Annotated in this window: 91 protein-coding genes and 1 pseudogene (1 of these 92 running past the window's edge); 52 read left to right on the top strand and 40 right to left on the bottom strand. The window is 65.3% G+C overall.

Features of this window, described 5'->3' with window-relative positions; all coding sequences use genetic code 11:
- Nucleotides 1–15: 15 nt before the first annotated feature.
- Genes murQ through HKW67_RS10175 form a run of 3 tightly spaced genes read left to right on the top strand, consistent with a single transcriptional unit; the run spans nt 16 to nt 3,605 of the window.
- Nucleotides 16–939 (top strand): N-acetylmuramic acid 6-phosphate etherase, encoded by a 924-nt coding sequence (gene murQ / locus HKW67_RS10185; protein WP_171225282.1) that lies wholly within the window; start codon nt 16–18, stop codon nt 937–939.
- Nucleotides 940–941: 2 nt separating this feature from the next.
- A complete protein-coding gene (locus tag HKW67_RS10180) occupies nt 942–2,117 on the top strand; it encodes an anhydro-N-acetylmuramic acid kinase (protein WP_171225281.1) in 1,176 nt (391 codons plus the stop codon).
- Between the two features lie 6 nt (nt 2,118–2,123).
- On the top strand, nt 2,124–3,605 hold the full coding sequence (locus HKW67_RS10175; RefSeq protein WP_171225280.1) for a glycoside hydrolase family 3 protein: 1,482 nt from the start codon (nt 2,124–2,126) through the stop codon (nt 3,603–3,605).
- An 8-nt stretch (nt 3,606–3,613) separates the two neighbouring features.
- Here the strand turns inward: HKW67_RS10175 and HKW67_RS10170 are convergent, their stop codons facing one another.
- Nucleotides 3,614–4,750: a PP2C family protein-serine/threonine phosphatase gene (locus HKW67_RS10170; protein ID WP_171225279.1), complete on the bottom strand. Its 1,137-nt coding sequence runs from the start codon at nt 4,748–4,750 to the stop codon at nt 3,614–3,616.
- A 377-nt stretch (nt 4,751–5,127) separates the two neighbouring features.
- Here HKW67_RS10170 and HKW67_RS10165 point away from each other — a divergent pair, with 377 nt between their 5' ends.
- From HKW67_RS10165 to HKW67_RS10150, 5 genes are all read left to right on the top strand, one after another.
- Complete coding sequence (locus tag HKW67_RS10165; protein WP_171225278.1) at nt 5,128–7,041, top strand: N-acetylmuramoyl-L-alanine amidase; 1,914 nt, start codon at nt 5,128–5,130, stop codon at nt 7,039–7,041.
- Nucleotides 7,042–7,046: 5 nt separating this feature from the next.
- A complete protein-coding gene (locus HKW67_RS10160; RefSeq protein ID WP_171225277.1) occupies nt 7,047–10,067 on the top strand; it encodes a PD40 domain-containing protein in 3,021 nt (1,006 codons plus the stop codon).
- A 185-nt stretch (nt 10,068–10,252) separates the two neighbouring features.
- Nucleotides 10,253–10,579: a gamma carbonic anhydrase family protein gene (locus tag HKW67_RS10155; RefSeq protein WP_206044679.1), complete on the top strand. Its 327-nt coding sequence runs from the start codon at nt 10,253–10,255 to the stop codon at nt 10,577–10,579.
- Nucleotides 10,576–10,746 carry an LbetaH domain-containing protein gene (locus HKW67_RS22300; RefSeq protein WP_206044678.1) on the top strand — a complete coding sequence of 57 codons (171 nt, stop codon included), beginning with the start codon at nt 10,576–10,578 and terminating at the stop codon, nt 10,744–10,746. Before HKW67_RS10155 ends, HKW67_RS22300 begins: the two co-directional genes overlap by 4 nt.
- Before the next feature lie 471 nt (nt 10,747–11,217).
- On the top strand, nt 11,218–13,809 hold the full coding sequence (locus HKW67_RS10150; RefSeq protein ID WP_171225276.1) for a vitamin B12-dependent ribonucleotide reductase: 2,592 nt from the start codon (nt 11,218–11,220) through the stop codon (nt 13,807–13,809).
- Between the two features lie 99 nt (nt 13,810–13,908).
- On the opposite strand, the gene HKW67_RS10145 is transcribed toward HKW67_RS10150, so the two are convergent.
- Nucleotides 13,909–14,937 carry a P-II family nitrogen regulator gene (locus tag HKW67_RS10145; protein ID WP_171225275.1) on the bottom strand — a complete coding sequence of 343 codons (1,029 nt, stop codon included), beginning with the start codon at nt 14,935–14,937 and terminating at the stop codon, nt 13,909–13,911.
- A 155-nt stretch (nt 14,938–15,092) separates the two neighbouring features.
- Here HKW67_RS10145 and HKW67_RS10140 point away from each other — a divergent pair, with 155 nt between their 5' ends.
- From HKW67_RS10140 to HKW67_RS22295, 4 genes are all read left to right on the top strand, one after another.
- On the top strand, nt 15,093–16,598 hold the full coding sequence (locus HKW67_RS10140; protein WP_171225274.1) for a sensor histidine kinase: 1,506 nt from the start codon (nt 15,093–15,095) through the stop codon (nt 16,596–16,598).
- 66 nt (nt 16,599–16,664) lie between these two features.
- Nucleotides 16,665–17,297, top strand: coding sequence for a hypothetical protein (locus HKW67_RS10135; RefSeq protein ID WP_171225273.1), 633 nt, complete (start codon nt 16,665–16,667; stop codon nt 17,295–17,297).
- Between the two features lie 16 nt (nt 17,298–17,313).
- Entirely contained in the window at nt 17,314–17,871 is a 558-nt protein-coding gene (locus HKW67_RS10130; RefSeq protein WP_171225272.1) for an NADPH-dependent FMN reductase, read from the top strand.
- A complete protein-coding gene (locus HKW67_RS22295; RefSeq protein WP_206044677.1) occupies nt 17,868–18,050 on the top strand; it encodes a DinB family protein in 183 nt (60 codons plus the stop codon). The genes HKW67_RS10130 and HKW67_RS22295 overlap by 4 nt, the downstream gene beginning before the upstream one ends.
- A 110-nt stretch (nt 18,051–18,160) precedes the next feature.
- Here the strand turns inward: HKW67_RS22295 and HKW67_RS10120 are convergent, their stop codons facing one another.
- Both HKW67_RS10120 and HKW67_RS10115 read right to left on the bottom strand, forming a co-directional pair.
- Nucleotides 18,161–18,712, bottom strand: coding sequence for a DUF1415 domain-containing protein (locus HKW67_RS10120; RefSeq protein ID WP_269141382.1), 552 nt, complete (start codon nt 18,710–18,712; stop codon nt 18,161–18,163).
- Nucleotides 18,713–18,745: 33 nt separating this feature from the next.
- Entirely contained in the window at nt 18,746–19,342 is a 597-nt protein-coding gene (locus tag HKW67_RS10115; RefSeq protein ID WP_171225270.1) for a DUF4142 domain-containing protein, read from the bottom strand.
- A gap of 269 nt (nt 19,343–19,611) precedes the next feature.
- Between HKW67_RS10115 and HKW67_RS10110 the strand changes: the two genes are divergently transcribed.
- Nucleotides 19,612–20,088, top strand: a complete 477-nt coding sequence (locus tag HKW67_RS10110; protein ID WP_171225269.1) for a DUF6265 family protein — start codon at nt 19,612–19,614, stop codon at nt 20,086–20,088.
- Nucleotides 20,089–20,094: 6 nt separating this feature from the next.
- Here HKW67_RS10110 and HKW67_RS10105 read toward each other — a convergent pair whose 3' ends face one another.
- The 3 genes from HKW67_RS10105 to HKW67_RS10095 form a co-directional block, all read right to left on the bottom strand.
- Entirely contained in the window at nt 20,095–20,367 is a 273-nt protein-coding gene (locus tag HKW67_RS10105; RefSeq protein ID WP_171225268.1) for a VF530 family protein, read from the bottom strand.
- Nucleotides 20,368–20,461: 94 nt separating this feature from the next.
- Nucleotides 20,462–20,758, bottom strand: coding sequence for a TraR/DksA family transcriptional regulator (locus HKW67_RS10100; RefSeq protein ID WP_171225267.1), 297 nt, complete (start codon nt 20,756–20,758; stop codon nt 20,462–20,464).
- Nucleotides 20,759–21,054: 296 nt separating this feature from the next.
- Nucleotides 21,055–22,287 (bottom strand): MBL fold metallo-hydrolase, encoded by a 1,233-nt coding sequence (locus HKW67_RS10095; RefSeq protein ID WP_171225266.1) that lies wholly within the window; start codon nt 22,285–22,287, stop codon nt 21,055–21,057.
- Between HKW67_RS10095 and HKW67_RS10090 the strand changes: the two genes are divergently transcribed.
- From HKW67_RS10090 to HKW67_RS10070, 5 genes are all read left to right on the top strand, one after another.
- The gene (locus HKW67_RS10090; RefSeq protein ID WP_171225265.1) at nt 22,278–23,552 is read left to right on the top strand and encodes a hypothetical protein; all 1,275 of its coding nucleotides are present in this window, start codon (nt 22,278–22,280) and stop codon (nt 23,550–23,552) included. The genes HKW67_RS10095 and HKW67_RS10090 overlap by 10 nt on opposite strands.
- 86 nt (nt 23,553–23,638) lie before the next feature.
- Complete coding sequence (locus tag HKW67_RS10085) at nt 23,639–24,187, top strand: VOC family protein (protein ID WP_171225264.1); 549 nt, start codon at nt 23,639–23,641, stop codon at nt 24,185–24,187.
- Between the two features lie 140 nt (nt 24,188–24,327).
- Nucleotides 24,328–24,588: a hypothetical protein gene (locus HKW67_RS10080; protein WP_171225263.1), complete on the top strand. Its 261-nt coding sequence runs from the start codon at nt 24,328–24,330 to the stop codon at nt 24,586–24,588.
- Nucleotides 24,589–24,722: 134 nt separating this feature from the next.
- Nucleotides 24,723–26,681 carry an LVIVD repeat-containing protein gene (locus HKW67_RS10075; protein ID WP_171225262.1) on the top strand — a complete coding sequence of 653 codons (1,959 nt, stop codon included), beginning with the start codon at nt 24,723–24,725 and terminating at the stop codon, nt 26,679–26,681.
- Between the two features lie 72 nt (nt 26,682–26,753).
- The gene (locus HKW67_RS10070; RefSeq protein WP_171225261.1) at nt 26,754–27,764 is read left to right on the top strand and encodes a proline iminopeptidase-family hydrolase; all 1,011 of its coding nucleotides are present in this window, start codon (nt 26,754–26,756) and stop codon (nt 27,762–27,764) included.
- 10 nt (nt 27,765–27,774) lie between these two features.
- On the opposite strand, the gene HKW67_RS10065 is transcribed toward HKW67_RS10070, so the two are convergent.
- The gene (locus HKW67_RS10065) at nt 27,775–28,860 is read right to left on the bottom strand and encodes a hypothetical protein (RefSeq protein WP_171225260.1); all 1,086 of its coding nucleotides are present in this window, start codon (nt 28,858–28,860) and stop codon (nt 27,775–27,777) included.
- Between the two features lie 201 nt (nt 28,861–29,061).
- Between HKW67_RS10065 and HKW67_RS10060 the strand changes: the two genes are divergently transcribed.
- Together HKW67_RS10060 and HKW67_RS10055 are read left to right on the top strand one after the other, a co-directional pair.
- Nucleotides 29,062–30,003, top strand: coding sequence for a dienelactone hydrolase family protein (locus HKW67_RS10060; RefSeq protein ID WP_171225259.1), 942 nt, complete (start codon nt 29,062–29,064; stop codon nt 30,001–30,003).
- 10 nt (nt 30,004–30,013) lie between these two features.
- A complete protein-coding gene (locus tag HKW67_RS10055; RefSeq protein ID WP_171225258.1) occupies nt 30,014–30,571 on the top strand; it encodes an HD domain-containing protein in 558 nt (185 codons plus the stop codon).
- Here HKW67_RS10055 and HKW67_RS10050 read toward each other — a convergent pair.
- Both HKW67_RS10050 and HKW67_RS10045 read right to left on the bottom strand, forming a co-directional pair.
- A complete protein-coding gene (locus HKW67_RS10050) occupies nt 30,568–31,011 on the bottom strand; it encodes a hypothetical protein (RefSeq protein ID WP_171225257.1) in 444 nt (147 codons plus the stop codon). The genes HKW67_RS10055 and HKW67_RS10050 overlap by 4 nt on opposite strands.
- Before the next feature lie 177 nt (nt 31,012–31,188).
- A complete protein-coding gene (locus HKW67_RS10045) occupies nt 31,189–32,697 on the bottom strand; it encodes an alpha/beta fold hydrolase (RefSeq protein WP_171225256.1) in 1,509 nt (502 codons plus the stop codon).
- 88 nt (nt 32,698–32,785) lie between these two features.
- On the opposite strand from HKW67_RS10045, the gene HKW67_RS10040 reads away from it, so the two are divergent.
- Both HKW67_RS10040 and HKW67_RS10035 read left to right on the top strand, forming a co-directional pair.
- Nucleotides 32,786–33,727, top strand: a complete 942-nt coding sequence (locus tag HKW67_RS10040) for an alpha/beta fold hydrolase (protein WP_171225255.1) — start codon at nt 32,786–32,788, stop codon at nt 33,725–33,727.
- 92 nt (nt 33,728–33,819) lie between these two features.
- Nucleotides 33,820–36,810, top strand: a complete 2,991-nt coding sequence (locus HKW67_RS10035) for a WD40/YVTN/BNR-like repeat-containing protein (protein ID WP_206044674.1) — start codon at nt 33,820–33,822, stop codon at nt 36,808–36,810.
- Here HKW67_RS10035 and HKW67_RS10030 read toward each other — a convergent pair.
- Together HKW67_RS10030 and HKW67_RS10025 are read right to left on the bottom strand one after the other, a co-directional pair.
- Nucleotides 36,785–38,413 carry an amidase gene (locus tag HKW67_RS10030; protein WP_171225254.1) on the bottom strand — a complete coding sequence of 543 codons (1,629 nt, stop codon included), beginning with the start codon at nt 38,411–38,413 and terminating at the stop codon, nt 36,785–36,787. The two genes, HKW67_RS10035 and HKW67_RS10030, sit on opposite strands and share 26 nt — an antisense overlap.
- Before the next feature lie 13 nt (nt 38,414–38,426).
- Nucleotides 38,427–38,816 (bottom strand): YccF domain-containing protein, encoded by a 390-nt coding sequence (locus HKW67_RS10025; protein ID WP_171225253.1) that lies wholly within the window; start codon nt 38,814–38,816, stop codon nt 38,427–38,429.
- A 146-nt stretch (nt 38,817–38,962) separates the two neighbouring features.
- On the opposite strand from HKW67_RS10025, the gene HKW67_RS10020 reads away from it, so the two are divergent.
- Nucleotides 38,963–39,862, top strand: coding sequence for a phosphatase PAP2 family protein (locus HKW67_RS10020; RefSeq protein ID WP_171225252.1), 900 nt, complete (start codon nt 38,963–38,965; stop codon nt 39,860–39,862).
- 40 nt (nt 39,863–39,902) lie between these two features.
- Here the strand turns inward: HKW67_RS10020 and HKW67_RS10015 are convergent, their stop codons facing one another.
- Both HKW67_RS10015 and HKW67_RS10010 read right to left on the bottom strand, forming a co-directional pair.
- Entirely contained in the window at nt 39,903–41,990 is a 2,088-nt protein-coding gene (locus tag HKW67_RS10015) for an ATP-binding protein (protein WP_171225251.1), read from the bottom strand.
- Nucleotides 41,991–42,034: 44 nt separating this feature from the next.
- On the bottom strand, nt 42,035–43,033 hold the full coding sequence (locus tag HKW67_RS10010; RefSeq protein ID WP_171225250.1) for an NAD(P)H-binding protein: 999 nt from the start codon (nt 43,031–43,033) through the stop codon (nt 42,035–42,037).
- Between the two features lie 52 nt (nt 43,034–43,085).
- On the opposite strand from HKW67_RS10010, the gene HKW67_RS10005 reads away from it, so the two are divergent.
- Both HKW67_RS10005 and HKW67_RS10000 read left to right on the top strand, forming a co-directional pair.
- The gene (locus tag HKW67_RS10005; protein ID WP_171225249.1) at nt 43,086–43,625 is read left to right on the top strand and encodes a DUF2911 domain-containing protein; all 540 of its coding nucleotides are present in this window, start codon (nt 43,086–43,088) and stop codon (nt 43,623–43,625) included.
- Nucleotides 43,626–43,673: 48 nt separating this feature from the next.
- The gene (locus HKW67_RS10000) at nt 43,674–45,605 is read left to right on the top strand and encodes a multicopper oxidase domain-containing protein (RefSeq protein ID WP_171225248.1); all 1,932 of its coding nucleotides are present in this window, start codon (nt 43,674–43,676) and stop codon (nt 45,603–45,605) included.
- Between the two features lie 8 nt (nt 45,606–45,613).
- Here the strand turns inward: HKW67_RS10000 and HKW67_RS09995 are convergent, their stop codons facing one another.
- Genes HKW67_RS09995 through HKW67_RS09980 form a run of 4 tightly spaced genes read right to left on the bottom strand, consistent with a single transcriptional unit; the run spans nt 45,614 to nt 50,271 of the window.
- A complete protein-coding gene (locus tag HKW67_RS09995) occupies nt 45,614–46,087 on the bottom strand; it encodes a c-type cytochrome (protein WP_171225247.1) in 474 nt (157 codons plus the stop codon).
- On the bottom strand, nt 46,084–48,078 hold the full coding sequence (locus HKW67_RS09990; protein WP_171225246.1) for an outer membrane protein assembly factor BamB family protein: 1,995 nt from the start codon (nt 48,076–48,078) through the stop codon (nt 46,084–46,086). The genes HKW67_RS09995 and HKW67_RS09990 overlap by 4 nt, the downstream gene beginning before the upstream one ends.
- A 4-nt stretch (nt 48,079–48,082) precedes the next feature.
- Complete coding sequence (locus HKW67_RS09985; RefSeq protein WP_171225245.1) at nt 48,083–49,477, bottom strand: cytochrome c; 1,395 nt, start codon at nt 49,475–49,477, stop codon at nt 48,083–48,085.
- Nucleotides 49,474–50,271, bottom strand: a complete 798-nt coding sequence (locus tag HKW67_RS09980) for a hypothetical protein (protein WP_171225244.1) — start codon at nt 50,269–50,271, stop codon at nt 49,474–49,476. The genes HKW67_RS09985 and HKW67_RS09980 overlap by 4 nt, the downstream gene beginning before the upstream one ends.
- A 187-nt stretch (nt 50,272–50,458) precedes the next feature.
- Here HKW67_RS09980 and HKW67_RS09975 point away from each other — a divergent pair, with 187 nt between their 5' ends.
- Together HKW67_RS09975 and HKW67_RS09970 are read left to right on the top strand one after the other, a co-directional pair.
- Complete coding sequence (locus HKW67_RS09975) at nt 50,459–51,700, top strand: M20 family metallopeptidase (protein WP_171225243.1); 1,242 nt, start codon at nt 50,459–50,461, stop codon at nt 51,698–51,700.
- A gap of 116 nt (nt 51,701–51,816) precedes the next feature.
- Entirely contained in the window at nt 51,817–52,428 is a 612-nt protein-coding gene (locus tag HKW67_RS09970; RefSeq protein WP_171225242.1) for a PH domain-containing protein, read from the top strand.
- 2 nt (nt 52,429–52,430) lie between these two features.
- On the opposite strand, the gene HKW67_RS09965 is transcribed toward HKW67_RS09970, so the two are convergent.
- Genes HKW67_RS09965 through HKW67_RS09955 form a run of 3 tightly spaced genes read right to left on the bottom strand, consistent with a single transcriptional unit; the run spans nt 52,431 to nt 55,542 of the window.
- Entirely contained in the window at nt 52,431–54,032 is a 1,602-nt protein-coding gene (locus HKW67_RS09965; RefSeq protein WP_206044673.1) for an amidase family protein, read from the bottom strand.
- A gap of 10 nt (nt 54,033–54,042) precedes the next feature.
- The gene (locus HKW67_RS09960; protein WP_171225241.1) at nt 54,043–54,471 is read right to left on the bottom strand and encodes a CBS domain-containing protein; all 429 of its coding nucleotides are present in this window, start codon (nt 54,469–54,471) and stop codon (nt 54,043–54,045) included.
- 33 nt (nt 54,472–54,504) lie between these two features.
- Complete coding sequence (locus HKW67_RS09955; RefSeq protein ID WP_171225240.1) at nt 54,505–55,542, bottom strand: MBL fold metallo-hydrolase; 1,038 nt, start codon at nt 55,540–55,542, stop codon at nt 54,505–54,507.
- 142 nt (nt 55,543–55,684) lie between these two features.
- Between HKW67_RS09955 and HKW67_RS09950 the strand changes: the two genes are divergently transcribed.
- Genes HKW67_RS09950 through HKW67_RS09940 form a run of 3 tightly spaced genes read left to right on the top strand, consistent with a single transcriptional unit; the run spans nt 55,685 to nt 59,567 of the window.
- Complete coding sequence (locus HKW67_RS09950; protein ID WP_171225239.1) at nt 55,685–56,116, top strand: NIPSNAP family protein; 432 nt, start codon at nt 55,685–55,687, stop codon at nt 56,114–56,116.
- The gene (locus HKW67_RS09945; protein ID WP_171225238.1) at nt 56,113–58,230 is read left to right on the top strand and encodes an FG-GAP-like repeat-containing protein; all 2,118 of its coding nucleotides are present in this window, start codon (nt 56,113–56,115) and stop codon (nt 58,228–58,230) included. The genes HKW67_RS09950 and HKW67_RS09945 overlap by 4 nt, the downstream gene beginning before the upstream one ends.
- Nucleotides 58,227–59,567 carry a R2-like ligand-binding oxidase gene (locus HKW67_RS09940; protein WP_171225237.1) on the top strand — a complete coding sequence of 447 codons (1,341 nt, stop codon included), beginning with the start codon at nt 58,227–58,229 and terminating at the stop codon, nt 59,565–59,567. Before HKW67_RS09945 ends, HKW67_RS09940 begins: the two co-directional genes overlap by 4 nt.
- A gap of 9 nt (nt 59,568–59,576) precedes the next feature.
- Here the strand turns inward: HKW67_RS09940 and HKW67_RS09935 are convergent, their stop codons facing one another.
- Nucleotides 59,577–60,005, bottom strand: coding sequence for a hypothetical protein (locus tag HKW67_RS09935; protein ID WP_171225236.1), 429 nt, complete (start codon nt 60,003–60,005; stop codon nt 59,577–59,579).
- Between the two features lie 130 nt (nt 60,006–60,135).
- Between HKW67_RS09935 and HKW67_RS09930 the strand changes: the two genes are divergently transcribed.
- The 5 genes from HKW67_RS09930 (at nt 60,136) to HKW67_RS09910 (ending at nt 66,257) form a co-directional block, all read left to right on the top strand.
- Nucleotides 60,136–60,597 carry a (2Fe-2S)-binding protein gene (locus tag HKW67_RS09930; RefSeq protein ID WP_171227619.1) on the top strand — a complete coding sequence of 154 codons (462 nt, stop codon included), beginning with the start codon at nt 60,136–60,138 and terminating at the stop codon, nt 60,595–60,597.
- A complete protein-coding gene (locus tag HKW67_RS09925) occupies nt 60,594–62,966 on the top strand; it encodes a xanthine dehydrogenase family protein molybdopterin-binding subunit (protein ID WP_171225235.1) in 2,373 nt (790 codons plus the stop codon). The genes HKW67_RS09930 and HKW67_RS09925 overlap by 4 nt, the downstream gene beginning before the upstream one ends.
- A 111-nt stretch (nt 62,967–63,077) precedes the next feature.
- Nucleotides 63,078–63,506 (top strand): hypothetical protein, encoded by a 429-nt coding sequence (locus tag HKW67_RS09920; protein WP_206044672.1) that lies wholly within the window; start codon nt 63,078–63,080, stop codon nt 63,504–63,506.
- A 146-nt stretch (nt 63,507–63,652) separates the two neighbouring features.
- Nucleotides 63,653–63,994: a hypothetical protein gene (locus tag HKW67_RS09915; RefSeq protein ID WP_171225233.1), complete on the top strand. Its 342-nt coding sequence runs from the start codon at nt 63,653–63,655 to the stop codon at nt 63,992–63,994.
- Between the two features lie 16 nt (nt 63,995–64,010).
- A complete protein-coding gene (locus HKW67_RS09910) occupies nt 64,011–66,257 on the top strand; it encodes a serine/threonine-protein kinase (protein WP_171225232.1) in 2,247 nt (748 codons plus the stop codon).
- Nucleotides 66,258–66,284: 27 nt separating this feature from the next.
- Here the strand turns inward: HKW67_RS09910 and HKW67_RS09905 are convergent, their stop codons facing one another.
- Nucleotides 66,285–67,895, bottom strand: a complete 1,611-nt coding sequence (locus HKW67_RS09905; protein ID WP_171225231.1) for an ABC-F family ATP-binding cassette domain-containing protein — start codon at nt 67,893–67,895, stop codon at nt 66,285–66,287.
- Nucleotides 67,896–68,005: 110 nt separating this feature from the next.
- Here HKW67_RS09905 and HKW67_RS09900 point away from each other — a divergent pair, with 110 nt between their 5' ends.
- The 3 genes from HKW67_RS09900 (at nt 68,006) to HKW67_RS09890 (ending at nt 71,584) form a co-directional block, all read left to right on the top strand.
- Nucleotides 68,006–68,905, top strand: a complete 900-nt coding sequence (locus HKW67_RS09900) for a hypothetical protein (RefSeq protein ID WP_206044671.1) — start codon at nt 68,006–68,008, stop codon at nt 68,903–68,905.
- Nucleotides 68,906–69,045: 140 nt separating this feature from the next.
- Nucleotides 69,046–69,669 (top strand): DUF305 domain-containing protein, encoded by a 624-nt coding sequence (locus HKW67_RS09895; protein ID WP_171225230.1) that lies wholly within the window; start codon nt 69,046–69,048, stop codon nt 69,667–69,669.
- 64 nt (nt 69,670–69,733) lie between these two features.
- Nucleotides 69,734–71,584: an LVIVD repeat-containing protein gene (locus HKW67_RS09890; RefSeq protein ID WP_171225229.1), complete on the top strand. Its 1,851-nt coding sequence runs from the start codon at nt 69,734–69,736 to the stop codon at nt 71,582–71,584.
- A gap of 14 nt (nt 71,585–71,598) precedes the next feature.
- Here HKW67_RS09890 and HKW67_RS09885 read toward each other — a convergent pair whose 3' ends face one another.
- Nucleotides 71,599–72,315, bottom strand: coding sequence for a hypothetical protein (locus tag HKW67_RS09885; protein ID WP_171225228.1), 717 nt, complete (start codon nt 72,313–72,315; stop codon nt 71,599–71,601).
- 57 nt (nt 72,316–72,372) lie between these two features.
- On the opposite strand from HKW67_RS09885, the gene HKW67_RS09880 reads away from it, so the two are divergent.
- The 4 genes and pseudogenes from HKW67_RS09880 to HKW67_RS22425 all read left to right on the top strand — a co-directional run bounded on the left by HKW67_RS09880 (nt 72,373) and on the right by HKW67_RS22425 (nt 77,811).
- Entirely contained in the window at nt 72,373–72,948 is a 576-nt protein-coding gene (locus tag HKW67_RS09880) for a hypothetical protein (protein ID WP_171225227.1), read from the top strand.
- The gene (locus HKW67_RS09875) at nt 72,949–74,694 is read left to right on the top strand and encodes a flotillin family protein (RefSeq protein ID WP_206044670.1); all 1,746 of its coding nucleotides are present in this window, start codon (nt 72,949–72,951) and stop codon (nt 74,692–74,694) included. It abuts the gene before it with no gap.
- Between the two features lie 32 nt (nt 74,695–74,726).
- On the top strand, nt 74,727–76,157 hold the full coding sequence (locus HKW67_RS09870) for an aminopeptidase P N-terminal domain-containing protein (RefSeq protein WP_171225226.1): 1,431 nt from the start codon (nt 74,727–74,729) through the stop codon (nt 76,155–76,157).
- A 1-nt stretch (nt 76,158) separates the two neighbouring features.
- Nucleotides 76,159–77,811, top strand: a pseudogene (locus HKW67_RS22425) (M1 family metallopeptidase).
- A gap of 29 nt (nt 77,812–77,840) precedes the next feature.
- Here HKW67_RS22425 and HKW67_RS09855 read toward each other — a convergent pair.
- Nucleotides 77,841–78,659 carry a trypsin-like serine protease gene (locus HKW67_RS09855; RefSeq protein WP_206044669.1) on the bottom strand — a complete coding sequence of 273 codons (819 nt, stop codon included), beginning with the start codon at nt 78,657–78,659 and terminating at the stop codon, nt 77,841–77,843.
- Between the two features lie 180 nt (nt 78,660–78,839).
- Here HKW67_RS09855 and HKW67_RS09850 point away from each other — a divergent pair, with 180 nt between their 5' ends.
- The 4 genes from HKW67_RS09850 (at nt 78,840) to HKW67_RS09835 (ending at nt 81,838) form a co-directional block, all read left to right on the top strand.
- Nucleotides 78,840–79,832: a S41 family peptidase gene (locus HKW67_RS09850; protein WP_171225224.1), complete on the top strand. Its 993-nt coding sequence runs from the start codon at nt 78,840–78,842 to the stop codon at nt 79,830–79,832.
- Nucleotides 79,833–79,922: 90 nt separating this feature from the next.
- Nucleotides 79,923–80,846: a creatininase family protein gene (locus tag HKW67_RS09845; RefSeq protein ID WP_171225223.1), complete on the top strand. Its 924-nt coding sequence runs from the start codon at nt 79,923–79,925 to the stop codon at nt 80,844–80,846.
- A 153-nt stretch (nt 80,847–80,999) separates the two neighbouring features.
- Nucleotides 81,000–81,353, top strand: a complete 354-nt coding sequence (locus HKW67_RS09840) for an ArsR/SmtB family transcription factor (protein WP_230981161.1) — start codon at nt 81,000–81,002, stop codon at nt 81,351–81,353.
- The gene (locus tag HKW67_RS09835) at nt 81,350–81,838 is read left to right on the top strand and encodes an SRPBCC domain-containing protein (RefSeq protein WP_171225222.1); all 489 of its coding nucleotides are present in this window, start codon (nt 81,350–81,352) and stop codon (nt 81,836–81,838) included. The genes HKW67_RS09840 and HKW67_RS09835 overlap by 4 nt, the downstream gene beginning before the upstream one ends.
- Here the strand turns inward: HKW67_RS09835 and HKW67_RS09830 are convergent.
- From HKW67_RS09830 to HKW67_RS09815, 4 genes are all read right to left on the bottom strand, one after another.
- Nucleotides 81,830–82,804: an alkaline phosphatase family protein gene (locus HKW67_RS09830; protein ID WP_171225221.1), complete on the bottom strand. Its 975-nt coding sequence runs from the start codon at nt 82,802–82,804 to the stop codon at nt 81,830–81,832. The two genes, HKW67_RS09835 and HKW67_RS09830, sit on opposite strands and share 9 nt — an antisense overlap.
- Before the next feature lie 68 nt (nt 82,805–82,872).
- Complete coding sequence (locus HKW67_RS09825; RefSeq protein ID WP_171225220.1) at nt 82,873–84,522, bottom strand: serine/threonine-protein kinase; 1,650 nt, start codon at nt 84,520–84,522, stop codon at nt 82,873–82,875.
- A gap of 54 nt (nt 84,523–84,576) precedes the next feature.
- Nucleotides 84,577–85,341, bottom strand: coding sequence for a VOC family protein (locus HKW67_RS09820; protein WP_171225219.1), 765 nt, complete (start codon nt 85,339–85,341; stop codon nt 84,577–84,579).
- 27 nt (nt 85,342–85,368) lie between these two features.
- Nucleotides 85,369–85,734 (bottom strand): nuclear transport factor 2 family protein, encoded by a 366-nt coding sequence (locus HKW67_RS09815; RefSeq protein WP_171225218.1) that lies wholly within the window; start codon nt 85,732–85,734, stop codon nt 85,369–85,371.
- 239 nt (nt 85,735–85,973) lie between these two features.
- Here HKW67_RS09815 and HKW67_RS09810 point away from each other — a divergent pair, with 239 nt between their 5' ends.
- The gene (locus tag HKW67_RS09810) at nt 85,974–89,168 is read left to right on the top strand and encodes a serine/threonine-protein kinase (protein WP_171225217.1); all 3,195 of its coding nucleotides are present in this window, start codon (nt 85,974–85,976) and stop codon (nt 89,166–89,168) included.
- Between the two features lie 55 nt (nt 89,169–89,223).
- On the opposite strand, the gene HKW67_RS09805 is transcribed toward HKW67_RS09810, so the two are convergent.
- Nucleotides 89,224–90,597 carry an NAD(P)-binding protein gene (locus HKW67_RS09805; RefSeq protein WP_171225216.1) on the bottom strand — a complete coding sequence of 458 codons (1,374 nt, stop codon included), beginning with the start codon at nt 90,595–90,597 and terminating at the stop codon, nt 89,224–89,226.
- Between the two features lie 132 nt (nt 90,598–90,729).
- Complete coding sequence (locus HKW67_RS09800) at nt 90,730–92,790, bottom strand: Ig-like domain-containing protein (RefSeq protein ID WP_171225215.1); 2,061 nt, start codon at nt 92,788–92,790, stop codon at nt 90,730–90,732.
- A 171-nt stretch (nt 92,791–92,961) separates the two neighbouring features.
- Between HKW67_RS09800 and HKW67_RS09795 the strand changes: the two genes are divergently transcribed.
- Nucleotides 92,962–96,009, top strand: coding sequence for a BTAD domain-containing putative transcriptional regulator (locus HKW67_RS09795; RefSeq protein ID WP_171225214.1), 3,048 nt, complete (start codon nt 92,962–92,964; stop codon nt 96,007–96,009).
- Between the two features lie 165 nt (nt 96,010–96,174).
- Here HKW67_RS09795 and HKW67_RS09790 read toward each other — a convergent pair whose 3' ends face one another.
- From HKW67_RS09790 to HKW67_RS09775, 4 genes are all read right to left on the bottom strand, one after another.
- Entirely contained in the window at nt 96,175–98,370 is a 2,196-nt protein-coding gene (locus HKW67_RS09790) for a serine/threonine-protein kinase (protein WP_171225213.1), read from the bottom strand.
- A 51-nt stretch (nt 98,371–98,421) separates the two neighbouring features.
- Complete coding sequence (locus HKW67_RS09785) at nt 98,422–98,676, bottom strand: hypothetical protein (protein WP_171225212.1); 255 nt, start codon at nt 98,674–98,676, stop codon at nt 98,422–98,424.
- 238 nt (nt 98,677–98,914) lie between these two features.
- Nucleotides 98,915–99,457, bottom strand: coding sequence for a hypothetical protein (locus HKW67_RS09780; RefSeq protein ID WP_171225211.1), 543 nt, complete (start codon nt 99,455–99,457; stop codon nt 98,915–98,917).
- A 1,044-nt stretch (nt 99,458–100,501) separates the two neighbouring features.
- A complete protein-coding gene (locus tag HKW67_RS09775; protein ID WP_171225210.1) occupies nt 100,502–102,226 on the bottom strand; it encodes an FAD-dependent oxidoreductase in 1,725 nt (574 codons plus the stop codon).
- A 29-nt stretch (nt 102,227–102,255) separates the two neighbouring features.
- Between HKW67_RS09775 and HKW67_RS09770 the strand changes: the two genes are divergently transcribed.
- The 4 genes from HKW67_RS09770 to HKW67_RS09755 all read left to right on the top strand — a co-directional run bounded on the left by HKW67_RS09770 (nt 102,256) and on the right by HKW67_RS09755 (nt 107,214).
- A complete protein-coding gene (locus HKW67_RS09770) occupies nt 102,256–103,203 on the top strand; it encodes a Rossmann-fold NAD(P)-binding domain-containing protein (protein ID WP_171225209.1) in 948 nt (315 codons plus the stop codon).
- Between the two features lie 33 nt (nt 103,204–103,236).
- Nucleotides 103,237–104,826 carry a M28 family peptidase gene (locus HKW67_RS09765; RefSeq protein WP_171225208.1) on the top strand — a complete coding sequence of 530 codons (1,590 nt, stop codon included), beginning with the start codon at nt 103,237–103,239 and terminating at the stop codon, nt 104,824–104,826.
- Nucleotides 104,827–104,905: 79 nt separating this feature from the next.
- Nucleotides 104,906–106,237 carry an amidohydrolase gene (locus HKW67_RS09760; RefSeq protein ID WP_171225207.1) on the top strand — a complete coding sequence of 444 codons (1,332 nt, stop codon included), beginning with the start codon at nt 104,906–104,908 and terminating at the stop codon, nt 106,235–106,237.
- Nucleotides 106,234–107,214, top strand: coding sequence for a cytochrome P450 (locus HKW67_RS09755; RefSeq protein WP_171225206.1), 981 nt, complete (start codon nt 106,234–106,236; stop codon nt 107,212–107,214). Before HKW67_RS09760 ends, HKW67_RS09755 begins: the two co-directional genes overlap by 4 nt.
- Here the strand turns inward: HKW67_RS09755 and HKW67_RS09750 are convergent.
- The 5 genes from HKW67_RS09750 to HKW67_RS09730 all read right to left on the bottom strand — a co-directional run.
- Entirely contained in the window at nt 107,201–108,559 is a 1,359-nt protein-coding gene (locus HKW67_RS09750) for a hypothetical protein (RefSeq protein WP_171225205.1), read from the bottom strand. The genes HKW67_RS09755 and HKW67_RS09750 overlap by 14 nt on opposite strands.
- A gap of 5 nt (nt 108,560–108,564) precedes the next feature.
- Nucleotides 108,565–110,463 (bottom strand): serine/threonine-protein kinase, encoded by a 1,899-nt coding sequence (locus tag HKW67_RS09745; protein ID WP_171225204.1) that lies wholly within the window; start codon nt 110,461–110,463, stop codon nt 108,565–108,567.
- A 146-nt stretch (nt 110,464–110,609) separates the two neighbouring features.
- A complete protein-coding gene (locus HKW67_RS09740; protein WP_171225203.1) occupies nt 110,610–111,380 on the bottom strand; it encodes a DUF4397 domain-containing protein in 771 nt (256 codons plus the stop codon).
- Nucleotides 111,381–111,386: 6 nt separating this feature from the next.
- On the bottom strand, nt 111,387–112,958 hold the full coding sequence (locus HKW67_RS09735; protein ID WP_171225202.1) for a RagB/SusD family nutrient uptake outer membrane protein: 1,572 nt from the start codon (nt 112,956–112,958) through the stop codon (nt 111,387–111,389).
- A gap of 3 nt (nt 112,959–112,961) precedes the next feature.
- Nucleotides 112,962–115,343, bottom strand: partial view of a SusC/RagA family TonB-linked outer membrane protein gene (locus HKW67_RS09730; RefSeq protein WP_206044668.1) — the 3' portion only. 708 nt of this gene lie beyond the right edge of the window; 2,382 of the gene's 3,090 nt are visible here — the last part of the coding sequence; its start codon lies off the right edge, out of view; the stop codon is at nt 112,962–112,964.

Genomic DNA, 115,343 nt, shown 5'->3' with positions numbered 1-115,343 from the left:
CCTGAACCCGCTCCCGTGCCCGCACCGACACACGATTCACGTGTCACGGAACGTCGCAATCCGCGTACCGTCGACATCGACCTCGCGTCGCCCCTCGCGATCGTGGATCTCATCAACGCGGAAGATCAGGGAGTGGCCGCCGCGGTCGCGTCGCAGCGCGAGCCGATTGCTGAGTCGATCGCATTGATCGAAGCCGCGTTTCGGAGCGGCCGCCGCCTGCTGTATGTGGGCGCCGGTACCTCAGGACGGCTCGGCGTTCTTGATGCCAGCGAATGTCCCCCGACGTTCGGCACCGACCCGGCCATGGTCGTCGGTATCATCGCCGGTGGTGACCGTGCGCTGCGCAATCCCATCGAAGGCGCGGAGGACGATCCCGAGGCGGGTGCGGCCGTCATGGACGCGCACGCCGTGCGGGCCGGTGATGTGGTGTGTGGCATCGCGGCTTCGGGGACGACGCCATTCGTGCGTGGCGCACTCACGCGCGCCCGCGAGCTCGGAGCCCGTACACTGCTCATCGCGTGCACGGAACCGCCGGCATCGATGCGTGCGGTGGCGGACATCTGCATGCTGCCGGTCGTCGGGCCTGAAGCGCTCACCGGCTCGACCAGACTCAAGGCGGGCACCGCCACCAAGCTCGTGTGCAACATGCTGACCACCGGTGCGATGGTGCGCATTGGCAAGAGCTACGGCAACCTGATGGTGGATCTGCGCGCCACCAACGTGAAGCTGCAGGACCGCGCCGAGCGCATCGTCATGGAAGTCACCGAACTGCCGCGTGAGGCGGCGCGTACGTTGCTTGCGCGCGCCGATGGCCGCGTGAAACTGGCGTTGGTGATGCATGCGCTGCACATCGATGCGGAAAGCGCACGGCGCCGTCTCGAAGAAGGGCAAGGCGTGGTGCGACGTGTCGTGCCGAACGCACCGCCGCCGGTCGTTTGACGATGCCTGACATCATGGGCGATCAGGGACGCATTTTCGTCGGGCTGATGTCGGGCACGTCGCTCGACGGTATCAGCGCGGCCGTGGCACGCTTTCGCGACCTGCCGAACGGTCGCGTGCACAGTGACCTGCTGGGGTTTACGCATCGTGCGTATCGCCCTGAGGAACGCGCACGGCTCGAGCAGGCGATGCAGCAGGGAAGCGCGCGCGAGTACTGTCGCGTGCACGCCGACGTCGGCGACTGGATGGCCGAGGCGGCGCTCGCCGCGATGGCCGACGCCGGCGTGACGGCGCACGATGTCGCGGCGGTGGCATCGCACGGACAGACCTTGTGGCACGAGCCGGGTCATAGCACGTGGCAAGTGGGTGATGGGGCGCGCATCGCCGAGCGCACCGGCTGTGATGTCGTGTCGGACTTTCGTTCGCGAGACGTGGCCGCCGGCGGACAGGGAGCGCCGCTGGTCACGATGGCCGACTGCATGTTGTTCGCGCATGACACGCAGTGGCGCGCGCTGCAGAACATCGGCGGTATCGGCAACGTGACCGTGGTGCCGCCGGCGAACACGCACGAGCGCGGCGGCATGCAGTCGGTTCGCGCGTTCGATACCGGCCCCGGTGTCGTCATCATCGATGCGGTAGTGCGGGCATTGTATGACGGCCAGCCGTATGACCGCGATGGTCTCATCGCGGCCGGCGGCCAGGTGCTCGAGTCCGTCGTGTCGACGGCGATGCGGCATCCGTACTTCAGCGACGCGCCGCCGAAGAGCACCGGGCGCGAACTCTTTTCGCGGGCCTACGTCGGGCAGTTCATCGACGAGTGCCGGGCGGCGGGAGCGGCACCTGCCGACATCGTAGCGACCGCGACCGCGCTGACGGCGCGTTCGTTGGCCGACCAGTATCGCCGCTTCATCCCTGAGCCCGTTCAGGATGTGGTGCTTTCCGGCGGCGGTGCCCACAATCCGACGCTCGTCCGTATGATCGAAAGCGCCGTGGCGCAGGAAAACGGGCCTCAGGTGTGTATCTTTGACGGATTGTATTTCGATGGAGAAGCGAAGGAGGCGGTGGCGTTTGCACTGCTGGGCTATCTCCACCTTTCGGGCCGCGCCGGCAATGTGCCCAGCGCAACGGGAGCGCGAGGTCCGCGTCCCCTCGGTTCGCTCACTCCAGCCGTCCGTTAGTCGCTCATGAGCGAACAGTCCCGTCGTGAAGTTGCGCAGTTGCTCATCCCCGTGCTCCGTTGGTCGCCGTCGGGCGGCTTTGCCGATACGCGTCCGCTCATCGAGCAGTCGCTCGCCCTCGGCGTCGGCGGTTTTCAGCTCGTGGGCGGTGAGCAGGATGGCGTGCGGGCGCTCGCCAAGGAGCTGCAGCTCAAGTCGCGTCATCCGCTGTTGATCGCGGCCGATCTGGAACGGGGCGCCGGACAGCAGTTCGCCGGCGCCACCGGCTTGCCGCCGCTCGCGGCCATCACGTCGCTCGACGATATCGAAGCGCTGCGTCGCGCCGCGCGGCTCACGGCCCGTGAAGCGCGGACGATGGGCGTGAACTGGAATCTCGCGCCGGTGAGTGATCTCGATCTGCTGCTCGAGAACCCGATCATCGGCACGCGCGCGATGGGCACCGATGCGCGGAAGGTCGCGCAACTCGTGACCGCGTGGATCGAAGCCTGTCAGGCGGAAGGCGTGCTCGCCTGCGCGAAGCACTTCCCCGGTATGGGACGCGTCACGCGCGATCCGAATCTCGAGCTGCCGGTGGTCGAGACGCCGGCGGATCAGCTCAAGGAGCAGGATCTCCAGCCGTTCCGGGCGGCTATCACTGGCGGTGTGGCCAGCGTGATGACGTCGCATGTGCTGTATCCCGCGCTCGACTCGAGTCGCGTACCGGCCACACTGTCGCGCGAGATCCTGCAGTGGTTGCTCCGGCAGCAGCTCAAGTTCGACAATCTCATCGTCGCCGACACGATGACGATGGTCGCGGCTCGCGAGGGACGCACCGCTGCGGAGACTGCCGTCCTCGCGGTGCGCGGCGGCTGCGATGTGCTGCTTGCTCCCGGTGATCTCGAGGACGCGCTCAACGCACTCGAGCGCGCATACGACGATGGCACGCTCGAACCGGAACGTGTGAAGCATTCGGTCCGTCGCCGACTCAAGTGGGCGCAGTGGGCGTCACCACCGAACGATTGGCGTCGGCCGAGTGGAGCCGACACGGCGTGGGGCGCGTTGCTCGCCGACAAGGTGATTCGGGTTGATCATGGTCCGCTGCCGCCGGTCGGGACCATAACGGAAATGGCGATCGTCGACGACGATCACCAGGCCGATGGTCCGTCGGTGGAGCGAACGGGAATCGCTGAGGCGATGCGACTTGGTGGCAACGACGCGCGACTGGTCGATGCACCGACGCCCGCGAGCGGTGGCCCGTTCGTGATCGCGTTGTTCGCCGATTACGTGGCGGGGAAGGGGCGGACCACGCTGCTACCGGAAACGGTGGCGCAGGTGCATGCGCTGGTGGCGCAGGCCGAAGCGCTGCAGCGCTCGGTGATTCTCATCGGTCTCGGCGATCCGCGTTGGGTCGCGCAGCTCGGCATGACACACCCCACCGTACTGGCGTGGGGTGGAGATCGCGTGATGCAGCAGGCGGCGGGACGCGGACTGCTGCGCAACAAGAAGTAGCGCGCCGCTTATCCGAAGAGTTCGAACAGGAACCAGATGACGGCGATGAGCGCGATGAGGCCGAGCACCATGAACACCGGCTGCACCGCTCGTCGTCGTTCTTCGACCACAGGCTCCGGCGCACCAAGCAGCGCCTGATCTTCGGACGGCCGCCCGCGCTCCAACTCTTCTTCGAGGATTGCGCGCGACGGTACCGGCGTCCCGAACTTCGGGGTGGGGTCACTCTTCAGCGTGGCTCTCGCCTCGCGCGACGCCGGCGCTGGCTCGCGCGTGTCATCGTTGAGCGTGCCGGCGAGCGGAAACGTATTGTAGCCGAACGAGTCTCCATTGCTGGAGACGCGTAGCGCATCACCGTCGAATCGTGCGGCGACGACCGTAATGTTGTCCGGCCCACCCAGCTGATTCGCACGGTCGATCAGCCGTTTACAGATCGATCGTACATCCTGCTCCTCGTTCGACGTGCGCGCGATCTCGGCGGCGCGTACCAGACCCGACAGTCCGTCACTGCAGAGAATCAGCGTGTCGCCGCGTCGGACCTGCTGATGCGTCAGGTCGATCGTCACGTGCGCTTCGGGGCCAAGCGCCTGCAAGATGATGTTACGGCGCTCGCTGACCTCGGCTTCCTCGGCGGTGAGCTCGCCCGCTTCGACCAATCGCTGCATGAGCGACTGGTCCTTGGTGAGCTGCTGGACGTCGCCGTCGCGCACCATGTAGGCGCGGCTGTCGCCGACCTGTACCAGAAAGAGCTGATCGCCCAGCAAGCCGGCAATCGTTGCCGTGGTGCCCATACCGCGATGCTCGGGATTTTCCCGGGCGTGCTGGTGGATGCGCGCGTTCGCCAGCACGGTGGCATCGCGGAGCGCTTCGGCAAACGCCGACGGCGACGGGTCCGCTGCCTTCCACGTCTGCTTCAGCGCCTCGAGCACCAAGGTACCGGCCATGCTGCTGGCGAGCTCGCCTGACGCAGCGCCCCCCATGCCGTCGGCCACGAGAAACAGCAGCCCGTGGGGATCGGCGGTGATTTCGTGGTAGCCGTACGTGAAATCGAGCGGTGTCCCTGTTTCGAGGTCCGCGACGAGGAACGTGTCCTCGTTGTGCTCCCGAGTACGTCCCACGTCGGTAAGCGCGAAGACACGAGTGACCACGCGGTGGTCACTCGGCAATCGTTCAGTATGTGAGGCGGGAACGGTCACAGCATCATGGAGCAGGCCGGTGCGCACAGGGGACAGATGTCCGTACGGACGGGAACGCCGGGAGTTACAGCCCGGTATTCCCTGCCAGTATTCCAGGGTCAGGGTCGGCATCGACCCTATTTCCGGAGGCTGAACCGTAGACGGTTATAAAATGGGGTTCGTTTCACCGATGGGTCAAATCGTTCGATGAAATGTGCCCGACTCGCCCCTTGTTTGGTGCGTTCGGGCCCAGATTACTCCAAGACGCTCACTGCCGACGGCGGTTTGACGGCTGGACGCCTGTCGCTACGTCCGTCAGCTTCGACTGGATGATGAACTATCCCGGACCGATGCAAAAGCCCAGCTCGCTCGTACTGCTCGGCGCCGTGCTCGTGGTGAGCGCCTGCGCTCGTCCGACCACCGTCGTGACGCCGCCCACGCCCATGGTGGCGCCGCCCGCGATCGTGGCCGGGCTGCCCGCCGTGCCCGCCGTGCGCGGTGCGCCGATCGACGTACGCGTGCGCTATCCGGCCGAGAACCAGCTCCTGACCAGCCGGGACTCCAATTTTGTGCTAGGTAGCATCGGGACCGGCGACGTGTCGCTCACGATTAACGGACAGGCGGTTCCCGTGGCGCCGAACGGGGCCTTCTTGGCGTGGCTGCCCAATCCGCCGGCCGGCGCGCTGCGCTACGACGTGGTGGTGGCGCGCACGGCCGACACGGTGCGACGCACGGTGAAAGTGCGTCTGCCGGTGCGCACGACCTTGCCCGGTTCGGGCAAGCTGCGCGTGGACAGCGGCTCGGTGTTGCCGGTGCGTGGAATGTGGGCGAAGCGTGACGACTACGTGCGGGTCAGCCTGCGCGCGCCGGCGAACGCGATCGTGATGGTGCAGGGCAGCGACAGCGTACTGCGGCCGCTGGTGCGCGGCACCGGGCTGACGGCGGCACCGACTGTCCCCGCGGGCGATGGCAATGGGGATGCGAATCGCGACGACATGTCTTCGGTGTTTTCCACCGACCTCGCCGCGCGATTACTGGCCGACAGCGCCCGTGCTCCGCGGCTGGTCGCGATTCGCGGCGCCGACACGGTGCGCTTGGCGGTGCCGATTATACGCGCGCTTCCGGCGGACACGCGCGTGCTGGCCATGCTACGCAGTACCTCGACGATCGGGAGTGACACCGACCGCGTGGTGAACGCGCGGACGATCGTGGACGGCACCTACAAGTGGATGTTGTTGAACGGTACGATCGTGGAAGTGACCGGGCGAGCCCAAGGCTACACGCGCATCCGCCTCGATGGCACGCTCGATGTGTGGGTGGACAACAACGACCTCGTCCTGCTCCCCGAAGGCGCCGCGATGCCACGACGGGTGACGGGCGGGTTTCGCGTGACACCGAGTGCCGAGTGGGTCGATGTTGCCATCTCCACGGGTGATCGCCCGGCGCATCTCGTGGAGCCGGATGGACGCACGCTGGTGCTCACGCTGTACGGCGTGCAGGCCAATCCGGAAATCTCCCCGATCTTCGGCAACGACACGCTCGTGCGCCGCATCAGCTGGGATCAGGTCACGAGTGATCGCGTGCGCATCACGTTGACGCTCTCGCAACCGGTGTTTGGCTGGCAGTCGATCTGGGACGACAGTCGTCGGCAGTTCGTGTTGCGCGTGCGCCGCCCACCGCTGATCGATGCGGCGAATCCGCTCCGCGGCCTCACGATCGCGGTCGACCCTGGTCATCCCCCCGCTGGTGCGACCGGCCCGACCGGTCTCTACGAAGGCGACGCCGTATTTCCGGTGGGTGAGCAGGTCGCGGCCTTGCTGCGCGCGCGCGGCGCGAACGTCGTGATGACGCGCACCTCGCTGGCACCGGTGGGTCTCACCGAGCGCGGCGTCACGGCCCGCCGCGCCAATGCGCATGCCTTCATCTCCATTCATCTGAACGCGCTGCCCGACGGAGTGAATCCGTTTACGGCCAACGGGACGAGTACGCTCTTCTATCATCAAAACAGCGAGCCGCTCGCCCGTCCCGTGCAGGACGAGCTCATGAAGCGATTCGGCCTGCGCGACCTTGGCGTGCACTACCAGAACCTCGCCGTCGCGCGACCCACGTGGTATCCGTCGGCGCTGGCCGAAGGATTGTTTCTCATGTTGCCCGAGCAGGAAGCCGCGATGCGCGATGCCGGCTTTCAGCGGAAGTATGCCGAGGGATTGGTGGTAGGGCTCGAGCGGTACTTCAGGATCTTCGCGCCCGTGCTACAGCCGTGATGCGCATGATCTCCCGGCTGGCACTACGCACGGCGATGCTGTTGGGCATGCTCCTGGGCATGCTCCTGGCTAGCGCGCCCGTCGTGAACGCACAGGTCGATCCGCGTGGTGCGATGCGTACCATCGCGATGCCGCATTTTCGCGTGCACTTCCGTCCCGACCAGGAGGCATTGGCGCGACGGGCCGCATTCTTGGCCGAGTCGGCCTACGCGCAGCTGTCGCGCGAGTTGGCACCGCCGTCGGGCCCGGTGGATCTGCTCATCGCCGACAACGTGGACGCCAGTAACGGGTACGCGCAGGTGTTCCCGACCAATCGCGTCGTGATCTACGCGGTGCCGCCGATCGCGTTACGGGAGTTGCGCTTCCACGACGAATGGCTGCGCATGGTGATCACGCACGAGATGGCGCATATCTTCCAGATCGATCGCGCGCGCGGGGCGTGGGCCTTGGGACGCGCGGTGTTCGGACGGAATCCGTTGTTCTTTCCCAATGCATTCTTGCCGAGCTGGGTAAAGGAAGGCTTGGCGGTGCACTACGAATCGAAGCTCACCGGCAGCGGACGCAGCGTGAGCACCGACTTTCCGATGATTGCGCGGTCAGCCGTGCGCGATGCCTTTGTGCCGGGGCCACAGCGATGGAGCTTGTCTACGTCGCAGTTCCCCGGAGGACAGACGGCGTATGCGTGGGGCTCGCTGATGATGCACGATGCGGCGATGCAGCGCGATGGCAGTATGCGGCGATTCGTTGATGTCACCGCAGCAAACGTGGTGCCATTTCTGCTCAGCAGGAACAGCCGCGCCGCATTCGGCGTCACGTTCGACAGTCTGTTCGTGCGCATGACCGATTCGCTGCGACGCGTAACCGCTGCGCTCCCGGGCGACCGTGCGTGGCACACCGTCAGTGCGAACGGTTGGTACGCGGCCGCCCCACGATGGATCGGGAACGACACGCTGGCGTGGAGCGCGAGCAATGGCCGCGAGGTGTCGGGAGTGTACGTCGCTTCGGTTGGCGTGAACAGCGGAGCGCCGCCACTCAGACTCGCGTGGCGCAACACGCTTGATGTGAACTCGCCGATCCCCGGTGACGACAACGGGGCGATGGTGTTCGCGCAGTCGGAGCGAATGGATCCGTATGTCGTGCGCTCCGATCTGTATCGTTCACGCGGTGCCGATCGCGGCGGTGAAACGCGGTTGACGAAAGGTGCGCGACTGGCGCAGCCCGATGTGCGCGCCGACGGCAGTATCGTGGCCGTACAGCTCGGCGCCGATCGCACGCGGCTGGTGCGGGTGAGTGCCACGGGTGAGAGCATCGTGCCGATCACGCCCGACGTTGCCTCGGAGCGATGGGCCGAACCGCGGTGGTCACCCGATGGGCAGCGCATCGCCGCGGTACAGCTGCTCCCCACCGGCGAGCAGCGCATCGTGGTGATGGATGTGAGCGGCGATCTCCAGCTCGCGGTGGCCGGGGCCCGCGGGGTGTTCGCGAGTCCGAGCTTCACACCCGATGGCAAACGCCTCGTATGGGTGAGTGATCGCAGCGGACGCTCACAGCTCGAGACCGCACCGATCGCCGCGCCAGGTGCGCCGGTCGACACGATGCGCTGGCGCGAGGAGCGAGACGACGTGCGGGTCGTGTCGTCGGTGAGCAGCGGTCTGTTCGATCCCTCGGTGTCTCCCGATGGCAAACGTGTGTCGGCGTTGTTCTATCGCGCCGACGGTTATCACGTCTCCTGGGCGCCGCTCGACACGGTCGGCGTGATGGCTCGCTCCACGTGGTATCCCGCGAAGAACACGACCGATCTCTCGGTGCCCAACGTGGCCGTGCTGGGTGGTCGTGCGGAATCGGCCGTGGCTACGGGGTACGCCCCGCTGCGTCAGTTGGTGCCGCGGTACTGGATGCCGTTGGTCGGTGAAGGGCGCAACGGCGGCGCGACGTACGGTGCGTCCACCAGTGGCGTCGACATTCTCGGACGGCATGCGTGGACGGCCAGCGCGCTGATTCAGCCGCAGTTGCGCGAGACGGATGCGTTCGCATCGTATCGGTACGCCGGTCTCGGTATTCAGCTCTTGGATGTGTCGGCGCAACAGGAGTGGGATGGCACCTTTCGCGCGGTCAGCGACTCGGGGGCCACGTTGGGGTTCATAGCGCGTCGGCGTCGATTCATTACCGGCTCGAGCACGTGGCGCGTGCCGCGTGTACGCCGCTCGGTCAATGCCACGCTCGGTGCACAGTATGAGTTGCGTGATTTCACGAGCGATGTGGATTCGGCACTCGGGGCGCCGAACTCGTTGCTGCGCACCGGCACGCGCTATGGCTCGTTCTTCGCCAGCAGCAGTGTGAGCACGGCGCGACTGGGCGCGCGTGGTATCTCGGTCGAGGAAGGGTTCACGCTGAGCGGCAGCACGGCCTATCGCTGGCGCGAAGACGACGCGCTTGGCTCGGGAGCCTGGCGTTCGATCGTTGGGGCGCGACACTACCTGCCGCTCAACCTCCCAGGCTTCTCGCGCCATGTGATCGCCACTCGCGCGACGATTGGTGTGGCGCAGGAGTCGTCGACGACCGAGTTCAGTGTGGGTGGCACGAGCGGCCAGTCGGCCGAGCTGTTGCCCGGTGTCGTCGTGGGCGATCCGTCACGCACCTTCTCGCTGCGCGGTGTCGCACCGGGCACGCAGCGTGGCATTCGGGCGCTGGCGGGCGGCGTGGAGTATCGCGCGCCGCTCGTGTTGTTCCGCCGGTTGCCGAGTCCATTCACGCTGTTCGTGGATCGCATGTCGGTCACGCTGTTCAGCGATGCGGCGCGGGCGTGGTGTCCGGGTTCGTTGGCGCGTGCTGAAAACGTGGTGTGCGAACGACCGGGTGAGCGCGACGGGTGGCTCGCGTCGGCGGGTGCGGAGTTGGTGGTGGATCTGGCGGTGCAGTACGACACGCCGTATCGCCTGCGCATCGGCGCGGCGGCCCCCTATGTAGCGCCGCGCGATGTGTCACGCGGTGGCGCGTTCTACGTGACGTTGGGCGGGTACTTTTGAGTTTTGAGTTTTGAGTTTTGAGTTTTGGGTTGTGCGTTGTTGGTGTGCTGGCGGATCGTGGGATGCTGGCGGACGGCTCTGTGGTTCACGCGAAGGGCGCGGAGGGCCGCGAAGGAACGCGAAGCACAGCACACGGCCCGCTGTTGGTACTCCATACACCGTACTCCCTACCCCATACTGTTTTTATGTCAGGCTTCTGGATTCATGAGTCGGCTGTCGTGATCGGTGATGTGTCGCTCGCTGATGACGTGAGTGTGTGGCCGACCGCCGTGATTCGCGGCGATGTGGAGCGCATCGTGATCGGGGCACGCAGCAACGTGCAGGATGGCGCGGTGATTCATGCCGATCCAGGGAAGCCGACGATCGTGGGAGAGGACTGCGTGATCGGGCACCGGGCGGTGGTGCATGGCACCATCCTCGAAGACGGCGTGCTCGTGGGCATGGGGGCGATCCTGCTGAACAACGTGCGGGTGGGGGCGGGGAAGCATCATCGCGGCCAGGCGCGGTGGTGACGGAGGGCACGCAGGTGCCGCCGGGGTCGCTGGTGGTGGGCGTGCCGGGGAAGGTGGTGCGGCAGTTGAGCGCCGAGCAGCAGGCGGGGACGCTGGCCAATGCGGCGCGGTATGTCGCGCTCAAGGAAGTGCACCGGAATGGGTCACTGGAACGGCGCACATCGTGATAGCGGGCAATTGCCTGCTTCCGGTGTGACTGCAAGCAAGCGCGCTCTGGCGAGCGGTGTACGAATGTGATTCCAGCGCGGGCGGACATGTCGGCGTGCTGTGTTGATGCTGCCGTTGCCGATCTGAACAGGAGACCTGTAAACGCTTCCGATTCAATGGCTTGCGCGATGCTGTCGGCACTGTCGAGACAGCTGGGACGACACGTAACGGTTGTGTCCGCTCTGCCGTGACAGCGTCGGTGCTCACAAAAGCTGGCCTCGGTGGAGAACTTTCGGCGCGTCGCACATCCGTGATGTGACTTGTACAACGCGTTCACGGGGAACGACTTACACCACTACTTGTGCGGCCTCACGAACGGAGGCACCATACCCGCCCACTCGGCCCCCCGCCAGGTTCTCGAGGACGCACTTGAGAACGTCGAGTTTCGGTCATTTTGCACCGCCCCACGCCAACTGTTAGGAGTCTCACGAATGCCCTTCTCCGCCACGCCACCGGAAGGACTGGTAACGCTGTCCGCGAACGCTCGGACCGTGCTCGACAAGCGATACCTGGTCAAGGACAAGTCCGGAAAGTCGGTGGAGAAGCCGGAGGACATGTTCTGGCGTGTGGCCACGGTGGTGGCCGAGGCCGACCGCCGATACGGCGCGAGCGACGGGGCTGTGCAGGCGGTGGCCGAGGAGTTCTACTTCTTGATGACGCAGCGTCGGTTCGAGCCGAACTCGCCGACGCTCATGAACGCCGGCCGTCCGTTGGGTCAGCTCTCCGCCTGCTTCGTGCTGCCGGTGGATGACGCGCTCAGCAACGGCCAGAGCGGCATCTATGACACTCTGCGCAGCATGGCGCTCATTCATCAGTCGGGCGGCGGCACGGGCTTCTCCTTCTCGCGGTTGCGCAGCAAGGGCGCCATGGTGCGGAGCACGACCGGCGTGGCGTCGGGGCCGATTTCGTTCATGGAGCTGTACGACGCGAGCACGGACGCGGTGAAGCAGGGCGGCACCCGTCGCGGCGCGAACATGGGCATTTTGCGGGTCGATCATCCCGACGTGCTCGATTTCATCGCGAGCAAGGAAGACCTGACCAAGATCACGAACTTCAACATCTCGGTGGGCATCACCACCAAGTTCATGGATGCGGTGAAGGTCGACGGCAGCTACGACCTGCTCGATCCGAGTACCGGCCAGGTTACGGGTCAGGCCCGCGCGCGCGACGTGTGGGACAAGATGATCCTCGGCGCGTGGCGCACGGGTGAGCCGGGCGTGTTCTTCATCGACGAAGCGAACCGCTACAACCCGGTGCCGCATCTCGGTGCGTACGAAGCCACGAACCCGTGCGGCGAGCAGCCGCTGCTGGCCTACGACGTGTGCAACCTGGGCTCGGTGAACGTCGGCTACTACGTGAACAACGGCGAAGTCGATTGGGAAGCGATGCGTCGCGATATCGCGCTCAGCACGCACTTCCTCGACAACATCATCGACGTCAACAAGTACCCGCTGCCGGAAATTGATTCGCTCTCGAAACGCATTCGTCGTATCGGCTTGGGCGTGATGGGCTTTGCCGACATGCTCGTGCGCCTGGGCATTCCGTACGACAGTGCGGAAGGCGTGGAGATGGGCCGCAAGGTCATGGAGTTCCTGGATGTCGAGGGCAAGAAGGAGAGCGAGCGTCTGGCCAAGGAACGTGGCGCATTCCCCGAGTGGGCGCGTTCCATCTGGGGCCCCGACGAAACGTGCGCGCGCGACGAGAACGGCGAGCGCATTCGCCCCATGCAGCTGCTGCGCAATTGCAACGTGACCACGGTAGCGCCGACGGGCACCATCTCCATCATCGCCGGATGCTCCAGCGGTCTCGAGCCGTTGTTCGCCGTGGCGTTCATGCGCAATCAGGCCGGCGTGATGATGCCCGATGTGAACGAAGACTTCGTGGCGATCGCGAAGTCGGAAGGCTGGTTCAGCGATGAGCTCATGGAACGCATCGCCAAAACGGGCACCGTGAAGCACGCCGACGTGCCGCTCAAGTGGCAGGCAGTGTTCAACACGGCCAACAACATCGCGCCCGTGTACCACATCCAAATGCAGGCGGCGTTCCAGCAGCATTGCGACTCGGCCATCTCGAAAACCACCAATTTCGGTTACGCCGCGACGCAGGATGACGTGCGCGCGATCTACGAGATGGCGTACGACATGAAGTGCAAGGGCGTCACGGTGTACCGCGACGGTTCGCGTGACAACCAGGTGCTCAGCACGGGCGCCACGCAGGACGCGGCCGCCAAGCGCGACGATGCCAAGGCGGCTGGCGCGCCGGAAGCGCCGAAGAGCGACAAGGCCGCGCCCGATGCGGCCGCGGCGCTCAAGCGTGAACTCGGCGAGTTGCAGGGCACGATGGCCGAGCTGCAGAACGAACTCGATCGCACCAAGAAGGCGCTGTTCAGTGCGGAGGCGGAGAACGCGAGCCGCCGTGGCAAGCGCTCGCGTCCGGAAGTCATGCGCGGCACCACCATCCGTAAGGAAACGCCGCTCGGTGTGATGTTCGTGAACATCACCGAAGACGAGAAGGGACAGCCGTTCGAAGTGTTCCTGAATCTTGGCAAGGCCGGCGGATCGGCGATGGCCGACGCCGAAGCGATCGGACGTTTGATCTCGCTGGCGCTGCGCAGCGGCATCTCGCTGCAGGAAATCCATCGTCAGCTGCGCGGCATATCGAGTGATCGCGCGGTGGGCCTCGGTCCGAACAAGGTGTTGTCGCTGCCTGATGCCGTGGGTATCGCGCTGGAACAGTGGTGGCGTGACAAGCAGGGCGTGCAGACGGACCTGCTCGCTGGTGGTGCGCAAGCGGGATTGCCGACGCCGGTGAGTTCGATGATGCCGCCGATGCCCACGCCGGCTGCCGGTGTGCCGATCACGCGTCCGCCGATGACGAACGGCGCCGAGCAGATGCAGCCGATCGAATTCGGATCAGGCGGCGGTGAGGTGTTCATGGGCACGTGCCCGGACTGCGGAAGTCAGTTGGAGTTCGCGGAAGGGTGTGTGAAGTGCCATGTGTGCGGGTTCAGTGAGTGCGGGTGAACGAGGCTTTGAGCTGTGAGCTGTGAAAACGCCGCCGGATTCCGAGAGGAGTCCGGCGGCGTTTTTATTCGCTGCGAAACGCATCTGGCTCATGCGGTGCTACAACGCCGACACCCACGTCTCCCACGCGCTCCTTGCCGTGCCGAGGTCGCGTCCGCCGTTGAGTCGCACGAGCAGGGCGTGCGCGTCCTTCGCCACGCTCGGCGCTTCGGAGCCCAAATGGTCGAGCAGCCAACTGGCGTTGTCGTGCAGCAGTGCCGAGGCGAGGGTTGGATGGATCTGCGTCCGCACCAGGACGCGGAACACTTCTCCAATCGCCGACACGTTCGTGCCAGCGAGGAGCGCTCGTAGATCATCGACGGCCGGCGTCCAATCGACCGCGTGCGTCGGCATGGCACCCATCGCGTTGGAGGCCGCGCCACGGACGGCCTCGTGTGGATCTCGCAGCGCATGCGCCAGTGCATGCCACGTGGAGTCGAGCGCGCCGAAGTTGCTCAGCACCACGGCGGCGCTCATGCGATTCACCCAGAAGCCGTCATGCTGCACGGCCCGCATCGCCCGCCGGCGCGCCGTGTCGCCGCGCTGTGTGCGCAAAAAGGCGGTGAGTCGGTTCGCGTCGTCCACCGCCGTGGGCGCCTTGCTCCGTTTCGCAAAATCCGTCGCGACCAATACGCGTGTCGCGCTGTCCCCGTGCTGCAACCAGTTCATGAAGCGTCCCATCCAGACACCGCCGGCGGTGTCGGTGATGGGCACGATCAGCGGCGCATAATCAGGGCGGAGCGACTGGAAGCTGTCGATGGGAACCGCATTCCATCGCACCCGATCGCGCTCCTGCGGCTCCACGAGTTTGATCAGGAGAAACTCGGAGCCAGGTGCGCCGAACCCCTCGTAGGTCATGACCAACGCGTCGGCGAAGCCAAGCTTTTCGCGCAGCGTCGCCATGCAGGCGGCGTCGTGGAGATCCTGGCCGGGCACGTAACGGCGAATGGAGTCGCGCAGCATCGGCAACGTCCAGTGCTTGAGTCCCATCACCTCGACCCGAGCCTTGGGCGCATCATAGCGCGCTTGGGCCGACACTTCCGCCGGGGCGACGGACAAGAAGAACAACAGGGCAATAGAGAATCGCATGCGCTCACTCGGAAAAGGGACGAGCGAGAATATAGCGCCGTGAATGTGAACGGGTGCCCATCTCCCTCCCTATCTCCCCCTGTGCACCTCACGTAGCTTACGGATGAGCCTCGACCGTCGGTTCGTCCCTCTGTCTGCGTCGCCGCCAGCGTTCCGTGAATCCAGGTGTAAACGCGTCCCTCTACGATAGCGCGGCGCAGGTGCGGTGGATTCTCCACCTCGCGTGCGCGGCCACGTTCATGGTCGTGATGACGCTGCTGGCCAACCGGCTCCGGCGCCCGATCATGCAGACGCTCTCTGTCGTGTGGGGTTTGCAGACGCTCGTCGCGGTCAACCTGTTCTGCTACTTCTACTGGCGCGACCTATTCGCCGACTACGCGAGCGTGCGCTTTCTGGGCGTGCTTGCGCTGCACGTGTCGCACTTCGTCATGGCGCCGCTGCTGCGGCACACGCGACAGCTCGTGTCTCAGGGCGAGACCGCCGCGGCGCCATCCTCGCGCACGCTGACCCGCTGGGCCGCGCTCGGGCTGCTCACCACGGTGCTCGATCAGACCGCCAAACACTATTTCCCCGCCGCCGAAACCGCGCTCACGTTCGTGGTGTCGCGCCTCGTGAGTGCGTTCCCGTATGCGTACGCGCTCTGGCCAACGGGCGTCAATGCGTTGGGTACGCTGAGTCCCTCGCGCGAATCGGGCTTCACGTGGCGCGCGCTGCACGTGGCCCTGTTCGCGCGAGTGGCCGCGCTGGCGATCGACCTCGTGGTGCGGGTCGCACCGTGGTCGATTGAAACGGCGGCGATGCTCACGGCCGTGGTGGTCGCGGTAAACTTGATCGCCCTCGTGCTGTTCGGGACGCTGCTGCTGTTCGTAGCCCTCGAGCATGAACGCGCGGTCAGTGTGCGCCAAAGCGCGGAGCTCTATGCGGCCAAGCTGCGCGAGTCGCACTCACGGCGGCTCGAAAGCCTGGGTGGTCTGGCGGGCGGCGTGGCGCACGACTTCAACAACATTCTCACGGTCGTCGTAAGTGCTGCCGACGCGGCCCGTGAGGTCGCCAGTTCACCGGCACTGCTGCAGGCCGAACTCGACGCCATCAGTGAGGCCGGGCGTCAAGGCACGGCGCTTACCCGGCAACTGCTCGACTTCGCGCGGCACAAGCCAATGACGGTGGAGCAGTTCGATCCCGCGGTCGTGTTGGAGCGCATGCGGCCGATTTGCGAACGTGTCCTCACCGCGGCGCGCAGCCTCGAGTTGCAGGTATCCGCAGTGCCGGCGCTAACCATGGACGTGTCGCAGTTCGAACAGGTCGTCCTCAACCTGGTGGTCAACGCGCGCGATGCGATCGACTCCACTGGCTCGGTCATCATCGCATTGTCCGCGGAGACGGTCAGTCGGGCCAGCGCGAGCGCAACGAATCTGGCGGCCGGCTCCTACGTCCGCCTCGCGGTACGTGATAGCGGGTGCGGAATCCCCGCCGACGTACTGCCCCGGATCTTTGATCCGTTCGTCACCACCAAGGAAGCGCGCGGTGGCACCGGCCTCGGGCTCGCCACCGTGCAGCGCGTGGCGCGCGAGAACGGCGGCGATGTGTTCGTCGAGAGTACGCTCGGCGTTGGGACGACGATCGAGGTGTGGCTGTCGGCGACGCCGCCATCCGGAGCCTGACCTTCGCTGTTCCGCGAGATAGTTTGTCGAGTCCCGATGAATTGTCTTCCTCTTGCCGGAGCCACGATGCGACGTCTTGTCACTCTTGCCGGTGCCCTCCTGTTGAGCACCGTCCCTACCGCCGCCGCTCGCGCACAGACGGCGCCGTCCGATTCCACCGGGTTTCGAGCGGGGCAGTGGGGTGCTGAGTTCACGCTCGGCACGGGGAGTGGCGCTGCGAGCGGTGTTGGTGCCTTGCGCTTTTTCTCTGATCGTCGCGCGCTGTTGCTCGATGTGAACGGCCGGCTCACGCGCGCGTCCGGTGACGCGTGGCTCAGAAGCGACGAGTCGTCGCTGAATGTGCGGATCGGTCCGCGCTGGTATCGACCGGTGAAAGGGCACGTGTTGCAATACGTCTCGCTCGGTGTGATCGCGTCACACGATCGCCGCGAGATTCCCGTGTTCTCGAGTTCGCTGGATCCGATGACGCGATCCACCACGAAGTCGTTCGGCGCCGGCGCCTTCGGCGAGGTGGGCGGCAGTTGGATGGTGACGCCGCAGCTCAGTCTGGGTGCCTCGTGGCAAGGCGTGGTTCAGTACGCGCGCCAGACGCAGGACGCGCGCAATCTCGGCGGAGCGATCGTCGTGCCCGCCTCACGCTCGAACGTCTGGAACGCATCGTTCGGCAGTCTCGCGCTGCGCGCGGGCGTGTTCTTCTAGCACGGCATCGAGCACGATGCGCATCCTCGCCATCTCCGGCAGCCTCCGCGCGCGGTCGAGCAATACCGAGTTGCTGCGCGCGGCGGCCCTGGTTTCGCCCACGGTGTTTGCGGTTGAACTGTACGCTGAACTCGGCGCACTCCCGCACTTCAATCCTGACCTCGACCACGAGAGCGCGGTTCCTCCCGACAGCGTGGCCCGCTTGCGCGCGCAGGTGGGGGCCGCCGATGCGGTGTTGATCTCGAGTCCGGAGTACGCGCACGGCGTGCCGGGATCGCTCAAGAATGTACTCGACTGGTTGGTCAGTGCGCCGGAGATGTACCACAAGCCGGTGGGATTGCTGACGGCGTCGGGCGCCTCAGCGCACGGTCCTGCGGCCCTTGAGGAGATCCTGCGCACGATGTCGACGCAAGTGGTGCCGGCGGCCAGCCGCGTGGTCGCGTTGAACGGCCGGCGTCTTGATGCGGCACAGATTCTGGAGGATACAGCATTGACCGACGTGCTCCGCGAAGTGCTGGAAGCGCTGCGCGCGGCCGTGACATCACCGGCGGCACTTGAGAGCAGATCGCCATGAATTCACCGATGAACCCGGCCGACGTCTACGCGTACGTGGTTCGCGCGCGACGTGACCTGTGGGCCGCGCTGGAGCAGGCGCCCGACAAGGTACTCTCGCGACCGTTGCTCGACGGGGCGCGGTTTCACAGCGTCAAGGATCTGGTGTTTCATGTCGCGGCGGTCTGTTCAACCAAGTGATGTTTCACGAGATGCGTCACACCGCGCAGATCTGCATGCTCTTGCGTATGCAGGGATTTACGCCAGCATCACTCGATCTGTTGTTCTACCTGCCGAGGATGTAGCGCGCGCTACTCAGCGCCATGGGGAAGCGTTGGGCTCTCGAGTTTCAGCTCTTCCCATCCCGCCGCGCCAAGGCGACGCATGGTTTCGAGGTTGCGCCGGTAGATGTTGTGCGCGTCGGGGTACACGGCGATCGCGCGACTTACGCTGGCTTCACGCAACAGCTGCAGCATGGGATACGGCGAGCGATTGGTGAAGTTCGTGATGTCGTGCATCGACGTGCCGGCGAACTGATAGGCCGGGTGAAAGCTCGCGATTTGCACCACGCCGCGCAGTCCCATGGCCTCCACGGCATCATTGGCCACGGCGAGAAAGTCATTGAAGTCGAGAAAATCATTGAGCACCATCGGGTGGATGAGCAGCGTGGTATCCACCACGGTGGCATCCGTCTGCGACAGCGCACGCAGCTCGATGTCGAGGGCGTCGCGCAGTTCCCCCGTGGTCTTCGCCAGGCTGACCGTGATGCGAATCTGTTCTTTCAGATAGACCGCGTTCGCAAACGGACAGAGCTGCAGCCCAATCACCGCTCGTTCCAACCAGGAACGAGTGGCGTCGGACACAACCGTGCGAAGATCCACAGGAGTGGAGCTCACTTACATCGCGCTTATCTTTTTCTGCAGCTCGAGCGCACGGTCGAGATGCTTCTGAATCACCGGCGCCGCCGTGGTGATGAGATCCTTCAGCTCCTGATTCTGTGCGATCCCGAGGGCCTTGGTGGCCGTTTCAAGTACGGCCTGATGGTAGGTCACTTCGTAGTCGATGTACGCCTTGTCCCACGCCGCACCCTTCGCGGTGGACTCGAGCACCGACATCTCCTGCGCGGCCATCGCCTCACTCTGATCGCCAGCGGGCGCCATCGGCGTCACCGAGAGCTTTTTGGCGAGGTCGAGTCCGGCAGTCCTGAGGCCATGATGTTCCCCAACCATCATCTTTCCAAAGTCCTGCACGTCCTTGCTCGTGGCCTTCGTCTTCGCCAGGGCGCCACGGGCACTATCAGACGCGCTCGCCTGATCAAGGATGTACACGATGTTCGGATCGGTGAGCGGTGCCGCCTCGGCCGGGGCCATGGCGGTGGTATCCGCTGCCATGGCCGTTGTGTCGGCCATGGTATTCTCGGCCTTTTTCTCGCCACAGGCGGCGACGACGGCCAGCGTGGACAGCAGGAAGGTGGTACGGGCGATTAGCGACATAGGCTCGATTCCTTATGTGTTCGGTGAGGGCATTCCGTTCCGCACTGGAACGGGAACCCGAAGGCCAGACTCAGCCGTAAGCGACTTAGTCAGCCGGTGTATCGAGTCCATGCGTTGCAAACCTCGATCCATCGCATCAGGGCGGGAGCGGTACGCGGATCACCAACGTGGCAAGTGAAACAGTTCGCAAGATACTTGAGCGCTGCGCGTGAAAGCGGCGATGTTTCACCGGTCGCGCGTTCCCGCTTCCTTACGGAGTATGTCGTCCCATGTCGCTTCGCGTGCGAGTCGTGGTCAGTCTGGCCTTCTTCGTCGCTGCACTGCCCGGGCAGCCACCCACGGTAAACGTCGCGCGTCTCGGCTGGATGGCCGGATGCTGGGAGCAGCGATCGGGGGGCACCATCACGCACGAAACGTGGATGGCACCGGCGGGGGGCGCGATGGTGGGCATGAGTCGCACCGTGGGCGGAGGAGCGATGCGCGCGTGGGAATCGCTGCGCATCGTGACCGACAGTGGACGCCTTGCATATGTGGCGCAGCCCAACGGGCGGGCGCCCACGGCATTCCCCGCCGTGATGACATCAGATACCCTGGCGGTCTTCGAAAATCCGACGCACGACTTTCCGCAGCGAATCGCCTATCGCCGGTTGTCCGCCGACTCCATCGTGGCGCGCATTTCGGCAGTGCGCGATGGCAAGACGCGCGGCATGGACATTCGCATGAAGCGGGTGAGCTGCGGCGGGTAGGGGGCGCTACTCGCCGGCCGGCGAAGTGGGCGTTGCGGGCTCTTTCGGCGTCTTCCGCGGGTGCGCGGCCGAGTGCAGGTACAGGGACTCGACCTTGGCGCGCGCCCAAGGAGTTTTACGCAGGAACTTGAGCGAGGAATTCACGCTCGGTTCGTGGGTGAAGCAGCGGATGTCGATGCGATCGCCGAGTCCATCCCATCCGTACCGCTCGACGAGATGCTCAACCATCGCCTTGAGGGTGACGCCGTGCAGGGGGTCGACGGGGCGCGGCTCTGTCATCGGCGCGGGAAGTATGTGAAGGGCACTGAATCATGGACGATCGCCTGATCACGGAATCTAGTCGATGCCGACGCATGCGCCGGGAGACACGGTGCTAACTGCCCGCCAAGCATGCCACGCAGAGCGTCGCCTCCGGCACGACCATGAGGCGTCCGTAGGGAATGTCCTGGTAGCATCGTTCGCAGGCACCGTAGGTGCCGGCCCCGATGCGATCGAGCGCCGCCACGAGCGCGTCGCGGCGAGCAGCCGTCTCGGTATGTACTCCTACCGCGATTTCCTTCGGATCGAAGTCGGCCAGCGCGAGCGCGCGATCAAGCCGCGCACGCTCGGTATTCAATTCGCTCACGAGCCAGCGGAGTTCGGTCGTCGAAAGGGTGTGCAGGGTCTTCATGGACGTGTCCTCAGAGCACGAGTGTAGGCTCGTGAGTGGTTGTCGGATAAGAGAAACCCCGCAGCGCTCGGATTGCGCAGGCGGGGTGGGTGGCGTGGCAGCACGTCGTTGTGCCGAACACACGGTTCGGCACAGGGCTGGACCTACGCAGACCCATCCAGGATCCGGTCACCGCATCGACGCGCGTACACACGCGGCTCGGTCGCGCCTCGCGACGACGCGTCGGCTCGGGTCAGAGTGAGTGTGGGCATCCGTTTTTGTACCCGCCTTCACCAGGATGTTCCACCGCGACCGCGCTAGTAGCGCACCCGCAGCGTGGCGCCGGCGCGAAGGGCCGTCCACCGATCGCCCTGGTATCGCTGCACGACATCGATGAGTCGTTGCCCGCGAATGCCGCGCGCTACTCGCTCCTCCTTTTCGGGCGACCGGAAGAAGTCTTCCCAATGCCCGAGCAGCACGTGCTGCGGCGCGAGGCTGGCGAGCAGGATGTCGGGATACGACGGTTCCTGATCGAAGTTGGCAGCCGTGATCACCACGACCGTGGTTCGCGCCGACGGCATGGTGCCGATCACACGCACAGCCCGCCGCACCACTTCGGGTGACGCGCCGGCGTCGTGGACCACGATACGACTGCCGACGTGGCCATCGCGATCGAGCAGATCAATCGCGTAGGCATACACGCGCCCGAGCTTCCATCCGAAAAGGCCGCGCGGAAGCGTCGACCTAGCCGATTCGACCGTGCCGCGGGCGATGACATGCGTGCCGAAGTTCGGTGCATGTTCCCACGCGATCGCACGCACGCGCACCATGTCGCCCACGGGGATGTCGCGTCCGGGTTGATCGGCGGTCACGCCGGCCAGCGAGTCCACCGATACCAGGCGCGATGGCGCCTGAGATGCACCGCGAAACTCCGGTACGGCGTTGAGCGTGTTCACCACGGAGCGACTGCCGTAGACCACGGCGTTGGGCAGAGCGCGCGCGAGCGGCGGCAGGTCCATGACATGATCGTAGTGTCCGTGGCCCACGAGCACGGCGCGCACGCGCGACAGGCGCTCGGGCCCCGCCGCGGGGAGGTCACGCAACCGCCGGGCAATGCGCGCGTCGTTCGAGGACGAACCGAACAGCCAGTTGCCGAACACCGTCCACCAGAGGGTGGGGTTGGTGTACGACGGCGGCGTCATCACGAGCTGCGTACTGTCGCGCCATGGGATGAACAGAAATCCGCTGACCCCCATGGCCACCATGTCGACGGAGTCGTGACAACTGGCGGTGGTTGCGCACTCGCCGACGGCCTTGATCTGCGACGCGGCGACCGGGCGAACGGGAGCGGGATCGCCTGTGCGCACCCAGTGGCAGGCGGCGAGACTGGCGCAGGCGGTCAGCATCGCCAGCCCGCGGCCGAGCGGCCCCGGGCGCCGCCGAAGGGACTGCCGCTGCCAGGTGAGTGCGGTGCTTGACCACGAATGCTTCACCGCCGTAGTCTGTGACAGGACGAGTGCCACTTCAATGGGCGGAACTGATGAAAGCACGCTTGACCTTGCCATACCGTTGGGCCGCGATCGCAATGATGCTGGCCGGCCTGTCTCGTTCGGCCGCCGCCTGCTCGCTGGTGGCGCCATGGGAGATCAACGATGCGTTGATGATCGCGTTCATCGGCTCGCCTTTAGCCGACACGGTCCTGGCAGGCGATGGATCACATCGTCCGATCGTGGCCACGGGGCATTCCGGCGCCGGTGCGTCGCGCGTGGCGTATGGACAGCGCGTTCGAGTCGACCGCGTGGGCAATCGAGCGCGCGCTGCTTTGCCTCGCGATACGCGCGAGGTGGTGCTGGTGCCTTGGGACTATGCGGCCGACTGTCGTCCGGTGGCATGGAGTCGAAGTGCCCGGTGGCTCCCCGATTCGCTGAGCGGACTATTTCGCGCACGGTTGCGTCCGCGGGCCGAGTGGGCGCGAGGCATTCCCACCTTCGACATCACCGGCGCGCACTTTCAGCCGTACCGCGATGCGCCGCGAGGAGTTGGTGTGCATTCCCGTGAGCCGCGTTTGAGCGCGCAAGCATTGCTGTCGTTCTACGATGCGTTGCCATCTTGGGGTCGAGAGCCGGACACTGTAGCGGCGCGTGACTGGATCAACCGCATCAGGGCCGATACCGCCTTGGCAGGCCGCTACCCAGTCACGTCGTTTATCGGTCGCGCCGGCGAGGAGTTCGAGATCGCGCGGGCACGCTCGCTACGAATCCCGATCTCCGGCACATTCCGACTGGACGTACTAGTCGATGGCCTGGCGTCGCGCACGATGTTCCTGCGCGTGGGATCGACCGTGGCGAGCATGGACTACCCTCAGCGCGATTCGTCGGACAACACGCTCGAGGCGCCATTGCCCGAGGGGTACGCGGCGGATGCCGCCGCCGCGACTGCAGTGTCACACTTGGCGCTGAGTTGTCATGATGTTCGCGGTGCGGCGGTTTCGTACGTGAATGTCGCGTGGCACTCGCGTACTCCCGCGAACGGTGTTGGCGAGTGGCAGGTCGGCATCGATCCGGGACTCGTCGACGTCATTCTCTCACAGGAGGAGCGCGATCGCTTGGGTGTGCATCGAGGATCGGCGGCGAAGGCGGCGAATGATCCGCTGCTCTTCTCGGTTACTCGCCCGCTGCGCGTCGTGCAGGGCGCGACGGGCCCCCTTCGCATCGAGGGCGTCATGTCGGTTCCGCTTCTGGGAGTAGTCCAGGTTCGCGGTGAGCGGATCTCACGGGAGGCGCTGCCCTGTTCAAACCGGTGGGGTGAGGGGTAGGTCTTGTTGCACGGCGCACTCTGCCGCTTCATGTTTTCGAAGTCTGTTGAATCACCGCGCGATGTTGCCTTTCCGATGGAGTAACGATGCAGCGTATTCAGGTGCAGGGTGTCCACCACATCACCCTCGTCGGCTCCACACGACAGTCCGCCATCGACTTCTGGCAGGGCGTTCTCGGGATGCCGTTCCTCTTCGAGCAGCCCAATCTGGGGCTCGAGTCGGAGAATCATCTGTACTTCGATCCTGGTGACGGACGTCTGCTCACCGTGTTCACCAACGACGCGCATCCGGACGCAGGCCGTGCGGCGCCGCGCGAGGTGGGCTGTGTGGAGCACATCGCGTTCAACGTGTCGCGCGCTTCCTTTCAGCAGGCGCCGGCGCGACTCGAACAGCGTGGAATCTCGTTCACGCAGCGTGACCGCGGCTTCATGGACTCCATCTATCTGCGCGATCCCAACGGACTGAAGGTCGAACTCGCGTGCTACAAGTTCGAGACGCCCAGTGGCTTCCGGGATGCCGACGTGCTGATGGCGGCCTACCGGCTGCGGATTGCCCGGGGCGATCATCACATCGATGCGAGCCATGTGGCTGACGCGATCGAGCAGCTGATCGCGACGCGGGATCGGCTGGAATGACGGGCGCGCGGCTTCGGGCGCGGCGCGTGGTGACGGCTATGCTCATAGTTGGGTCGTTGTCGGCGTGCACGACCTGGGGCACGTCTACGCGTCGTCCGAATGAGGCGCTGCAGCCAGTAGCGGGCAAGCGCGTTGGCCGCATGCTAGTTCGCCTGGCCGATGGCAAGGAACAGGAGCTGTGGAATGTCCGGATAGGCGCAGACAGCCTGGTGGGGATTCAGCTCAACAAGGACGGCACGCGCGAACGGGTGGCGGTGGCGCGTGCCGACCTCGGTCAGGTCACACTGCGAAAATTCGACGGCCGCAAAACGGTGGCTTGGGTCGCCGGCGTGACCATCTCAGTCGTGCTGCTAGCGGGCAGCCTCCTCTATTTCGGATTGCGCTCAAGCTATATCACCTGACCGGCTTCCTAGGCGAAACGATCCGCCCCGCCACGCCGTACGGTCCTCACAGCCCTGACGAACCCCGCGCACGGCGATAGACTCCCTCTATCGCCGCGCCGCATGCTCTCTCCTCCCGTCACCCGCGAATCCGAATGCACGCTCTTCCCACACGCGCCCTGCTGGCCGTTGCCGCCGCGACGGCCTTTGCCGCCTGCGCTCCACGAAAGCCGGTCACCGCGCCGTCGCCCGCCAGGGACCCCCGGAACAACCTCAAGGCCGGTCTCTTCGACGCGGCCGAGTACACCTCGAACCTGAAGGTCGTGGCGAAGGCCGTGTCGCCCAAGGGGTTCCTCGGCGAGACCAACTCCGATCTGGCCTTCACCGGTAACTACGTCATTCAGGGCAATTACAATGGCCCGGTGGTGTGGGACATCAGCAACCCGTCGGCGCCGAAGCTCGTGGTGGCCTACGAGTGCCCGGCGTCGCAGAACGACGTCAGCGTGTACAAGAACCTGATGTTCATGTCGGCCGAAGCAATGAACGGCCGCATCGACTGCAAGCCGGGCGGCGTGAAGGACGTGATCAGCAAGGACCGACTGCGCGGCGTGCGCATCTTCGACATCACGAACATCCGTGAGCCGAAACTGGTGGCCAACGTGCAGACATGCCGCGGTTCGCACACGCACACGGTGCTCGAAGATCCGAAAGACAAGAACAACGTATACATCTACGTGTCGGGTTCGTCGGGCATTCGTCCGGCGGGCGAGCTGGCCGAGTGCGTGGCCGCGCCGAGCGGTGAAGCGAACTCCTCGCGGTTGCGCATCGAAATCATCAAGGTGCCCCTCGCGAACCCCGCGGCGGCAGCCGTCGTCGGCCGCGCGAATATCTTCGCCGGCCTTGGCGCCGCCAAGAGCCATGGTGCGTCAGCCGCCGACAAGGCCGACATGGATGCCGCCAAGGCCAAGGGCGCGTTCACCATCATGATTCCGGCGATGAACGAGGAAGTGATTCTACCGAATCAGTTCATCAAGCCGGTGATCGACAGCATCGTGAAGGCGCGCGGCGCGACCGTCGCGACCGCGGCCGACACGGCGGCGGCGCGTCCGATCGTGAACACGAACGTCATGCGCATTCTCTCTGCGCAGGGCATGGACAAGCCTCAGCCAGTGGCCACGGCCGTGAGCGAAGGGTCGCAGTGCCACGACATCACCGTGTACCCGGCACTCGGCCTGGCCGGCGGTGCTTGTGAAGGACACGGCATCCTGCTCGACATCAGCAACCCGGTGTCGCCGGTGCGCCTCGATGCCGTGGCCGACTCGAACTTCGCCTACTGGCATTCGGCCACGTTCAATAACGACGGCACGAAGATGCTGTTCAGCGACGAGTGGGGCGGTGGTGGTTCACCGAAGTGCCGTCCGCTCGACAAGCCGGAGTGGGGCGCGAACGCGATCTTCAACATCGTGAACAAGAAGCTGGTGTTTCAGAGCTACTACAAGATTCCGACGTACCAGACCAAGAACGAAAACTGCGTGGCGCACAACGGCTCGTTGATTCCGATCCCGGGCCGCGATGTGATGGTGCAGTCGTGGTACCAGGGCGGCATCTCGGTGTTCGACTGGACCGACGCGGCGCACCCGAAGGAGATCGCCAGCTTCGACCGTGGTCCGGTGGACAGCACGCGCATGGAGATGGGCGGCTCGTGGTCGGTGTACTGGTACAACGGCAACATCGTGAGCTCGGAAATTGCGCGCGGTATGGACGTGGCGCAGCTGGTGCCGAGCGAGTTCATCTCTCAGAACGAGATCGATGCGGCCAATACGGTGAAGTGGGATTACCTGAACGCGCAGGGACAGCCGAAGATCTCGTGGCCGCCCAGCTTTGCGCTGGCGAAGGCGTTTACCGATCAGCTCGAGCGCAAGGGATGTGTGGCGCCGGCCAAGATCGGTGACATCCGCGCGCAGATTGCGAACGCCGAAAAGGTGAACGGTGCCGCGCGAAACAGCGCGCTCGCCAAGCTCGTGACGGACGTCGAGGGAAGCCGCAGCTGTGATCCGGCCAAGGTCGACATGCTGAAGAAGGCGCTGCAGGATCTGCAAGCGCTGGCGATGTAACTGAGATCACCGATGGACCGCGATGGCCGCCGCTTGCTCGACAAGTGGCGGCCATCGTCGCATCATTGACCGATGATCTCATCCCGTCTTGTGCCGCGTATCAGCGCCGCCGTTGCGATCGCCGCGACGTGCACCGTCGCCGCCTGTTCATCGAAGGGCGATACCGCGGCTGACAGCGCGCTCGCTGCGGCGGCGACAGACACCTTCCCGTCGCAGGAGGGCATGATCGATGTGCCCGGCGGCAAGGTGTGGTACCGCAAGATCGGCAACGGTCCCGGTGTGCCGCTGCTGGCGATGCACGGTGGCCCAGGGGGCACGTCGTGTCGCTTCGAAGTGCTGGCGCCGCTCGCCAACGAACGGCCCGTGATCTTCTACGACCAGCTGGGTTCGGGACGCTCCGAGCATCCCACCGACACGTCGCTATGGAATTTCCCGCGCTTCGTGCAGGAGGTCGAAGCGGTGCGCCGCGCGCTCAAGCTCGACTCCGTGCATCTGCTTGGACACTCGTGGGGTGGCGCACTGGCGGCGGAATACATGATCGTCGCGAAGCCCTCGGGCGTGAAGTCGGTGGTCTTCAGCAGCCCGCTCATCTCCACGCCGAGATGGATTGCGGATGCCGACAGTTTGCGAGAGCAGCTGCCGGAATCAATTCAAAAGGTGCTCGACGACAACGAGAAGGCCGGCACCCTCGACTCACCGGCCTACAAGGCGGCGACCGACTCGTTCTACGCGCGTCACGTGCGACGGTTGCCCACGCCAACGATCGCGCGCTGCGAAGGGGTGACCTCGAACGACACGATCTATCGGCAAATGTGGGGCCCCACCGAGTTTCTAGCGAACGGGTCGCTCAAGTCCTGGACACGATCTGCCGACATGGACGAGATCACCACGCCGTCGCTGTTCATTGCCGGCGAATTCGACGAAGCGCGTCCGACCACGCTCGAAGAGTTCCGCAAGACGATGCCTGATGCCCGACTGGTAGTGATCCCCGGTGGCGCACACGCGGCGATGCGCGAGAAACCGGCGGAGTATATCGCAGCGGTGCGTGCGTTCTTGGCCGAGGTGGAGAAGAAGGCGCCTTAGGAAAACTGCGCTACTGCCGCTTGACTTCCTTGTAATCCGCCGGCGGCGCAAACATCTCGGCGGAGACCGCGCCGCGCGTAATGCTCTTCACCTCGTCGGTCACGGTCATCAGGAGCGACTGCTTGGGTGGGGCCGACTTCTGCTTGTCCGATTGCTTGGCGGCATTCTCCGCGGCGGCCTTCATCGCGCCCATCATCCCGCGGAATCCGCCGCCTTGCGGCTTCTCGTCCTTCTTGGCAGCACTTTCCTTGGCTGCCGTGGCGCCATCGCCGAGCGTGAGCGAGCGGTCGTACTCCATATCGACCGGCAACAGCGACACGTACGTCGCACTTCTCAGGGCGATGCCGGGGACCTTGGCCAACTCTTTTGCCGCCGCCTCGAATCCGTTCTTCATGCGCGGATCGTTGGCAAACACGCTCTGCAATCCTTGCACCTGTGTGCGGAATTCCTGCCCCATCTTCTGGGCATAGGCGCGCTGGAATTCGCGGAGCGCGGCGATCTGCGGGGCGTCCTTCGAGATCCACTGGTCGAGGAGGAACACGAGGTTGCCGACTGACTGATCCTGCTTGCCCTCCGACGAAACTTGCGCTTCGACCGTCACGGTGATGAATACCCGCTCCGCGTCGAAGCCGGACACCTTCTCCCGTTGGCCGGGGCGGTCCACGGCGACCTTGTACTTGAAGCTGACCGAATCGTCCGACGACGCATCCTTGGATTTTGCCTTGGACTTCTCTTTGGCCGAGGATTCTTTGGCCGATTGCGCCGCCTCCTTCATGGCAGCCGACATCTCGGCGAACGTCATCGACGTGTACGACTTCTGCTTGTGGTCGATCGTGGTGATCCGGCCGGCATCCGCATCGATGATCGAAGACGTCGCCGCCGACTCTGTGCGCAGCCGGTGGCCGGACACGTACGTGGTGGTGGCAATATCGTGCATGCTGCCGCCGCCAAACTTGGCGGCGATGTTGGCCGCGACGCCGAGCGCCCCGGTGAGACGAACGTCGGCAATACTCTGCACGGTCACACCCTGTCCCTGAGCCACGCCGGGCAGGGTGAGGGCGACCAGCAGCAGTGCAGATCGAGAGAGCGCGCGCATGGTGCACCTCGGGGGGCATGGGGTATGAGCGCGGACATGATGCCGAGGCGCTCACCGGTCGTGCGGCCGATACGGTCGTGGATTCAACCTACTCTCGATTGGTCTGGCCGGCCAACGTTCCGTCTCGTAGCTTCGCGCATCGCCTCTTCGAACGGCCGCACTGGGCGGAAGGGGTCTGACTCACCATTCCCGAGAGCCTCCATGCGTACGATTCTCGGCCTCACGGCCGCCGCTGTCCTCGCCGGATCCGGCTTCGTTGCCGGACGGGCACGATCCACCGTCGTCGCGACTCCCATGACACCGGCCGCGCCTGCCGACGAGCACGCCAATCACGACATGTCCTCGACGAACGGCGGTGCGGCCACGCTTGGCGCGCGGCCGCAACAGGCCGGCGGTATTCCCGCGTCCGCCGGTACGGCGGCCGCGCGCATCGCGGCGTCGCCGCGCCACGCCGAGTGGGTGGCGATCAAGGTGAACGCCACGGACAGTGTGATGGCGTGGGTGGTCTACCCTGAGCGCAAAGACAAGGCGCCCGTGGTCATCGCGCTGCATGAGAACACCGGCATCAACACGTGGACGCGCTCGGTTGCCGATCAGCTGGCCGCCGACGGGTTCATCGGCATCGCACCGGATCTCACGACGATGTTCCGCACGGGCGATCTCAAAGCCGACCCGGCTCCCGATCAGGGGCGCGCGGCGATCGGTCAGGTAACGCCCGAGGCGGGCACGCGCATTCTGGATGCCGTGGCCAAGTACGGCATGGCGTTGCCGGCGGCGTTGCCGAAGTACGGCATCGTGGGCTTCTGCTGGGGCGGAGGACGTTCGTTCCTGCACGCCACCACGGCGCCTGGGCTTGGCGCCTCGGTGGTGTACTATGGCTCTCCGCCGACGGCTGATCAGATGGCCGCGATCAAGGCACCGGTGCTCGGCCTGTACGGTGGAAACGATGCGCGCATCAACGCGACGATCCCGGCCACTGACTCCACGATGAAGGCGCTGGGCAAGTCGTACGAGTCGCACATCTTCGACGGTGCCGGTCACGGCTTCCTGCGCGGACAGGATGGGAATGCACCGAACGCCGCGGCCGCGATGGCGGCGTGGCCCAAGACGATTGCGTTCTTCCGCACGAAGCTCGGCAAGTAGCGCGTACGACATGCACGATTATGCACTGATCCTGCAGCATATCCTGCGTGACTACGCGCTCCCCGTGAACGGTTATCATGGCGTCGTGCACTGGGCGCGTGTGCTGGAGAACGGATTGCTGGTGGCTGAGGAGAACGGCGCCGACGCGGAGGTGGTACGACTGTTCGCGCTCTTCCACGACTCGTGCCGTGTGAACGAGCATCGCGACTACGGGCACGGCACGCGCGGCGGGAATCTGGCGCGCTCGCTCCGTGGTACGCTGGTGCACCTGAGCGATGCGCGTTTCGACCTGTTGTACGATGCGTGTGCGCTGCACACCGATGGGTTGACCACGGGTGATGCCACGCTGCTGGCATGCTGGGATGCCGACCGACTCGACCTCGGTCGCGTTGGCATCACGCCGAAGCCGGAGTTGTTGTGCACGGATGCGGCACGGGCACTGCTCTCGTGGGCGGACGCGCGTGCGACGCGCGATCATGTGCCCACAGAGGTGCTGACGCAGTGGGGCATGACGCCAGCGCTGACGCCAGTGCTGACGTCAGTGCTGACGCCACGTCGTGATTCCTAGCGGTCGAGTCGTCCGGCGTAGGTGAGCGTCCCCGTCGGCGGCGTGGCGCCGAAGTTGGCGGAGCCTGTGATGGTCCCCGTTCCGGTCGTATTCGCGTAGGCGCCGGTTCCCTTCTCGACCGTCCAGGTACCGGCGAGTGTGGCGGCGGTCTGGCTGCTGAAGGTGAGCGTCGCACTGCCGCGCACGGTGAGCGTGCCTTGCTTGCCCGTGAGGGTCCGCACGTACGTCAGCGGTACGGGCGACTGCGTGAGCGGGCCGCCGAAGGTCAGTTCTTCGGTGGTGCTGCCGCTGTCGGCGCGGGAGCCGGTCATCGTGAACGCGCCGGCCGAAGTGGTTTGGCCGGTGAGCGACTGGGCGATGGCAATCGTGACGGGGCCGCTGGGGTCCGGCGCGGTGGCGTCGTCGCTGCAGGCAACGGCAAGGCTGGTGGCGCTGATCATGAGGAACGCTCGGACGGAGGTTGGGAATCGCATGGGGTTCTCGCGGTGAGGGCTCGCGGGTGAGCCGTGTGCGCGAGAACGTCGCGAACCCACCGGGTGGTCCGCACCACCTGAACGGGTGGTGACTTTCGGGTGGTGACTTTCGGGTGGTGACTTTCGGGTGGCGCGCGTGCCGGGTCAGTCCACGAGCGCCCAGATGGCGGAGGGCGGCGCGTCGCGGTCGCCCGCCGCCAGGGCGTGCACCGCAACGGATACGTCCGCTCCGGCGAGAATGTCGCGCAGCATTCCGGTGAGTACGATGTGACCGGGTGCTGTCGCAAGCGCGGCCTCGACCGCACGGCTGTAGGCGGCGCCCACAGGTACGCCTTCGGCGACCGAGCAGGCGCCCACGTGCAACGACATCGCGCCCACGGTGCCGGCGCCAAGGGTGCGCAGCTCACGCGCGCAGCGGAGTGCGGTGCTGGGGCTGTCGAACAGTGCCGTCCACGTGCTGTCCGACTGCCGTAGAAAGCGCGCATCATGCGCCGAGAGAATCGCCCGCTTGGTGCCGTCGAGTCGCGCGCCGCGACCGGTCATGCACAAAATGATGGCGATCCATGTGCGCACGTCGGTGGCCGCGTCCGGTTGTTGTAAATACGCCGTCACCGTGCGCGCGAGCGCGTCGCTGTCGATGAAGTACACGTGGTCGTTGCCCGGCAATTCAACCATGCGCGCGTGCGGCATGCGCGCGGCGAAGTAGCGTCCCGCTGCCAATGGCACGAGGCGATCGCCGATACGATGGATGACGAGGGTACGCGTGGTGATCGATGGCAGCAATGCGCGAATATCCACGGCGCGCGCGTTGGCCAAGACGGTGTCGATCACCGACGGACTGGTCGCGGCACGCAGTAGACGAGACCACCAGTTGCGGAAGTCGAGCTGATCGGCGCGCGACGGTGCGAATCGGTCGAGCGACCACGTCTCTCCCCATCGCTCCGGTGCCGGGGTGAGCAGCGGGTACTGCCCGTCACCGTTCGACGTCCACGGAAACTCCGTGCCGTGACCACCAATAAATGGCGAGACACCGAACAGGATGAGTCCATGCACGCGTTCCGGATACATCGACGCGAGGAGTACGGCAGCGGCGCCGCCCTCCGATGTGCCCATGATGAAGGTATGCGCCGTACCGGCGGTACCGGCGGCATCGAGCACACATCGCGCGTCGGCGACGGTCTGTTCGATCGTGGCCGGACCGCCTTGGCGATCGGACACACCGACACCGCGCTTGTCGAACAGGATCACGCGCGCCACGCGTCCAAGCTGCTCGAAGAAGGCGGCGTACTCCAGCTGCTCCCAGGCGAGATCGAGGTGCGACACAAAGCCGTGCATGAACAGCAGCGTGACCGGACCGCTGCCGACGATCTGATACGCGACGTGGACGCCGGCATTATTGGCGTAGCGAATCTCCGATCGCGACACGGGTGCCGACGCGGCCGGCTGTACCGGTGCGTCGAGCAGGCCACGCGACATCGCCACCCGGATGGCCTCGGCGCGCGACGACACCTCGAGCAAGGCGTAGAGCTGCTTGATGTACCAGCGCACGGTATCCGCCGAGAGCGACAGTCGCTGTGCAATGGCCGGGGCAGACAGGCCCTCGGCCATCATCGTCAACACCTGGCGCTCGCGCAACTTGAGGGTTTGCGGCATCCGCCAACATGCCATCGAAATGGACGGTGCCGCCAGCGGGCGCGATATTCCCGTGACCGCTCCTCCTCTCATCTCAGTCCCGCCCACCATGCGTCGATTCGCTCGCTACACTCTCATTGGGCTCGTGCTGTTGCTGGTGGGACTGACGGGCTACGGCGCGTGGAAGAATCCGGAGAAGGGGCCGTTGGACGCGGCCGCGCGGACCGGCGTGCCGGGACAGTTCGTGGCCCTTTCCGGCGGGGTGACCCACTACGACATCGCCGGCCCCGATACGGGGCGCGTGGTCGTCTTGGTGCACGGCTTCTCGGTGCCGTCGTACATCTGGGATTCGACCAGCACTGCGCTCAGTGCGGCCGGCTATCGCGTGATTCGCTATGACCTGTTCGGTCGCGGATGGTCAGACCGACCCGACGCGGCGTATGACGGCGCGATGTACGATGCGCAGCTGAATGACCTGCTGGATTCGCTGCGCATCACGCAACCGGTCGATCTCGTGGGATTGTCGTTCGGCGGATTCGTGACGTCGCACTACGTGGCGGGACACGCCGCACGAGTGCGCACGTTCACGATGATCGATCCGGTGAGCAGCGCTCGCGTGTTGCCCGGCTTTCTTTCGTGGCCGGTCGTGGGGCCCTGGGTGTGGCAGACCACGCAGGTGCCGGGCATGGCCGATGGACAGGCGTCGGATTTCCTGCACCCGGCGCAGTATCCGACGTGGGTCGATCAGTACCGGCCGCAGATGCGCTACAAGGGGTTCGGTCGCGCGCTGCTGCGTAGTGCCGTCACGATGAGCCGCACCGATTTCGGAGCGCTGTTCGCGAGCGCCGCGAAAGCCGGCGTGCCGACACTGCTGGTGTGGGGGAAGCAGGACCAGACCGTACCGATCGGGCTGTCTGAGGTGGCACGCACGAACATGCCGCAGCTCGAGTTCTTTCCCGTGGACTCGGCCGGACATTTACCGCACATCGAGCAGTCGGTGTTGGTGCACGCGAAAATGCAGGAGTTCTTCCGCGCGCACCCCGCCAAATAGCGCGACCGGGCCGTCGACGGGGCGCTCACGTCTGTCCAGCGCGGCTTGTTCATGGCATTGTTCTGTCGCCGGACACCGGCCCGGTGTCAGGCGTGTCCAACGCTGCCCCTCTTCCCGAGCTGCTCGTGCGCTGCCTTCGTCGGTTGACCCTATCGGCGACCTTGGTCGCTTCCGCCTTGCCGCTCTTCGCCTCGCCCACGGCGCTTGCCGCGCAGGCGACCTTCCCCAGCGGGGCGGTGCAGGGCCCTCGCTGGCGTCATATCGGTCCGTTTCGTGCCGGCCGCACCAAGAGCGCCGTGGGGGTGCCATCGCAGCCGAATGTGTTCTACATGGCGGCCACCAACGGCGGTGTGTGGAAGACCAACGATGCGGGTCGTACGTGGAATCCGATCTTTGACGCGCAGAACACGGGCTCGGTCGGTGCGGTCGAAGTGGCGCCGTCGAATCCCAACATTCTGTACGTGGGCAGCGGAGAGGGGCTGCAGCGCCCCGATCTGAGTACCGGCAATGGGATGTATCGGTCAGACGATGCCGGTCGCACCTGGGCGCATCTGGGGCTGCGTGACGGCCAGCAGATCCCCCGCATCGCGATCGACCCGACCAACCCTGAGCGACTGTTCGTGGCGGTCCTTGGGCATCCGTATGGTCCGAACACGGAGCGCGGCATTTATCGCTCGCTGAACGGCGGTACGTCTTTCGAGCGCGTGCTGTTTAAAGATGAGAACACGGGCGGGGCCGACGTCGTGCTGTCGCCGAATGACGCCAACACGGTGTACGCCGTGCTCTGGGAAGCGCGGCAGGGACCGTGGGAGAACGCCGCGTGGAGTGGACCGAATTCGGGGCTGTTCAAGAGCACCGACGGTGGTGCCACGTGGACGCAGCTGGCCGGGGGGCTGCCCACCACCGCCGATGGACTCGGTCGTCTGGGTATCGGCATCAGCCCGAACAACCCGCGGCGTCTCTACGTGACGGCGACGGCGGGCGGCAAGAGCGGCCTGTATCGCAGTGACGATGCGGGCGCGACGTGGACGCGTACCACGACGGACAGCCGCATCTTCGGGCGCGGCGACGACTTCGCGGCGGTGACGGTGGACCCGCGCGATCCCAACACGCTGTACTCGATGAACGTGGTCGCGTGGAAGAGCACCGACGCCGGCGTCACGTGGACGGCGCTTCGGGGCGCACCGGGCGGCGACGATTACCAGCGCCTGTGGATGAATCCGCTCGTGCCTAGCACGATGCTGCTGGTGGCCGACCAGGGGGCCGTGATCACGGTGAACGACGGCGAGACGTGGAGTTCGTGGTACAACCAGGGTACCGCGCAGTTCTATCACGTCACTGCCGACAACGCGTGGCCCTATCGCGTGTGCGGCGGGCAGCAGGAATCCGGCTCGGCCTGCGTGAGCAGCCGGGGCGACGACGGCAGCATCACGTATCGCGACTGGCGTCCGGTGGGTGCGAGCGAATACAGCTACGTCGCGCCCGATCCGCTCAACCCGGACATCGTGTACGGTGGTACGGTGTCGCGCTTCGATCGCCGTACGGGACAGACGCAGAATGTGAGTCCCACCATCGGACGAGCACGTGCGGCGGCAGCCACCGGGCCGGAGTATTTTCGCGGCGTGCGCACGATGCCGATTCTGTTTTCGCCGATCAATCCGCGCAAGCTGTACTACGGCACCAACGTCGTGTGGAGCACGGTGAACGGCGGCACCACCTGGAAGCGTCTCAGCGACGACCTGTCACGCGAGACGTGGGACGTGCCGGCCAGTGTGGGTAAGTATGCGACCACGCCGGCTGCCAAGCCGTCGCGCCGCGGCGTGGTGTACACCATCGCGCCGAGCTATGTCGACTCGAATACACTCTGGGCCGGTACCGATGACGGCCTGGTTCATGTCACGCGCAATGGCGGGGCGACGTGGCGTAATGTCACGCCGCCGCAGATTAGCGCGTGGTGGAAGGTGTCGATCATGGACGCGTCGCACTTCAGCGCGACCACCGCGTATGCCGCGGTGAACACGCTGCGCCTCGACGATCTGCGGCCGCACATCTATCGGACCCGCGATGGTGGAGCGACGTGGACAGAGATTGTGAACGGCATCGCCACCGACGCGCCGATCAACGTGGTGCGCGAGGATCCGAAGCGGCGTGGCCTGCTGTACGCGGGCAGTGAAACGCAGGTCTGGTTCTCGCTCGATGACGGCGATCACTGGCACTCGTTGCGTGGGAACATGCCGGCGATTTCCATTCGTGACCTGGTCATCAAAGACGATGATATCGCCGTGGGCACGCACGGTCGCGGCTTTTGGATTCTGGACAATACGACCGCGCTCCGGCAGTGGAGCGAAGCCACGGCGAATGCGCCGGCCACGCTGTTCAAGCCGGCGGTGGCCACGCGCGTGCGCTATTCGATGTACACCGATACGCCGGTGCCGCCGGATGAGCCGCGGGCTGAGAATCCGCCCGATGGTGCGATGATCGACTACTACCTGTCGCGCACTGCGCAACGGGTGACGCTCGAGATCGTGAATGCGACCGGGCGCGTGATACGCGCCTTTTCGAGCAGCGATCCCACGCCGGCGCCGACCGATGCCGGCAACTGGCCGCGCTACTGGTTCCGCCCGGCTGACGCGCCGAGCACGAAGGCTGGACTGCAGCGCTTCACGTGGGATCTGCATTACGCACGGCCCAGCAACGAGTGCTCACTGCCGATCTCCGGCACGCCCTACAACACCAAGTGCGAACCTGAAGGGCCGTGGGTGATGCCTGGTGTCTACACAGCACGCCTGACCGTGGATGGGGTGGCGCAGTCACAGTCGTTCACCGTGCGCATGGACCCGCGCGTGAAAATGCCGATGGCGGCGCTGAAGCAGCAGCACGACTTGTCGCTGGCGTTGTACGACGCGATGCTCGAGGCCAAGACGCTGACGGGCGATGGCTTTGCTGGCGTGGCTGCCGCCCACCAGCCGGTGATCGATGCGTTGCAGGATAGCGACGCGCCGGCCACCGATGTCATGGTGCAGACGGCGAAGGCGAGGTTGGCGGCCTATGCCGCGCTCAAGGCGCGGACGGGAGCGAAGTAGCCGGGGGCGTAGGCGGCGCGACGAACCGGCGCGAACGCTGTTCGTAGGCGTGCGCGAGGGCGAGCAGGCGCGCATCGCTGCCGGGAAGTCCGACGAACGACAGATTTCCCGCCGGCATGCCGTTCATGCCGTAGCCGGCGGGCACAGAGACCTCGGGTAGGCCAAGCCAGTTGCCGTAGCCCAAGGCAGTGCGCACATCCGGCCATGGCGCCGACGCGGCGGGCGCGCTGAACGGCATCGTGGGATACACCATGGCTTCGATGCGATGCGCCTCGAACGCCGAAGCGAGCTGCGCGACGGCACTCGCTCGAGACCGGGCGAACGACTGACTGGCGGCGTCCTCCTCGTAGGGCTGCACCATCAGCGGGCGCATGCTCTCCCAGTCGGTGGGCAGCACATCGTAAAACGCGCGAAACGCTGCTAAGCCACGCTGCACGCTGCGCTCGGCGTTTCGTGCGGCGTCCGGGGCTCCGTTGCCTTGCCGGGCGAAGTATCGGAGCAGCGCGTTCGCCGTCGGTGCCGGTGCGTTGTGGTTCGGGATGACGCGCGCGTTGCGCGATGCATCGGCCGCGAAGAGCTCACGGACATTCACCCGATGCACCGGTGGCGCGAACACGTCGACGACGGCGCCCGCCGCTGTGCAGTCCGCGATGGCACGGTCAAACACGGCGATGCATTCGGCGCTCATCTGCGTGCGTGGGACGTGCAGTTCAACGAGGCCGAGTCGCGCACCGCGCAGGGCGTCGTCGCGGAGCGTGCCGAGCAGACCGCTCGCATACAGCGTACGATCGGCGATGCCGTCGGACGCATCGGGGCCGGCGATGGCATCGAGCATCAGGGCGGCATCGGCCACATTGCGCGCGAGAGGGCCATGTGTATCGAGATATGGCCACGTGGGGAGAACGCCGCTACGTGGCACGAGCCCGAACGACGGCTTCATCCCGACCACGCCAGTGAACTGCGCGGGAATGCGATTCGAGCCGCCATCGTCGGTGCCCAGCGCGGCGAAGGCCATGCCACAGGCGACCACGACGGCGGAGCCGGCACTCGAACCCCCAGGCGTCTTGAGGCCGTCGCGGTCGTGTGGGTTTCGCACCTGCCCGGTGAGCGAACTGGTGCCATTGCCGCGATACGCAAAGTCGTCGGCGGCCGTCTTGCCGAGCAACACGGCACCAGCGGCGCGCAGTCGCTGTACTTCCAGTGCATCGCGCGTGACCGGCGCGGGAAACAGGCGTGCCCACTCCGCACTCGATGCGGTGGTGGGCATCCCCTTCATGTCGTAAATCGATTTGGCGAAGAGCGGCACGCCGTCGAGCGCACCGATCAGGGCGCGCCGCCGCGCCCGTGCATCCGACGCGCGCGCCTCACCGAGTGCGCTGGCGGCCAGTTGATCGATGGCTCGCAACCCGCCGTTCCAGGCGTGACAGCGTCTGAGTGCGTCGGTGGTGACTTCAACGGCGGAATAATCGCCACGCAGCCGGCCAGCCTGAAACTGCGCGATGGTGCCCGTGAGCGGGTCGTCGGCGCGTGACGGCCAGCCAATCAACGGCAGGGCGAGCAGCGCGCTGAAGTGCGCGAGGGCTTCACGGCGGGTAGGCGACATGGAGAGTGTACGCTCAGGGCAGGTCGATCGCACGCTTGCCGAGCGGCGCGAAGGACACGGCGGCAAGGCGGAAGTGCGCGAATCCGAACGGAATGCCGATGATCGTGACGCAGTAGGCGATGCCGGCCAGCACGTGCGAGATCCAGAGCCAGATGCCCGCGAAAACGATCCAGAGCAGATTCGCCAGACCGGTGCCGACGATCGGCTCGTCGCCGACTGTGCGCGCGTCCACCAGCGTGCGTCCAAACGGCCAGGCGGCGAATCCGGCAATGCGGAAGGCGGCGACAGCAAACGGGATGCCAACCACGGTGATCGCGAGCAGGAGGCCCAGCAGCACCCACGCGATGCCGGCGATGAAGCCGCCACCGATGATGAACCACAGGATGTTGAGCAGCAGCGTCACGGGCGGCCCGGATTGAGAGGGTGCAGAAGGCGCCAACCAGCGTCCGTACGGACTCCTCCGTTTCTTTGATTCAGCCGGGTCACTGGCACGAAAGCGGAGACGTGTGCAAAATAGCGACGAACCAATGTCAATGCCTCCGACTCCATATGCTCCAATCCATTCGCGTACCGTTGCTCGCCAATCGTCGCTGGCTCCCAGCGCTCGTATGCTTGCTCGTGCTCTTCGTATCGACCGCATCCGTCGCGATCGGACACCCGTTCGCGCTCGGCGTGATCCCGATGCTACTGATTGGCGTTCCGGTCGGCGTCGCTTTTCGTCGCGGTGACATCGATCGCGTCGGTCGCCTGTACTTCGTACACCTCGCCGCCCTACTGGTGTTCGTGGTGCTGCGCGACGCGGCCGACGAAACCGGACAGCGCGTCTTCATACACTATCCGCAGATCGTCGACCGTTGGCTCGGCCTCGGCGAGCTCCCGACCGTCCGATTGCAGACGGCGTGGTATGCCAGGGAGCAGCCGGCGTGGCACGACTACCTGATGCTCATCGCGTACGCGGGTCACTTCCTCAGCATCTGGATCGTCGCGTTCTACCTGTGGTTGTTCCGGGTAGCCACCTTCGCGACCTACATGGTAGCAAGCGCCATCAGCTATCTCATTGCACTGCCCATTCACTTCGCGCTTCCTACTGCACCGCCATGGTTCGCCTCACATCAGGGGGCGGGCAAGCCGGTTGCGCGAGTGCTCTTCGAAGTGGGGCGGGGAATCTCACCCGTCGCGTACGACACGGGCATGCAACTTTCGGGGAATGATGTTGCGGCCGTTCCGTCGCTGCATATGGCCGTGGCGTGGATGATCGTCTTATCGCTGTGGCGCCACGGCCTGCTGTCGCGCGCTGTCGCGGTCCTCTATGCGGCGACGATGCTGTGGTCGATCATCTACGGCGGTGAGCACTATCTGGTAGACGCCGTTGCCGGTATGCTTTTGGCACAGCTCGCATGGATGCTGGCGCCGATTGTCGCGTGGCGAACCAGAATGCCGACGGTCTGACGCGGTCATTTCTCGGCTACCGCGCGGCGGAGCCGTCGGCTCACCGCGCGGCGCTGCCCGATGCGTGTTCGTCGAGCACGGTGCGCACCTTTCGTGCGAGCGCGGACGCCGTGAACGGCTTCTGGAGGAAGTCGACCTCGGCCTGCAGCAGACCGTGCCGCAGCACGGCGTCGTCGGTGTAGCCACTGACGTACAGCACCGCAACATGCGGTAGGCGGGTACGCAACCGTTCGACCAACGCCGGGCCGCTCAGATTAGGCATGACGACGTCGGTCACCAGCAGCGCGATGCGTTTGTCGGTCGAGGTCGCGACCTCTAGTGCTTCGAGCCCGTCATTCGCGGTGAGGACATCATATCCCAAGCCCTGTAAGGCGCGCAGGGCAAGCGCGCGAACGCCACTGTCGTCTTCTACCAGCAGGATCGTTTCGGTACCGCCGGGTGTTCGGCCTCCGGTCTCCTCGATCACCGTCGGCGTCGACACGGGCACGGCCGGCAGGTAGATCCGGAACGTGGATCCGTGACCCGGCTCGCTGTGCACGTGAATGCCACCGCCACTCTGCTGGACGATGCCGAACACCATCGACAATCCAAGGCCCGTGCCCTTGCCCACACCCTTCGTCGTGTAGAACGGCTCGAAGATTCGCGACAACACGCCCGGTTCCATGCCGCTACCGCTGTCGCTCAACCGCAGCATGACATAGAGCCCTGGCGCCGCGCTCAGATGCATCGCCGAGAAGGTGTGGTCGATCTCGACATTGCCGGTTTCTATGCTGAGCGTACCCCCCGTCGGCATGGCATCGCGAGCGTTCAGCGCCAGGTTCATGAGGATCTGATTCAGCTGGCTGGGATCGGCGCGGACCGCGGCTACCTGCGAGTCGAGCGTCGTGCTGAGCGAAATGTCCTCGCCAATGAGGCGCCGCAGCAGCTTCGAGGTGTCGAGCACCACCGCATTCACGTCGAGCACTTCCGGCTGCGTGAGCGCCTGCCGACTGAACGCCAGCAACTGCCGCGTCAGGGCGGCGGCGCGATCGGCCGCGTTCCCGATCTCTTCGACTGACTCCTGCACATCCGGCGAAATGTCGGGCGATGTCAAGAGCAGTCCGCTATGCCCGGTGATGATCGTGAGCAGGTTGTTGAAGTCGTGCGCGATGCCGCCGGCCAGTTGGCCCACGGCTTCCATTTTCTGCGACTGCTGCAACTCCTGTTGCAGCTGATCGCGCTGTACCTCGGCCAGTTTGCGGTCGGTAATGTCGCGACTGATGCCGATCAGCCCGGTGATCTCTCCCAGCGCGTTGCGCAACGGCACCTTGATGACCAAGAACCAACGCACGGTGCCATCGGGGCGAATGCGGAACGCCTCAGCGTTGAGCAGTGGCTCGCCGGCGAAGACGCGCGCGTCCTCCGATTCGCGCTGCGCGGCATACTCCGTCGGAAAAATATCGCGGGCGGTCAGACCGATGAGCTGCGCCTCGCTTTCCTTGCTGAACTGCTCACAGGCCGCGCGATTGGCGAGTTCAAAGCGACCGTAGAGATCCTTCGTGAACACGACATCGGGCATCGCATCGATCAACGTGCGTAGCACGGTGCGTTGCTGTTCGAACGACGAACGCGCGAGAATCTCTTGGCGCAGCGCCGCTTCCATGGCCGAGATCACGACACCGATGGCGAGAACGAGCAGTGAGGCGATCAGCGCGAAGTTCAAGGTGACCGTGAACCAGAAGCCGACGCCTTGCGACTGCGGGGTCATGAGCATCTCCGGCGCAGCCGATCCCCAGAGTCCGACCAGGAACAGCGTAACGGTGCTGAGCACGACGGAGGCCAACCCCGCCCTCGTGCCAAGCAGCAGCGCCGTGAGAATCGAAAAACCGAGGAGGAAGATCTGACTCCTCGCCCCGACCCAGATCAGCAGTCCGGTGCCGAGCGCATACAGGATCAGGCAGAACACCGTGGCGCGCACGGTGAACGGCAGCTGCTTCAAGACGATCAGCGCCGCCAGCACGGCGATCGCCAGGACGTCGATCACGATGACGCCCGTCAGCCCGGCGCGCATCGCCATGATTACGCTGGGGACGCAGACCACCGCACCGAGCATCAGCCCCGTGCGCATGATCACGGCGAGCAACGACATTCTCCACTCGGCGGTATTCGCGCGCACAGTCGTGGTCGGGGCCCTCATTGGAACACCGCGTGTTCGCCGCGGTCGTCCGTCACTTCGCCGCGCAGGCGCCGGGCGAAGAAATCCACGAGCGTATCCTGTCCGGTGGACGGGGTGGCCGCCGCGTCGTAGCGATTGGTCGCCGCGTCCCAGACGAGCATGGATTCCGTGGCATAGTAGCGGCCGATGCGCGCCAGCTGTGCCTTGTCGGCGAGTGGCGGTACTACCCTCCCGAGCGCGCTGAGCACCGCGATGATCCCATCGAGCAGCGCCACGGGGACCTGCTTGAATCGGGGCTCGCGCCCGAGGAGCGCGAAGAGCTGTTCGCCCTGCTCACGCGGCGTCTGGGCGTTGCCGGGACCACCAATCGGCAGCACGCGATTCTGTCGCGTCGCGTCGATGAGACAGCTGGCGAGATACTCGGCGAGATCGTCGTCGCTGATCGGCTTGCAGGACGTGAGCGTGCCGTCACCGAATACGAGGAACGGCTTCCCGTTCTTGACCCGATCCACTTGCCCGGAGAGCGACTTGAAGAACGCCGTGGGGCGCACGATGGACCAGGTGAGCCCCGAGTCGATGAGGGCGCGTTCGAAGGCCAGCTTGGCGTCCTGGAAGGCCAGCAACGGCTTCTGCACGCAGATCGCGGAGAGCAACACCATCTGCGGCACGCCAGCGGCCTTCGCGGCCTGCAGCACATTGAGGTGTGCCTGATGGTCGATCGCCCACGCGTCTCGCGGCGTACCGGTGCGCGATGCCATGCAGGAGACCACCGCATCGAACGGCTCGCCCATGAAGCCGTCGCGGGTGATCGACGCGGGGTCGCGAACGTCGCCCACCCGCACGGTCACGCCGGCTTCGGGTGCGGAAGGCCCGGTAGAGGCACGACTGGCGCGTCCGAAGCAGACGACCTCATGCCCCTGGCGCACCAGCGCCCGCACGGTGGCCCGACCGATCGTGCCGGTGGCGCCGAGCACGAACACGCGAAGCGAAGGCAACGGCGAAGGCGGAGGCGTCATACCGGAAAGATGGCGCGCGCCACGTTCTCAGGGAATCACGTAGATTCTCCGTATGCTGCGACGAATTCTGGCTCCGCTGGTCACCCTCTGGCTGCTGACCTCCGCTCCGCTGTCGGCTCAAGGCTATCCGCCCAGCCAGCGCGGCTCGGTGTCGCAGCGCGTGGCGTTTACCGATATCTCGATCGCGTACGGTCGTCCCACGGCCCGCGGACGGGCCCTGTTCGGTGCGCTGGTCCCGTGGGACAGTATCTGGCATCCCGGGGCCGACCTCGCCACGCAAATCACGGTCAGCCGCGACATCACGCTGGAGGGGACGCCGGTGGCGAAGGGCACGTATACCGTGTGGCTCATCCCACGGGCGACGGGCGCGTGGACGTTCATTCTCAATCGCAAGAAGAACATTCAGCACACGCCGTATCCGGGCGCCGCGTACGACGCACTGCGGCTCGAGGTCATGCCGGATCAAGCGTCGTCGGTCGAGTCGCTGACCTACCAGTTCCCGATGGTGTTGCGCGATGAAGCGACGCTCCGGTTGCAGTGGGGCACGACGGGCGTCGCGATGAAGATCAAGGCGCCGTACCGACCGGAATAGGGCGTTTCCAGTGTAGTCCCGCTGTCCTCACTTTGCCGAGGTACGCGTATGACCTTCGTGATCTCCGCCGTGGTTGGCGTTGTGCTCAATGCCCAGCTACTCGCCGCGCTGCCGCGCGTGCCTCTCCCGAAGCCGAGCGCGGGAGCCGTGCGGGCCGCCATCCATCAGAACCGGGCGTCGGCCGGTCGCATGACGGGAACGACGCTGCGCCTCGATCTCGAGATCGTGGAAAGCGCCTGGGCTCCCGAGGGTGCCGAGGCGCCAGCGCTCCCGATCCTCGCGTTTGCGGAGCGAGGTAAGCAGCCGCTCGTGCCGGGCCCGCTCGTGCGCGTGCCACGCGGTACGACCGTGATACTCACCCTGCGCAATCGCACCGACTCGGCGCTGGTGATCGGTGACCTCCGCGCCGGTGTGGGCGGCGACGATACGCTGCAGCTCGCGCCGGGTGCCACGCGTGAAGTGCGGTATGCGCTGAACCTCGCCGGCACCTACGCGTACTGGGGGGCGTTTGCCGGCACCACGGCAGCCGATCGGTACTGGAAGGACAGCCAGCTGAGCGGCGCGATCGTCGTCGACGAGCCCGGCGCCGCCATGCCTGATCACATTCTGGTGATCAGCGAGTGGTTTCTCGACTACGACAACGGGAGACCCTTCGAGGTGGTGTCGGTCATCAACGGACAAGGCTGGCCGCATAGCGAAACGATGACGCTGCGTCAGGGTGACTCGACACGCTTCCGTGTGGTGAACGCCACCACGCTGCATCATCCCCTGCATCTGCACGGCTTCTTCTATCAGATCGAGGCGAACGGCACGGGACGCATTGACACGCCGGTGCCGCGCGCGGCGCAGCATCTCTCGAATACGGATTTGATCAAGCCGCTGGGCACCGTCACCTTCAGTTTTTTGCCAAGTACTCCGGGGAACTGGCTCTTCCACTGCCACTTTGCGTTTCACGCCGACGAGAATGCCTCGGTTGTCGGATCGCCGATTGATTCCGCCGGGGCCGTCGTTGCGGCGGCAGCATCGCATGATGGGCACGCGGCCGGGGGCGCGATGGGCAGCGCCGCCGGGCACTCCATGCGTGGGCTCGTGGTCGGCATCAAAGTCACGCCGGCGCCGGGCTATGTGGAGCCGTCACCGGCGAACGCGCGCGAGTTGCGTCTGTTCGTGCAGCAACGGGCGCGGCGGCTCGTCACTGGCGCGACCGCGTTCGGATTTGCGTTGCAGTCCGGCCCAACGGCACCGGCCAAGGACAGCGTGACGCTACCCGGTCCCGTCCTGGAGCTACGAAAGGGTGAGCCGGTGCGCATCGTGGTGCGGAACAACCTCGCCGAGCCCACCTCGATTCACTGGCATGGTCTGGAGATCGAGAGCTTTCCGGATGGCGTACCGAATTGGAGTGGATTGGGGCAGCGCGTGTACACGCAGATTGCGCCGAACGATACGTTCGTCGCGGCGTTTACTCCTCCGCGCTCCGGCACTTATCCGTATCACTCGCATTTCAACGATCGGCATCAGATCAGCCGTGGCATGTACGGCGCGGTGATCGTGAGTGATGGGCCGCGCGATCTCGTGCACGATCATCTCGTCGTAGCCGGCGGGGGTGGCCCGGATCTCGAGAAGCACGTCGAAAGCCCATTCGCTCTGGTGAACGGGCGCACGTCGCCCGCTCCGTTGCGCCTCACGGTGGGAGAGAAGCACCGGCTGCGCATTGTGAGCATTCATCCCGATTGGCGCATCGCGTTCACACTCAAGACCGACAGCACGGTGGCGCAGTGGAGGGCCATCGCGAAGGACGGCGCCGACCTGCCGCTTGCCGTCGCGACCCTACGACCGGCGCATGTCGAGATGGGACCGGGGCAGACGGCGGATTTCGAGTTCACGCCGACGCAGCCAGGTGTGTGGCGACTCGAGGTGAAGTCGGTCGAGCCGGGGTGGTACATCCCGCTGACCGTGATCGTGGCGTCGAAGCGACCGTAGTCGCCGACTCAGGGCTTCGTCGTCACGAAGCGAATGCTCTTGAGGGCGTCGTTCGTATGAGTGAGCTCCACCGACCCCGGCGGAAAGCCGTTGAAGCGCAGCATGTAGGCGATGACATCGGTGACTTGCTGACTGGTGTACACGCCGGGGGTATCGGTGGGCATGGTGGTGCGAATGCGTTCGTGCAACTCGGCGAGCGTTTGTCCGTTCCAGCTGCTCATGAACGCGCTGCCGGTGAGTTCGCCGGCCTCGTCGCCACCGGCCAGCGTCTCCATATGGCAGCGTGCGCAGAGTTGCTTGTAGGTGGTCTCGCCGCGGCCTGCCTGCGTTGCGGAGAAGACGCTGTCCCACGTCGTCCGTTCGTTCTGTCGCCCGTGGGCGGCGGCGTCGGGAGTGGCCGCCAAGCCCGCCCACAGCGGCATGACGATGAGCGCGCCCAGCAGGCCAACGGCACGTCGGCCACGAACGGACGGCCGCGTCACCGTGCGCCTGCCGTGGGCAAACGGAAGGCGATGTATTCACCGGAGTACGGACCGCCGCTGACGGCAATGACGATGTACTGCTTCCCGCCCACGGTATAGGTCATCGGCGATCCACTTTGTGGCGCCGGCAGGTTCACGCCGCCCACTTCCTTGCCGGTGGCCTTGTCGTACGCGCGCAGCACCGCGCCGCGCGGACGCGGTGCCAAGGTGGTGACTTCGGGATCACCGGCGATGACCAGCGTTTTGGTGACCAATGTTCCGACCGAACCGGCCTGTCCGGTGCGCGGAATCGATACGCCTTTGAGCGCCTCGTGATTGCGCACCGCATCGGGCGTTTCGCCGTGCGGCACTTGCCACACGATGTCGCCCTTGTCGAGATCGATCGCGCTGATCGTACCGTATGGTGGCTTGAGGAGCGGCAGGCCCTGCACCGTGAAGCCCCCACGTCCGGCGCCGGGTGCGAAACCGCGAATGTAGTCCATGTCGGATACGCCCTTCGCCGGCACGACGAGCCCGAGCGCGGACGGCGATGCGTTCGTCGCCGAGAGATAGAGCATGTGCGTCTCGGGATCGTACGAGCCACCGGGCCAGTTGCTACCGCCGTTCGTAGGGCCATTCGAGAACGTGGCCAGCGGGCCTTCGGTCTTGCTGAGCACGGGCGGCGTGAAAATCGGTCCGAGCTTGAAGCGCGACGCGGCGGCGAGTCCGGCGTCCTTGAGGGCCGGCGTGAAGTCGATGAGATCGGTGGTCAGCACCCCGTTGCGCGCATAGGCCGCAGGCTTGGTTGGCATGGGCTGTGTGGGCGCGTACCACTCGCCCGGCACGTCGCCCTTTTCGACCGCGCGCTCTTCGAACGGCCAGATGGGTTTACCAGTCACCCGATCGAACATGTACAGGATGCCCTGCTTCGTGGGCAACGCGACGCTCTTGATCGCTTTCCCGCCGACCGTGATGTCGGCGAGGATGGGCGCGGCGGCGAGATCGAAATCCCAGATCGGATGACGCACCAGCTGGTAGTGCCACTTGCGCACGCCGGTGAGCAGATCGACGCAAACGAGGCTTTCGCCGTACAGGTTGTCGCCCGGTCGATGACCGCCGTAGTAATCGCCGGTGGGCGATTCGATCGGCAGATACACGAGGCCGAGTTCTTCATCTGCGGTGATCTGCGTCCAGACGCCGGTGTTACCGGCGTTTTCGGCCGAGCCGTTCAACCAGGTGTCGTAGCCGAACTCTCCCTTGCGCGGGATCGTGTGAAAGGTCCACAAACGCTTCCCTGTGCGCACGTCGAAGCCGCGGATGTCCCCCTTGTTGTTGCGAAACGATTTGGGCGACCCTCCTTCACGAAAGGCGGCGCCGATGATGACGACATTGCGCGCGACGGTGGGCGCCCCTTGGTATCCGATTTCGCCCGTTTCGAGGTCGGGGAGAATCGGCTGATCCATGTTCAGCTTGAGATCGACGGCGCCACTGTCGCCGAAGCTGCGAATGCGCGCGCCGGATCTCGCATCGAGCGCGATGAGGCGGTAGCCCGGCGTGACGTACAGAATGCGCGCGCTGGTGCCGTCGGTCCAATAGGCCAAGCCGCGGCCGGAAAGTGGTCGTGGCGCAGCCGCACCGCGCGCGCCTTCATTCTCGCTGTGCATCCACAGCAGTTCACCGGTGACGGCGTCGAGGGCCACCACCGCGCGGCGCGTGCCGGCGGTGGTGTAGAGCACGTTGCCGACCATCAGCGGCGTGCCCTCCAGCTTGAACTCCGGTCGAGGTCCGAGCTGGTCGGTCTTGAAACGCCAGGCGACTTCGAGGGTGCTGAAGTTGGCGGCCGTGATCTGATCGAGCGGCGAGTAGCGCGTGCCGCGTGTATCACCGGTGTGGCTGGGCCACTCGCCGGCCGCGGTGGAGAACGGTGCCGTTCGCGCTGACTGCGCGCGGGCAAGCGAGGGTGACGACGCCAGCAGGCAGAGACAGGCGGTGTTGAATCGAGAGAAGCGCATGCGGTTACGGTACCGGTTTCTTGAGGGCCTTCGCCTTGCGCGCGGCCACGAGTGTATCGAACTCTGCCTGCTCGAGGTAGGTCACATCGATCCAGTTGTGCGCCATCTCGTCGACGGTACGATCACCCCAGCCGACCCATTGAGACGGGTCCGGGTTGTTTTCGTTGGCCGCCGTGTTGTCGTGCCATGCCGTGAATACCAGCGTCGTGCCCTTGGGCAACAGCGGCGCGGCCTCCGTGGCGTAGACGTAGTTGATGTGCCAGTTCCACTGGAAGTTGTTGACGGCGCTGATGACTTCGCGGCGGCCGTCGGGGAAGACCGCTTCGAGTGACATGGCCTTGCCGCGCATGTGCATGTGCGGCTGAAAGTTCTCGAGGCGCCCCGGGGCCGGCATCACGTAGAAGTTCTGCGTGACGGTCTTCTCGTTGGGCGGGATGTCGAGATCGCGGTCGCGTGACAGATCGAACATCCTGAGCACGGTGCGATGTGGTGGCACGAAGCCCTTCGGATAGAAGTACACCGCCATCTCGACCTGACTGTCCTTGATCTCTTCGCCGATGGCGTGCATGTGCACTTCCCAACGAATCTGCGATCCCGGCAGCATGAGCTTGCCCGCATCCTCGGGGAAGATCTGCCCCGTCTTGCCGACGGCCCATTCCATGAACAGTCCGGCGTTCATCTGGTGATCGTGCGCGGAGCTCGCCAAGCCGGTCACGCCTTGTTCGGGTTGCAGCAGATAGGCGAGCACATGGTGCACGATCTTGCGATCGTTCGCGCGCACCGGTTTGACTTCGATCGCGCGCACCCAGCGGGGTTCGGTGAGTCCGGTCTCGACCACGGGACGGAACCACTTGTCCTGCGTTTTCGGCGCCAACGTGTAGGGCTTCGAGCGGATCACGAGATCCGGTTGCACGCCCAACTGCTCAGCGAGCTGCCAGCGGTTCGGATCAGGGAACGTGATGGCCGGCGGCATGTCCTTGGGATCGCCCATCGGCGTGCCGGTGTCGACCCAGTCCACGATCGTGGCGAGCTGCGCGTCGCTCAGACCGCCGTCGTTCTTGAACTGCTGCACACCGATCGTGCGGTCGATGTGCCACGGCGGCATCAGGCGCGCGGAGACTTTGGCGCGGATGCGTCGCGAGTATTTCTTCGCGTCTTCATACGTCAGCAGTGACATCGGCGCGATCGACCCCGGCTGATGACACGACTGACACTTCTGTTGCAGAATCGGCGCCACGTCTTTGGTGAACGTGACCGCGCGTGCGGTCGTCGACTTGGTTGCCGGCGTCGTTGGCGCGGCGACCGGCACGGTGCGCAACGCAAACGGATTCTGCGCGGCGAGCGTGCCACTTGGCAGCGCGAAGGTGAGCAGGCCGAGCGTCGTCATGCGCGCGTTCATGGGATCACCGTCACGGGAATGAAGCCGTTGGTCCAGCAGCACTGCGCGTGTCCGGCGGTCATGGCCGACAGATCGTTGGCACGCACGCGAATGAGGTACTCCCCAGCACGATTGAACGTGGCCGTCGTGGTCGCCGCGCCGCCGGTGGGCGCGAGACGATTGGTCGACGGAGCAAAACTCACGTCGCCGGGGCCCTGATGCTTGAACCACGTGAGATCGACGGGCGCTTTGGTCTTCGCGTCGTCGCTCGCCGCGACGCTGAGCGCGAGCGGTACGCCGACGCGCGTCCGCAACGGTGCGGTGGTGACGCCGAGTGGCCCGCGTCCCTCGGGGCCGGCGGGGGTGAAGCGGAGGGCAGGCGGCGTGTTCTCTGAGCTCGCCTCGCCTTCGATCGCGTCGATCTCCCAATCGGGCCTGAGACTGCCGGCGATCGCGAACGTCTGCCCGCGGTCTTTCACCGTCCAGACAATCTGCTTCGTGCCGAAGTCGGCGGGGACGACGACGGCGAATACGCCAAAGTGTCGGCGGGGGGCAAACGAGGACGGCTGTCCTTGATTGGCGGCGCCCGGTGCGACGAAGTTGTCACTGCCGACCGGCACCTCCATCTGTTCGACGGTGTTGCGATTGTAGTAGCCGAAAGACAGGCTGTAGCTGCCGTCCTTGTTGCGGTACCACCCTTCGAAGACCGGTGTGACCGTCCGGCCGCTGGGGCTCGGCGGTGCGAGTGAGCCTTGTGCGCGGGCGACGGCCGTGGGAGCGACAGCCAAAGCCGCCATGGTGAGCAGCATTGGCATACTGCAGGACCGTCGTCGGGCATCTAGGAATCGCACACCGCCTCCACATCAGTGAAATGGTCGTCGTCCGTGCCGTGGCTCGCGCTAGTATGGCACCACAAGGGCCACGGGGCGAGCTTGCGGTGCGGGGGAGCGGGTCACCACGTCGCCTCCCTACCTTTCGTTCCTCATACCGACTGGAATCCGGATGCCTGGTCTCACGGCGCGCCGCGCACTATTCGCCTGTGTTCTGAGCTTGCCCATCGTGGTGCCGGCGCCCGCACGATCGGCGCAGCCGCCCGCGCTCGCGACGCGCCTCGATCAGCTCGTCGACGCGCACCGCGACAGCATCTCGGCCGATCTGGTGCGACTCGCCGCGATTCGCTCGCCGTCGGGCGAGGAAGCGGAGCGGGCGCAAGCCGTCGCCGCGCGCATGCGGGCGATCGGTCTGGCCGATGTCACGGTGGATCGCCTGCCGAACGTGACCGGACGTATTCGGGGCTCGCTTCCCGATGCCACGCGGCGGGCGATCGTGTTCGTGGCGACCTTGGATGATCTCGCGCCGGTGGCGCAGCACCAGCGGAACGCCACGCGCCCGCCGTATGCGGACGGCGACCGCGTCATCGGCCCCGGCAGCAACACGTCGAGCACGACGGCGGCGGTCCTTGGCGCGGCGCGTGCGCTCATCGCGGCCGGTGTGCGACCGGAGCATGATCTCGTGTTCGCGGCGGTGGCCCAGGAGGAGACCGGGCTCGTGGGAATGAAGGCGCTGTACGGCGAGTGGAAGTCGCGCGCCGATGCGTTCGTGGATGTGCTGGGCGATGGACGTTCGCTCACGTATGGGGCGATCGGCATTCACTGGTGGCAGGTGTGGGCCTATCACCAGGGCGGGCACACCCTGACTGGCGGCTTGCCGAATGTGAATCAGGGCATCGCACGAGCGGTCGATCGCATTCTGGCCATTCCACAGCCGCCGGCGAGTACGCGCTCGGTGCTCAACATCTCGATGATCCGCTCGGGCGATGTGGTGAATCGCAAGCCGGATAGCGCCTGGTTCTCAGTGGACATCCGCGCGCTCGACGCACCGGTGATTGCCCGCAACGAAGCGGCGGTGCGCGCTATTCTCGACAGCGTGTCACGCGAGACCGGCAACCGGTTCGACATGCGCGCGCTTCAGCAGACGGCCGGTGGGCAGATCGCGGGCGCGGCGACGTCGAAGCTCGTGCGGAGTTCGGTGGCTATCGCGACGGCGCTCGGCATGACGCCGCAACTCGGCAATGCCGGCTCGTCGAATCTGAACGTGGCGATCGCGGGAGGAACGCTGGCGATCGGTATGGGCGGCGAGCGAGGGGGAGCGCGAGCCGAGCCGGGTGAGTTCGCCGATGTCCCGTCGATGCTGCGTAGCGCGAAGTTCGTGGCGCGATTGGCGGCCGTGATGGGCGTGCGGTAGCCGGCAGTATTCCACGTACAGGAATATCGAAAGGACCATCACTGCGTTGCCGACTTCATGAGAAAAGTACATTCAATTCATTCTCGTGCGTTGACGTCCCGTACACAGGAGCTCATATGTTCAAGAAGTTCGCCGCCGAAGCGCTCGGCCTCAGCGACATCGGTGTCATCGTCGAATCCAAGGACTTCGACAAGGTCGATGCCGACGATTACCTCTTTCACGAAGATCACGAGAAGATCTACTTTCTGATCAAGTCGCGGAAAGACGAGTACTGCTTCACGAATCTGGCGCTCATTCACGTGGACGGTGAGTCGGCCATTTCGGCCAAGCGCGTGATCCGCCGATACGACTACGCGCAGTATCCGATCGCCCACGTGTCCATCGAAACCGCCGGCACCGTGGACCTCGACATCGAGCTCAAGTTCACCATCGGCGAGAAGTTGTTCAGCATCGATGTGCGCAAGAGCCACCTGGAAGCGCTCAAGGACATGTACAAGGCGCTGCATACGATCGGCAAGCTGCAGAAGCGCGACGAAGTCGGGCGCGCCCACGCGATGGCCGCGGCGTCGGTGCTGGGATCGATGATGAAGCTGAACAACACGGTGACCGATCCCGCGTCGGTGGTGAGCCACTACCGCGCCGTACTCGAGGCCATGAATGATGCGGTGCGCGACGATCACACGCGTAAGGACTTCAGCGCGATCTTCGAGAAGTACATCCACGCCTGATGCTACTTGAGCACGACCGCCTCGCCCGGTAGTGCCGGTGTCGTCACCGGCCGCCGGCGGGCGCGGGTGAGTTGCTCGAAGCTGTAACCCAGGGCAATGAGCCTCGGCTCGCTCCACGCGCCGCCGAGAAACGAAATACCGATCGGCATGCGATTGTCGCTGAATCCGGCGGGTACGATCAGGTCGGGGAAGCCCGTGAGATTGGCGATGTTCATGGCGTCGGGCGCGGAACTGCTCCCCTCCGCCTCGATGCGCTCGGGCTTCATGGACTGCGTCGGGTAGACGATCGCATCGAGCTGATTCGACGCGATCATCCCGTTCACCACGTCACGCATCAGCGGCAAGGCGTGATCGCGCACCGAGCGGTAGCGATAGTCGCCCGTGCTGCCGCTCGCGAGTTCGTTCGCGAATTTCGCCCAGCGCGAGGCATTGGGGGCGGATCCCGTCGCGCTGATCGACGACATTCCGCGGGTGCGTTCGAGCATCTCGGCGAGTGACTTCGGATAGTTCGCCGGCGTGCTCCGCAGATAGTCGGCGACTTGCGGTGCGAACTCGGGGAAGCGAATCGCCGTGTACCACGCATCCTTCGCCTCGAGCATCCACTTCGGAAAACGCACGTCGACGATCGTGGCGCCGGCCTTCCGCATCACGTCGAGCGACGACTCTACGACCCAGTCGACGTCAGGATCGAAACCGGTGAAGTCGCGGGCGATGCCGATGCGTGCGCCCTTCAGCGCATTGGGCTGCAGGTACTTGGTGTAGTCGCGTTCGGCGTGTCCGTCGCTGCGACGCGTCGCGGTGTCTGCGGCATCGACGCCCGTCATGGCGCCGAGCGCGATCGCGATGTCAGTCACGCTTCGAGCCATCGGGCCGCCGGTGTCGAATGACAGTGCCAACGGAATGATGCCGGTACGACTCAGCAGACCGTGCGTGGGCTTGAGCGCGACGATGCCGTTGACGGTGGCCGGTCCCCGAATGCTGCCGCCGGTATCGGTACCCAGCCCGAACTGGGCGAAGGCGGCAGCGGTCGCGGCGCCGGTACCGCCCGATGAGCCGCCCGGCGAGTAACCGGTGTGGTGCGGGTTCAGCGTTTGGCCGCCGAGCGAGCTGTACGCGCCCGACGAGGCGAACTCCGACATGTTCACTTTGGCCAACACGATCGCGCCCGCGTCGCGCAGTCGCTGCACGAGCACCGCATCGCGAGCGGGGATGTATCCTTCCAGCAACACCGATCCGCCGGTCGTGGGCAGGTCCCGCGTGTCGTAGTTGTCCTTCAGCACGATCGGCACGCCATGCAGCGGCGACCGCCTCCCCTTGGCTTTGCGCTCGATATCGAGTGCACGGGCGGTCTCGAGTGCCTTGGGGTTCAACATGATCACGGCATGGATCCCGGGACCCTGACGGTCGTATGCCGCGATGCGCGCCAGGTAGCGCGTCACCAATTGCACCGACGACAATGTGCCCGCGTCGAATGCGACGTTGAGCTCGGTGATCGTCGCCGCGTCGAGATCGATGACGCGCTGAGCCTTGGCCGGAGCACCAACCAACGCGGTGAGAACGACGGCGAGCGCGCTCGCCGCGGCCACGCGTGACATGGTGCGCATCACAGCGCGACTACGAATGGATGTAGCTGTGCAGCGTCGCGATCGTGCTCTCATGATCGGCGATGATGTCATCCATGATGTCGCGAATGGAAATCATGCCGAGCACCTTGTCGCCGTCGAGCACTGGAAGGTGTCGGATCTTCTTGGCGCTCATCAGGGCCATGCAGTCGCGCGTGCGGGTCGTCGCGGACACCGTGAACACGTCGGCCGTCATGATGTCGGCGACACGCGTCTCCTTCGAATTGCGGCCCTGCAGCGTGATTTTGCGCGTGTAGTCGCGCTCCGAGAACACACCGACCAGGCGGTCGCCATCCATCACGAGCAGCGCGCCAGCGCCATAGTGCGCCAGCTTCTCGACGGCTTCGTACACCGTGATGTCGGGCGTCACGTGCCAGAGGGTCCCGTCGTGCTTCTTGAGGAGTTCGCTGACAGCTTTCATGACACGGTACCAGGTAGGGGTGACAGGCGATCCCTAGGGTACGCGCTGGGGGGCGGGTGCGCCAGAAGAGCGCGGCGTCCGTTTTGTCGGTACGGCCTTGTCGGACACGAGAATCGAGAATCCCTTGAACGGCACGAGACGCTGGCCTGGTTTGGGGGCGGTGCCGCGGAATCGTCCGGTGCGTACGTCGCGGATGGCCTTGGGGACGCGCGCGAGTACCGACGGCGCGACCGAGATCACGTTGTGCGCCGGTAGCACGCGTCGCAGCGACGGGACGAGCGCCGCCAGCTGGTCGATCGAACGCTGATAGGCCGCGAGGTCCGTTTCGGGCATGAAGAGCCAGATCGGCCCGGCGTAGAAGCTGTCGCCGGTCCAGAGCAAGCCGTTGGCCCGATCGAGCAGCGAGATGGCATCGGGCGTGTGTCCTGGCGTCGCGAGCACCTCCAGCACGCGCCCACCGAGTTCGAAGCGTGTGCCGTCGCCGATGCGTGCGGCGGCACTCCACGGCCGAGAGCGAAACGCGGTCGTGTCCAGGCCCGGAGGGCGGTTGCCGCAGAGCGCGGTGGCACTGACTTCACTGGCCACGCCGGCATGCGCATAGCCGGCCATGCGCGCTGTGGTGAATGGCGTGGACATCGCGCGCACATCGGCGAAGTCGGCATTTCCGCCCACGTGGTCGAAATGCGTGTGCGAGTTGATGACCGTGACCGGCAGCGACGTCAGCTTCATCACCACCGGCTTGATCGGCAGCATGCCGAGTCCACTGTCGAACAGGAGCGCGCGTTCAGAGCCCACGATGAGCCACGAGATCACTTCCTCGAACTGGTACGGCTCGATAATCGCGAAGACGAACGGTTCGACCGCACGCACGTGGTACCACGGCGTGCTGGCCGCGTGTAGCGGGAACTTGGCATTGGCTGCTGTGTGCGCGGAATCGCAGACGCGCAGGCCGCGGCCGGCCGGCGATGCCGACGGCGATGCCGACGGCGATGCCGACTGCGCGAGGGCAGCGGCCGGTCCGGCCGTCAGGATGACGACGGCAATCAGGGAACGCAGGGTGTGCAAAGGCATGCGGATCACAAATCGTAAATGGCGTCCCGCCCGGACGATGTCTGGCCACGACGGGGTCGTCGCCCTATTGTTGCCGTGGTCTGAGCGGCCCGGTGCACGCCTCGGTGCGCGCGGCGGCTCAGTGAGAGGGAGTGCCAAAGTGATGAAGCGAACAGTACTGGCGATCGGTGTTGTCGTGCTGATGGCCGTTGGTTCGATGGGATTCGTGGCCGGTGTGGCGGTCGGTCAGCAACGGAACACACGCGTCTATGAACTTCGCACGTACACCACGCTTCCCGGTCGGTTGCTGGCGCTGCACAAGCGCTTCGCCGAGCATACCCTGACCTTGTTCGCGAAACACGGCATGCGGAACGAGCTCTACTTCACGCCGACCGATACGACAAAAGCGAAGACGACGCTGATCTACCTATTGTCGCACGAGAGCGAGGAGGCCGCCAACCGCAGCTGGAAGGCGTTCAGTGCGGACCCGGCGTGGATCGCCGTGCGCGACGCGAGCGAGGCCGACGGAAAGATTCTGGAGAAGGCGCCCGAGCGCGTGTTCATGACGCTGGCCCCTTTCTCTCCCGCGAAATGACTGTCTCGACGATGGGACGGCGTCTCGCCCTGCTCATGGCGATGGCCGTGAGCGGGGCGACTTGTCTGCCCGCTCAAGTGCTGCGCCCGCGCTTCGTGCCGATCCAGCCGGAGCTGTTCGCGGCCGGTGGAGCGCTCGCGAACGCCTTTGCGGATATCGATCGGGATGGCGATCTCGACCTCTTCGTAGGCTTCAACGGCACGCCGAACCGCCTCTATCTGAACAGCGGTGGCACCTTCCGCGACATCGCCGTCGAGGCCGGCGTGGCTGATGCGCGGGCCACGCGGGCGGCCGCATGGAGTGACGTCGATGCCGACGGCGATCCCGACCTCCTGCTGGGATTCACGCCCGGAGCGGGGCCGGTACTGCGCCTGTATCGCAACGACGGCGCGCACTTTACCGATATCACGGCGGCCAGTGGGCTGACGGTGGAGACCGGCGCCGTGCGCCAGCCGGCCTTCATCGACGTCGATGGCGATGGTGATCTCGATCTATTCGTCGCGTTTCGCGATCGTGCGAACATGTTGTACCGCAACAGCGTCGGCGTCTTCACCGATGTCGCGGTGAGCGTTGGCCTGGCCGATGCGCGGAAGAGTGTGGGCGCCGTGTGGTTCGACTACCAGCAGGACGGCGATCTCGATCTGTACGTGGCCAATCAGGATGGTGACGCCAACGGATTCTTCCGCAACGACGGCGGCGTGTTCACCGATGTGGCTGAGACACTCGGACTCGCCTGGGGCGGACGTGGTGCGAAGGTGGCGACGCAAGGCACCGTGCGACCCTGCGTGGCCGATGTGAACAACGATGGGGTCGCCGACATCTTCTCCGCCAACTACGGGCCCAACGGACTCTTTCTCGGCTCCGCAGACGGGACGTTTCGCGATGTGAGCGCGGCATGGGGCGTGGCGATCGACGGACGGTACGACACGTGTGCGTTTGCCGACGTCGATCATGACGGTCTGCTCGACGTGTATGTGAACGGCACGGTGTCGGCCACGGAAAGCTTTCGAGACTATCTGTTCGTGCGCGCGGCGAACGCGAAGACCACGGCGTATGTGGATATCACGCCGGACAACGTGCTGGCGCTGACGGCGAGTCACGGTGTGCAGTGGGCCGATGTCGACGGCGACGGCGCGCTCGATCTGGCGCTCGCCGGTTCGCGCCCGGAGGCGTCGCATCCGGTCTTCCGTACCGTGCTGCCGACGGCGGTCGCGCGGCGATCACTGCAGGTGCGGGTGGTCGATGCGAACGGCCGCGCGACTCTCGCTGGTGCGGAAGTGCGTGTGTTTGCCGCAGGTACGCGCGAACTGCTGGCCACGCGGTGGGTGGACGCCGGCTCCGGTTACGATGCGCAGAGTGACGTGCCGGTGCACGTCGGCCTCACCTCGATGAAGCCGGTGGATGTCGAGGTCACTGCACTCGTGGGCGGATCGCGCGTGCGCACTACGCAGCGCAGGGTCTCACCAGCCGCATACGCCAAGCGTGGGTTGGTCGTGCGGGTCGCGGCGCCGCGGTCGGGACCGCGTGCCGCTGGCGCTCAGGCGTCCGGACGCGTCCCCGTCGTGATCGAGACCACGCGCGGCACGATCACGGCGTTCGTGGACAGCGCCCGCGCACCGATCAGCGCCACGAACTTTCTCCGGTACGTGGATTCGCTGGCATACGACGGCGGGCGCTTTCATCGGGCGGTGACGATGCAGAACCAGCCGTCGGATACGGTGCGAATCGAGGTGATTCAGGGGGGACCCAATGCCGCGCGGGTCGGCGCGCGCTTCGCGCCGATTCCCCTCGAACGCACGCGTGATACGGGCCTGCGTCATCGCGACGGGACGTTGTCGATGGCGCGCAGCGGTCCGGAGAGCGCCACGTCGGACTTCTTCATCTGCATCGGCGATCAGCCCGCTCTCGATTTTGGCGGTCATCGCAATCTCGACGGGCAGGGGTTCGCTGCGTTCGGCGTGGTCACGAGCGGCATGGACATCGTCCGTGCAATTCAGCGATCACCGGTGACGGCGCAGGCGCTGACGCCGCCGGTGCAGATTCTACGTATCCGGCGAGCGACGTTTTCGATGGTGCCGGCGACTGAGCCATTGCCTCCGGCACGACAGCGATGACCGATCTCTTCACGGACGAGTGGGCACGTGCTCTTGGCGCCGCCCTCGAAGCGAGTGTGCCATACCGCGACGCGGCCCGCCGGTGGGAAGGGGCGGTTTGCCTCGAACGCACCGCCGAACCTGGTGATGACGCGTCGTCGGTCGCCGTCTTTCTCGACCTGGCGCACGGGCGTTGTCACGCAGCCCGCTTGGCAACGGCGGCAGACCGCCGACAGTCACGTTATGTCATCAGTGGCCCGCTCTCTGCGTGGCTGAAAGTATTGCGAGGCGACGAGGTTCCGACGGTCGCGCTGATGCGCGGGCATTTGCGACTGGCCAAGGGAGTGCTTCCGATGTTGCTACCGCACGTGGGTGCGGCCAACGCCCTGGTTGACGTGGTGCGCACGATAAGTCCACCGGAGCGGGAACGTGCGATACTTCCTGTGCCGTCCGTCGTCGCGGTGGCGGCTGTGGTTCCGCGTCGGCTGGAGTTCCGGAGTCTCGATCCTGACGCGTGGGCCGAGCACTCCGTGCCGCTCCGTTTGTGGGAAAAGGCGAAGCGCCATGGGATCTGGAATCCGGCGGACATCAATTTCAGCACCGACCGGGAGCACTGGGGTGCCCTGGCCCCCGACGAGCGAGACTTGCTGTTACGGCTCGCCACGCTCTTCCAAGGCGGTGAAGAGGCGGTGGTCATCGATATCCTGCCGTTACTCGATGTCGTGTCGCAGGAGGGGCGTCTCGACGAACAGCTGTATCTCACCTCATTCGTGTGGGAAGAAGCGAAGCACGTGGAAGGGATGCATCGGTTTCTCCACGCGGTGGGCGCTCTCGATACGAATCTGGCGCGGTATCACACACCGGCGTATCACACGATCTTCAGCGAGGCGCTTCCGCGGGGCATGCAGGCGCTGCGCCACGATCAGTCGCCTATGACGCAGGCTCGGGCGTCTGCCACCTACAACATGATCGTCGAAGGGGTGCTGGCCGAAACGGGGTACCATGTGTTTCACGACGTACTCACGACACGAGGTATTCTGCCGGGCATGCAGCAGATGACCGGCCTGCTCAAACTTGACGAGTCTCGCCATATCGCGTACGGCTTGTATTTGCTCTCGCGCCTCGGCATAGCGCACGGCGCTCCGGTATGGGATGTGATCGCCGCGACGATAAACGAGCTGATGGATCCCGCCATTGCGGTGATTACGGAGGCGTTTGCCGCGTATCCGGCGCACGCCGTTCCGTTTGGGTTAAGTCCGGCCCCCTTTGTGGAGCACGCCATGACGCAAGCGGCGCGGCGTCTGGAGCGGCTGGAGCGCGCACGCGCGCAGGGGGTTCCGGTGGGCGTGAAGGACTGAGCAGGCGGCTTACTGCTTGAACGACAGCCAGGCGGTGTAGCGGTCCTGGGGCAGCAACGGACCCGGCACCGCTGGATACGGCGTGAGCGAGTCGAACACGACACGTACCGCGCCGATCGTGGTATCCCGGGGTGCCGCACCCCAACGGAGACGGACAGGAACCGTGGGGCCCATGCCGAACCGGTAGCCCACCACAACGTCGGCGGTTCCGGCCGAGACGCACACCACCGCGCGGGGACAGCGGGAATCCTGCTCGACCGAGAGGAGGGCGATGCCAAACGCGTCGCTGCCGGTGGGGTGCACCTCTTGGCCCGAGCGGACGGCCTGTGATGCGCCGTTCACGATGGGTGCGGCTTCACTCGGGCTGGAATGGCACGCCGTCGCGAACGGGGCGAGGAAGGCGGCGGCGACAGCAAGGCGGCAGGGCAAGGTGCGCATGACAGAAGATACCCGAAAAGCCACCTGAGGTTCGGCCCCCCGAACGACCCCTAACGCTTCGTGCGATGTGTCGACAGAATCTGTCGGTACGCGTGTGTCGCCGACCTTCGCCTGTGGAGCCGCCGTGAGCATCGCCCCTATCTCTGTCACTATCAACGGTGCCCGTCGTACGTTCGACGGCGACCCGACAATGCCCTTGTTGTGGTATCTGCGCGATGAGCTTGCACTCACGGGTACCAAATACGGGTGCGGCATCTCGCAGTGCGGTGCCTGCACGGTGCATGTGAATGGGGCGCCGGTTCGCGCCTGTCAGCGACGCATGCAGTCACTCGCGGATGCGACGGTGACCACCATCGAGGGGCTGCATCCGACCGGCGCGCATCCGCTGCAAGTGGCGTGGCGCGAGATCGACGTGCCGCAGTGCGGGTTCTGCCAGAGCGGTCAGATCATGCAGGCGGCCACGCTGCTCTCGCGCAACGCCTCGCCGACCGATGCGGATATCGACACCGCGATGAACGGCCACATCTGCCGCTGCGGGACCTATCCCCGCATTCGTGCGGCGATCAAGGCGGCGGCGGAGGCGACACGATGAGCGCGAAGCAGAGACTGCCGTGGATCACGGTGCCGACCGAACCGACGGTCGCGGACGCATCATCGAGCGGCGTGTTGGACACGCATCGTCGCGACTTCATGAAGCTGCTGGGCATGGGCGGGTTGCTCGTGGCGGCTAGTACGATGGGCGTGCGTCGCCTCGAGGCGGCGGACGGACTGCTCGCGCCGAAGGCGGAACCGTGGGAGCCGCATGCCTACGTGCGTCTGGGCGACGACGGTCGCATCACGATCATGTGTCATCGCTCGGAGATGGGGCAGGGTATCCGCACGACGATGCCGATGATCATCGCCGATGAGATGGAGGCCGACTGGGCCATGTGTCGCGTGGAGCAGGCGCTCGGCGACGACAAGAAGTACGGGAATCAGAACACCGACGGCTCCACCAGTATCCGTGATTTTCTTCCCGCGTATCGCAATGCGGGCGCCACTGTGCGCGCGTTGCTGGAGGATGCGGCCGCCAAAGAGTGGGGCGTGGCGAGCGGTGAGGTGCGAGCCCGCAACGGCGCCGTGGTGCACACCGCGAGCGGCCGCACGAAGTCGTACGCGTCGCTGGTGACCACAGCGCGCACGATCCCGATGCCGGCGAAGGAGCGCGTGCGTATCAAGTCGCCGAGTGAGCGACGCTGGGAAGGCAAGCGGATGCCGTCAGTCGATCTGGTGCCGATGACGACGGGCACAGCGATGTACGGTGCGGACGTCACCCTGCCGGGAATGAAGGTGGCGGTGATCAGTCGGCCACCGGTGTGGGGGGGCAAGGTGGTGAGTGTCGACGACAGTCTCGCGCTGAAGGTGCCGGGCGTGGAGAAGGTGGTGCGTATTCCCGAAACCCCGGTGCCGAGCGCGTTCTTCCCGCTGGGCGGTGTGGCGGTGATCGCAAAGAACACGTGGGCGGCAATCCGCGGTCGTGACGCCTTGCGCATCACGTGGGACAACGGAGCCAACGCGACGTACGACAGCACGGCGTATAAGGCGACGTTGCTCTCGTCGGTCCGTGCACCGGGCAAGGCGGGGCGCGCCGTCGGTGACGTGCCGAAGGCGCTGGCCGGGGCGACGAAGCGCGTGACGGCGGAGTACTACATGCCGCACTTGTCGCATGCGCAGATGGAGCCAGTGGCGGCCTTGGCACACGTGGCCAACGGCAAGGTCGAGATCTGGGCGCCCACGCAGTCGCCGCAGGATGCGCGCAACACCGTGGCGCAGTACCTCAAGGTCGATGCCGCGAACGTCGCCGTGCACGTCACGCTGCTGGGTGGAGGATTCGGCCGCAAATCCAAGCCGGATTTCATCTGTGAAGCGGCATTTCTGTCGCGCGAGATCGGCGCTCCCGTGCGCGTGCAGTGGACGCGCGAGGATGATCTCCGCAATTCGTATCTGCACTCGGTGGCGGCGCATCGTCTCGAGGCGGGTCTCGACGCGAACGGGAAGGTGACGGCGTGGTTGCATCGCTCGGCGTATCCGGCCATCGGCGCCACGTTTGCGCCGAACGTGCCGGGTGCCGAGCCGGATGAATTGACGAATGGCGCGAGCGATATTCCGTTCGACATTCCGAACATGAGCGTCGAGATCTGTCCGGCCGTCGCGCACACGCGCATTGGCTGGTATCGCAGCGTGAACGCGATCCATCACGGTTTCGCGATCGGCTCGTTCGTCGATGAGCTGGCGTACGCGGCGAAAAAAGACCCGGCGGATTTCCTGCTCGGCTTGCTAGGCGCCGATCGCGTAGTGGACCTGTCCAAGGCGGGCTTGGTGGCACCGGCCAGCAACTACGGTGCGACGTGGGTCGATCACCCCCTCGACAGTGCGCGGGCACGCCGCGTAGTGGAGCTGGCCGTCGAAAAAAGCGGATGGCGCGGCGCCAAGTTGCCGCGCGGCAAGGGCCGCGGTATCGCGATTCATCGCAGCTTTTTGTCGTACGTGGCGATGGTAGTGGACGTCGAGGTGCTACCCGACGGTACGGTACTGGTGCCGAAGACCACGGTGGCCGTCGATGCCGGCTTTATCGCGAATCCCGATCGTGCGCGCGCGCAGATGGAAGGCGCGCTGATCATGGCGATGAGCAACCTGCTCACGAGCGAGGTGACGTTCGCCGGCGGCAAAGTGGTACAGTCGAACTATCGCGACTACGGCGTGACGCGCATGCGGGCGGCGCCGCACGTGGTCGATGTGCACCTGGTGACGAGTGAAGGGCTGCCGGGCGGCATCGGCGAGCCGGGCGTACCGCCGGCCGGTGGGGCGATCGCGAACGCGATCTTCGCCGCGACGGGCGTGCGCGTGCGCCAGTTGCCGGTGGGCAAGCAGCTGACCGGATGGCAGACCCGGGCGGTGGATGGAGTACGGGGCGGCGCGTAACGCGGTGGCGCTGGGAGCAACGGTAGCCGGTGTCGCACTTGCGCGTTACCAGGTGGCTGTCCAAGCTACCCACGTACCGACTATCACATTTAGTGCACTACTGGGAGCGCTATGCGCACGGCACGATGGACTTTAGGCGTTGGCGGGATACTACTGGCGGCGGCCGTTGTCGTGGCGGCCAGGCCGTGGCCGTCACGCGCCACGGTACAAGTGACGGTGAGTGCTCGCTGCGCCGGTCCGAACTCGACGGAAGTCACCGTCAGTCCGTGGAATGTGCGACTGCAGCAGGATGATGAAATCGAGTGGGTCATCGCGGCCAACGCGAACAGCGACAACATCTCGGTCACGCCAAAGGCGACGAGCGGCTGGCCCTTCCCGTCGCGTGGCCCGTTCAACGCGGCGAAGGGACAGCCGGCGCGCGCGAACAGAATGCGGCCCAACAGCCGCGGTGGCTATAAGTACAACATTCAACTGGTCTGCCAGGCAGGAAATAATCCGCCGGATACGGTGATCATTGATCCGGACGTGATCGTCAACTGAGTCGAGTGGTGTGTCCTAGCGGCAGGTAGTTTCCCAACAATGAGATGACGGAGGCTCGGATGAGGAGCACGATAAAGTGGATGGTGTCCGGATCGATAATCGCGACCACGATCGGTATCTCGGCATGTCAGGGTCCCGCTAACGGTGTGCGTATCGCATCCAAAATGGCGGACACGGTGACGATTACGGCGAATTGCACCAATGGCCAACAGATCGATGTGAAGGTGGACAAGTGGGTGTTGTACATGAAGAAGCAAGGCGAAGTCGTGTTTGTCCCGTTGTCGACGACGGGAGCGGCGATATCGGTGACGCAGCAATCGCCGGCGCTGTGGCCATTCGATCAAACCCCGCCACTCAACGGGAACGGCAAGGGGAAGATCAAGAACAGGGATGGCGACTATCGATACGATGTGCGGGTGGCCTGCAGCAACGGTACCACCGGCGATTCGGTGCGCGTCGTCATCGACCCCGACATCATCGTGAACTGATGTCGCACTTGCGAACATGATGGCTAGCAGGACGCTGCATCCCGCGCGCATCGGCCCGTACCATATCATCCAGCTGCTCGGTGAAGGCGGCATGGGTGTGGTATACGAAGCGGAGGAAACCGAACCGGTCCGGCGTCGCGTTGCGCTAAAGCTGGTGCGCACCATGCTCGACGATACGCGCGATGTGCTCGCGCGCTTCGACGCGGAGCGGCGCGCGCTGGCGGTGATGAATCATCCCGGTATCGCGCGCGTGCTGCACGCCGGCAGCAGCGAAACCGGGCAGCCGTACTTCGCCATGGAGCTCGTACGCGGCCTACCGCTCACCGAGTTTTGCGATGCGCGCCGTCTGAATGTGCGCGATCGGCTGCAGTTGTTCGTCGGGATCTGTGAAGCGGTCCAGCACGCACACCAGAAGGGTGTCGTGCACCGCGACCTCAAGCCGTCCAACATCCTCGTCACCGACGAGGACGGCCACCCGCAGCCGAAGATCATCGACTTCGGTATCGCCAAGGCGCTCGGACCACAGGGCCCCGAGGTGGTGGCGAAGACCATGGCGGGTTTTGCCATGGGGACCGTGGCCTACATGAGTCCGGAGCAGGCGAGCAACGCGTCGATGGACGTGGACACCCGAGCGGACATCTACTCGCTGGGCGTCATGCTGTACGAGTTACTCGTGGGGCACCTCCCGATCGACCCGGCCGAAGTGGGACTACACCAGTTTCTGGCGCGCCTGGTGAGTGGCGATACGAGCCCGCCGACCCCGAGTGTCGGACTCGCCACCGCAGCGGCCCTCAGCGAGACGATCGCGAGTCGACGTCGCACCGACGCGCGTCATCTCAAGCGGGCGCTGCGCGGCGATCTCGACTGGATCGTCATGAAGGCGATGCACACCGATCGGTCGCAGCGCTATGAAACGGCCAATGCGTTGGCCGCCGATATCCGTCGCCATCTGGCCAACGAGCCGGTCACCGCACGTCCGCCGAGCACACGATACCGCGTAGAGAAGTTCGTGCGGCGGCATCGCGTGGGCGTGATCACGGCGGGCGTCGCCTCGTTGTTGGTGGTCACGAGCAGCGTCATGGCCGCGGTGGGGCTGGTGCGTGCTCGTCGTGCCGAGCAGCTGGCCGCGAGTGAGGCGGAAGCGGCGAAGGAAGTCGCCGACTTCATGGTGAATCTGTTCCGGCAGTCGGATCCCAACGTGCAGCGGCGTCAGAACATGACGGCACAGGCGCTACTCGAACAGGGCATCCGTCGTGTATCCACCGACCTTTCGTCGCAGCCACTGTTGCAAGCGCGGCTCATGCAAACCATGGGCACTGTGCAGACCTCACTCGGCAAATACGTCGAGGCGCGCGTGCTGCTGGAAGACGTGCTGCGCACGCGCGAACGCCTGCTCGGTCCCGACGATGTGCTCCTTGGCGAAACGCTCACGTCGCTGGGCGAGCTCACGCGTGATCGTGGCGAACTCGATGTCGCCGACGGCTATCTCATGCGCGCCCAGCGCATCCGCGAGCGCGCGCTGGGACCGCTGCACGCCGACCTGGCCACGACGCTTTCGATGATGGCGGCGTTGCGGATGCGGCAAACGCGTCTCACGGAAGCGGAGTCGTTGTATCAGCGGGTCTTGGCGATCGATGCGGTCGCTCGGTCGCCGGACGATGCACGCACGCTGCGTGATATGCGCGGTCTCGCCGCGGTGTATCGCGCGCAGAAGCGGAATGCGCAGGCGGACTCGCTCTGGAAAGTCACGCTGCAGCGTCAGGAACAGTCGCTGGGGAGTGAACACCCCGACGTGGGTAGCACGCTGAACAACATCGGCGCCATCGCGTACTCCGACGGGAAGTACGCCGAGGCCGACGCGTTCTACGGACGCGCGCGCCCCATCTTGGAGCGCGCGTATGGTGTGGAGCATCCGCTCACCGTGAGCGTCATCAACAATCAGGCGGAGGTGCTCTGGAAGCTCAAACGCTACGCCGAGGCCGAGCCGCTGTTCCGGCAAGCACTGGCGGCGAAGGAGCGGTTGTACACGCCGGAGCATTCGTCGATCGCGGTGTCGCTGAACGGGCTGGCTGGCGTGCTGCGCGACAGCAAACGCGGGGCCGAGGCAGAAACACTCTACAAGCGGGCGCTGGCCATTCGTGAAATCGGCAACGGCTCGACCGATCTCGCCGAGACGCTGCGTGACTACGCCGTGCTGCTGCGGGCCACGAACCGGGCGGCACTGGCCACGCAGCTCGACGCGCGGGCCGCGACGCTGAAGTAGCGAAGCGCCCGGCACGTCAAAGACGGCTCACGCGCGACGCGCGCGCGATGCCTCCCATTCATCGAACGGGCCGTCGAAGTCCTTCAGCCGCGTGCCGTCAAACCACCACACGCGCGTGGCCACCTGCCGCAGGAAGGCGCGGTCGTGGCTCACCAGCAGGACGGTGCCGTCGAAGTCGTCGAGCGCATCTTCGAGCACTTCGATGTTCTCGACGTCGAGGTGATTGGTGGGTTCGTCCAGCACGAGCAGGTTGGCGCCTGCGAGGGTCATCAGCGCCAGTGCCATGCGGGCGCGCTCGCCACCGCTGAGGGTACGGATTTCGCGGAACACTTCGTCGCCGCTGAAGCCGAACGCGCCGAGATGATTCTGAATGTTGCCGCGGCTCCAGAGTGGCCGCTGCGCCTGAATGGCGTCCGAGAGCGACAGACGCAGCGGGAGATCGGCCAAGTCCTGTCGGAACCACGCCGGCGTGATCGAACTACCTACGCGCGCCTCGCCGCTTGCCGGCGCGAGATCACCCAGCATCGTCGAGATGAACGTCGATTTGCCCGCGCCGTTGGGGCCGACCAGCGCGATGAAGTCGTTGCGTCGCAGCGTGGCCGTGAAGTCGTCCACGAGCACCCGGCCCGGTACTTCGACGCGCAGTTCATTGATAGAGACCACCTGATCGCCGCCGCGTTCGGCGATCTTGAACTCGAGCGACATCGCGGCCGGATCGCCCACCGGTGGCGCGAGGCGGGGCAGGCGTTCGAGTCGCTTGCGCTTGCCCTTCGCCTGAAACGAATTGACGCCGGCCAGATTCCGTCGGATATACTCCTCTTCCTTCTTCACGTACGCGCGCTGCTTCTCCACTTCACGCTCGCGCGTGAGTCGACGTTCGGCGCGCTGTGGCACGAACTGACTGTAGTTCCCCTTGTACGCCTCGCTCGTTTTCGCCTCGATGTGCAGGATGTTCGTGCAGACCGCATCCATGAATGCACGATCGTGCGATACCACGAGCACGGTTTCGTCGCACTCCTTGAGCCACTCCTGCAGCCAGGTGGTGGTGTCGAGATCGAGGTGATTGGTGGGTTCGTCGAGCATCAGCAGGTCGGCAGGCGCGATGAGTTGCGCCGCCAGCCCCACACGTCCGCGCTCCCCACCCGAGAGCGTCGATACCAGCCGCGTCTTCGACTCCTCGGCATCGAAGCCCAGACCTTGAAGCACGGCGTCCACGCGGGCGTGGTAGATGTAGCCGCCGAGGTCAGCGAAGCGCTCCTGATCGTGTCCGAACTTCTCGAGCATCTCGTCGGTGCACTTGTCGCCCAGCTCCCCCAGCGCCATCGCTTGATCCGCAATGCGCTGCTCGAGGGCGATGACGTCACGCCAGGCCGCGGCGCCGGCCTGCCACACCGTGGTGGCCCCTTCGAAGGCCCGGTGCTGGTCGAGGAGGGCATGGCGAAGTCCCGGCTTGCGGGCGACGGCGCCAACCGTGGGCTGGATATCGCCGGTAATGACGCCGAAAATCGACGTCTTTCCGGCGCCATTGCGCCCGATGATTCCCCACCGCTCGCCTTCGGCCACGGTGAAGGTGATGTCTTTGAGGAGTTCGGTGGCTCCGAAGGAGATACCGATATTGGAGCAGGAGAGAAGAGTCACGCGGCGATGGTGGCGTCAGGTGGAATACGTCTCCGGGAAAGCTAATGGCGGCTGAGCTGGCAGACGATTCAGTCGGATGACACCGCGGGCGCTTGGTGGTACCCTACGATATGCCCGACTCCCCCCTGCGACCGACGCCACTGGCGGCGGCGTCTGCGTTGACCACCGCCGAGTGGCAGGCACGCGCCGCCACGCACCGTGAGCGGGTGCAGCGGTGGACGCAACCGCGGCGTGAGCGGCGTTCGCGCGGAGAAGTGCATCCGGTCTACGACTTCCTCTTTCAGTACTATCACTTTCCCGCCGGGCGGCTGGAGACCTGGCACCCCGGTCCCGACGAGCTCCTGGTCGATAGCCCCGAGGCCCGCGAGCGCTTCGCGGGGCCGGTGTATCAGGCGACTGAGGGCGTGATCCGGCGCAACGCGGCCGCCCTCTCCGCCGCGGGACGCGCGGCGCTCGGCCAGGTCGCGCACGTGTTGCGGTCGACACAGGATCGCCCGGCGAACTTCGGATGCTACGGCATGCACGAGTGGGCCATGGTGTACGGCGGGCATGATGTGCGGCACGCGGAAATCGCACCGCTCAGGCTTCCGCAGGCCCAAGTGGACGAGTTTGTGGAGAGCCGTCCCGTGGCCTGCAGCCACTTCGACGCCTTCCGGTTTTTCGCACCGGCCGCGAAGCCGCTCAACCGCGTCGGGCTGGAATGGTCCACCCGTCATGACACGGAGCAGCCGGGCTGTATCCACGCCAACATGGATCTGTACCGCTGGGCCTTCACGTCGATGCCCTGGATTGGCAGCGATCTGCTCTGGTGCTGCTTTGAGCTCGCGGTGGAGTTGCGGGTGCTCGACATGCAGGCCGGGCCGTATGATCTCCGTGCCATCGGCTTCGATCCGGTGCAAGTCGAAACTCCGGCAGGGCGAGACGAATATCAGCGCCGTCAACGGGAGTTGAGTGTACGCGCGATCGCGCTGCGGGCGCGTCTCATCACGGCGGTGGGCGCGATCGCCTGACGGAGCGACGTGCGCGGTCTACCCGTATGGTGCCTAGTGCGGGGACAGCACAGACCGTATCGTCCAATGGAGACGTACCGTACGCTTCCCCGTCCGCCGGCCCACATGCCGGTTCGACACCTTTCCGGAGCACACACGCCATGATGGCCCGTCGTCCGATTCTCGCCCTTTCGGTCATTGCCCTGTTGACCGGCGCCTCGTCGCGTGCGTCCGCGCAAGGCGGTATGGCGGGCATGGATCACAGCATGCACCGCATGGGGCCCGAGATCGTCATCCCCAAAGGCGCGATCTACACCAAGGCGGATGTCGAATTCATGCAGGGCATGATCGCGCATCACGCTCAGGCCATCGTAATGTCCCGGCTGGCTGAAGCGAACGGTGCCAACCCGCAGGTGCTCAAGCTCTCGCGGAAGATCGATCAGTCTCAGGTCCCCGAAATTCAGATCATGCAGCAGTGGCTCCGCCGCCACGAGCAGTTCGCGCCGGACACGGCATCGTGGCACTCCATGCGCATGGACGGCATGCTGTCGGATGACGAGATCAAGGCGCTGAGTACCTCGAAGGGAGTCGAGTTCGATCGACTCTTTCTGGTCGGCATGATCAAGCACCACGAGGGCGCGATCAAGATGGTCGACGAGCTGTTCAAGTCGCCCGGCGCCGGTCAGGAAGTCGACGCCAATATCTTCGCCAACGATGTCGTGAGTGCGCAGACCGCCGAGATCGGCATCATGCGCAGCCTGCTCGCCAAGCTCCCCCCGAAGTAACCCGGGCACACGGCGCCGTCCGGCGTTCTGTCTGCCCCATCCTAACCTACCGGAGTGTGAACCGATGCGCGTCATGCGTGGATTGATCCTGCTGTTCGCGACTGCCGTCGTGCCGACGCTCGCGTCGGCGCAGACGTACCCGAGCAAGTCAGATCCCCGGAATAACCTCAAGCCGGGTCGATTGGACGCGGGCGTCGCGGCGAGCAACATGAAGCTGCTGTCGTTCACGCCAAAGCCCGCCCAGTTCGACACGGTGCGCGGCCTGACGTTCGTCAATTCCGACCTCGCGTTCGGCACGCACTACGTCTACCAGGCCAACTTCGCCGGCTTCTCGATCTGGGACATCACCGACCCCGCCAAGCCGGCCATGACGGCCGTGGTCCAGTGCATCACCTCGCAGGGTGACCCGTCGATCTACGGCAACCTGCTGTTCATCTCCGCAGAAGGCGCGGGCAACCGCAACGATTGCGGGAGCGGCGGCGTGCAGGATCCGAAGGATCACATGGCTGGCGTGCGCATCTTCGACGTGTCCAATCCGAAGGCACCGAAGCTCGTGAAGAACGTGCAGACCTGCAAAGGCTCGCACACGCACACGATCGTGCCCAGCCCGACCGATCCTCGCACGATTTACATCTACGTGTCGGGACAGCAGGCGGCGCGGCCTGAGACCGAGCTCGCCGGCTGCAAGAACGGCACGGATCCGGCTGACCCCACGAACTCGCTCTTCCAGCTCGACATCATCAAGGTGCAGCTCGATCGTCCCGAGCAGGCCAAGGTGATTCCCGGTGCGCGCGTGTTCACCGGCTTGGACGGTGCGAGTGAGTGCATGCGGTTCTGCGCACCGGCGGACGCACGTCGTGCTGCCGCAGGAGCGGGTCGTCCGGCACGCCCGGCGCCCGATCCGGCCATGCCCACCGGACCGCGCAATTGCCATGACGTGACGGCGTATCCGGCGTTGAATCTGCTCGCGGCGTCCTGCTCGACGCACTCCATTCTCGTGGACATTTCGAACCCCGAGAAGCCGTTCCGCATCAGTGCACTCGCCGACACGAACAATTATCAGGGGCGGCACACCGCGGCGTTCAGCAACGACGGCAAGAAGCTGATTCAGACCGACGAATGGGGCGGCGGCACGGGCCCGATGTGTCAGGCCTCCAGCATGATCGAGCTCGGTGGCAACACGGTGATCTCGCTCGACGCGAAGAAGAAGCAGGCGCAGCGCGCGTACTTCAAGCTGCCGTCGTCCCAGACGGCCGAAGAGAACTGTGTGTCGCACAACGGTGGCATCATCCCCGTGCCGGGACGCGACCTGTATGTGCAGGGCTGGTATCAGGGCGGCGTGAACATCATGGACTTCACCGATCCTGACAAGGCGTTCGAAATCGGCTACTTCGATCGTGGTTCGATCGATCCGCCGCAGCCGGTGGATGTACCCGCCGCCGCTGCGGCTGCCGCGGCGCCGGGCGCGCGTCCGCGCAGCAATACCATCGGCGGTTCGTGGGGCGCGTACTACTGGAACGGCCTCATCTTCTCGTCCGAACTTGATCGCGGCATGGACATCCTCGAGCTCACGCCGAGCGCGCAGTTGTCGGCGAACGAGATCGCCGCCGCGAAGCTGGTGACGTTCACGGATTACAACCCGCAGAGCCAGCCCAAGATGACGTGGCCGGCGGCGTTCGTGGTGGTGCGCTCGTACCTCGACCAGCTGGTGCGCGGCAACGGACTCGCGTCCGAGCGCACGACGGCGATTTACGCGGCACTCGATGCGGCGGAGATGAAGTCAGGGCTGGCGCGCGCGACGGCGCTCAACGCGCTGGCGTTGCAGGTGGACAAGGACGTCGCCGGCGCCAAGGACGGCGCGCGGGTGAAGACGATGGCCGGTGAGATCCGGCGCCTCGCGGCGGCGTCGAAGTAAGCCAAAAGCTGGGGCTAGCGGCGCCAGAGTACGAGGGCGCCGCAGCTGCCGGCGTTCTTGAGATCAGCGGGCGTGGTCGCGTACAGCTCCACGGCCGTCAGGTCGTCGGTGAAGATCTTGTCGAGGTCTGGCGGCGCGGCGTTCTCGAACGGGTACACGAGCAGACCGTCACGAACGACTGCGGTGTAGCAAGTCGCGTTGCCGCGCGCGGCGAGAAACGATTCGCCGTTCGGTCCCGCGCCGATGAGCGCGGCGGCGTTCACCTTGAGGAGATTGGCGAGCGGACGTCCGTCGGCCGCCTTGAGCTGCGCGAGGGTGAAGAACTTGCCCTGCGCCTTCACCCGACGCGCGTCGAATCCCGCGAGCGTAAGCGCGGTCGTCACGCCCTTGGGTTTGGGTGCCGCCACGACCGCGAGAATCTCGAGGTCGATCGGCATCGCCACCCCAGGGCCGCTCGTGAACTTGTCGAAAAAGGCCTGATAGCCGCGCGCGACGGCCTCGACGATGTGCCCGCCGTCCTCGAGGTCGGGGACGCGTACGATGCCGAGCGAATCGGTGACACCGGCGTCGATGGTGTGATCGATGGTGATCTGCGCGTTACGGATCGCCACCGTGTCGCCGGCCTTCCGGAAGCGAAGCAAGACGGTACGCGCGTCTTGCGCGTGCAGCGGGCGCGTCAGTAGCATACCGACGGCCACCGACGCGAGATGGAGAGCGTGTGTGATTCTCATGACGGGGAACGATAGCCGTGGTGTAACATCCTCCGCCATTCTTCCGTAGTGAATTCAGTGACCACCTTCTTGTTGACCTGCGCGCTTGTCGGTGGCGTACTGCTGCTCGCGCAGCTCGTATTCGGCTCCATCGGCGCCGAGCACGACGCGACGACGCACGACGGTTCACTCACTCCGCTGCACAACGGCGCGCATGAGGCCAGCAGCGGCCTGCAGCTCTTCAGCGTTCGTGCACTCACTGCCGCCGTCGCATTCTTCGGTATCGGTGGGCTCGGCGCGCGCTCCTTGGGTGCCGCAACGCCGCTCACCATCATCACGGCGATATTGCTCGGCGCCATGGGGATGTTCGGGGTCGCCGTCAGCATGCGTGCGATGCTCGGCCTTCAGCGCGATGCGACGCTCGACATTCGAAACGCGATGGGCAAGGTTGGCACCGTGTACGTGCCGGTGCCCGGGTCACTTGGTGGAGTGGGTAAGGTGACGCTTGCCGTGCAGGGGCGTACCGTGGAGTATCAGGCGGTCACACTGGAGGGAAGCGTACTTCCCACCGGTGCTCCGGTGGTCGTCGTGGGAATCCGCGACGACGACGTTCTCGAAGTGCTTCTTCTCTCTTCTGTCGACGGAGTTCAGTAAATGCACGTCGTTGCCATGCACCCGCTGCTGCAGGTCGGCTCTGTGGATCTCTTGAACAGCACTAGCATCGCGCTGGCGGGAGCGGCTTTCGCGCTCATCCTGTTCGTGAGCCTCGTCATCCTGTTCGTGTCGCGCTACAAGCGCTGCCCGGCGAATCGTGTGCTCGTGATTTCCGGCCGCGTGGGGGGCAACGAAGCCGCCCGATGCATCTCCGGTGGTGGTGCGTTCGTGTGGCCGGTCATTCAAGAGTTCGCGTATCTGTCGCTCGAGCCGATGCAGATCAACATCCCGCTCAAGGACGCGCTCTCCTTCGAGAACATTCGCGTCGCGGTACCCAGCGTGTTCACGGTCGCCATCGGCTCGGAGTCTGAAGTGCGGCAGAACGCCGCGATGCGACTGCTCGGTCGTCTGCAAGACGCGATCATGAAGGACGCGCAGGATATCATCTTCGGACAGCTGCGTCAGGTGATCGCGTCGATGACGATCGACCAGATCAACCGCGATCGTGATGGATTTCTGCACAAGATCCAGCTCTCGCTCGAGCCGGAGCTGCGCAAGATCGGTCTCGTGCTCATCAACGTGAACATTCACGACTTGCGCGACGAGAGCGGCTACATCGAGGCTATCGGCCGCAAGGCCGCCGCGACGGCGGTCCAGCAAGCGCGCGGCGACGTGGCCGATCAGGAGCGCATGGGCGAAGTGCGCGTGGCCGAAGCCGAGCGCGAGAAGCTGGTCCTCGTGGCGAATGCGTCGAAGGACCGGGAGATCGGCCTCGCGCTTGCCGATCGTGAACGCGCGGTGCGGCTCGCGGAGCTCGACAAGGAACGCCAGGTGGGCGAGCAGATGGCCGTCTTCGAGCGTGACACACAGGTGAAGGACGCGCAACGTCTTCAGGCGGTGCGTATCGCACAGTTCGACAAGGAACAGAAGATCGGTGAGCAGACCGCGATCTTCGAGCGCGATGCGATGGTGAAGGAGGCCGAGCAGAAGAAGCGTGTCGCGGTGGCCGATGCCGACGCCCGCGCGATCGCGGGCGAAGCGGAGTCGCAGGCACTGATCGTCGCTACGCAGGCGCAGCTCTCGGTACGACAGGCGGAAGCCTATCAGATGGTGGAGACGAAGAAGCGCGAAGCAGAGGCGGCGGTGGTCGAAGCTGGCAACCGCGCGCAGACGCGTGCGGCGCTCGCGGACGCGGAGCGCGTGGAAGCCGAGCAGCGCGCCAAGGTCGAAGCACCTGCGAAGGCCGAAAAGGCGCGCACCATCGTCGAGGCGGAAGCCGACGCCGAGCGGCAGCGCATTCACGCCACCGCCGAAGCCGCCGCGATCTTCGCAAAGCTCGATGCACAGGCCCGAGGTGAGTACGAGGTGCTCTCCAAGCGCGCCGAGGCACTGGGACAGCTCGTGGAGAAGGCTGGTGGCGCGCGCGAGGCGTTTCAGTTGCTCATGGTCGACCAGATCCCACTGCTCGCCGAGTCGGCGGCGAAGGCCATCTCGAACATCAAGTTCGACAAGGTCGTGGTGTGGGAGGGTGGCAACGGCAACGCGAACGGCGGACCGAGCGGCACGGCGGGCTTCATCCAGAACATGGCGAAGAGTATGCCGCCGATGATGGACGTGCTGCGCACCGTGGCCGGCGTGGAGCTGCCGGCGTTTCTCGGCGCGATGACGCCGGAAACGACGCCGAGTGTGGCGCCGACGGCTGGGGCTGAAGCCTCGAAAGGCGAGGAAGTGCTGCCGGTGAAGTAGTCGTCCAGTCGCAAACCCCTACCCGCCGCCATATGCGTTCTACGCGTCCGTGGTATCTGATCGCGTGCCTCCTGGTCGCTGTTCCATCGCAGAGCCGCGCCCAGGAGAAATACGCCTACCAGACTGACTTCACCGTCGAGGAGTTCGCCGCCCGACGCGCCCGGATCTACGACGCGATCGGCGCGCAGGGGATCGCCGTCGTACAAGGGGCGAGCGGGGTGCCCGGCTTCAGCGTGTTCCGTCAGTCGAACGATTTCTACTATCTGTGTGGCCTCGAATCGGCGCATGCGTACCTGTTGCTCAACGGGCGCACGCGCACCGCCACGCTGTATCTCCCGCATCGCGACGAAGGAAGGGAACGCTCGGAGGGGAAGGTTCTCTCGGCGGAGGATTCGGCTCTCGTTGCCAGACTCACCGGTGTCAATCAGGTGAAGGGCCTGGAGAGTCTTTCGCTCGACCTCGTGAGCGCCGACCTGATACGCCCACCGGCGCTGGCGCTGTACACGCCGCTCAGCCCCATGGAGACCGGCAACGACAGTCGTGATGAATTGCTGGCCGGTCAGGCGCGCGCCGCCAGTGATCCGTGGGACGGGCGACCGTCGCGCGAGGCGCATTTCGTGCGACTCGTTCACGAGCGCTTCCCGCAGTTCGCCGTGCGCGATCTGTCACCAACGATCGATAGTCTGCGTGTGATCAAGAGCGCCGCCGAGATCGCGCTCATTCGCCAGGCCACACAACTGGCAGGACTCGGCATCATGGAAGCGATGCGTTCCACGAGCCCTGGCGTGTACGAGTACCAGCTCGATGCCGCTGCCAAGTATGTGTTCCATGCGGGTGGTGCACGCGGCGACGGCTACGCCTCGATCATCGGCGGCGGCATTAACGCCTTTCTGGGTCATTATTTCCGTAAGTCCGACGCGCTGCGCGACGGCGACTTGGTGCTGATGGACTACGCACCCGACTACCGCTACTACACGAGCGACGTGACGCGCATCCGGCCGGTAAACGGGAAGTACACCGCACCACAAGCGGCGCTGTACGAGTACATCGTGGCGTATCGTGACGCGCTGTTCCGGTACATCAAGCCGGGCGTCACCGCCGATGCAGTGCTCGACCGTGCGGCCGCCGACATGACGCAGTATCTGGTGGGGAAAACGTTTGCGTCGCCGGCGCATCGCAAAGCAGTTGAGCAAGGGGTGGTGTTCCGCGGTCACTTCCAGCATCCGGTCGGCATGGCGGTGCATGACGTCGGGCGTGTGCGCGGCGTGCCACTGAGAGCGGGGATGGTATTCACGATCGATCCGATGATCTGGATTCCCGAGGAGCAGCTCTACATCCGCATCGAAGACGTGGCCCTGGTGACGGCCGACGGCGTGGAGAATCTGAGCGGATTCGTGCCGTCGCGTATCACGGATGTGCAACGCACGATCGGCGAGGCCGGCGTGATCCAATTCCGCAAATGAGATGCAAATGAGATATCACGTCGCCGCCGCGCTAACCGTCGTGGGCGCGTTCCTGTCGCCACCGACGAGAACGGACACGTACCCCAAGAATCCCAATGTCGATGCGCTCAATTACGCGTTCACGATCGAGCTGTCGGATACGACGGACCTGATCGTCGGGGAGATGGCGCTCGATGTCCGCTTCGTGGGGCCGGGTGTGCGTGCCGTACGACTCGATCTCATCAGCGCCAGTGCGGCGCAGGGCGGCAAGGGGATGCGCGTGTCAGGTGTGACGATGAACGGCGCCGCGATACCGTACACACACGCCGACGATGTGTTGATGGTGCCGCTGGCGTCGGCGCCGGTTGTGAATCAGCGCGCGCGGTTGGTCGTACGCTATCAGGGGACACCCGCGACGGGACTCAAGATCGGTAAGAACAAGTACGGCGATCGTACGTTCTTCAGCGACAACTGGCCCGACAAGGGCCGCCATTGGTTGCCGATAATCGACCATCCGTACGACAAGGCCACCAGTGAGTTCATCGTGACGGCGCCCAGTCACTATCAGGTCGTGTCCAACGGCCTGCAGGTGGAGATCAGCGACGTACCCGGCGGACGTCGCCGCACGCACTGGAAGAACTCGGTGCCGATCGCGCCGTGGTTGTACGTGCTGGGCGCGGCGCGCTTTGCCGTGCAACACGTGGGGAAGTTCGATGGCAAGGCGATCGAGACGTGGGTATATGCGCAGGATCGCGACGCCGGGTTTGCCGACTTTGCGACACCGACGAAAGACGTGCTGGCGTACTACAGCGATTACGTGGGGCCCTTTGCCTACGAGCGGTTGGCCAACATTCAGTCCAACAGCGTGAGCGGCGGCATGGAGGCGGCATCCGCCATCCTCTACAGCGAGGGTTCGGTGACCGGCACTGGCAGTGTGCGCTGGCGCAATGTGGTGATTCACGAGATCGCCCATCAGTGGTTCGGCAACGCCGTCACCGAGGCGGACTGGGATGATGTGTGGCTCAGTTAGGGCTTCGCGACGTACTTCACGCTGCTGTACATCGAGCACGCCTATGGCCGCGATGAATTTGTGCGCGGGCTGCAGTCCAGCCGCACTACGGTCATGACCTTCGAAGCAAAGAATCCCGCGTACACCATCATCCACAAGAATTTGAGCCGCATGGAAGATGTCACCAGTTCCCACACCTATCAGAAGGGGAGCTGGACGTTGCACATGCTGCGCGGCGTGATCGGCGAGGTCGCGTTCCAGCGGGGCATTCGCGCGTACTACGCGCGGCATTTCAATGGGAACGCCACCACCGCCGACTTCCGCCGTGCGATGGAGGAAGCGTCGGGGCAGGAGCTCGGATGGTTTTTCGAGCAGTGGCTCTACAAGCCCGGCGCGCTCAAGGTCGCGGGCAGCTGGACGTACGATGCCGCTGCCCGCCAAGTACGCATTGCGCTGGATCAGGTGCAGAACGACGGCAGCCTGTTCACGATGCCGATCGAGATCGGCGTGTATTCCAAAGGTCAGCCGGTACCCGCGATGGAGCGGGTGCGGGTAACGGCCAAATCCAACAGCTTCACCATCAGCACCCCCACGGCCCCAGATAGCGTACGCCTGGATCCGAACCTCTGGGTGCTGATGGAGGCCACGTTCGCGAAGAAGCCGTAACGCGTTTCGGACTGAGGTTACGGTGCCGCTTACATCATGCTCAGAACCCAGTCGCGGGCGACCTTCCGGTCGAGGCGGAATACGCCGCCGGTGCCGGCGCAATTGCCGTTCAGGGCGAACGACGTCACCCCTCCTATCACGAGGGAGGTGCCGACGAAGTTCGGTCCGCCTGAGTCGCCGAAACAGGTGCCACCGGTCGCGGTATTGTTTGACAGGAGGAGCGAGTGCGCGCCGGTGAGACCGGAGTTGATCTGCACCAAACGCGGAGACGCGCTCATGCGAATCCGTTCGGCCACGACGAACACGGGGTTTGCCTGCTGCAAGCCATAACCAACCGCCGTGAACGTCTGGTCCTGCCGGCCGCGGACGCGCGCCAGTGCCTCGAGCGCATTCTCGTCTGGTAGCGTGCCGTAGGCCGCTGCGACGACAGGGGCATTGAGCACCACGACGCCCACGTCCATCACGAAGAACGCCGCCTCATTGTACTGCGGGTGGGTGTAGGGCGTACCCGCGACTTCACCCGTGGACGGATAGCCGTTACCGGGAAAGCCCGCTTCAAGATCGGCCGTGAACCAGACTTCGACAGTGGTCGCACCTGAGGTGCAGTGTCCGGCGGTCAGGTACACGGTTGGCGAAATCAGCGTCCCACTGCAGCGCCACATCGGAGTGCCGTCGGCGTCCTTCGCGACCATCAGGCCGACTTGCGGATGGGCGACGCCGTCGAGCGCGCCGTTCTTCACGAGGCGCGGCCCCTCGAGCTCGGGTGCGTTGGCGTCACTCGACGCAATGGAGTGTTCGGAGCATCCGGCGAGCACGGCGACGGCGAGTGACGCGAGTATGCGGCGCATGGACACTCCAGAAATTGAGAGGTGGGGCGATTGCAGTCAGCATCGGCGCTGAAACGGCTCGGCCCAATTCGCTAACATGCGGTCCCTTGAAGGACATGTCCAGGCTTGAGAAGAGCACCGCGGCGCGCTTCTATTCGCTGTGATGTACACACCCCAATGCGAACTCCTATGCGAACACCTATGCGAACTCCTATGACCATGCGTGCGTTGCTCTTTGCCGGCGTGCTCGCGCTCGCGACAAGCGCGGTGCCGCGCGCCATCGCGGCGCAGGACCAGCCGATCGCGTCGGACGTGAAAGCGTACCTGCGCCAGTTCGTCAACAAGCTGCGCGAGTTCCGGGTCGGCAGCGACGAGGTGGATTGGGGTCAGGTCGAATCCAAGGCGCTGGCGGCCGCGGCCGGCGCGCAGTCGATCACGGACGCTCAACCAGGCATTCGCGCGGCCCTCGTCGAGATCCGCGATCCGTGGGCCGTCTACCGTTCGGCGTCCGGTCAGGTCGTTGGCCCTGATCAACCGCGTTGTGTGCGGACCAACACCACCGCGCCCGCAGTGCCGGCCGATGTTGGATATCTGAAAGCGACGCCGACGCCCAACCGTGGAATCCGCGCCGAGCGCGAGGCGGCGGTGGCGGTGCGTACCAAACTCAAGTCGGGTGACGACAACGGCGCCGTGCACTGGATCATCGACCTGCGCGGGTACTTCATGGGCACGCTGCCGGCCGCCGTAATCGGGCTCGCGCCGATCATGGGCGATGGCACCGTCTTCAAGATGCAGTACGCCAACAATGTCGTCCCATTCAACGCCAACGAATCGTCCATCAAGTCCAACGGGGACGAGCTGCAGATGGACCTCGGCAAGTTCAAGCTGTCGAGTCAGAAGCGGCGGATCGCCGTGTTGGTGGACGGCGGAACTGCCGGTGTCGGCGAGTTGCTGGCCATCGCCTTCATGGGGCGCAGCAACACGCGCGTGTTCGGCACCCCGACCTGTGGCATTCCCCCCATGCGTCTGGTGCCGCAGAAGCTGAAAGACGGCGCCGAGTTTTCGGTGTCGGCGTTTCGCGTGCAGGATCGCGATGGCCGGGTGTATCGCGGCCCCATCGAGCCGAACGAGCGCATCGACGGTGAGGCGGATTTGTTCTCACGCGTGCTGGACTGGGTGTCTACCGGGAAGTAGCGTCGGCCTCTGTTCAACGACTCACGCGGGCCACACGTTCGTGTGAGTACCCACCGTTGAACTGCACGCGGCCCCGCCCCCGGAGATGAGATGCGAACACGACTGATGGTGCTGTTGACGATGCCACTGCTGGCGGCGAGCGCATCGGCGCAGGCCACGGGAGGCACTGGCGGTGCCGGTGGTGCCGGTGGCGGGGCGCAAGCGGCTCAGCGACAGGCGGCGGCGAACAAGCCGCGGACCATCGACGGGATCAACACGGTGTGGCTCGAGGAACTCACCCAGCCCGAGTTCCGCGACATGATCAAGGACGGCTACACGACCGTGCTGGTCATGACGGGAGGCGTCGAGAACAACGACGGCAACCTCCAGATGAACAAGCACAACATCAACATCAAGTTGCTGGGCGAGATGATGGCGCGGAAAATGGGCAAGACGCTGGTCGCGCCGCTCGTCACGCTCGAACCGGGCAATGCCGGCGCCAACATTCAGCCCGGTCGCGCCGGCCCGATGCTGTCGCAGGCCACGTACGCCGCGCTGCTGTTCGACATGGGGAACTACCTGCGCAGCATGGGCTTCAAAGAGATCTACTACATGGGTGACAGCGGCGGAAACGGACGCGGCATGCAGAGCGCCGCCGATTCACTCACCAAGGTGTATGCCGACAGTCCGGACAAGGTGTCGTTCAAGCACATCCCCGAGTTCTACAACCACACCAGTGTGGTGCAGCCGTACATCCAGAACGACCTCAAAATCCCTGAAGGCATCAAGATCGGTGCGAGCACCGGCACCAGCGGATTGCACGAGGAGCTCGGCATCGACGCGACGATGGCGCTGGCTGATCCGCAGTCGATCCGCTTCGCGCAGCGCGTGAAGGCCGGGCAGGCGGAAATCAATGGCATCAAGTTCGAGTCGCTGAAGTGGCTGCAGGACCTCGGTCGCAAGGTGGCGGACTTGCGCGTGACCACGGCGATCAACGCGATCACCGCCTACCGGGCCACGCTGCCCAAGCCGTAAGGCCGAGGGAAGAGGGACGCGAACGCGCGGCAGGGCGTGATCTACAGATCGCCCGTCCGCGCGGTTTTGTGTGAAAATCAATACTTAGGTATTTACAAAAGTATTGAACGATGGTAGACTCGGTGCAGCAGATCGAATCACCCGAGCACAAGGATGGGATCGGACATGGTGCAGACCGCCGCCACTGACGCAGTATTTCACGCCTTGTCCAACCCGACACGGCGCGAAGTGCTGGAGCGCCTATCCGTCGGCCCAGCGACCGTCAGCGATCTGGCGGCACGGTTCGACATGCAGCTGCCGTCGTTCGTGCAGCACCTCGCAGTACTCGAGAAGAGTCGACTCGTGAAGTCGACGAAACAGGGGCGCGTGCGGACGTATGAGATCGCGCCGGAACGGTTCACCGTCGTCGAGAATTGGCTCACCGCCCGTCGCCGGGAATGGGAGGAGCGACTCGACCGGTTCGATGCGCACGTCAAACATCTCAAGGAGAGGGAATCGCAATCATGAGCCAGCCATTCGTCTTGAACCCGACACTCGATTTCGCCATCGAGCGTTTCATCGATGCGCCCGTCCGACTCGCTTGGGAAGCGCTCACGAAGCCGGAGCATCTCAAGGAGTGGTACATGCCCAAGGCGTGGGGGCGTGTGTCTAATGCCGAACTGGAGCTGCGGCCGGGCGGCATCATCCGCATCGACATCGTCGTCGGAGAAGGTCAGGAAGTACCCAATCTCGGCTGCATCCTCGACGTCGTGCCCATGCAGCGGCTCGTCTGGACGTCGATGCTATTTCCGGACTATCGCCCGGCCGTCTTTGACGACATTCCCATCACCGCCATGATGACGATGGAAAGCGTGGGCACGGGCACGCGCTATGTCTTTACCGCGCTGCATCGGAATGAAGCGGACCTCAAGAACAACATGGCGTCAGGGTTCTACCAGGGCACCGAGATCGCCATCGATCAGTTCGTCGCGCATGCGCTCTCGCTAACGTAGGAACGAGACGCCCTCCATCTCCTTCGCCACCGCTGCCCGAATGGGAATGCGCAGGTGGTGCAGGAGGGATGGTGTGATATCCACGATCGCGGCGGCACCGCTGGTGAAGCGCGCATCGAGCGCGGGCTGATTGGTGGCGATCCACGTCGTTCGCTCCCGCGTCGACTTGCCACCGTGTCCCTTGCCGCTCACGGCATCGCGGCCGTGATCGGTGGTGACCACGATCATCCAGCGCTCACCGATGGACTCGCGCTGCTTCACTGCCGCCCAGACGCGCCCCACGAACTCGTCGGCCTGCCGCACCGCGGCATCCGAGGCTTCACTGTCACCGTTCGCGTGGGCGACGTCGTCGGTGTGCTGCAAGTACACCCAGCTCAAGTCGGGACCACGCGTCGCGATGTACGCCGCCGCGTCGCGCGATACGCGGTCATCGATGGCGAGGATATAGCGTGACGCTTTGTCATGCGGGAACGCGACCGTGTCGAGCTCGAATCCATCCGCCGCGTGATCGAGCTTGAAGTTGCCCGCGCCCGCGCGTCCTGCCCCGATGAGTACCGTCCGATTGTCGAGCCACGTGGAGAAGACGGCCGTGTGGCGCGTCGAGTCGGCCGATTCGACAATGCGGAAGATGTTCCAGTAGGCGTAGTTGGGGGACTGGTTGCTGTTGCCCCGCACGTTGTGCTTGTTCGCCCACGTGGCGGTGAGCAAACTCATGTAACCCGGCGCTGAAATCGTGGGCGTCTCGGTTGGTGTGCCCAGCGTACCGCCCACGTACGCGCGTGCATAGCCACCAGCCGCCGCAATGGCGTCGATGTTTGGCGTGGCCACGCGCTCGATCACGTCGGCAGGGATGCCATCCAGCAGAATGAACACCGCCTTGCGTGGCGCGTTGGCCGGTCGCGCGATCTGGCCGTGGCAACCAGACAGCAAGGATAGACTGACGAGAGCGAGAGCGATGCGGCGCATAGTGGTGGAAACGTCGGTGTGCGTGAGGAGGCACGGTCTTACACGTGTGCGTGCACGCGTACCTCAGCCTAGCCCTCTGTCATGTCGTACGCGAGATCGTACAGCATGACGTCTACGAGTGCGATGAACACCTGCAGAAACAACACCGCCGTAAACGCGAGGCCGCCCGCCAGTGCCAGCAGCGGCATCGCGCGCGACGGCGGAATCGACAGCGCGGAGGTCAAGCCGAGCGCGGCCAACATCGCACCGGCCGGAAGCAACAGCATGGCACCGATCTGCGCGAAGGCCATGGTCGCGAACGCGCGCGTGGGAAGCACGAGTGCCATCGCCTCCAGCCGCTCGGGAGGGCTCGGCGCGCCGCCATGACGGAACACGTCGACGAAGGTGAGCATGTTCTTCATGCCGTTGCCGTTCGTCGCGCGACTGGTCGCGAGATAGCGGCGGAGGGCGGTCTGCACCCAGGCCACATACAGCGCCGTATCGCCGCGGGACCTGTCGTCACTCGCGCCGATCACCGCGCGCGCGACGCGGCGCCAGTCGATGCGGACGAACGGCCGTTCGCGCAGATCACCGAAGATCGCGGCGATGCCCGCCATCGCGACCGGCGTTACGAGCAGCATCGCCGCCATCAGCACGACCACCCAGACCATCGGTTGCGCCAAGCCGGGCAGCTGCGAGCCGAGCACGCCGATGATCGTCGCCAGTAGCCCAGGCAGCGCGAAGAAGCCGCCGAGGATGGACAATTCCGGGAGACGCTCGGCGAACATGACCAGCGCGCGCCGCATACTCTCGCCGAAGCCCGAGGCGTGCGCGCGCAGCGCCGCCGCGAAGGCGGGCGCTGTCGCGAAGCGGGCGGCAGGCTCCTTGGCGAGCGCACGCCGTATCACCGCCTCCACCGCTTCGGGCACACCCGCTTCCGCGGGGAACGGTGGGATCTCCGCGACGAAATGCTGACGCAGCAAGGCGCGGGTGTCGCCGCGAAAGGGCAGGGTGCCGGCGAGCATCTGATAGACCACGACGCCGAGGCTATAGAGATCGCTGCGCCGATCGACGTCGTCGCCCACGCACTGTTCCGGCGACATGTACGCGGGCGTCCCGATCGACTCGCCGACCTGAGTCGCTGTGCTGTCGGTCTGGTGGGTTCGCACCGATATCAGCGGTGCGGCGTCACGCCGTGCGAACGTATCATCGCGCAGCTTCGCGATACCGAAGTCGAGCAACGTCACGTGAAAGCCGCCCCGTACGTCGGGCGTGAGCCAGATGTTGGCGGGCTTGAGATCGCGATGGACGACGCCCCGTGCGTGAGCCGCGGCGAGTGCGGCCGATACCTGCGCAACGATGTCGACAACCAGCGGCAGCGGCAGGCGAGGCTGCGCCTCGAGCACGGCCTCGAGCGTCTCGCCGTGCAGCTGCTCCATCACGAGATACGCCACGTCGTGGCCAGCCACCCGATCCACGCCGAAGTCAGTGACATTGACGACGTGGCGATGCTGAATTCCACCGGCCGCCCGCGCTTCGCGGACGAATCGCTCGGCGGCCGAGGGATCGGCCAGCAGATCCGGACGCACCACCTTGAGGGCGACGGCGCGGCCGATCCCCAGATGTTCGGCGAGATACACTGCGCCCATACCCCCCTCACCGAGGCGACGTCCGACACGATACTTGTCGTGCAGCACGGCACCGGTGAGCGCCTCGAACTGGAATGTGTCGTCAGCCATGCGTTGACATTATGGGGAACGAGGCGGCGTCGGTACCGCTCGCCTCCAGCACGCTCAGCCGATCAATCCCATGACCGTGCCCGACGGATCGGTGAAGTACCCGAAGGTGGCGAAGCCCGGCACACCCATCGCGTCGCCCATGCGCTTGCCGCCGGCGGCATCGACGCGCGTGAGCATAGCGGCGACGTCGGGGGTGAAGATGTAGCTCACGGCTGTGGTGGCGGGGGTGTGCGTCTGGAACACGCCTTGAATCCCGGCCCCCGGATCGAATCCGACGAATCGTGGCATGGTGTTGGCCGTGCCCCAGCCGAAGAGGGTGCGGAAGAATTCGGGGGTGACGGCGTTGTCGGTGGCGAACATTTCCATGCTGCAGATGGCGCCGGCGGGCGGCTTGGGGTTGGTGCCGGTGGGCATCGGCATCGACGCCACCGGCGCCGGCGCGATGGCGCTGGTGAGCCCATAGACGGTGCCGGACGGATCCCTGAAGCGCGCCATGGTACCCATCATCGGCATGCTCCACGGGGCGCGCTCGATGCTTCCACCGGTGTCGACGATTCGGGCCAGCGTCGCCTCGACATCCTTGACGCTGAGAAACGGCACCGAGGCCGGCGCTCCCTCGGGGACGTTCGCCCGCAGCGCGACGGTGGGGCCGCCGGGCGTGCTGCCCGCCATGAGTTCGGCCGACAACGGCATGAGCGTCCAGCCGAACAGCTCCGCATAGAACGCGGCCGATTCGCGCAGCGCGTTGGCGGCGATGACGACGAGCATGATGGGATGTGCGCCGGTACCGGCGGGAACTATCGGTTGCATCTCAGTCATGGCGGGTGGGTGTGAAGGGAAGGGAGGTCATGCCGCGCTGACGTGGCCCGCGACCACGCGCCATTGCTCGTCGTGACACGCCCAGACACGGGTGTAGCGATACTCTCCGGCGAATGGCTGTCCGTTGACGAGAACGGCAAGGCGCGCGTGGAGCGCTACCACGACGACATCGGGCGCCACGAGGCGCCATTGAAGATCGAGCGGCTCGTGCGACGTAAAGCGCACGGCGCCGCTCCGATGGAGCGCTAGATCGTCTGCTTTCGAAGCCAGCGCGCCATCGGGTCCGACAAAGAGCAACGCCTCGTCGATGAGGCGATCGAGCGCGTCGACATCGCCGTCGAGTTGCGCTTGACGTAGCGCGGCTTCCAACTGTTCGACTAATGCTTGATGCATGATGCGTGCGTGTGGACGTGAACGAGCGATGAGCGAGCGCGCGACGCGCGCGCCGGGCTATCGACCGTGTGTCGTTAACTGCAACAGATTAACGCGATGTCCGAGGTGCCCGTCCCGAAGTGTCTTTCACGGATGCATCGAAGGTCCATCGCGGTCATCGATGCCGTCGTGGCGTACCGGCGACGTGGCAAGGGGCTCCCCCGTTCCCTTCGTCCGTCCGTCCCGTCAGATTCAGCGGCATGAGCACCTTTGACGACCTCCAGGTCGCACTCGGTACCGGGTACCGGCTGGACCGCGAGCTTGGTGGCGGCGGGATGTCCCGCGTCTTTCTTGCTGACGATCTCGCGCTGCGTCGCCAGGTCGTGCTGAAAGTACTGCCGAGCGAACTGGCGGGCGTTGTACATCTGGAACGATTCAACCGCGAGACGTTGTTGTTGGCGCGGCTGCAGCACCCGCATATCGTGCCCGTGCTCAACGTCGGGTCACTGCACGGGCTCCCGTGGTTCAGCATGCCGTACATCGAGGGCGAATCGCTGCGGGCCCGTATCGACCGCGTACCCGAACTGCCCATCGCCGACGTGGTGAGCGTGTTGCGCGACGTGGCCAAGGCGCTCGCCTACGCGCACGAGCGCGGGATCATCCATCGCGATATCAAGCCCGACAACATTCTGCTCACCGGTGACGCCGCCACCGTGGCCGACTTCGGCATCGCCAAGGCCGTGAGCTCGGCGCGCGCCGAGACGCATGGTGACGCCCTCACGCAGATCGGCATAGCCATCGGTACCCCGGCGTACATGTCGCCGGAACAGGCGGCCGGTAGCGATGCGATCGATCAGCGCTCGGACCTCTACGCTCTCGGATGCGTCGCATACGAGATGCTGTCCGGCACGGCGCCGTTTGCCGGTCGCCCGTTCCAGCGACAGTTGGTCGCGCAAATCACCGAGACGGTGCCACCGATCTCGGAGCGCCGGTCCGGCATTCCGCCCGCCTTGGCCTCGCTGGTGATGCAGTGTCTGGCGAAGGACCCCGCGCTGCGCCCGCAGGAGGCGCGCGACATGGTGCTGGCGCTCGAACAGACGGATGTGCGTAGCGGAGAGATTCCGCAGGCCACGAGCAGTGTGACCAGTGTGTGGCGTGCCATCGTGACGTGGGGCGCCGCGGTCGTCGTGCTGGGGCTGGTCGCGAAAGTCGCGACGTCGAGTATCGGCCTCCCCACGTGGGTGTTTCCGGCGACTCTGCTGATCACGGCGCTCGGCCTCCCACTCATTCTCGTGACCGGGTTCGTGCAGCGCGTGGCGCGCGCCAACGCAACCACGATTACGAGCGCAACCGCGTACGCCTCCTCCCCCTCCGCCTCCGCCTCAGCGAGCGACACCGCGCCGACGCGCCTGTCGCGGGCGGCGTTGGCGGCGAGCCCGCACCTCACCTGGGCTCGTGTCGAGAAGGGCAGCATCGCCGTGATTGGCGCGTTTGCGCTTATGATAGCCGGATTCATGGGCCTTCGGGCGATGGGCGTCGGACCGGCGGGCTCGCTGCAAGCCAGTGGCGCATTCGCCGATCACGAGCGCCTCGTCATGACTGACTTTTCGGTGCGTGGCGCTGACACGCTGCTTGGCCGCGTGGCCTCCGATGCCGTACGGGCGGGCCTCGTGCAGTCTGGTGCCCTCACGCTGCTCACGCCCACGGAGATCGGCGAGGCACTCACGCGCATGCAGCGTCCGCGTGACAGCCGGCTTGCGCTCGACCTCATGCGCGATGTCGCCACGCGCGAGGGCGTGCGGGCGATTGTCGATGGCGAACTGACGGCCGTTGGATCGTCGTACATCCTGGCGGTGCGCTTGGTCACGGCCGATTCGGGACGAGAGCTGGCGTCGTATCGGGCAACGGCCGAGAGCCCCGACCGCCTGATTCAGATGGCGGACGAACTCTCTCGCAAGCTGCGCGCGCGCATTGGTGAATCCCTACGCGTCGTGAATGCCACGCCGCCACTCGAACGGGTCACCACCAGTTCGCTCGAGGCGCTGCGTCGATACTCGGCTGGCGTGCGAGCGGCAGACGTTGAAGGCAACACGCTGCGCGCGGCGGAACTGTTCCGCGAGGCCGTGGCCATCGATACGCTCTTTGCCGAAGGGTGGCGGAGGCTGGGACTGCTGCTGGCGAACATGACGGCGGCACCTGGTGCGGCCGATTCCGCGCTTTCCAAGGCGTACCAGCTCCGCGGCCGACTCACGGAGATCGACGCCGAACGGGTGACGGCGTCGTACTTTGCCGCCGGCACACACGCGGATCGCGTTAAGGCCATTCAGGCGTTCGAACGCGTCCTCGCGCTCGGTGACAGCAGCGTGCTGGGCAACCTCGCGGGGCGCTACGAAAGCCGGCGCGAATTTGCCCGGGCCGAGGTGCTGCGCCGACTGGTCGTTCAGCGTGATTCGGGGGTGCTGCGACTCAGTGCGTTGCGTTCGAATCTCTTTTTGCAAGGACACTGGAGCGGCGTCGATTCCATTGAGGCCATCGTTCGCCGCCGATTCCCGAAGGACAACCTGAATAGCGCCTGGGCCAGAACGCGTGCGCAGCTCAGCGGCGACCTGCCGTTGTATCGTCGCCTGGTGGACAGCGCCGTGGTTGAGGGTGACGCGCGCGACCCGGTGCAGACCGCCAACCGACAGATGATGCTGGCGCTGACCGAAGGTCGCTTGCGCGATGCGGATCGTTTTCGCGGAGTGTCGCTGGCGACCTACCGGGCGCAGGGGGTGCCGATTGATGCGTTCACCGCATCGTATATGTCGTTGGAGAGCACGATCGACGCCGGTGCGCCCGTATCGGAGGCGTTGCGTGACTTCGAGGCGGCACGGGCCGGTGCGCCACCGACATCGCGGGTAGCCGCGAGCCTAGCTGCGGCGCGCGTGTACGCCAAGCTCGGCATGGCGTCGCGCATGAAGGAGGCGCTGGCCGATTTCGACCGGAGCGTGAGCGATTCGACCGCGCGAAAGCGCTACGCCGATTCCCGGATGGCGATCGTCACGGAGCTGGCGATGGCCGAGGGACGATGGGCGCAAGCGGTGGCATCGGCACGCCGCGCGGATCAAGAGGCGGATGGGCCGGCCACTAATTGCGTGGAGTGCCTGTCACTGGAGCTGCTGCGGGTGTTTGCCGAGCAGGGCGTTGCCGACTCCGCGTTGGCGCAGTACGACGCCTACCGCCGCACCCCCTATGGCATGCGACCGCGAGTCGGGCCCGACCTCACGGTGCCAGCGCGGACTATGCTGGCGCTGGCGCGCATTTACGAAGCACGGGGAGACGCGCGCAACGCGGCGGCCGCGTATCGCGACTACGCGACGCGCTACGAGCGGGCGGATGCCGACTTACAGCCGAGCGTACGTGACGCACGCGCGCGGATGCAGGCGCTTTTACCCGCGGAGTCGCTGCGGCGCTGAGGGTGGGAGTACGGCCGCTGAGCGGCGCTCGGCGTCGAGGCGCCGCCGCCCGCAATCACATCGCAATCAGTCGCGACATGTTGCCGTAGGCCGCAGCACTATGATGTTGGATCAGTGCTCGCGCCTCCAGCACGTCGGGGTGATCACGATACGGCCCGAGATCTCCCATCGGATTGAGACGCGACGTATTCGCCCACGCGGCGAGCGCCGGGTAGTCGGCACGAGCCTTTGCGTGGGCGACTCCAGCCAGCAGGCTGGTGAGGGAATCTCTGGTCGAGTCCCAGTAGTTGATCGGAGGTAACACGCGGTTCTTTTCGTCGTCCGTGTTCAACAACGCCTCGGCGACTCCCACCATCGCAAACTGGAAGCAGGCGAGTCCTCGCATGAACGGCTGGACGGTGATTCGGTCCGGTTCAAACATTGGCCGTAATTCGGGCCGCGGAAGGGCACGCGCCGCACAGTGAATGTGCAGGCTGCGCGCACTGGTTGGTACCTGACCCTGATCGAGCGTGATGGTGTGCTGATCGATCCGCCGCACGTGACCGAGTCGTACGACGTTCTTGATCGTACGGACCAGATCGAGTTCGGTCTCACTGATGAATGCGCCGCGATACATGCTCGGCTCTACCTCAGTGTCGACGCGCAGCATGAAGCGCTTTGCCTCCAGCCGGGCAAACAGGTCGCGAACTGACGTAGCCTGCGCCGTGGCTTCCAAGTGGAGCGCATGGCCGCGATAGAGATCGGGCAGGAGTGTGGCCGGCTGCACATACTTGCGGTTTATCCACCAGCTCTCTCGCGGCTTGACCCACCGAATGGCTTCTGGCGCAACGCCCTGTTCAAGCAACCAGACACACGCGTCAAGGGCCGTCTTTCCGCCGCCGATGACCACAAACGTTTCCGGTCTCTCCTGAAGATGCGTGATGGCACCCGCCGGGACACACCGCACGCCGTCTGCGACCTCAAACGGCGGCGGACTCGTGGCGGGGATGTCGCCCTCCAGGTATGTCGTATCGATGACTTTGCGCGCGGCGCGTAACTCCCAGATTGCCCCACTCACTCGTGAACCAACGCGTTGGTCGTTCAGGTACTCGCAGTTGGGGAAATACCGTACGCGTCCACTGGCGAGAAAGCGGTGCTGCATGACCTGCCCATAGTACGAGCGGATCTCGTCCGCGCTGGCGCGCTCGTAGAACCCGGCATTCAAGCCAGTCGTGTCAATCGTGTTCTGCCCGAGTGCTGTGGAATCCACTCCATAAAATGCCGAGGGCTGGTGCAGTCGCACGTACGGGTAGGTATCGATCCAGTGTCCGCCGGGCGCGTGACGGCGGTCCACCATCGTGACGGTGGCGTCGGTATGGGTGAGCAACGCATCGGTGATGGCCATACCGGCAGCTCCCGCACCGACGACCACGTAGTCCGTTTGCATCATGGATGGGGTGTGCCTCGTTACAGTGGGTCGCGTGGGTTCGGTATCGACCATCACCGCCGCCTTTCCTGCTGCTTGCCCAAGCCTCAACAATGATATCGCGTCACTCGCCAAGTGCCACGCCAAGCGTCACTGCTACCGCTTGATCCACACCGCGTCGCGCACGCCACCAGTGAGCGTCAGCGGCCACAGCGGACGCGCACCCTGCGCCATCTCCTTGGCAGGCATACCGTACAGCGCTGGCGCATCGGAGGCTACGTCGCTCGACATGATGAGCCAGTTGCCGTCCGGTGAGAACGAGGGTGTGCCGGCAAAGGGTATCTGGCCGAGCCAGAGATTGTTGATCTCGGCGCCCGTCTCGGCGTCAACGCGCATGAGCGACGTCTGGGGGAACGTGCGCGACACACGCCGAAAGGCGATGGTGCGGCCGTCAGCCGACCACGTCGGCTCGTAATCGTCGGCGTTGGCGGGTGCCGTCAGCCGGCGCTTGTCGTGACCCTGCGCGTTCATGACCCACAGCTGTGAGCGGTTGTTGACGCCCACGGTGTACACAATGTGTCGACCATCAGGTGACCACGAAGGACGTGTGGCGACCTGACCGGAGCCCGGGAGCGGATCGTCGAATCGAGCGAACGTAAGCTGCTGCACGTCGCTCCCGTCGGGGCGCGCCGTGTAAATGTTGAGCCCCGATGAGCGCGAGCTCACCCACGCGATGCGCGAGCCGTCGGGTGACCACGCCGGGTACACATCGCTGGCATTATCGCTCGTGAGCTGACGGACATCGCTTCCGTCGGCACGCGCCACGTACAGATCGGTCTGCGCCGACGTACCGGGCAGTCCGATGAAGGCAAAGTGTGCTCCGTCTGGTGCGGGTGCGGGGTACATGGCCTCCATACCGAGGTTGAGGCGACGCGGCAGGTTGTTCGTCGCGATGTCCCAGCGGCGGATATGACGACTGCCCAACACGCCACCGCTGTACATCACGTCGAACGCCGGCGTCGCATAGACTTTGACCTGCGCGTACGTCGTAATGTCGTCAACTTTGGCGCTCACGGTCGTGACGCCTGGATTGTTGCCGAACACGGCAACGCCTTGCAGCCCCGTAGGTGTGACCGATGCCACCGCCTGCGACTGCACACCCCACGTTACCAGACGATCGGGCAGCTCACGGTTCGTCGCGCTCCGCACCACCGCGTTGAGCGGCAATCGAATGCCCGCCCACGTCCACGCCACCTCGTACGGGAGCTCGATGGAGAGCGACGCCGCCGGCACCGCGAGCACCTCGAAGGCCGCGGTCGCCGAGCCACCGCCTGGCGCCGCATTGCCCACGCGAATGCTGATCTGCCGTGCGCCGGCCACGTCGGTCGGCGCCAGTCGGAAGGCGATGGTCGTGGCCGTACGCTGCTCGATGGCGCGCGGTTGATCGTCGACGAACAGCTGCGTGGCGCCGGTGAAGCCCGTTCCCGTGAGCACCACGGTGAACGGCATGCCCCACCCGGCGACGATCTGGCTCGGCGCGACCGTGGTAATGACCGGCGCCGGCTGCTCCACCGTAAAGATCAACGCCGCGCTGGCGCCACCACCGGGGCCCGGCGTGACCACCGTGACGGCGCGCGCGCCGACTTCCGCCACATCGTTCGGAGTGACGGTCATACGAAGCTCCGTTGGCGACACGTATTCAGAGGGGCGCGCCAGATCGTTCCAGCGCACGCGCGATGCGTCGGTGAATCCTTCCCCGCGCACGATCACCGTGAAGTTGGTGGTGATGCCGGCGTTGATCGTCGCAGGGGTGATGGCCTGCAGGACCGGGACAGGATTGGGAACGAGCACGTTCACCACAAACCGCGTGCTGCGCCCTTCGCTCGTGGCCACAATGCCCACGGCGCCGCCGCTCTTCGCCAGCAACACTCCGGCTGCGGAAATGCTTGCTACCGCCTCATTCTCGCTCTGCCAGACCACCGCACGGTCACGCAGGATGGCGCCGGTGGCTGATTTGGGGACCGCGTCGAAGTCGTGGGATTCCCCGACCACCAGTTCCGCCCTGGACGTGGTGATTTCCACGGTGGCCACCGGCACCACCGCGACGGGTGCCGTCGTGTCGGGGGCACAGGCGGCCAGAATGTGCGCCGCCACGATCGCGAGCAGCGTGCGCGCACTCGGGCGCAAACGGATGGGCACTGATAAATTGACAGGCATAGTAGGTGACTCCAGTGTGACGCCAGTGGACTGCCGAATGACCGGGAAGGACGGCCGCCGGCCATGAGCTACGCCGACATTCTACGGGCGCCCGCTTAACTGCCTGCTTAATGGACGCGCCCCGCACCATCGCGTATTGTCCCAGTCCCGCGTCACCTCGTCCCCTGCCGCATGTCCCTCGCTGCGCCGCCGTTCGCCGATTCCAGCGTGTCCCACAACGTCCCTGGCACGCTGTCGTCGTTCGTAGGGCGCAAGGCGGAGCTGGACGCGGTACGCGACCGGCTCGCCAATGTGCGGCTGCTGACTGTGGTGGGTCCCGGTGGCGCCGGTAAGACGCGCCTCGTGCGCGAGGTGGCCATGGCCGAGTCGGCGTGGCGACGTTTCGACGCGGTATGGTGGGTGGAGCTCGCGCCGGTGCGGAGTGACGGTGATGTGATGTCAGCGCTGGCAGCGGTGCTGGGCGTGGGTGGTGCGCCCGGCCGATCGCTCGCCGACGCGGTACGCACGGCGCTGCAGCGGCAGCCGGCATTGATCGTCTTCGACAACTGCGAACATCTGATCGACGACGTCGCACGCGTCGTCGCATTGGTGCTGCACGGCACGGAAACGGTGCGCGTGCTCGCGACCAGCCGCGAGCCGCTCGCGGTGGACGGGGAGTTCGCGTGGAGCATTCCCGCTCTCTCACTACCGGTGTCGGCGGCGTCAGAGCGCGTCGGGCCGTCACGGATCACGGCGCGTGCAGCCGCGGAGTTCGAAGCGGTCCAGCTCTTCGCCGAACGCGTGCGCGCCGTGACGCCACACTTTGCGCTCAGCGATGCGAACGCGGCCACGGTCGTTGCGCTCTGCCAGCGACTCGACGGGATGCCGCTGTCGCTGGAGCTTGCCGCCGCCGTCGTGCCGGTACTCGGTGTTGATGAACTGGTTTCGCGTTTCGACGATCTGCTCGCGCTGCTCTCGCGCGGAAAGCGAAACGCCGATCCCCGTCACCGGACCCTGCGCGCGGTGCTCGATTGGAGCTACGACCTGCTCGCGGATGACGAACAACGGCTTCTGCGGCGCCTGTCGGTGTTTCGCGGGGCGTTTGAGCTCGAGGCCGTCGAGGCGATATGTGCCGACGATGATTCTCCGCGCGCGCGATCGGCAGTCGTGATGGCGCTGGGACGATTGGTCGAACAGTCGCTGGTGGAAGTCCGTGACGACGACAGTCAGTCCCGCTATCGACTGCTTGAGACCGTACGTCAGTATGGTGCGGCGCTGCTGCGCGAGACGGCCGACGAACACGTCGTTCGCGAGCGGCACGCGCGCTACTTCGCGCGCTATGCTGCGCAGCGCGAGGCGGCATTGTTCTCTCCCGCGCGGGGGCGCACGGTCAATCAATTGCGCGAAATTCTCGATGAGATCCGTGCGGCGCTCGATTGGTGTCTGGGGGCCGACGGGGACATCTCACTCGCCGTGCACTATGGTGGAGTGCTCGGCTGGTTCTGGATTTCCGGCGTCGCGTGGAGTGAGGGGCGCGCCATCGTGTTGCGCATTCTCGAAACACACGACGCGACGGGTAGAGTTGACGCCGAATTGCCGCTCGCGTCGCAACTGGACGTGCTGCGTCTCACGTATCCCATAGCCGGGCTATCGTACTTTGCCGGCGACACCGACACCATGCTCGCCACCACCGCCCGTGAGCGAGCGCTGCGTGAGCACGTTGAACAGCAGACACTCAGCGCGGGCGATCGTTTAGCGTTGTTGCGTCAGGCGGCCCTCAGTGAACAGTTGCGAGGTTTTGCCCTTGCCATGCGAAGGAACGCGCCGGAGGGACTGGCATGCATGGATCGCAGCCTCGAACTCGCCGCCACCGCGAGCGATCGATGGCTGTTGCCGGTTATGCAAATGCGCCGCGCGTTGGTGCACTACATGGTCGGGAACCTGCATGAATCCCTGGACGACTATTCGCGTGCCATTTCGGCGTTCCGCGAGCTCGGTGAGCAGTGGTTTCTCTCGCTCGCGCTCGAGGGGATCGCCAACGTGCAGGTGGCCCTCGGACGCACCAACGCCGCGCTGTCATTTGCGCGCGAGGCGGCGACCGTGTTGGTGGAGGAGCGCGACGCCTGGTTTGTGTCGCGCGCCTGCGATACGGCGGCGTGGGTGGTGGCCAACGCCACCGGCGGTGTCTTGGCGACCCCTGATGCCAGTACACTTGCGGCGCGTTTGCTTGGCGTGGCCGAGGCCCTACGCCGCAGCTGTGGTGCCGGGATCATCGGACCGGATGTGCAGCGGGACGGGGTCATGCGCGAGAAACTGCGAGCGCGTATGGCGGCAGCGGAGTTCGAGGCGCGTATTGCCGACGGACTGCACCACGTACTCGACGACGCGCTGCAGCTGATGGCTAACGAGGTAACGACGCTCGAGCGCAGCCTTGAGCCGGGCGGCGACGCACCGGCGGTCGCGCCGGTGCACTCGCCTCCACCGCCGACCGTGCGTGTGCAGCTTCTCGGCCGTTTCACGCTGTGGCGCGACGGCGTCGAGCTACCGAGTCGGCAGTTGCCGTCGGGGAAGGTGCGCGAACTGCTGGCCTATCTCCTGGTACATGACGTCGTCACGAAGGAAGAGATCGGCCTCGAGCTGTGGCCCGAGGCATCAACGGCACAGCTACGGAATGTCTTTCATGTGACGGCGCATCATGTGCGGCGGCATCTGGGCGAACAGCCGTTCGTGAGCTTTGATCGCGGACGCTACCGAGTGCTGCGCGAGCCCGGCGCCGATGTACGGTTGACGTGCGACACCGACGAACTGCGGGTCCTCCAGCAGGAGGTGCAGTCGGCGGTCAAGCGGCGGCTCGTGGTAGACGCCGAGGTACTCGATCGCTGGGCACTCGTGCTGGCGTCATGCGATGGCGACTTTCTGTCGGGCGACACTGGCGACGGGTGGATGGTCACCGCGCAGGACCGGCTGAGGGTGCAGTGGGCCGACGCTGCCGACGGGTTGGTGCAGCTCGCGCGCATCGGCGGTCGCCACCATGAGCTGCTGGCGCTCTGTGAACTGTTGGTGCGGCGCGATCCATACCGAGAAAGCGCGCATCGCGCCTACATGGAATCGTTGGCTGCCTTGGGCGAACGCGCACGGGCGCTGGCCCACTACGAATCATTCAGTGCGATGCTGCAACGCGAGTTTGGCGCCTCGCCGTCGGTGGAGACGCGGCGGGTCGTGGAGCGGTTGCGAGGGTAGCGCACACATCCGACGATTGGCCAAACGACCCCTAGCCAGAGCGTGGTAGAGACGATTGCCGTCGAGCAATGGATGTCGCTTGCCTCGTTACAGTGAGTCGCGTGGGTTCGGTCTCGACCGTTGCGCCGTAGCATGTTGAATGCCTCCGCACGTTCCCGCGAGATGCTATCGCGCCAACGCGTCACGCCACGGAGCAAACTCGTTGTACAATCGTTTGACCAGGCCGTCAGACAGCGCGATCCGCGCCGGCCCGCCGCCGCGCGTCGCGTCGGTGACCAGTACCTCGATGCGTGGCATCTTGCCGTCGTCACGTGGCGCAAAGGCGCTCGCCGGTACCGTGGCCACGTAGCTGTTGAACACCTTCTTCCCTTCGGCCTGATGCGCGGTGCCGTTGAGGACGGCGGGTAGTTGTGCCGGATTCTCCAGCGCGACCGCCGCGCCGTCGCGGAGAACCTCAACGCTCATCACATCACCCTTCTTGAAGTCGATGATGCGCTCCGGCTCGATGGACGGGTACGGGGTGCGATCGGGAGCAACCTCGATCACGTAGACCGCGCGGCGTGCATTCACTAGCGTATTCCATGCTGTCCACCGTTCAATCGGATCGGCGGCGTCGTACCGGCTGCCGTCCGCCCGCACATTGGCGTCCTTCCACGCCTTTGCCTGTTCGGCGCGCGCCACGAACATCGGTGTCGGCATGACGACGACACGCAGGTCGTTGTTGCGCACCACATGCGCCTTGACATCGATGCCGCGTTGAATGAGGGCGCGCAACGGGGCATCAGGATAGCGTGCTCGCGCGGCAGCGACCTCCGCGATGCTGTCCTCTACGGCCTTGGTGCGCTTCGCGGCCGCCGCACGGGTGGAGTCGGCTTTGGTTTTGGCCAATTTCGCCGACGTGGCGGCACCACCGGCCGCAGTCGGCGATGCGGTGCCTGGCTTGGGCGACACAGGCAGCGTGGGCGCCGCGGTGCGCGTTGAGGGGTTTACGGCAGCGCCGGCGCCGGCGCTATCCTGCGTCAACGCCAGCGTGTCGGCGGCGGCATTCGCCGTGCCTGCCACGGCCATCGGCTTGCTGCTGTCACTGAGAATCCCCGCGACGCCGGCGGCGGACGCCTCCCCGTTGTTGCGCAGACCAAACGCCACGGCGGCGAAGCCGGCAACCAGCAGGCCGCCCACCATCATCGGGATGCGGGACCGCGAGGGCGGGACACTCCCCGGATTGACAACGCGCTCACCGGTCGTCGATGTCCGTTCCACCGTATTGGTGCCATCGCTGCGCGTCACCACGACGCGCTCCCCAGACGCCGCCGCCAGCGCGGCGGCGCCACTGGGTGTGCGTGCCACCATACTGGCGGAACGCGCATCAAGCGCGTGGCGATACAGCTCGGTGGTTTGCGTCGGCGTCATGCTGTTGATCGCCACAGACAGCGCTTCGGCAAACTCGGTGCAGGTCCGATACCGCTCGGTCGCATCCGGTGCCAGCGCTTTGTTGAACACGTCTTGCAGCGTATCGGGCCACTCCACACCTTCGCGCGCGGTACGCAGCGATTGCGGACGACTGGTGAGCCGCTGAATCAGCGACTCCTTCGTGGACTCGGCGGAAAACGCCTGTTTGCCCGTGAGCGCCGAGAACGCGACGAGGGCCAAGGAATACTGGTCGCTGCGCGCGTCGAGCGTGTCACCCGCCAGTTGCTCGGGCGACATGTATTGCGGCGTGCCTACGGCGTAGCCCGTGCGCGTCATCCTCTGGTCGCTGCCCCCCATCACTCGCGCAATGCCGAAGTCCACCAGCTTGACGAGGTACGTGCCATCCGGCCGCGTGCCCAGCATGATGTTGTCGGGCTTGATGTCGCGGTGCAGCATCGAAAGGTCGTGGGCCGCCTGCAGCCCGTCGGCCGCCTGTCCGATAATGTCGGCGGCCACTTCAGGGTGGAGCGCGCCCTCGCGCTCGAGCACGTCGGAGAACGGATGACCGTCGATGTATTCCATGGCCAGGTACACCACGCCCTCTGCGCTCTCGCCAAAGTCAAAAATGGCGGCGATGTTCGGGTGCGAGAGTTGGCTGGCATTCTCCGCCTCGCGCGTGAAGCGTTGTACCGATTCGACCTCGTGCACGAGCGCAGGGCGCATGATCTTGATCGCGCTCTTGCGCTTCATGCGCACGTGTTCCGCGAGGTAAACCTGTCCCATGCCGCCTTCGCCGATGCGCGACACGATGCGGTACCGATCGGCGATCACGGTACCGATCAGGTCCACCGACGGCGCACCGCGCACGAGTCGCGTGCCGTCCTTCGCACAGAAGTCGACAACGTCGTCGTATGCCTCGCCGCATCGCGGGCAAATCTTTGGCTGGCTCACCGGGACAGTCTCATTGGATTGGGCAGACGGCGCCGGGAAGAAGCCGGCTTTTCAATTTAGCCATTCCCGCGACGAACGGGGCGGTTGCGGGACGAACGCAATAGGATGAGCTCGCCGCAACACGTCGCGAGTCGACCGAGGCGGACCGCCGCTGGGCGACACCAGCAGCTTGTATACCGCACGGTATCCCTCCTGCTCCTTGACCACGGGCCAGGACAGGTGCGCGAGATCAACACCGACGAACCGCACGGTCGGGCGCATACCGATCATGACAAGAAGTACCAGTGAAACGGGGGCGAGGATCATGGTCGCTCCAGAGAAAAACGGCTACAGCGTAACTTCTCGGCTCCCGCTCCATGAGCCAGCGACCGATCCAGAGACCGAGAATAGTCGGCTCAAAATGGACACGATCGGAGAAGACGAGGTCGCCGAGCTAGTCAATCAGGGCGAAGAAGCCGGAAGCGATGATTAGACAGGCGACAATGTTGAGCGCACACCGAATCGCGCTGACAGCAGCAGCGGTTCGTTAGGCACCCGCGTCCGCTCACCAGCCAGTTCGCACGCCCGACATGGTCGGCGACTGAAAGAGGGTGATGATCGGAGAGCTTGCGCTCAAGCGCACCACGCCCGTGCCTGGCGCACCGGGGGCATCCACATGCAACGAGTTGAGCGAGAGCGTGATCAGGTGAAGCTCCCCGCGAGCGAGGCGCGCGGGAATCACGCGCGGCTCCGTTGCACTCGCTTCGCGCCCGGGAATGCGCAGCAACTGGACGCCGACCTCTGGCCCGTACGCCAAGACAATCCCCGGCGCATTGGTATTGGTGCGCACTTGGACCTGCCACGTGGGCACGGGAGCAGCTCCGACGACCTCGAGCGGTTGAGCGAGCACCGATGCGAGCACACGGAGCGCGAGCAGCGCGGACACGACGAACAGACTGCCGTAGACGAATCGAATGCGGCCGCGACGGGCCCGCGCGGTTTCCTTTGCGGTTTCCGACGTCGTCACTGCAGCGCGCCCAGCGGCGAGCAATCGATGATCAGACTCGCGTGATGCCGCGCGCAGACCGGGATCAGAAACGAGGCTCATCGTAAGCAGTTCAAGTTGGTGTGCGTAACGCCTCAGCGTTCTGCTGCAGCGCATCCAATAAAGTGCGGCCGGACGGGCGCCGTGCGCCAGCACGGCAACCGCCTGCCGCACACCGCCTCGCACTGCCAGCAGCAGCAGTTCGTTAGACCAAACCTGGGACCAGTCGAGCCGCTCCTCAACGTTCATCCTCCGTAGAGCGAGAGCTCACAGAAGTTGTCGGTTGCGTGGGCAACTCAAACGACGCCAACACGCGCGCGAGTAGTGGCAAGTCGCTTCCATTACGTAGCCGCGCCATCTCGCGTGCCGCCGCCAACTTGTTGGCAATCCGACCGAGTCCGATTGCGGTCGCGGCGGTAGCGAAGACCGTCAAGGCAGGGATGACCACGACCCAGGCGCGCGAGTTCTTGGTCCACCATCGCCATGCCGGCCCCCCATCGATGAGTAGATCAGCCACGAACGCGGTCGATGAGACCAGTAGCAGGGCGGAGATCATTGCGGCAGCGCCAAGCATCCACCCGCCCAATTTGCGACGGAGCCCATTCGCGCACGAACGGCACACAGGGATACCCGTCACGTTGTACGTCGCCGTGAATCCGAGGCTGCTTCCACACGATCCGCAGCATCCGGCGACCATCCGCGCTGTAGCGGTTCGACGCCACAGCAAGTAGCGCACGAGGGCGATCGATGAACCGACGCCTACGGACAGCGTAACCGCAAAGAACGGAATGAAAACAAAGGGCGACGCGTCAAACGCCATTGAGCTCTCCGATTGAAACCGCGGCCAGCAGCAACACTACTTTCGGGGTCTAACGCCCGTTCAACCGACCGACGTATCGACGCCGACATAATTCACGTTGCGAGCGTAGCGTAGAATCCCATTTGGCTCGCGACTCCGCAACCCTGCCACGCTTTACACTCGATCATTTCGTCCCAACGCGCCTCCATAGGCTGCGGTGTTGCGCAGCCCGATCCAACGCGCCGGCGCCGGCGAGAGCGTACGCGTACGGCGCGCTGGCCCACCACGCAGTTCAAGTGAATGCCGGCCTACCGCGGCAACTCGCGCGGCCACTGTAGCGGCACGCCGTCGCGCTCGAGCTCCCGCTGAAAGTCCTGAAGCAGCGGCGTCTGCTGCCGCACCGCACGCGGCACGCAGCGCCTCGCCAAGCAGAACGCCACCAGACTCCCCACGCTCTCGCCGATATTCCACTCGATCGGATGCAGGCGATAGCAGCCGTTCGTGAGGTGCGTAACGCCGAGGTTCTTGCACGCCGGCAGCAGGTTCTCCATGCGTGTCGGCAGCAGCGCCCCCAGCGGAATCTGAAAGGGGTAGGTCGCGCCGTAGCGTCCGTAGTCGCCGCGAGTAGTGCGGTGCAGGTCCATGCTGTAGTGCCCGATGCCCACGCTGTCGGGGAAATCGGCGGCACGCGTGGCGTTCGGTCGCGATTCCGTGGTCACGTGTTGCTCGCACACGGTGAACTCGGCGGCGATGCGACGGCTTTCGCGGATATAGGGATACTTCGCGAAGCCGTCGTCGGTGCCCAGGACGTCGGGGCGCAGGCGAAGGCCCGGCCACCCGGCGCCGCCATCGGGCCGTGCGGCTTCGGTCTGCAGCCAGTAGAGCAGGGACAGGCTCTGCGCCTTCGCCCGCGTGATGTGCTGCTGTGCCGTGGAGGTGCTCACGTCGATCAATGATCCAAACGAGTAATCATTCTGCCCCCAGTTCACGATGCTCACGTCATGTCGATACCGCGCATCGTCCGAAGGTTTCGGCGTGAACAGATCGCGATCGATCACGCGACGATACGACCAGTATCCGGTACGCCGCTCAGGATCGAAGCCGATGCGCTTATTCGCCGGTTCGTCAAAGCTGAGCAAGCGATACGTCACGCCGTCGGCAGCCGGGATCGCGAGGTCACGCCAGAAGGCGTAGTCGCTCGGGCGATCGATCACGTGATGTTCGCCGCTGCGATGTTCGAGCGCGAAGCACATCGTGAAGGCCTGTACGTTTTCCGACTCGGCCGCGCGCTTGGCGTGCGGCTCGCCGGTCTGCGCGGTGGACTCCGCGCCGGTGACATACTCCGTCCGCGTAAGCGGCAGCAGGTCGCCGAGTTCGGTGGCGTCGGCGAAGTAGGGAGCACGGAGCACGATGTCGCGGCCGGTCTCGCGCTGCCGCACACGCACGGCCTGCACGCGGTCGCGGTCCACATCGGCCGCTACCGCCGCATGGAGGCGAAGGATGCGCACGTGTCCACTCGCCACATACGGCGCGAGCATGGCTTCGAGCACGGCGAGCGCAACGCGCGGCTCGCACCCGATCCGCGACACCCAGCAGTTGCCGGGATTGAGTCGCGGGTTGGCCTTGGCGCGCGCGGTCAACGGCGTCTGCGTACGGTAGTAGTCGCGCATGCCGGTCCGTAGCGCCAGGTAGCTGCGCGTGCCGCCGATCGTTTCGATCCACGCATTCTCGTCGGGCGGCACCGCCTGCTGAGTGAGCTGTCCGCCGATCCAGTCCGTTTCTTCCGTCATGATCACGCGGAGGCCGCGTTTCGCCGCCGCTAGCGCCGCCGAGCAGCCGCCGAGACCACCGCCGATGATCACCAGGTCGGCGACGAGTTCGTCGGCGACGAGTTCGTCGGCATCCGTACGCGATCTGTGTGCTCGAACCGCCAGACAACCCGGCGCGGCCCACACGATCGGCGCCGACACGGCCAGCCGCTTGAGAAAGTCGCGTCGGCCAACGTCGTCGGTAGATTTCCGGTGAAGCGTCATAGGCTCACGGACGTCAGCGTGGAGAGGTCATGCATCGGTGCGGGAAGACCGCCAGCAGCATTTTCATCGTGGCGCTCCTGTGGCCGCCGCCGTCGGCATCGGCGCAGGGGGTTCCCGTCGCGCCACCGCCCGCACCAGCGCCACAGCAAGCGTCGCCGATGGTGGAGTCTACTCGATTGCACGAGCGACTCACACCGCGCGCGTTGGGCGGTACGACGCGGTCGTTCACAGGACCGGCCGGCAAGCCAGTCGAGATTTGGATCCCCGATCGCGTGCGATCGCGCGACGCGTTCGACGTGGTGGTCCACTTCCACGGCGCGGCTTGGCTGCCCGAGCAGGCGGTTGCCGCGCTCGAAAGTCGCACGGTGGCCGTCGTGCTCAACCTCGGTGCCGGCTCCGGCATCTACGACCGCAGCTTCGCCGATCCGGCCGCGTTCGACACGCTGCTGGCCACCGTCACGCGCGAGGTCGCCGCGGTGACCGACCGCCCCTCACGCGTGGGCCGCGTCACGCTCGTGGGGTTTTCCGCGGGTCACGGGGCAGTTCGGGCGATCCTGCGTGAGCCGCGGCACCTGGCCCGGGTTGACGCGGTGCTGCTGCTGGATGGCATGCACACGTCGTACGTGCCGGCGGGGCAGGTGCTCGCCGCCGGCGGCATGCTCGACCCGCTCAACCTGGTGTCTCTCACCGCGTTCGCGCGAGCTGCGGCGTACGGAGACAAGCGCATGCTGATCACGCACTCGGAGATCTTCCCCGGCACGTACGCCAGCACCACCGAGACTGCCGACTGGACTCTCCTTTCGATGGCGCTCGTCCGAAAGCCGGTGCTCAAATGGGGCCCGCGCGGCATGCAACAGCTGAGCGAGGTCCACGCGCGGAACTTCCGCGTGCTGGGATTCGCGGGCACGACGGCGCCGGACCACATTGATCAGTTGCACGCCATGCCGGAACTGTTGAAGCGCCTCTTATCGCGGTAGGCCATGTTCATTCGCTCTCACCGACCCGATCCCATGACACGTCGCACGACGTCCGTCGCCTTCGCGGCCGCACTCCTGGCCACGCTGGTCGCGACGGCCGCCCCGCTGGCCGCGCAGCAGCCCGCCGAGGCCTGGTGGCGCCATGTACAGGTGCTGTCCAACGACTCGCTGAAGGGCCGAGACACGGGCAGCCCAGGTCACGAAGTGGCGGCGCGCTATGTCGCCGAGCAGTTTCGATTGGCGGGCCTCTCGCCGGCCGGCACCGATGGGTGGTATCAGCCGGTGCGATTCATCGAGGTCGCGATGGCCAAGGAAGGCGTCGCACTGGCGCTGCGCGAAGGCGATGTTTGGTCACCGCTCGTGGTAGGTCGCGATATGCGCGTCACGGCGCGTCTCGCTACGGACAACGTGGAGGCCCCGCTCGTGTTCGCGGGGTACGGCGTCTCGCTGCCACAGGCGGGCATGGACGACCTCAGGGGACTCGATCTGCGCGGTAAGATCGTGGTCTATGTGAACGCCAACCCCAAGGGCCTCTCGGCACCGCTGCTAGCGCACGGCACGCGCACGCGATGGGCCACCATGCGGCAAGCCGGGGCGGTCGGTGTGATCGCCGTCGGCGCCGGCGGCGCTTGGGTGGACAACGAGAACACGCGTCTCGGTAGTTCAGTGTCGTTGGCCGATACGTCGCTCGATGACCTGGGCGGCCAGCGGATCAACAGCGTGCTCAATCCCTCGCTCATGCCGCGCCTGCTGGCTGGTAGCGGCATCGTGTGGGACAGCGTCGTCGCGGTGGCGGCGCGCGGTGAGCCGCTGCCCACGGCCGCGCTGAGCGTATCGCTCCGCGCCACGCTGCCCACGGTGCGTCGCGATATCGTCTCGCCGAATGTCGTCGGCATCTTGCCGGGCACCGATCGCACCTTGCGCGACGAAGTGGTGGTATTGAGCGCGCATCTCGATCATGTCGGCACCTTCAAAGGACCGGCCCTCACCGGTGACAGCATCTTCAACGGCACGATGGACAATGCCACCGGCGCCGCGACGCTGATGGAAACGGCGAAGGCGGTCGCGGCGCGCGGCGGCAACAAGCGCACGCTGCTGTTCGTGGCGGTCACGGCCGAGGAGAAGGGATTGCTGGGGTCGCGCTACTTCGCGGCGCGTCCATCGATCACGCGCGGCACGATCATAGCCAATCTCAACACCGACATGTTCCTGCCGCTCTTTCCGCTCAAAGGCCTGTTCGTGTATGGCGTTGACGAATCGGACCTCGCCGACGATGTAGGTGGTGTGCTCACGGCGCGCGGGCTGCAGGTGCTGCCTGATCCGGAGCCGCAGGAGATGCGCTTCGTGCGCAGCGATCAGTACAGCTTCATCCGACGTGGCGTGCCGTCGCTAGCCTTCAAGTTGGGCTACACGACGGGCACCGCAGAGGAGAAGACGTTTACCGGTTGGGTGCGTGAGCGATACCACAAGATGTCCGATGATCTGCAGCAGCCCATCGACTTCGAAGCGGCGGCGGGCTTCAACGCGCTGTACGCCGATCTCGCGCTCGGCGTGGCGAACCGGAAATCGCGGCCGGCCTGGCGCCCCAACAGCTTCTTCGCGACACCGGTCATCGTGCCGTGATCGGCACGAGCGCCAACGGCCGACAGTCGCCATCTTTCGGTTACTCGTTTTCCGCATGCTCCCCGCCCAAAGGTTCGCCATGCGCTCGTCACGTTACTTCGCTGCGCTGCTGCTCTCGGCTTCGCTGAGCGTCGCGCCCTCCCTGCGCGCGCAGCAGGTTACCGCCGATCCCGCGCTGGCCGCCGAGATCGATCGTCGGACCGCCGCGATCGCCGACAAGGTCACCGCCTGGCGCCACGACATACACCAGCATCCGGAACTCGGCTACGCAGAGAAGCGCACGGCGGCGTTGGTGGCGGCGCATCTCAAGTCGTTGGGGATGGAGGTGCAGGAGAACGTGGGCGGTATTCCCGGCGTGGTCGGCATCCTGAAGGGCGGCAAGCCGGGCCCCACCGTCGCACTGCGTGCGGACATGGACGCGCTGCCGGTCACGGAACTCGTTGACGTGCCATTCAAGTCCACCGTGCGCACGGTGTACAACGGGCAGGAGACGGGCGTGATGCACGCCTGCGGACATGACATGCACACGGCGATGCTGATGGGTACGGCCGAAGTATTGGCGGGCCTCAAGGATCGCATTCCGGGTACGGTGAAGTTCCTGTTCCAGCCGGCCGAAGAAGTGCCGCCGCGCGGTGGCGCGCAGCCGATGATCGATGCCGGCGTGATGAAGGGCGTAGACGGCGTGTTCGGTTTGCATGTCGGTCCCGGTCCACTCGGTGCAATGCGCTATCGCGCTGGTGCGATCTCGGCCAGCGCCGACGGCTGGCGCATCGTGGTGCACGGGCGACAGGGGCACGGCGCCATGCCGTCGAACACCGTCGATCCGATCGTGGTGAGCGCGGAGATCGTGACGGCACTGCAGACGATCGTGTCGCGTCAGCTCGACCTGTCGAAGGCGCCGGCGGTGGTCACCGTCGGCGCGATTCACGGCGGACTGCGCGAGAACATCATCCCCGATTCGGTGTGGATGATCGGCACGATTCGCGCGTTCGACTCGCAGGCCCGCAAGACGATTCATGAGCGCATGAAGCGCATCGCGACCAACATCGCGGAAGCGCACGGGGCGACCGCCGATGTGATCGTGGACATCGGCTATCCGAGCTCGGTGAACAACGATGCGATGGTCGCCAAGTTCTATCCCACGCTCAAGCGCGTGGCCGGGGCGGCGGGCGCCACCGAAGGTGACGTCACGATGGCCGGTGAGGACTTCTCGCGTTTCTCCGAACTCGCACCGGGCTTTTTCTTCAACCTCAGCGTCACGCCGCCGAATCTCGATCCGAAGACGGTGGCGAGCAATCACTCGCCGCTGTTTCAGGGCGACGACCGCGCGTTGACCGTCGGTGTGCGCGCCATGACGAACATGGCGATGGATTTCCTGCGCTCGGGCGGAGCACCGAAGCTGATTCCGTGACCGCGCGGGCGGTGTGGACGTTGTGCGCGTACGCCGACGTCCACGCGGCGCTACGGGATGACCGGTTGGCGCCGTACGGTGTGCACACGCGTCGCGACGCTTCACATCGCGTCGTGCGCGCAGCGGTGCAGCAGGAGTTGCCACCGACACTGCTGGCGCGATGGCGCGAAACGCTCGGCGCGCGGGCTGTCGAACGGCTAGCTACGCTTCCGTCGGAAGGCGCCGTCGATCTGATGCAGGACATGGCCCAGCCGTGGGCGCACGAGGCCGCGCGACAGGTGCTGGGAATTCCCCCGCAAGTAGTTGCGACGTGCCTGCCACTCGCCGCCACGCTCTTCGAGGAATCGGCGCGGGCCAAGAGCGGTTCCCCCAGTGTCGCGCTGTCGCAGGCCGCCACAAAACTTGCGGGGCTGCTCGAGGGATACGGCGGCGCCGGCACCGTACAGAGCTTCGTCGCCCTTACGCATACGGTGCCCGCGCTCAGCGGAGGCGCGATGCTGGCATTACTACAGCATCCGGCGCAACTCGAATGGCTTCGGGCGCACGCTGGGGAGCAGGCGCTCGCTGTAGCAACCAACGAGTTGCTGCGCTTCGCCGGGCCGTCGCGCGCGGTATTTCGCACGGCCTTGGCGCCAATGGTGCTCGGCGGGCATGCGATCGACACCGATGACGAGGTCGTGCTGCTGCTGTCGGAAGCGAATCGCGATCCACTCGTGTTCAGCAATCCTGAGCGGCTCGACGTACAGCGTGTCGAGTCAGGGCATCTGGCGTTCGGTGCTGGCGCGCACGGCTGCGTGGGAGCGGGCATCGTGCGTATGCTGCTGCACGAAGCGATCGCGGCGTTCGTGCGCAGCCCACGCGAATTCGACCTCGATGCGAGCGACGGCGGCAGCGTGAAGTGGCTGGACGGTTTCGCGATGCGCCCCCTCCGTGCCATCCCGACGATTGTGCGCGAGCGACGCGCTAGTTCGGTTTGATACTGGCGGCGAGCACCGTACAGTTGGCGACGCGTGGATTACCGGTGACCGCGCTGACAACCTGGGCAATACCGACGATCGGATTGTACGCGTTCCCATAGTCGAGCTCCGGTCCGTGTTCGACGGAGCGTTCGATCAGGTCGAACAGGGCGTGCTCTGAGGGATACCGAACCATCGAGGCGCGCGCGTCGCTGATCGCGCGTTTCGTGGCCGCGCTCGGACCGGTCAGCACCGTACGGAGCGAACCGCAGCTTTGGAGGCTGAGCGAACTGAGGGCCTCAAGGCGCACAGTTCGCGGAAGGTGACCATCGGCCGCGATGTCTGTCGCGCTGCGCCACACGGGCGTGGTGACCGACGCCGCGAGTGGCAGTGGTTCTACGAGGACGGACTCCTCGCTGCGACCACGTATCGTGTAGAAATGCCACAATCCATCGCGACCGATGTCGACGATGACCCGTCCGAGCATCGCGTCGATGCCGCCGGCACCTTGGTCGATGAGCGTGAATCCGTACGACACCAGTGTGCGCAGCACACGTTCCGCCTCCGCATGATCGCCCGAAGCCTCGTAATATGCGGCGCGCGAGACGGCGGCAAACGCGAGTTGCTTGTTGCCGCTGAAGCTGATGCTCGGAAATTGGCTTAAAGTTGTGACTTTGGAGGACATTGTCGTGCCGGACATGCTTCCCACGAGGTCGACGTTGGCGGCCGTCGCAACTGCGTCGAAATCTGCCCAAACGGGTGCGTTCGCGACCTCCCGCAGATACGCCATCTCTTTGGCGCTGTAGCCTTCTACCGTCTTCGCAATCACCATAAAATTGGCCGGACCCTTGAACTGCGGCGTACGCATCGTGGGAAACATGTCACTACTCAACTCGATGCGTTGCCACGGTCGGTCGTGCACCGCGGAACTCGACTGCAACGGAAAAGTGTTTGTCGGTGTGCCGGTGGACAGGCGACGCAGTGCTGCCCCTGCCTCTTGTGGCGAGATCGCCTGATTGATGGGAGCCCGCAACACGCGCAGATGATCGACGCGCGTCGCTTGCGCCACAAGCCGGACGGAATCCCTGGTCACGACCGTTCGGCCGCTTCCGATCAGCGCCAGCGGAATGGCCGACAAGAGCGCGAGGCCGACAACGGCGTTCCGCAGCACTCCGAGCAATGACCGTGGCCAGCCTCCACGGTGCGAGCCGGTATCCGTCGATGGATCACGCACCTGCTGTGCGGCAGCCTCGTTTTCGACGATCGCGCGCGCGCCGCCGAGCGACGACCACGCCGACGCCCGTCTTTCCTGTGCGCTGGCGTCGCGAGGTGTGTTGGCGTGCGATGTACCCGAAGGTGTGTGCATGGAAATCACGCCGGAGTGAGTGCGGGACGCAGAGGGTACGCGAGCGCAGCTTCGACTTCCTGCTGCGCTGCAACCAGTCGATCGACCTCAGCCGAAACATCGGCCGCCAGTTCCAGGTGCGTGGTGAGACTTTCCAGTGAGGCTGATCCTGCATGCAGGCGCAGTAAGCCCAGCCGAAGCGTCTCCAGCGCCGTCACCGCGTCGCGAAGCCGCGCCAGTACGGCATCACGCTCGCCGCGCAGTCCGTCTACGCCACGATCCTCGTTGTGCGTATGATGGCCAATGGCGTCTGTGAGTTGATCGAGTCGCTCACGGAGTCGCTGTGCATCCTGTTGTAGGCGTTTCAGCACGGATGGCAGATCCGACAGGGCCGCCCGCGACGACGCTGGCAACGTCTCGAAGAGCTGCTCGGCGGCCATACCGAGCGAGAGCTCCGTGGCGCGATGGGTCATCGCCGGCGCGGCGCGCTGTGCGCCACGCAGTCGCTTCGCCGCGCTGAAGGCGAGTGCGCCGAAACGGCCGGTCCATGCAGCGCCCCAGAACTCCACGTCGACATCACGCTGACGCTGCATGACACCGAGCCACGTGATCGTGAGCGCGATGCTCGCCACGGTGCCCACCAAGGCAAGCGACGCGACGGCGGAGAGCCGTGGAGATGTGCCTCCGAAGAACGCCAGCGGGGTAATGAGGGCGGTCGTCGACGCCACCACGCGTGTCGTCGCACCTAACGCGCGGGTCAACAGGGTGCGCCACCGCGGCTGCCGTACGGCGCGCTCCTCGCGCGCGCTTTCCCGCTCGACACGAAAGGCCTGAGGAAGGTCCGCTTGAGCGAAGCCTCTACTCAGAAGATCTCGCGCCGCCAGCACGCCGAACACTGCCGGCATCAGCGCCAACATGCTTACGAGCGCCACGACTCCGGCCGAAGGCCCGGCCGAGGCAGAAAGCGCAACGGCCGAGACCAAGGCGGTGATGAGTCCGAGCAGCGTACCCCCACCGTCCATTCGACCATCCCGCTTGACGAAGGCGCGAAGCGCCGCGGGCAGCTCGCGACGCTGTTCGATGGCGACACCAAGGGCTTCGGCGAGTGCATCCGCTCGCGCGGGCCGATCGTTCGGATGTTTGGCGAGACATTGCTCCACGAGCTGCGCGAGTCGACGTGGGACGGCGATGCCCAATGACGAGAGCGGGGGCGGCGCCTCTGTCACCTGCTTTGCCAGCACCTCCGTAGCGCTGCTCCCGGTAAACGGCAGCCGCGCGGCGAGCGCGTAGTACGCGGTGATGCCGAGTGAATAGAGGTCGCTGCGTGCGTCGACTTCGTGGCCGAGTGCCTGTTCTGGACTCATGAACTCCGGCGTGCCGCTGACCGCAACATCCATCGAGAGGTCTTGTCCCAAAGCCGCCGCGATACCGAAATCACAGACGATCGCGCGACCGCTCTCGCGCTCGATCAGGATGTTCTCAGGTTTGACGTCGCGGTGCACGAGGCCCTGCGCGTGGGCGTATCCGAGCGCCCAAGCGACCTCACGCAAGAGGCGCGATGCCTCGCGCGCGCCGAGGGGACCCTGTGATTGCACGCGTTGTGAGAGCGTTTCACCGTCGACGTACATCATCACATAGTATGCGAAGTCACCGGCGACATCGACGGCATGGATCGGGATGACGTGTGGGTGGGATAGCTTGGCTGCGAGTTGTGCCTCGCGGAGAAAGCGGTCCCGTAGCATCGGGTCGGACGCACGCGCGGGCGGCAAGAGCTTGATCGCCACCAGCCGGTCGAGGTGCACCTCTCGCGCGAGATACACGACACCCATGCCACCGCGGCCGAGTTCCCGGTCGATCGAATAGCGCCCCGCGACGGCAGTTTGAAACGCCAGGAACAGGTCGTCAGGGGCGGACAGTTGGGGCATGATCCCTCTCGGCGGCATTCATCGGCAACAGTGCATTCCCGATAAGACGACTCGGCGGGCGCGGCGTTTCGGGCCAACGAAAGCAGAAGGCCCCCGGCGTGAACCGGGGGCCTTCTGTCCTACACCACCACACTGTCCCGCCGGCGTTACCGGTTGGCCGTGTTGTCGAGCTGCGGTCGAGTGGCCAGGGTCGTGGACACCACCGTGATGTCACCGCGTGCACCGATGGTGTAGACCTTGCCCGCTGAGAAAGAGACGGCCGTTCGTGTGATCACGTTGGTCGTCGAACCAGCGTAGCGCGTGCTGAGGTCGTACACGGCCCCTGGCAGTGCCGTGAACGCACCGCCCGCCTTGTACGCCACCGCGCCGCCGACAGGCAATTCCACGCCGGTCGTGGAGTTTTTTGCGTACAGCGTCATCGGACTGGCGTTCGAGATCGCGTTGACGAAGCGCACATACGCTACGGTGTAGTCGAGCGTATCGACGAACGCGTCTTCCAGCACGAAGCCTTCGGCAGTCTTGGCCGTCGCATCGTAGATACCGCTGATGTAGAACGAGTAGGCCTTCCCGTCCGCCAGCGTCGCGGTCGCCCGTGAAATTACGAGGTCCTTGTCGACGGCCGCCGAGATCTTGCCCGTAAACGTGTACGCGCCGGGCTGGATGGCCGAGTAGAAGCCACCGGAACCCACGCCCCCGGAAGCGACGCCGGTCACGGCTTCGATGCCCGTCGCCGACGTGATCGCGGTGACCTTGCTGTCGTTGGCGTAGAAGTTCACCGACGGTGCACTGACGCCGAAGTTGAAGAACTTGACGCGAGCGCCCGGGAGGGTGCCCGTGATGTCCTGTACGGCGTTCTTCTCACACGCGGTGAGCGCGACGGCGCACAGCAGCATCGCTATCGATCTGAATGTGTTCATCGCTGGTTACGGTTGAGTGATCCAGAGGGGCTTCGTGTGGTAGTCGAGCGCCCTGCCGCCGATGACTTCGAGGGCTGCCAGATTCCACACGTACTCCGAATTGAAACGCGGACGGACGCGCTGCACGATCTTGCCACCGTTGTCGGGATACAGGCTCGTCGGCGGCGTGAAGCCGGGGAACACCTGCATGCCGCTGGCCGGATCGACGTCCGTGTAGTTGTAGCGACGCATGTCCATCCAAATCTCGTTGTGACCCCAGCCCCACTGCGCGATGTACTTCTGCGACATGATGCGGGTGAGCGAGAGCCCTGCTGGCGATGCCGGTACGATGGCCGTGTTCGCGAGGAACGCGGCCTTCTCGGCCGCCGAGATCTGCGTCGGCGTCTGATTGTTGTCGAGGTTGCGCGAGTTCACGAAATCGATGTGTGACGAAACACCGGCCGTGTAGGCCGCGAGTGCCGTGCCCATATCGCCCATCTTGTACGCGGCCTCGGCCTTGATGAACTGCAGCTGCGCATATGTCATGAGCGGAATCTTCGCCTTGTCGTCGAAGATGTACCGACCCGGCACTGCGAGTCCCCCGGTCCCAGGATAGCCGTACACGTTGTTCGGTTGCTGCGTCGCGGTGAGCGCGCCGAACCCGACGACATTCACGTCGAGACCGCGGTACACACCATCGGGAGCCGGCGAGAGCATGCGCGACATGCGTGGATCGACCGCGCCGCCGAACTGCGTGCCATTCATCAGTCCGACCACGAACTGTGTCTGGCGATACGCGTTGAAATTGCCGCGCGTCCGTCCCCAGAAATTGATGTCGTCGTTCTGGGTATTCGGGTAGGTCAGCAGCGCATCATCCGCATTGCTGGTGAACGACAGATTCACCGCGGCGATGACGTCGGCCGGCTTGTACGCCGCCTTCTTGGAGTAATGGTTCAGGTTCAGCGCCAACATGCCGTACGCCAACTTGAGCCACTTGGTGCGGTCGCCGCCATACAGCTTGTCGGTGCGCGCTAGGTAGGCCTGATCCACTGCGCCGTCGGTGCGCTTGAGCAACACGATCGCTTCGTTCAAGAGCTTCTGAATTTCCTGATACGCGTACTCCTGCGAATCGTAGTTGAACGCGAACTTCGACTGATCGATCGCTTCCTTCACGATGATCTCGCCGTGCATGTCGGTCGTGACCTGCCAGCCCCACGCCTTGAGCACCTTGGCGACGCCCAGCAGGTCCCACCGCTCTTCGGCCTCGGCAAGGTTGGTCATGTCGACGAGATTCTGGCCGAGCGTCCAGTACACGTCACGCCACTGTTGGGCGCCGTTGTCGCTGGAGGGGTCGTAGCCCATACGGTCCCACGTACTGAGCACCGTGCCCGTGAGCACGAACTCCTGCGTGTACCGACCGAGGAACCGGCCGTCGAACTGCGGCGACGTCACCATCCAGTGAATCATGGGCGCGAGATACAGATTCGCCGAGACCTTCTGTGGACCGTTGGGATTGTTGTTGACGTCGAGGAACTCGTTGCAACTGACGGTGCTCAGCGCGACGGCGCCGATTGCCAGAATCTTGCGGAAAGTTTTCATGGTTTAGTACCCCATCTTGATGCCGAAGGCCAGACCGCGCGGCATCGGGAAGTTGCCATAGTCGATGCCCACGCCGGACGAGCCACCGACGGCGGCGCTGTTGCCGTTGACGATCGGATCGAGACCGGAGTAGTTCGTGAAGAGGAACAGGTCCGTGCCGGTGACATAGGCGCTGGCGTCGCGCGCCTTGAAGAACTTGCCCGGCAGGACCGCGCGCACGGTGACGTCGCGCAGGCGCACCCAGTTGATGTTGCGCTCGATAAAGAGCTCTTCGCTGATGCCCGTATAGTACTGCGGCTGCACCGCGGGAATGACCACGATCGTATTCTTCGTGGGATTCGCGGTGTTCTCCTTGCCGTCGCGCAGCACGCCGTCGATCACGCGCGGCTGATCGCGGTCGAGCGTCCTGTTGCTGAGGCCACGGGTGGTGAGGAAGTGCTCGGTCGCGTTGAACACATCGCCGCCCTTGCGGATGTCGACAAGGAAGCTGACGGAGAGCTTCTTGAAGCGGATCGTGTTCGTCAGGCCGATGGTGAAGTCAGGCTGGCGATCATAGCCGGCGTCGATGAACGCCGCGGAACGCAGCGGAAGTCCGGTGGTCGGATCGATGAGGATCTTCTTGGATCCCGGGATCGTGTCGCGCAGGTAGAACAGGCCGGTCAGTGAACGCGTGGAGAGCCCCGGAGCCACGCCGTTGCGGACGTTGCCGTACAGCCACGTGTCGGACACGTAGGACTCGGGGAGCGCATTCGGGAGCTTGAGCACCTTACCTCGCGCGCGCTCGAAGTTGGCGATCACGTCCCACGTGAGGTCGCGCTTCATCACGGGCGTGCTTCGCAGCGTGACTTCGACACCGGTGTTCCGCGTGGAGGCGCCGTTCAGGTTGAACAAGATGAAGCCGGTCGCGTAGCTGCCGCGGATGTCGTTCACGATCTGGTCGACGGTCTGCTTGCGATACGTCGTCACGTCGAGGCCAAGACGATCGTTGAAGAAGCCAAGTTCGGTGCCGACTTCGTACGACGACGCGAACTCGGGACGCAGATCGAGGTTCGGACCGGTGAAGCCGTAGCCGTAGCCGCCGTTCGACGTCGTCTTGAACTCGAGCGACGGGCGATAGGCGTACGGGCGCGCGTCCTTACCCACTTCGGCATAGCTGGCGCGCAGCTTGCCGCTCATGTACTTGCCGATCGTCGGGATCGCTTCGGAGAAGATGAAGCTGGTCTGGATCGACGGGTAGAAGAACGAGTTGCGCTCCACCGGGATGGTGGATGTCCAGTCATTCCGGCCGGTGACGGTGACGAACAGGTAATCGCTGTAGTTGGCCGTGAGGCTGCTGAACAGGCTCATGAGGCGACGCTGCTGCTTGTTCGTGCGCGTCGTGCGGACGTTCGTGTTGTTCACCGACACGAACTGCGGATCGAGGAAGTCGCGGCCGAGTAGACCGCTCACTTCCGACCGGAACTCCGAGATCTGATTGCCGACCAGGCCATTCACCGAGAACTTATCGGTGAGCTGGATGCGGTTGATGTTGAACAGCGTCTGCGCGTTCAGATTGCGCGTGACGTCGTTGGCCACATCGAGAATGCCGTTGTTGTTGTTGGCCACACCGGCGCTTTCCGGGTGACGCAGGATCAGGTTCTCGTTGGTGTAGCCGTCGGAACCGATATTCGTCTTCAGGTAGCCCCAGCTGAACGGCGTAATCGTGAGGCCCAGATTCGCGATCAGGCGGCCGTTGCGCGAGTTCACCCGATTCTTGTTGACGCTGAAGTACGGATTGTCGGTTTCCGAGTTCGTGGCCAGCGCCGTGATGCGGCGACGGTTGCCCGCGGGCGTGAGGTAATCGCTCGCCTTGTCCGTCTGCGGCCAGAGCAACAGGCCGATGAGCGGGCCGTTGTCACCCTTGAGCGCCTGATCGTTGTCGGCCTGCGCGTACTGCATGGAGAGGTCGGTCTTGAGCCACTTCGTGACCGTGGCGCCGCCCGATCCGGTCAGATTGATGCGGGTGTAGTCGGAGTTCGGGATCACGCTGCCTTGGGCGTTGTAACCGAGGCCGACGCGATAGTTGACTTTCGCGTCGGGCGAGGCGCCGCTGAAGGTCAGGTTGTGCTGCTGCGACACAGCCGACTGGAAGAAGCCGTCGATGTTGTCGTAGAACTGCGTGCCGCTCGCGTACGGGTTGCCGAAGTACGAGAAGGAGCCGAGCACACTGCCAGCCACCGAGGTGGGACCGTAGGTGCGCTGCGTTTCCGGACGGGCGCGCGTCTGGTCGACACGCACGCGGTTGCTGTATTCGAATCCGCCCACGCCCGGCTTGCCGCGCTTGGTCGTGATCACGATCGCACCGTTGGCGGCGTCGATGCCGTAGAGGGCGGCCGCTTCCGGGCC

The organism is Gemmatimonas groenlandica (assembly GCF_013004105.1).
In the GTDB taxonomy this organism is placed as follows: domain Bacteria; phylum Gemmatimonadota; class Gemmatimonadetes; order Gemmatimonadales; family Gemmatimonadaceae; genus Gemmatimonas; species Gemmatimonas groenlandica.
Note: the sequence above shows the minus strand (reverse complement) of the source record. Positions and strands in the feature narration are given on the sequence as shown.

Coding starts and splice junctions, on each gene's coding strand:
- HKW67_RS10180 (WP_171225281.1), top strand. CDS start 942: ATGCCTGACATCATGGGCGATCAGGGACGCATTTTCGTCGGGCTGATG.
- HKW67_RS10175 (WP_171225280.1), top strand. CDS start 2,124: ATGAGCGAACAGTCCCGTCGTGAAGTTGCGCAGTTGCTCATCCCCGTG.
- HKW67_RS10165 (WP_171225278.1), top strand. CDS start 5,128: ATGCAAAAGCCCAGCTCGCTCGTACTGCTCGGCGCCGTGCTCGTGGTG.
- HKW67_RS10160 (WP_171225277.1), top strand. CDS start 7,047: ATGATCTCCCGGCTGGCACTACGCACGGCGATGCTGTTGGGCATGCTC.
- HKW67_RS10155 (WP_206044679.1), top strand. CDS start 10,253: ATGTCAGGCTTCTGGATTCATGAGTCGGCTGTCGTGATCGGTGATGTG.
- HKW67_RS10150 (WP_171225276.1), top strand. CDS start 11,218: ATGCCCTTCTCCGCCACGCCACCGGAAGGACTGGTAACGCTGTCCGCG.
- HKW67_RS10145 (WP_171225275.1), bottom strand. CDS start 14,937: ATGCGATTCTCTATTGCCCTGTTGTTCTTCTTGTCCGTCGCCCCGGCG.
- HKW67_RS10135 (WP_171225273.1), top strand. CDS start 16,665: ATGCGACGTCTTGTCACTCTTGCCGGTGCCCTCCTGTTGAGCACCGTC.
- HKW67_RS10130 (WP_171225272.1), top strand. CDS start 17,314: ATGCGCATCCTCGCCATCTCCGGCAGCCTCCGCGCGCGGTCGAGCAAT.
- HKW67_RS22295 (WP_206044677.1), top strand. CDS start 17,868: ATGAATTCACCGATGAACCCGGCCGACGTCTACGCGTACGTGGTTCGC.
- HKW67_RS10115 (WP_171225270.1), bottom strand. CDS start 19,342: ATGTCGCTAATCGCCCGTACCACCTTCCTGCTGTCCACGCTGGCCGTC.
- HKW67_RS10110 (WP_171225269.1), top strand. CDS start 19,612: ATGTCGCTTCGCGTGCGAGTCGTGGTCAGTCTGGCCTTCTTCGTCGCT.
- HKW67_RS10105 (WP_171225268.1), bottom strand. CDS start 20,367: ATGACAGAGCCGCGCCCCGTCGACCCCCTGCACGGCGTCACCCTCAAG.
- HKW67_RS10100 (WP_171225267.1), bottom strand. CDS start 20,758: ATGAAGACCCTGCACACCCTTTCGACGACCGAACTCCGCTGGCTCGTG.
- HKW67_RS10090 (WP_171225265.1), top strand. CDS start 22,278: ATGAAAGCACGCTTGACCTTGCCATACCGTTGGGCCGCGATCGCAATG.
- HKW67_RS10085 (WP_171225264.1), top strand. CDS start 23,639: ATGCAGCGTATTCAGGTGCAGGGTGTCCACCACATCACCCTCGTCGGC.
- HKW67_RS10080 (WP_171225263.1), top strand. CDS start 24,328: ATGCTAGTTCGCCTGGCCGATGGCAAGGAACAGGAGCTGTGGAATGTC.
- HKW67_RS10075 (WP_171225262.1), top strand. CDS start 24,723: ATGCACGCTCTTCCCACACGCGCCCTGCTGGCCGTTGCCGCCGCGACG.
- HKW67_RS10070 (WP_171225261.1), top strand. CDS start 26,754: ATGATCTCATCCCGTCTTGTGCCGCGTATCAGCGCCGCCGTTGCGATC.
- HKW67_RS10065 (WP_171225260.1), bottom strand. CDS start 28,860: ATGCGCGCGCTCTCTCGATCTGCACTGCTGCTGGTCGCCCTCACCCTG.
- HKW67_RS10060 (WP_171225259.1), top strand. CDS start 29,062: ATGCGTACGATTCTCGGCCTCACGGCCGCCGCTGTCCTCGCCGGATCC.
- HKW67_RS10055 (WP_171225258.1), top strand. CDS start 30,014: ATGCACGATTATGCACTGATCCTGCAGCATATCCTGCGTGACTACGCG.
- HKW67_RS10050 (WP_171225257.1), bottom strand. CDS start 31,011: ATGATCAGCGCCACCAGCCTTGCCGTTGCCTGCAGCGACGACGCCACC.
- HKW67_RS10045 (WP_171225256.1), bottom strand. CDS start 32,697: ATGCCGCAAACCCTCAAGTTGCGCGAGCGCCAGGTGTTGACGATGATG.
- HKW67_RS10040 (WP_171225255.1), top strand. CDS start 32,786: ATGCGTCGATTCGCTCGCTACACTCTCATTGGGCTCGTGCTGTTGCTG.
- HKW67_RS10030 (WP_171225254.1), bottom strand. CDS start 38,413: ATGTCGCCTACCCGCCGTGAAGCCCTCGCGCACTTCAGCGCGCTGCTC.
- HKW67_RS10020 (WP_171225252.1), top strand. CDS start 38,963: ATGCTCCAATCCATTCGCGTACCGTTGCTCGCCAATCGTCGCTGGCTC.
- HKW67_RS10015 (WP_171225251.1), bottom strand. CDS start 41,990: ATGTCGTTGCTCGCCGTGATCATGCGCACGGGGCTGATGCTCGGTGCG.
- HKW67_RS10010 (WP_171225250.1), bottom strand. CDS start 43,033: ATGACGCCTCCGCCTTCGCCGTTGCCTTCGCTTCGCGTGTTCGTGCTC.
- HKW67_RS10005 (WP_171225249.1), top strand. CDS start 43,086: ATGCTGCGACGAATTCTGGCTCCGCTGGTCACCCTCTGGCTGCTGACC.
- HKW67_RS10000 (WP_171225248.1), top strand. CDS start 43,674: ATGACCTTCGTGATCTCCGCCGTGGTTGGCGTTGTGCTCAATGCCCAG.
- HKW67_RS09990 (WP_171225246.1), bottom strand. CDS start 48,078: ATGCGCTTCTCTCGATTCAACACCGCCTGTCTCTGCCTGCTGGCGTCG.
- HKW67_RS09985 (WP_171225245.1), bottom strand. CDS start 49,477: ATGAACGCGCGCATGACGACGCTCGGCCTGCTCACCTTCGCGCTGCCA.
- HKW67_RS09980 (WP_171225244.1), bottom strand. CDS start 50,271: ATGCCAATGCTGCTCACCATGGCGGCTTTGGCTGTCGCTCCCACGGCC.
- HKW67_RS09975 (WP_171225243.1), top strand. CDS start 50,459: ATGCCTGGTCTCACGGCGCGCCGCGCACTATTCGCCTGTGTTCTGAGC.
- HKW67_RS09970 (WP_171225242.1), top strand. CDS start 51,817: ATGTTCAAGAAGTTCGCCGCCGAAGCGCTCGGCCTCAGCGACATCGGT.
- HKW67_RS09965 (WP_206044673.1), bottom strand. CDS start 54,032: ATGCGCACCATGTCACGCGTGGCCGCGGCGAGCGCGCTCGCCGTCGTT.
- HKW67_RS09960 (WP_171225241.1), bottom strand. CDS start 54,471: ATGAAAGCTGTCAGCGAACTCCTCAAGAAGCACGACGGGACCCTCTGG.
- HKW67_RS09955 (WP_171225240.1), bottom strand. CDS start 55,542: ATGCCTTTGCACACCCTGCGTTCCCTGATTGCCGTCGTCATCCTGACG.
- HKW67_RS09950 (WP_171225239.1), top strand. CDS start 55,685: ATGAAGCGAACAGTACTGGCGATCGGTGTTGTCGTGCTGATGGCCGTT.
- HKW67_RS09945 (WP_171225238.1), top strand. CDS start 56,113: ATGACTGTCTCGACGATGGGACGGCGTCTCGCCCTGCTCATGGCGATG.
- HKW67_RS09940 (WP_171225237.1), top strand. CDS start 58,227: ATGACCGATCTCTTCACGGACGAGTGGGCACGTGCTCTTGGCGCCGCC.
- HKW67_RS09935 (WP_171225236.1), bottom strand. CDS start 60,005: ATGCGCACCTTGCCCTGCCGCCTTGCTGTCGCCGCCGCCTTCCTCGCC.
- HKW67_RS09925 (WP_171225235.1), top strand. CDS start 60,594: ATGAGCGCGAAGCAGAGACTGCCGTGGATCACGGTGCCGACCGAACCG.
- HKW67_RS09920 (WP_206044672.1), top strand. CDS start 63,078: ATGCGCACGGCACGATGGACTTTAGGCGTTGGCGGGATACTACTGGCG.
- HKW67_RS09910 (WP_171225232.1), top strand. CDS start 64,011: ATGATGGCTAGCAGGACGCTGCATCCCGCGCGCATCGGCCCGTACCAT.
- HKW67_RS09900 (WP_206044671.1), top strand. CDS start 68,006: ATGCCCGACTCCCCCCTGCGACCGACGCCACTGGCGGCGGCGTCTGCG.
- HKW67_RS09895 (WP_171225230.1), top strand. CDS start 69,046: ATGATGGCCCGTCGTCCGATTCTCGCCCTTTCGGTCATTGCCCTGTTG.
- HKW67_RS09890 (WP_171225229.1), top strand. CDS start 69,734: ATGCGCGTCATGCGTGGATTGATCCTGCTGTTCGCGACTGCCGTCGTG.
- HKW67_RS09885 (WP_171225228.1), bottom strand. CDS start 72,315: ATGAGAATCACACACGCTCTCCATCTCGCGTCGGTGGCCGTCGGTATG.
- HKW67_RS09875 (WP_206044670.1), top strand. CDS start 72,949: ATGCACGTCGTTGCCATGCACCCGCTGCTGCAGGTCGGCTCTGTGGAT.
- HKW67_RS09870 (WP_171225226.1), top strand. CDS start 74,727: ATGCGTTCTACGCGTCCGTGGTATCTGATCGCGTGCCTCCTGGTCGCT.
- HKW67_RS09855 (WP_206044669.1), bottom strand. CDS start 78,659: ATGCGCCGCATACTCGCGTCACTCGCCGTCGCCGTGCTCGCCGGATGC.
- HKW67_RS09850 (WP_171225224.1), top strand. CDS start 78,840: ATGCGAACTCCTATGACCATGCGTGCGTTGCTCTTTGCCGGCGTGCTC.
- HKW67_RS09845 (WP_171225223.1), top strand. CDS start 79,923: ATGCGAACACGACTGATGGTGCTGTTGACGATGCCACTGCTGGCGGCG.
- HKW67_RS09840 (WP_230981161.1), top strand. CDS start 81,000: ATGGGATCGGACATGGTGCAGACCGCCGCCACTGACGCAGTATTTCAC.
- HKW67_RS09835 (WP_171225222.1), top strand. CDS start 81,350: ATGAGCCAGCCATTCGTCTTGAACCCGACACTCGATTTCGCCATCGAG.
- HKW67_RS09830 (WP_171225221.1), bottom strand. CDS start 82,804: ATGCGCCGCATCGCTCTCGCTCTCGTCAGTCTATCCTTGCTGTCTGGT.
- HKW67_RS09825 (WP_171225220.1), bottom strand. CDS start 84,522: ATGGCTGACGACACATTCCAGTTCGAGGCGCTCACCGGTGCCGTGCTG.
- HKW67_RS09820 (WP_171225219.1), bottom strand. CDS start 85,341: ATGACTGAGATGCAACCGATAGTTCCCGCCGGTACCGGCGCACATCCC.
- HKW67_RS09815 (WP_171225218.1), bottom strand. CDS start 85,734: ATGCATCAAGCATTAGTCGAACAGTTGGAAGCCGCGCTACGTCAAGCG.
- HKW67_RS09810 (WP_171225217.1), top strand. CDS start 85,974: ATGAGCACCTTTGACGACCTCCAGGTCGCACTCGGTACCGGGTACCGG.
- HKW67_RS09805 (WP_171225216.1), bottom strand. CDS start 90,597: ATGATGCAAACGGACTACGTGGTCGTCGGTGCGGGAGCTGCCGGTATG.
- HKW67_RS09800 (WP_171225215.1), bottom strand. CDS start 92,790: ATGCCTGTCAATTTATCAGTGCCCATCCGTTTGCGCCCGAGTGCGCGC.
- HKW67_RS09795 (WP_171225214.1), top strand. CDS start 92,962: ATGTCCCTCGCTGCGCCGCCGTTCGCCGATTCCAGCGTGTCCCACAAC.
- HKW67_RS09785 (WP_171225212.1), bottom strand. CDS start 98,676: ATGATCCTCGCCCCCGTTTCACTGGTACTTCTTGTCATGATCGGTATG.
- HKW67_RS09780 (WP_171225211.1), bottom strand. CDS start 99,457: ATGAGCCTCGTTTCTGATCCCGGTCTGCGCGCGGCATCACGCGAGTCT.
- HKW67_RS09775 (WP_171225210.1), bottom strand. CDS start 102,226: ATGACGCTTCACCGGAAATCTACCGACGACGTTGGCCGACGCGACTTT.
- HKW67_RS09770 (WP_171225209.1), top strand. CDS start 102,256: ATGCATCGGTGCGGGAAGACCGCCAGCAGCATTTTCATCGTGGCGCTC.
- HKW67_RS09765 (WP_171225208.1), top strand. CDS start 103,237: ATGACACGTCGCACGACGTCCGTCGCCTTCGCGGCCGCACTCCTGGCC.
- HKW67_RS09760 (WP_171225207.1), top strand. CDS start 104,906: ATGCGCTCGTCACGTTACTTCGCTGCGCTGCTGCTCTCGGCTTCGCTG.
- HKW67_RS09750 (WP_171225205.1), bottom strand. CDS start 108,559: ATGCACACACCTTCGGGTACATCGCACGCCAACACACCTCGCGACGCC.
- HKW67_RS09745 (WP_171225204.1), bottom strand. CDS start 110,463: ATGCCCCAACTGTCCGCCCCTGACGACCTGTTCCTGGCGTTTCAAACT.
- HKW67_RS09740 (WP_171225203.1), bottom strand. CDS start 111,380: ATGAACACATTCAGATCGATAGCGATGCTGCTGTGCGCCGTCGCGCTC.
- HKW67_RS09735 (WP_171225202.1), bottom strand. CDS start 112,958: ATGAAAACTTTCCGCAAGATTCTGGCAATCGGCGCCGTCGCGCTGAGC.